Origin of the sequence: Enterobacter cloacae complex sp. SHL021 (assembly GCF_049237765.1) — a bacterium.
GTDB classification, from domain to species: domain Bacteria; phylum Pseudomonadota; class Gammaproteobacteria; order Enterobacterales; family Enterobacteriaceae; genus Enterobacter; species Enterobacter cloacae.
The window spans coordinates 173,015-288,357 of the sequence record NZ_JBMKJG010000002.1; the positions used below are offsets into that span (position 1 = coordinate 173,015).

The 115,343-nt window shown below is 54.7% G+C and carries 105 protein-coding genes, 3 tRNA genes, 1 pseudogene, 1 riboswitch and 1 other annotated feature (1 of these 111 cut by a window edge); of the genes and pseudogenes, 62 read left to right on the plus strand and 47 right to left on the minus strand.

The features are described from left to right. The 5 genes from ACOTZF_RS02940 to ACOTZF_RS02960 form a co-directional block, all read right to left on the minus strand. Positions 1–10 carry the 5' end (the start) of an organic hydroperoxide resistance protein gene (locus ACOTZF_RS02940; RefSeq protein WP_013095463.1) on the minus strand. Its footprint begins 419 nt before the window's first position, so only the first 10 of its 429 coding nucleotides appear in the window; its start codon is at positions 8–10; its stop codon lies off the left edge, out of view. An 84-nt stretch (positions 11–94) separates the two neighbouring features. Then, positions 95–547 carry a MarR family winged helix-turn-helix transcriptional regulator gene (locus ACOTZF_RS02945; RefSeq protein WP_013095464.1) on the minus strand — a complete coding sequence of 151 codons (453 nt, stop codon included), beginning with the start codon at positions 545–547 and terminating at the stop codon, positions 95–97. A 41-nt stretch (positions 548–588) separates the two neighbouring features. Further along, on the minus strand, positions 589–1,230 hold the full coding sequence (locus ACOTZF_RS02950; protein ID WP_029882177.1) for a TetR family transcriptional regulator: 642 nt from the start codon (positions 1,228–1,230) through the stop codon (positions 589–591). A 67-nt stretch (positions 1,231–1,297) separates the two neighbouring features. After that, entirely contained in the window at positions 1,298–1,771 is a 474-nt protein-coding gene (locus ACOTZF_RS02955; RefSeq protein WP_013095466.1) for a threonine/serine exporter, read from the minus strand. After that, positions 1,762–2,538 (minus strand): threonine/serine ThrE exporter family protein, encoded by a 777-nt coding sequence (locus ACOTZF_RS02960; RefSeq protein WP_029882175.1) that lies wholly within the window; start codon positions 2,536–2,538, stop codon positions 1,762–1,764. The genes ACOTZF_RS02955 and ACOTZF_RS02960 overlap by 10 nt, the downstream gene beginning before the upstream one ends. A 411-nt stretch (positions 2,539–2,949) precedes the next feature. Between ACOTZF_RS02960 and ACOTZF_RS02965 the strand changes: the two genes are divergently transcribed. Both ACOTZF_RS02965 and bglJ read left to right on the plus strand, forming a co-directional pair. Then, complete coding sequence (locus tag ACOTZF_RS02965; protein ID WP_020688833.1) at positions 2,950–3,687, plus strand: helix-turn-helix transcriptional regulator; 738 nt, start codon at positions 2,950–2,952, stop codon at positions 3,685–3,687. Further along, on the plus strand, positions 3,684–4,319 hold the full coding sequence (gene bglJ, locus ACOTZF_RS02970; RefSeq protein WP_013095473.1) for a DNA-binding transcriptional activator BglJ: 636 nt from the start codon (positions 3,684–3,686) through the stop codon (positions 4,317–4,319). The genes ACOTZF_RS02965 and bglJ overlap by 4 nt, the downstream gene beginning before the upstream one ends. Before the next feature lie 42 nt (positions 4,320–4,361). On the opposite strand, the gene ACOTZF_RS02975 is transcribed toward bglJ, so the two are convergent. Next, positions 4,362–4,820, minus strand: coding sequence for a YbaK/EbsC family protein (locus ACOTZF_RS02975; protein WP_013095474.1), 459 nt, complete (start codon positions 4,818–4,820; stop codon positions 4,362–4,364). 328 nt (positions 4,821–5,148) lie between these two features. On the opposite strand from ACOTZF_RS02975, the gene ACOTZF_RS02980 reads away from it, so the two are divergent. Continuing rightward, positions 5,149–6,495 carry a PTS cellobiose transporter subunit IIC gene (locus tag ACOTZF_RS02980; RefSeq protein WP_013095475.1) on the plus strand — a complete coding sequence of 449 codons (1,347 nt, stop codon included), beginning with the start codon at positions 5,149–5,151 and terminating at the stop codon, positions 6,493–6,495. A gap of 603 nt (positions 6,496–7,098) precedes the next feature. Here the strand turns inward: ACOTZF_RS02980 and fhuF are convergent. Together fhuF and ACOTZF_RS02990 are read right to left on the minus strand one after the other, a co-directional pair. After that, a complete protein-coding gene (gene fhuF / locus ACOTZF_RS02985; protein WP_058681500.1) occupies positions 7,099–7,887 on the minus strand; it encodes a siderophore-iron reductase FhuF in 789 nt (262 codons plus the stop codon). Between the two features lie 91 nt (positions 7,888–7,978). Next, on the minus strand, positions 7,979–9,043 hold the full coding sequence (locus ACOTZF_RS02990) for a GGDEF domain-containing protein (RefSeq protein WP_061772213.1): 1,065 nt from the start codon (positions 9,041–9,043) through the stop codon (positions 7,979–7,981). A gap of 216 nt (positions 9,044–9,259) precedes the next feature. Here ACOTZF_RS02990 and ACOTZF_RS02995 point away from each other — a divergent pair, with 216 nt between their 5' ends. Further along, positions 9,260–9,529, plus strand: coding sequence for a DUF1435 domain-containing protein (locus tag ACOTZF_RS02995; protein WP_028028099.1), 270 nt, complete (start codon positions 9,260–9,262; stop codon positions 9,527–9,529). A 42-nt stretch (positions 9,530–9,571) separates the two neighbouring features. On the opposite strand, the gene ACOTZF_RS03000 is transcribed toward ACOTZF_RS02995, so the two are convergent. The 4 genes from ACOTZF_RS03000 to rsmC form a co-directional block, all read right to left on the minus strand. Then, positions 9,572–9,658, minus strand: a tRNA-Leu gene (locus ACOTZF_RS03000). A gap of 31 nt (positions 9,659–9,689) precedes the next feature. Next, positions 9,690–9,776 (minus strand) — tRNA-Leu (locus ACOTZF_RS03005). Positions 9,777–9,804: 28 nt separating this feature from the next. Continuing rightward, positions 9,805–9,891 (minus strand) — tRNA-Leu (locus ACOTZF_RS03010). Positions 9,892–10,042: 151 nt separating this feature from the next. Beyond that, positions 10,043–11,071 (minus strand): 16S rRNA (guanine(1207)-N(2))-methyltransferase RsmC, encoded by a 1,029-nt coding sequence (rsmC, locus tag ACOTZF_RS03015; protein WP_013095479.1) that lies wholly within the window; start codon positions 11,069–11,071, stop codon positions 10,043–10,045. Positions 11,072–11,173: 102 nt separating this feature from the next. On the opposite strand from rsmC, the gene ACOTZF_RS03020 reads away from it, so the two are divergent. The 8 genes from ACOTZF_RS03020 (at position 11,174) to ACOTZF_RS03055 (ending at position 17,537) form a co-directional block, all read left to right on the plus strand. Beyond that, on the plus strand, positions 11,174–11,587 hold the full coding sequence (locus ACOTZF_RS03020) for a DNA polymerase III subunit psi (protein ID WP_013095480.1): 414 nt from the start codon (positions 11,174–11,176) through the stop codon (positions 11,585–11,587). Then, positions 11,556–11,999, plus strand: coding sequence for a ribosomal protein S18-alanine N-acetyltransferase (gene rimI / locus ACOTZF_RS03025; protein ID WP_014830569.1), 444 nt, complete (start codon positions 11,556–11,558; stop codon positions 11,997–11,999). Before ACOTZF_RS03020 ends, rimI begins: the two co-directional genes overlap by 32 nt. A 20-nt stretch (positions 12,000–12,019) precedes the next feature. Further along, positions 12,020–12,697, plus strand: coding sequence for a pyrimidine 5'-nucleotidase (gene yjjG, locus ACOTZF_RS03030; protein WP_020684451.1), 678 nt, complete (start codon positions 12,020–12,022; stop codon positions 12,695–12,697). 92 nt (positions 12,698–12,789) lie between these two features. Next, complete coding sequence (gene prfC / locus ACOTZF_RS03035; protein ID WP_023621922.1) at positions 12,790–14,379, plus strand: peptide chain release factor 3; 1,590 nt, start codon at positions 12,790–12,792, stop codon at positions 14,377–14,379. Between the two features lie 300 nt (positions 14,380–14,679). Next, positions 14,680–15,297, plus strand: coding sequence for a molecular chaperone OsmY (gene osmY / locus ACOTZF_RS03040; RefSeq protein WP_013095484.1), 618 nt, complete (start codon positions 14,680–14,682; stop codon positions 15,295–15,297). A 126-nt stretch (positions 15,298–15,423) separates the two neighbouring features. After that, positions 15,424–15,585, plus strand: coding sequence for a DUF1328 domain-containing protein (locus ACOTZF_RS03045; protein ID WP_003856556.1), 162 nt, complete (start codon positions 15,424–15,426; stop codon positions 15,583–15,585). A gap of 120 nt (positions 15,586–15,705) precedes the next feature. Next, entirely contained in the window at positions 15,706–16,758 is a 1,053-nt protein-coding gene (locus ACOTZF_RS03050) for a patatin-like phospholipase family protein (protein WP_013095485.1), read from the plus strand. Then, the gene (locus tag ACOTZF_RS03055; protein ID WP_129252064.1) at positions 16,755–17,537 is read left to right on the plus strand and encodes a TatD family hydrolase; all 783 of its coding nucleotides are present in this window, start codon (positions 16,755–16,757) and stop codon (positions 17,535–17,537) included. The genes ACOTZF_RS03050 and ACOTZF_RS03055 overlap by 4 nt, the downstream gene beginning before the upstream one ends. Here the strand turns inward: ACOTZF_RS03055 and ACOTZF_RS03060 are convergent. Next, positions 17,532–18,392: a YjjW family glycine radical enzyme activase gene (locus tag ACOTZF_RS03060; protein WP_129317713.1), complete on the minus strand. Its 861-nt coding sequence runs from the start codon at positions 18,390–18,392 to the stop codon at positions 17,532–17,534. The genes ACOTZF_RS03055 and ACOTZF_RS03060 overlap by 6 nt on opposite strands. After that, a complete protein-coding gene (locus tag ACOTZF_RS03065) occupies positions 18,367–19,914 on the minus strand; it encodes a YjjI family glycine radical enzyme (protein WP_129252060.1) in 1,548 nt (515 codons plus the stop codon). Before ACOTZF_RS03065 ends, ACOTZF_RS03060 begins: the two co-directional genes overlap by 26 nt. A gap of 262 nt (positions 19,915–20,176) precedes the next feature. Between ACOTZF_RS03065 and deoC the strand changes: the two genes are divergently transcribed. From deoC to deoD, 4 genes are all read left to right on the plus strand, one after another. Beyond that, positions 20,177–20,956, plus strand: a complete 780-nt coding sequence (gene deoC, locus ACOTZF_RS03070) for a deoxyribose-phosphate aldolase (RefSeq protein WP_013095489.1) — start codon at positions 20,177–20,179, stop codon at positions 20,954–20,956. A gap of 100 nt (positions 20,957–21,056) precedes the next feature. Beyond that, positions 21,057–22,379, plus strand: a complete 1,323-nt coding sequence (gene deoA / locus ACOTZF_RS03075; RefSeq protein ID WP_032618491.1) for a thymidine phosphorylase — start codon at positions 21,057–21,059, stop codon at positions 22,377–22,379. Between the two features lie 51 nt (positions 22,380–22,430). Further along, on the plus strand, positions 22,431–23,654 hold the full coding sequence (gene deoB / locus ACOTZF_RS03080; protein WP_013095491.1) for a phosphopentomutase: 1,224 nt from the start codon (positions 22,431–22,433) through the stop codon (positions 23,652–23,654). 83 nt (positions 23,655–23,737) lie between these two features. Further along, entirely contained in the window at positions 23,738–24,460 is a 723-nt protein-coding gene (gene deoD, locus ACOTZF_RS03085; RefSeq protein WP_013095492.1) for a purine-nucleoside phosphorylase, read from the plus strand. A 61-nt stretch (positions 24,461–24,521) separates the two neighbouring features. Here the strand turns inward: deoD and lplA are convergent, their stop codons facing one another. Together lplA and ACOTZF_RS03095 are read right to left on the minus strand one after the other, a co-directional pair. Then, the gene (lplA, locus tag ACOTZF_RS03090; RefSeq protein WP_057071048.1) at positions 24,522–25,538 is read right to left on the minus strand and encodes a lipoate--protein ligase LplA; all 1,017 of its coding nucleotides are present in this window, start codon (positions 25,536–25,538) and stop codon (positions 24,522–24,524) included. 39 nt (positions 25,539–25,577) lie between these two features. Continuing rightward, the gene (locus ACOTZF_RS03095) at positions 25,578–26,222 is read right to left on the minus strand and encodes a YtjB family periplasmic protein (protein ID WP_057071049.1); all 645 of its coding nucleotides are present in this window, start codon (positions 26,220–26,222) and stop codon (positions 25,578–25,580) included. A 117-nt stretch (positions 26,223–26,339) separates the two neighbouring features. On the opposite strand from ACOTZF_RS03095, the gene serB reads away from it, so the two are divergent. The 3 genes from serB (at position 26,340) to nadR (ending at position 30,037) form a co-directional block, all read left to right on the plus strand. Beyond that, complete coding sequence (gene serB, locus ACOTZF_RS03100; protein ID WP_013095495.1) at positions 26,340–27,308, plus strand: phosphoserine phosphatase; 969 nt, start codon at positions 26,340–26,342, stop codon at positions 27,306–27,308. A 75-nt stretch (positions 27,309–27,383) separates the two neighbouring features. Continuing rightward, positions 27,384–28,769, plus strand: coding sequence for a DNA repair protein RadA (gene radA, locus ACOTZF_RS03105; RefSeq protein WP_013095496.1), 1,386 nt, complete (start codon positions 27,384–27,386; stop codon positions 28,767–28,769). A gap of 35 nt (positions 28,770–28,804) precedes the next feature. Then, positions 28,805–30,037 carry a multifunctional transcriptional regulator/nicotinamide-nucleotide adenylyltransferase/ribosylnicotinamide kinase NadR gene (nadR, locus tag ACOTZF_RS03110; RefSeq protein ID WP_014830583.1) on the plus strand — a complete coding sequence of 411 codons (1,233 nt, stop codon included), beginning with the start codon at positions 28,805–28,807 and terminating at the stop codon, positions 30,035–30,037. Positions 30,038–30,153: 116 nt separating this feature from the next. Here nadR and ACOTZF_RS03115 read toward each other — a convergent pair whose 3' ends face one another. Further along, positions 30,154–31,155, minus strand: a complete 1,002-nt coding sequence (locus ACOTZF_RS03115) for a zinc-binding alcohol dehydrogenase family protein (RefSeq protein WP_129252058.1) — start codon at positions 31,153–31,155, stop codon at positions 30,154–30,156. 108 nt (positions 31,156–31,263) lie between these two features. Between ACOTZF_RS03115 and ACOTZF_RS03120 the strand changes: the two genes are divergently transcribed. Next, entirely contained in the window at positions 31,264–32,163 is a 900-nt protein-coding gene (locus tag ACOTZF_RS03120) for a LysR family transcriptional regulator (RefSeq protein WP_058661980.1), read from the plus strand. A gap of 90 nt (positions 32,164–32,253) precedes the next feature. On the opposite strand, the gene ettA is transcribed toward ACOTZF_RS03120, so the two are convergent. Further along, positions 32,254–33,921 (minus strand): energy-dependent translational throttle protein EttA, encoded by a 1,668-nt coding sequence (gene ettA / locus ACOTZF_RS03125; protein ID WP_013095500.1) that lies wholly within the window; start codon positions 33,919–33,921, stop codon positions 32,254–32,256. Positions 33,922–34,148: 227 nt separating this feature from the next. Between ettA and sltY the strand changes: the two genes are divergently transcribed. After that, positions 34,149–36,086 carry a murein transglycosylase gene (gene sltY / locus ACOTZF_RS03130; RefSeq protein ID WP_013095501.1) on the plus strand — a complete coding sequence of 646 codons (1,938 nt, stop codon included), beginning with the start codon at positions 34,149–34,151 and terminating at the stop codon, positions 36,084–36,086. Positions 36,087–36,141: 55 nt separating this feature from the next. Continuing rightward, on the plus strand, positions 36,142–36,471 hold the full coding sequence (trpR, locus tag ACOTZF_RS03135) for a trp operon repressor (RefSeq protein WP_013095502.1): 330 nt from the start codon (positions 36,142–36,144) through the stop codon (positions 36,469–36,471). Positions 36,472–36,498: 27 nt separating this feature from the next. Here trpR and yjjX read toward each other — a convergent pair whose 3' ends face one another. Further along, positions 36,499–37,014, minus strand: coding sequence for an inosine/xanthosine triphosphatase (gene yjjX / locus ACOTZF_RS03140; RefSeq protein ID WP_029882672.1), 516 nt, complete (start codon positions 37,012–37,014; stop codon positions 36,499–36,501). A gap of 49 nt (positions 37,015–37,063) precedes the next feature. Here yjjX and gpmB point away from each other — a divergent pair, with 49 nt between their 5' ends. Next, on the plus strand, positions 37,064–37,711 hold the full coding sequence (gene gpmB / locus ACOTZF_RS03145; protein WP_013095504.1) for a 2,3-diphosphoglycerate-dependent phosphoglycerate mutase GpmB: 648 nt from the start codon (positions 37,064–37,066) through the stop codon (positions 37,709–37,711). Here the strand turns inward: gpmB and robA are convergent. After that, positions 37,708–38,577 carry an MDR efflux pump AcrAB transcriptional activator RobA gene (gene robA / locus ACOTZF_RS03150; RefSeq protein WP_013095505.1) on the minus strand — a complete coding sequence of 290 codons (870 nt, stop codon included), beginning with the start codon at positions 38,575–38,577 and terminating at the stop codon, positions 37,708–37,710. The two genes, gpmB and robA, sit on opposite strands and share 4 nt — an antisense overlap. Before the next feature lie 211 nt (positions 38,578–38,788). Here robA and creA point away from each other — a divergent pair, with 211 nt between their 5' ends. Then, the gene (gene creA / locus ACOTZF_RS03155; protein WP_013095506.1) at positions 38,789–39,262 is read left to right on the plus strand and encodes a protein CreA; all 474 of its coding nucleotides are present in this window, start codon (positions 38,789–38,791) and stop codon (positions 39,260–39,262) included. Between the two features lie 46 nt (positions 39,263–39,308). Here creA and arcA read toward each other — a convergent pair whose 3' ends face one another. Then, positions 39,309–40,025, minus strand: coding sequence for a two-component system response regulator ArcA (arcA, locus tag ACOTZF_RS03160; RefSeq protein ID WP_003856501.1), 717 nt, complete (start codon positions 40,023–40,025; stop codon positions 39,309–39,311). A gap of 95 nt (positions 40,026–40,120) precedes the next feature. Here arcA and yjjY point away from each other — a divergent pair, with 95 nt between their 5' ends. From yjjY to ACOTZF_RS03195, 7 genes are all read left to right on the plus strand, one after another. Next, positions 40,121–40,261 carry a protein YjjY gene (gene yjjY, locus ACOTZF_RS03165; RefSeq protein ID WP_001541509.1) on the plus strand — a complete coding sequence of 47 codons (141 nt, stop codon included), beginning with the start codon at positions 40,121–40,123 and terminating at the stop codon, positions 40,259–40,261. A gap of 399 nt (positions 40,262–40,660) precedes the next feature. Then, positions 40,661–41,347 carry a tRNA/rRNA methyltransferase gene (locus ACOTZF_RS03170; RefSeq protein WP_129252056.1) on the plus strand — a complete coding sequence of 229 codons (687 nt, stop codon included), beginning with the start codon at positions 40,661–40,663 and terminating at the stop codon, positions 41,345–41,347. 211 nt (positions 41,348–41,558) lie between these two features. Beyond that, on the plus strand, positions 41,559–41,627 hold the full coding sequence (thrL, locus tag ACOTZF_RS03175) for a thr operon leader peptide (protein WP_015572623.1): 69 nt from the start codon (positions 41,559–41,561) through the stop codon (positions 41,625–41,627). After that, positions 41,566–41,683 (plus strand) — a sequence feature (Thr leader region). (Overlaps the previous gene by 62 nt.) A 24-nt stretch (positions 41,684–41,707) precedes the next feature. Then, positions 41,708–44,170, plus strand: coding sequence for a bifunctional aspartate kinase/homoserine dehydrogenase I (thrA, locus tag ACOTZF_RS03180; RefSeq protein ID WP_013095509.1), 2,463 nt, complete (start codon positions 41,708–41,710; stop codon positions 44,168–44,170). A gap of 1 nt (position 44,171) precedes the next feature. Next, entirely contained in the window at positions 44,172–45,101 is a 930-nt protein-coding gene (thrB, locus tag ACOTZF_RS03185) for a homoserine kinase (protein WP_013095510.1), read from the plus strand. A 3-nt stretch (positions 45,102–45,104) separates the two neighbouring features. Beyond that, a complete protein-coding gene (gene thrC / locus ACOTZF_RS03190; RefSeq protein ID WP_129252055.1) occupies positions 45,105–46,391 on the plus strand; it encodes a threonine synthase in 1,287 nt (428 codons plus the stop codon). Positions 46,392–46,634: 243 nt separating this feature from the next. After that, positions 46,635–46,928 (plus strand): DUF2502 domain-containing protein, encoded by a 294-nt coding sequence (locus tag ACOTZF_RS03195; RefSeq protein ID WP_129252053.1) that lies wholly within the window; start codon positions 46,635–46,637, stop codon positions 46,926–46,928. A 32-nt stretch (positions 46,929–46,960) separates the two neighbouring features. Here the strand turns inward: ACOTZF_RS03195 and yaaA are convergent, their stop codons facing one another. Together yaaA and ACOTZF_RS03205 are read right to left on the minus strand one after the other, a co-directional pair. After that, positions 46,961–47,734: a peroxide stress protein YaaA gene (gene yaaA, locus ACOTZF_RS03200; RefSeq protein WP_013095513.1), complete on the minus strand. Its 774-nt coding sequence runs from the start codon at positions 47,732–47,734 to the stop codon at positions 46,961–46,963. Positions 47,735–47,800: 66 nt separating this feature from the next. Then, complete coding sequence (locus ACOTZF_RS03205) at positions 47,801–49,231, minus strand: alanine/glycine:cation symporter family protein (RefSeq protein WP_029882677.1); 1,431 nt, start codon at positions 49,229–49,231, stop codon at positions 47,801–47,803. A 262-nt stretch (positions 49,232–49,493) separates the two neighbouring features. Here ACOTZF_RS03205 and tal point away from each other — a divergent pair, with 262 nt between their 5' ends. From tal to ACOTZF_RS03220, 3 genes are all read left to right on the plus strand, one after another. Further along, positions 49,494–50,447 carry a transaldolase gene (tal, locus tag ACOTZF_RS03210; protein ID WP_057071055.1) on the plus strand — a complete coding sequence of 318 codons (954 nt, stop codon included), beginning with the start codon at positions 49,494–49,496 and terminating at the stop codon, positions 50,445–50,447. Positions 50,448–50,557: 110 nt separating this feature from the next. Continuing rightward, a complete protein-coding gene (gene mog, locus ACOTZF_RS03215; RefSeq protein ID WP_013095516.1) occupies positions 50,558–51,145 on the plus strand; it encodes a molybdopterin adenylyltransferase in 588 nt (195 codons plus the stop codon). Between the two features lie 122 nt (positions 51,146–51,267). Further along, positions 51,268–52,590 carry an MFS transporter gene (locus ACOTZF_RS03220; RefSeq protein WP_020688467.1) on the plus strand — a complete coding sequence of 441 codons (1,323 nt, stop codon included), beginning with the start codon at positions 51,268–51,270 and terminating at the stop codon, positions 52,588–52,590. Here the strand turns inward: ACOTZF_RS03220 and satP are convergent. After that, positions 52,567–53,133 carry an acetate uptake transporter gene (satP, locus tag ACOTZF_RS03225; RefSeq protein ID WP_013095518.1) on the minus strand — a complete coding sequence of 189 codons (567 nt, stop codon included), beginning with the start codon at positions 53,131–53,133 and terminating at the stop codon, positions 52,567–52,569. The genes ACOTZF_RS03220 and satP overlap by 24 nt on opposite strands. Positions 53,134–53,430: 297 nt before the next feature. Between satP and dnaK the strand changes: the two genes are divergently transcribed. The 4 genes from dnaK to nhaR all read left to right on the plus strand — a co-directional run bounded on the left by dnaK (position 53,431) and on the right by nhaR (position 58,882). Continuing rightward, positions 53,431–55,344 (plus strand): molecular chaperone DnaK, encoded by a 1,914-nt coding sequence (dnaK, locus tag ACOTZF_RS03230; RefSeq protein ID WP_129252049.1) that lies wholly within the window; start codon positions 53,431–53,433, stop codon positions 55,342–55,344. Between the two features lie 87 nt (positions 55,345–55,431). Further along, the gene (dnaJ, locus tag ACOTZF_RS03235) at positions 55,432–56,577 is read left to right on the plus strand and encodes a molecular chaperone DnaJ (RefSeq protein ID WP_014830600.1); all 1,146 of its coding nucleotides are present in this window, start codon (positions 55,432–55,434) and stop codon (positions 56,575–56,577) included. Between the two features lie 173 nt (positions 56,578–56,750). Continuing rightward, positions 56,751–57,926, plus strand: coding sequence for a Na+/H+ antiporter NhaA (gene nhaA / locus ACOTZF_RS03240; protein ID WP_129252047.1), 1,176 nt, complete (start codon positions 56,751–56,753; stop codon positions 57,924–57,926). A 56-nt stretch (positions 57,927–57,982) separates the two neighbouring features. Beyond that, the gene (gene nhaR, locus ACOTZF_RS03245; RefSeq protein WP_020688469.1) at positions 57,983–58,882 is read left to right on the plus strand and encodes a transcriptional activator NhaR; all 900 of its coding nucleotides are present in this window, start codon (positions 57,983–57,985) and stop codon (positions 58,880–58,882) included. Between the two features lie 57 nt (positions 58,883–58,939). On the opposite strand, the gene rpsT is transcribed toward nhaR, so the two are convergent. Next, positions 58,940–59,203, minus strand: coding sequence for a 30S ribosomal protein S20 (rpsT, locus tag ACOTZF_RS03250; protein ID WP_003856458.1), 264 nt, complete (start codon positions 59,201–59,203; stop codon positions 58,940–58,942). A 101-nt stretch (positions 59,204–59,304) separates the two neighbouring features. Between rpsT and ACOTZF_RS03255 the strand changes: the two are divergent. From ACOTZF_RS03255 to ACOTZF_RS03300, 10 genes and pseudogenes are all read left to right on the plus strand, one after another. Then, positions 59,305–59,523, plus strand: a pseudogene (locus tag ACOTZF_RS03255) (DUF2575 domain-containing protein). A gap of 7 nt (positions 59,524–59,530) precedes the next feature. Beyond that, on the plus strand, positions 59,531–60,457 hold the full coding sequence (gene ribF / locus ACOTZF_RS03260) for a bifunctional riboflavin kinase/FAD synthetase (protein ID WP_129252045.1): 927 nt from the start codon (positions 59,531–59,533) through the stop codon (positions 60,455–60,457). Positions 60,458–60,502: 45 nt separating this feature from the next. Continuing rightward, positions 60,503–63,319, plus strand: coding sequence for an isoleucine--tRNA ligase (ileS, locus tag ACOTZF_RS03265; RefSeq protein WP_029882680.1), 2,817 nt, complete (start codon positions 60,503–60,505; stop codon positions 63,317–63,319). After that, positions 63,319–63,819, plus strand: coding sequence for a signal peptidase II (gene lspA / locus ACOTZF_RS03270; RefSeq protein ID WP_013095527.1), 501 nt, complete (start codon positions 63,319–63,321; stop codon positions 63,817–63,819). Before ileS ends, lspA begins: the two co-directional genes overlap by 1 nt. A 117-nt stretch (positions 63,820–63,936) precedes the next feature. Continuing rightward, positions 63,937–64,386 carry an FKBP-type peptidyl-prolyl cis-trans isomerase gene (fkpB, locus tag ACOTZF_RS03275; RefSeq protein ID WP_013095528.1) on the plus strand — a complete coding sequence of 150 codons (450 nt, stop codon included), beginning with the start codon at positions 63,937–63,939 and terminating at the stop codon, positions 64,384–64,386. Position 64,387: 1 nt separating this feature from the next. After that, the gene (gene ispH, locus ACOTZF_RS03280; RefSeq protein WP_129317706.1) at positions 64,388–65,338 is read left to right on the plus strand and encodes a 4-hydroxy-3-methylbut-2-enyl diphosphate reductase; all 951 of its coding nucleotides are present in this window, start codon (positions 64,388–64,390) and stop codon (positions 65,336–65,338) included. A gap of 205 nt (positions 65,339–65,543) precedes the next feature. Continuing rightward, on the plus strand, positions 65,544–66,365 hold the full coding sequence (gene dapB / locus ACOTZF_RS03285; RefSeq protein WP_129317705.1) for a 4-hydroxy-tetrahydrodipicolinate reductase: 822 nt from the start codon (positions 65,544–65,546) through the stop codon (positions 66,363–66,365). A gap of 455 nt (positions 66,366–66,820) precedes the next feature. Beyond that, complete coding sequence (gene carA, locus ACOTZF_RS03290; RefSeq protein WP_023620045.1) at positions 66,821–67,969, plus strand: glutamine-hydrolyzing carbamoyl-phosphate synthase small subunit; 1,149 nt, start codon at positions 66,821–66,823, stop codon at positions 67,967–67,969. Positions 67,970–67,987: 18 nt separating this feature from the next. Further along, complete coding sequence (carB, locus tag ACOTZF_RS03295; protein WP_013095532.1) at positions 67,988–71,212, plus strand: carbamoyl-phosphate synthase large subunit; 3,225 nt, start codon at positions 67,988–67,990, stop codon at positions 71,210–71,212. Between the two features lie 139 nt (positions 71,213–71,351). Next, positions 71,352–71,585: a YgdI/YgdR family lipoprotein gene (locus ACOTZF_RS03300; protein ID WP_013095533.1), complete on the plus strand. Its 234-nt coding sequence runs from the start codon at positions 71,352–71,354 to the stop codon at positions 71,583–71,585. 47 nt (positions 71,586–71,632) lie between these two features. Here the strand turns inward: ACOTZF_RS03300 and ACOTZF_RS03305 are convergent, their stop codons facing one another. After that, a complete protein-coding gene (locus ACOTZF_RS03305) occupies positions 71,633–74,050 on the minus strand; it encodes an autotransporter outer membrane beta-barrel domain-containing protein (protein ID WP_310823824.1) in 2,418 nt (805 codons plus the stop codon). A 67-nt stretch (positions 74,051–74,117) separates the two neighbouring features. On the opposite strand from ACOTZF_RS03305, the gene ACOTZF_RS03310 reads away from it, so the two are divergent. The 4 genes from ACOTZF_RS03310 to folA all read left to right on the plus strand — a co-directional run bounded on the left by ACOTZF_RS03310 (position 74,118) and on the right by folA (position 77,905). Next, entirely contained in the window at positions 74,118–74,558 is a 441-nt protein-coding gene (locus ACOTZF_RS03310) for a hypothetical protein (RefSeq protein ID WP_162185059.1), read from the plus strand. A gap of 364 nt (positions 74,559–74,922) precedes the next feature. Next, positions 74,923–75,453, plus strand: coding sequence for a glutathione-regulated potassium-efflux system oxidoreductase KefF (gene kefF / locus ACOTZF_RS03315; RefSeq protein WP_048972731.1), 531 nt, complete (start codon positions 74,923–74,925; stop codon positions 75,451–75,453). Continuing rightward, complete coding sequence (gene kefC / locus ACOTZF_RS03320) at positions 75,446–77,311, plus strand: glutathione-regulated potassium-efflux system protein KefC (protein ID WP_129252039.1); 1,866 nt, start codon at positions 75,446–75,448, stop codon at positions 77,309–77,311. Before kefF ends, kefC begins: the two co-directional genes overlap by 8 nt. A 114-nt stretch (positions 77,312–77,425) precedes the next feature. Next, on the plus strand, positions 77,426–77,905 hold the full coding sequence (folA, locus tag ACOTZF_RS03325; protein ID WP_008502023.1) for a type 3 dihydrofolate reductase: 480 nt from the start codon (positions 77,426–77,428) through the stop codon (positions 77,903–77,905). A 39-nt stretch (positions 77,906–77,944) separates the two neighbouring features. On the opposite strand, the gene apaH is transcribed toward folA, so the two are convergent. The 6 genes from apaH to lptD are packed head-to-tail and all read right to left on the minus strand — an operon-like array spanning position 77,945 to position 84,674. Further along, the gene (gene apaH / locus ACOTZF_RS03330; protein WP_020688477.1) at positions 77,945–78,793 is read right to left on the minus strand and encodes a bis(5'-nucleosyl)-tetraphosphatase (symmetrical) ApaH; all 849 of its coding nucleotides are present in this window, start codon (positions 78,791–78,793) and stop codon (positions 77,945–77,947) included. Between the two features lie 4 nt (positions 78,794–78,797). Next, positions 78,798–79,175, minus strand: coding sequence for a Co2+/Mg2+ efflux protein ApaG (gene apaG / locus ACOTZF_RS03335; protein ID WP_013095539.1), 378 nt, complete (start codon positions 79,173–79,175; stop codon positions 78,798–78,800). 3 nt (positions 79,176–79,178) lie between these two features. Next, positions 79,179–80,000 (minus strand): 16S rRNA (adenine(1518)-N(6)/adenine(1519)-N(6))-dimethyltransferase RsmA, encoded by an 822-nt coding sequence (rsmA, locus tag ACOTZF_RS03340; RefSeq protein WP_013095540.1) that lies wholly within the window; start codon positions 79,998–80,000, stop codon positions 79,179–79,181. After that, positions 79,997–80,983 carry a 4-hydroxythreonine-4-phosphate dehydrogenase PdxA gene (gene pdxA, locus ACOTZF_RS03345; protein WP_020688478.1) on the minus strand — a complete coding sequence of 329 codons (987 nt, stop codon included), beginning with the start codon at positions 80,981–80,983 and terminating at the stop codon, positions 79,997–79,999. The genes rsmA and pdxA overlap by 4 nt, the downstream gene beginning before the upstream one ends. After that, entirely contained in the window at positions 80,983–82,269 is a 1,287-nt protein-coding gene (gene surA, locus ACOTZF_RS03350) for a peptidylprolyl isomerase SurA (RefSeq protein WP_013095542.1), read from the minus strand. The genes pdxA and surA overlap by 1 nt, the downstream gene beginning before the upstream one ends. A gap of 53 nt (positions 82,270–82,322) precedes the next feature. Continuing rightward, positions 82,323–84,674: an LPS assembly protein LptD gene (gene lptD / locus ACOTZF_RS03355; RefSeq protein WP_029882686.1), complete on the minus strand. Its 2,352-nt coding sequence runs from the start codon at positions 84,672–84,674 to the stop codon at positions 82,323–82,325. Positions 84,675–84,913: 239 nt separating this feature from the next. Here lptD and djlA point away from each other — a divergent pair, with 239 nt between their 5' ends. Next, the gene (gene djlA / locus ACOTZF_RS03360; protein WP_013095544.1) at positions 84,914–85,732 is read left to right on the plus strand and encodes a co-chaperone DjlA; all 819 of its coding nucleotides are present in this window, start codon (positions 84,914–84,916) and stop codon (positions 85,730–85,732) included. 32 nt (positions 85,733–85,764) lie between these two features. On the opposite strand, the gene rluA is transcribed toward djlA, so the two are convergent. From rluA to araB, 6 genes are all read right to left on the minus strand, one after another. After that, positions 85,765–86,424, minus strand: a complete 660-nt coding sequence (gene rluA, locus ACOTZF_RS03365) for a bifunctional tRNA pseudouridine(32) synthase/23S rRNA pseudouridine(746) synthase RluA (RefSeq protein WP_020688480.1) — start codon at positions 86,422–86,424, stop codon at positions 85,765–85,767. A 12-nt stretch (positions 86,425–86,436) separates the two neighbouring features. Next, complete coding sequence (gene rapA, locus ACOTZF_RS03370; RefSeq protein ID WP_129317704.1) at positions 86,437–89,343, minus strand: RNA polymerase-associated protein RapA; 2,907 nt, start codon at positions 89,341–89,343, stop codon at positions 86,437–86,439. A 128-nt stretch (positions 89,344–89,471) separates the two neighbouring features. After that, positions 89,472–91,829, minus strand: coding sequence for a DNA polymerase II (polB, locus tag ACOTZF_RS03375; RefSeq protein WP_129252037.1), 2,358 nt, complete (start codon positions 91,827–91,829; stop codon positions 89,472–89,474). Between the two features lie 74 nt (positions 91,830–91,903). Further along, positions 91,904–92,599 carry an L-ribulose-5-phosphate 4-epimerase gene (gene araD, locus ACOTZF_RS03380; RefSeq protein ID WP_013095548.1) on the minus strand — a complete coding sequence of 232 codons (696 nt, stop codon included), beginning with the start codon at positions 92,597–92,599 and terminating at the stop codon, positions 91,904–91,906. An 86-nt stretch (positions 92,600–92,685) separates the two neighbouring features. Next, positions 92,686–94,188 (minus strand): L-arabinose isomerase, encoded by a 1,503-nt coding sequence (gene araA / locus ACOTZF_RS03385; RefSeq protein WP_020688483.1) that lies wholly within the window; start codon positions 94,186–94,188, stop codon positions 92,686–92,688. A gap of 10 nt (positions 94,189–94,198) precedes the next feature. Next, a complete protein-coding gene (araB, locus tag ACOTZF_RS03390) occupies positions 94,199–95,908 on the minus strand; it encodes a ribulokinase (protein WP_129317703.1) in 1,710 nt (569 codons plus the stop codon). Between the two features lie 336 nt (positions 95,909–96,244). Here araB and araC point away from each other — a divergent pair, with 336 nt between their 5' ends. Both araC and ACOTZF_RS03400 read left to right on the plus strand, forming a co-directional pair. After that, complete coding sequence (gene araC, locus ACOTZF_RS03395; protein ID WP_013095551.1) at positions 96,245–97,090, plus strand: arabinose operon transcriptional regulator AraC; 846 nt, start codon at positions 96,245–96,247, stop codon at positions 97,088–97,090. Between the two features lie 128 nt (positions 97,091–97,218). Continuing rightward, positions 97,219–97,986 (plus strand): DedA family protein, encoded by a 768-nt coding sequence (locus tag ACOTZF_RS03400; protein WP_013095552.1) that lies wholly within the window; start codon positions 97,219–97,221, stop codon positions 97,984–97,986. On the opposite strand, the gene thiQ is transcribed toward ACOTZF_RS03400, so the two are convergent. From thiQ to sgrR, 4 genes are all read right to left on the minus strand, one after another. Then, the gene (gene thiQ, locus ACOTZF_RS03405; protein WP_129252031.1) at positions 97,976–98,677 is read right to left on the minus strand and encodes a thiamine ABC transporter ATP-binding protein ThiQ; all 702 of its coding nucleotides are present in this window, start codon (positions 98,675–98,677) and stop codon (positions 97,976–97,978) included. The genes ACOTZF_RS03400 and thiQ overlap by 11 nt on opposite strands. Then, positions 98,661–100,271 (minus strand): thiamine/thiamine pyrophosphate ABC transporter permease ThiP, encoded by a 1,611-nt coding sequence (gene thiP, locus ACOTZF_RS03410; RefSeq protein ID WP_129252029.1) that lies wholly within the window; start codon positions 100,269–100,271, stop codon positions 98,661–98,663. The genes thiQ and thiP overlap by 17 nt, the downstream gene beginning before the upstream one ends. Then, positions 100,247–101,230, minus strand: a complete 984-nt coding sequence (thiB, locus tag ACOTZF_RS03415) for a thiamine ABC transporter substrate binding subunit (RefSeq protein WP_013095555.1) — start codon at positions 101,228–101,230, stop codon at positions 100,247–100,249. Before thiB ends, thiP begins: the two co-directional genes overlap by 25 nt. A gap of 31 nt (positions 101,231–101,261) precedes the next feature. Further along, a riboswitch (TPP riboswitch) is annotated at positions 101,262–101,362 on the minus strand. A gap of 36 nt (positions 101,363–101,398) precedes the next feature. Then, positions 101,399–103,054 (minus strand): HTH-type transcriptional regulator SgrR, encoded by a 1,656-nt coding sequence (gene sgrR / locus ACOTZF_RS03420; RefSeq protein WP_013095556.1) that lies wholly within the window; start codon positions 103,052–103,054, stop codon positions 101,399–101,401. A gap of 88 nt (positions 103,055–103,142) precedes the next feature. Here sgrR and sgrT point away from each other — a divergent pair, with 88 nt between their 5' ends. The 3 genes from sgrT to ACOTZF_RS03435 all read left to right on the plus strand — a co-directional run bounded on the left by sgrT (position 103,143) and on the right by ACOTZF_RS03435 (position 104,964). Continuing rightward, positions 103,143–103,295 (plus strand): glucose uptake inhibitor SgrT, encoded by a 153-nt coding sequence (sgrT, locus tag ACOTZF_RS03425; RefSeq protein ID WP_013095557.1) that lies wholly within the window; start codon positions 103,143–103,145, stop codon positions 103,293–103,295. Positions 103,296–103,416: 121 nt separating this feature from the next. Continuing rightward, positions 103,417–104,595, plus strand: coding sequence for a sugar efflux transporter (locus ACOTZF_RS03430; RefSeq protein ID WP_013095558.1), 1,179 nt, complete (start codon positions 103,417–103,419; stop codon positions 104,593–104,595). Between the two features lie 216 nt (positions 104,596–104,811). Continuing rightward, positions 104,812–104,964: a Hok/Gef family protein gene (locus ACOTZF_RS03435; protein WP_010427008.1), complete on the plus strand. Its 153-nt coding sequence runs from the start codon at positions 104,812–104,814 to the stop codon at positions 104,962–104,964. Between the two features lie 91 nt (positions 104,965–105,055). Here the strand turns inward: ACOTZF_RS03435 and leuD are convergent, their stop codons facing one another. From leuD to leuL, 5 genes are all read right to left on the minus strand, one after another. Further along, positions 105,056–105,661, minus strand: a complete 606-nt coding sequence (leuD, locus tag ACOTZF_RS03440; RefSeq protein WP_013095559.1) for a 3-isopropylmalate dehydratase small subunit — start codon at positions 105,659–105,661, stop codon at positions 105,056–105,058. Between the two features lie 10 nt (positions 105,662–105,671). Beyond that, positions 105,672–107,072 carry a 3-isopropylmalate dehydratase large subunit gene (leuC, locus tag ACOTZF_RS03445; protein WP_013095560.1) on the minus strand — a complete coding sequence of 467 codons (1,401 nt, stop codon included), beginning with the start codon at positions 107,070–107,072 and terminating at the stop codon, positions 105,672–105,674. Positions 107,073–107,074: 2 nt separating this feature from the next. Continuing rightward, positions 107,075–108,166, minus strand: a complete 1,092-nt coding sequence (leuB, locus tag ACOTZF_RS03450; protein ID WP_013095561.1) for a 3-isopropylmalate dehydrogenase — start codon at positions 108,164–108,166, stop codon at positions 107,075–107,077. Then, complete coding sequence (gene leuA, locus ACOTZF_RS03455; protein ID WP_038981198.1) at positions 108,166–109,737, minus strand: 2-isopropylmalate synthase; 1,572 nt, start codon at positions 109,735–109,737, stop codon at positions 108,166–108,168. Before leuA ends, leuB begins: the two co-directional genes overlap by 1 nt. 91 nt (positions 109,738–109,828) lie before the next feature. After that, on the minus strand, positions 109,829–109,915 hold the full coding sequence (gene leuL, locus ACOTZF_RS03460) for a leu operon leader peptide (protein ID WP_071885196.1): 87 nt from the start codon (positions 109,913–109,915) through the stop codon (positions 109,829–109,831). A 636-nt stretch (positions 109,916–110,551) separates the two neighbouring features. Here leuL and leuO point away from each other — a divergent pair. The 4 genes from leuO to cra all read left to right on the plus strand — a co-directional run bounded on the left by leuO (position 110,552) and on the right by cra (position 115,280). After that, positions 110,552–111,496: a transcriptional regulator LeuO gene (leuO, locus tag ACOTZF_RS03465; protein WP_013095563.1), complete on the plus strand. Its 945-nt coding sequence runs from the start codon at positions 110,552–110,554 to the stop codon at positions 111,494–111,496. 379 nt (positions 111,497–111,875) lie between these two features. Beyond that, positions 111,876–113,600: an acetolactate synthase 3 large subunit gene (ilvI, locus tag ACOTZF_RS03470; RefSeq protein WP_129252027.1), complete on the plus strand. Its 1,725-nt coding sequence runs from the start codon at positions 111,876–111,878 to the stop codon at positions 113,598–113,600. Position 113,601: 1 nt separating this feature from the next. Continuing rightward, positions 113,602–114,093, plus strand: coding sequence for an acetolactate synthase small subunit (gene ilvN / locus ACOTZF_RS03475; RefSeq protein ID WP_008501994.1), 492 nt, complete (start codon positions 113,602–113,604; stop codon positions 114,091–114,093). 179 nt (positions 114,094–114,272) lie between these two features. Beyond that, positions 114,273–115,280, plus strand: coding sequence for a catabolite repressor/activator (gene cra, locus ACOTZF_RS03480; protein WP_129252025.1), 1,008 nt, complete (start codon positions 114,273–114,275; stop codon positions 115,278–115,280). The last annotated feature ends 63 nt before the right edge of the window (positions 115,281–115,343 follow it).

Below are 115,343 nucleotides of genomic sequence, written 5' to 3' on the forward strand. Positions count from 1 at the left end.
CTAAAGACATGGCAGGTTCCTCATCTTACGTTAGTGCGTGCTATTAAATAGCACACGATGTATTGGGGTAAATAAATACGCGTAAAGTATAGCCTTACGCGTGATGTAACTGATGTCGCAAAAGTTCAAGCTGCTGCTTGAGTGCCAGCATGGTGTCAGTGTCACATTGCGCTGCGCATCCCACCGCGTGGGGGATCCCGGAGGCCTGCTGCTGTAGCTCACGTCCCGCATCGCTCAGCGTGACGGCGACCTGGCGTTCATCTTTACGCGAACGCTGACGGTTGATCAGCCCGGCGCTTTCCAGACGCTTCAACAGCGGCGTCAGGGTGGCAGAGTCAAGGAACAGCCGCTCACCGATGTCCGACACCGTAATGTCATCCTGCTCCCACAGTACCAGCATCACCAGGTATTGCGGGTAGGTCAGGTTAAGCGGCGCCAGCAGTTGCCGGTACAGCTTGTTAAGCGCCAGGTTTGCCGAATAGAGGGCAAAACAGAGCTGGTTATCCAGCAGAAGCGCGTTGGTGGTGTCGTTCGTTTTTGCGTTCATGAGTTGAATATAGATAGTGCACGATATAATTGCAAGCAATTTTATGGGCAGGTATAACGAAGCGCCACCTGAACGGCCATTTTCCGGTAGTGCTGGCGCTGAGCTTGCTCGTCTGCTCCCTCTTCAAACAGCAGCGTAAAGGTGTAGCTGTTGGCAACATAGTGGAAGCTGAAGCTGCTGATCAGGCGGTGAAGATCCCGCGGGTCAACCGACTGGCTGAACAACTGCTTTTCTTTTCCGCGCCGCAGGATATCGTCGAGCAGGTCGAGCGCGCTGCGGTTGACCTGGCGCAGGTAGCTGGATTGCTGCATAAAGCGACCACGCTGCATGTTCTCCATGCAGATAATACGAATGTAATCCGGGTGGTCTGCGTGGTAGTCAAAGGTGGCTTCCACCAGGTGCACCAGCGCTTCAACCGGCGGTATCTCTGCAAGGCTGAGCGCTTTTTCACTGGCGCGGATCCGAGTGTAGACGTACTCAAGAACGAGAAGGTAAAGATTTTCTTTGTTCTTAAAATGGTAAACCACCATCCGTTTCGTGGTGCCTGCTTTCTCTGCGATCTGCTCCATGCGGGCGCCGTTCAACCCATATTCAGCAAAAAGGGCGATAGCGCTCTGAAAGATTTTTTCCTTCAGGCTGGATTCTTCACTGTGCTCAGGGAGTTCGCTGCCAGGGTTTGCCACATCCTTTCCTTATCGTCACTAAACGGAATAGAAAGATTATCCCCATGGCAGCGAAATAACACAAACATCAAACGCGCGGGCGTTTGCGGTAAAGCCACAGCCCCGGGATCGACAACCCGATAGAGAGTGCGCCAACAATAGATGAGGCCTTAAGAAAGTTGCTCAGAAGCAGGATCATCTGTGGCTCGGTGTAGCCAAAGTGGCTGATTTTTACCGCTGAAATCATGGCCGTATAGGCTGAAATGCCAGGGAACATCGGGATGACGGCCGCGACGGTGAACACCTTAGGGTGCGCCAGATACCAGCGCGACCACTGAATACCAATGCTGCCGACCAGCATGGAGGCCATAAAAGTTGACCACTCGATGTTAAAACCAGCGGTCATCATGATCATTCTCGAGCCATGACCGATGGCGCCCAGCAGCGCACACCATGGCAAAGCGCGCTGCGGGACGTTAAAGACCATCGCAAAGCCGACGGCGGGAATGGCGGCCAGGATCATGTCCTGCATCAGTGCCAGCAGAAACGTTATCACGCCCATCCGCGTAACCCCCACAGCGTCATGGCCATCACTACGCCGATACAGGTTGCCAGCGTAAGCAGGCTGGCAATCGCCCAGCGCGCCAGACCGGTATTGATGTGCCCTTTAAACATATCGGCAACGGCGTTAATCAGCGGGAAGCCCGGAACCAGCAGAAGCACGCTGGCGGCCATGGCGATGGTGGGCGTGTTGGCAAACTGCGGCAGGCGCAGCAGCAGCCCCGACACCGTGGTGGCAACAAACGCGGTGATGCAGAAGTTAATTTGCGGGTGCAACTGCCGGTGCGTCAGTACCTGGCGTACATACATGGCGATGCTGCTGGCGCAGAAGGTCACGAACGCGCCGTCCCAGCCCCCTTTATTGAGCTTACAAAAACAGGCGCACGATAACCCCACCATCAACACCACCAGCCAGCGCGGATAACGTAGGGGTTTAATTTGGTTGAACCGTTTTTCTATCTCTTTCAGGTCGAGCAGCTTATGTTCAGCCAGAATGACGATGTGCTGCACTTCGGTTACCACATGCATATTAATGCCGCGGTCGTGGTTTTTACGGGTAGAGGTGAGGCACTGGCCATCTTTGATGGTGGTCAGCACGATAGCGTTCGATGAAATCGCGCTTTCGACGCTATCCATCCCCAATGCCAGCCCCAGACGCGTCGAAAGCTCCTCGACCAGGGCGCTTTCCGCCCCGTGCTGGAGCAGGAAAAGTCCGCACTGAATACACAGCCGCGTGGTGGCACGCTGCATCGATATTTCTGCCTGCATGTAGTGTCCCGAAGTGTTGGTGAGTCGCTTGCCTGTTGGCCCTGATGCTTACTTTTAGCACAGAGTGCGGTATCCCTTGCTCTGGGTCAGATCAAGATTCCTGCAAACAGTTGCAGCCCGGTTCGCGAAAAAGAATGAGGTTTAAATATAAATACGATGAATTTGTATGAGTCGAAATATAGAATATTTATATTAAGTTATTCTTATTTTATATTTTCATTATTTTAATGCTCTTGCAATTAAATTTAATTGCGCTTTGTGAGATATTAGCGTTGTTTTAGGCCTTTCTTAAGCTAAAAACATATCTCATCTTCTGCTTGTATTAATCAGTCTACACTCAGGGACGAAAAAACATAAATCTTGATGCGTTTAGACGCTACTCATCAAATGAAAAATGGACACGGAGGGTCTATGTTGTCATTGAATGGTAAACATGGCGTAGTTATTAGCAGGGTACCCGTTATGCAAAACGGGTTAGGCAGCGTTATGGCAAACCATTTCCCAGAATTTGAATTGACTTATTGTCGTTCGCTGCAGGAGTTAACGTTACTTCAGCTTCGCCGGGCTAATGTCATTATTGCTGATATTTCAGGTGAATACAGGAAACCCCGGGGAACGTTAGAAGAATATTACAACTTACTGAACCAATACCGGGATATTCACTGGATTTTTATGGTCTCTCGTCCCCTTTATCCCATTGCAGTGGAACTGCTTATGCGCCCGGAAAGCACGTTGCTTTCAGAAATGGAACCGATTGAAGGCGTGATTAATGCTATTCGTGCAGGTAGCGAGCGGGCGGAGCGGATAAGCCAGACGTTATTGTCTCCTGAACCCGCCGAGGCGGAAACCGAAGACGAACCGTTTGTTGCGCTTACCCACTCTGAACGCAAAGTGTTACGCCTGCTAGGTAAGGGCTGGGGAATTAACCAAATTGCTACCTTGCTCAAGAAGAGCAACAAAACAATCAGTGCGCAGAAAAACAGTGCGATGCGACGGTTGTCGCTGCGCAGCAATGCCGATATGTACGCCTGGATTAACAGTGCACAGGGAATGAGAGAGCTGAGTTTAATGTCAGCCTATGGAGAGTATGAGGAATGGAAAAAACCGATACACCAGGACATATCGCTGTCATCGAAAATTGCACAATGAGTGCCGTTGGGCTGCAGCATCTTTTTGCGATGCCGATGCTCAGCCATTATCGACTGCACCTCTTCAGTCAGTTCGAAAGCTTTAAAAAGGCGCTGACCAATATCTCTTTTTTCTCGGTGATCTATTCGCTCTCGGATGCGCGTGAAGAGCGTCGTAACTGCCTGGCTTCCCTGCGGGATCTCGCTTTCACCCATAGCGATATTCAGCGAATTGTACTTGCGTCTGATGACATGGAAGCGCGCCTGATAAGCCATCTGTCGCCTTCTCGTCTGCATGGCATTGTGAGTAAATCGGTACCGCTGAGCCACCTGCAGGAGGAGCTGGTGGTGCTATTGAGAGAGACGCATCATATCAATGACAATATGCTGAACCACTGGTATGTCAATCAAAACAGATTGTTAAGCCCAACGGAGCGGGCGATATTGCGTTATATGTCTTTCGGGTTTTCCATTCCTGAAATTGCGACACAACTTGAACGCAATATTAAAACCATCCGCGCGCACAAGTTTAATGCGATGGTGAAACTGGGGGTGAATTCTGACGTAGGGCTGCTTGATGCGGCGGATATTCTTACTCATCTTCCGGCAAGAGACATGCGCTGTTCGGTGTCGGGCTCGCCGGCATTTTTATAATCGGTGATTTTTTGATGCGCCAGATACATTCTGGCACATCAATTAAATGCATACATCGACCCACTTTGCGGACGTCAGCTCAGCCATCCGGTCTGGAGAAATGCGCACGGCGCTGTGGATGGCACCTGCGGCGGGCAGCACTTCCGCGTACTGTTTTAACGAAATATCGCAGTAAACAGAAAGTGGGTTTTCCAGCCCGAACGGACAGACTCCCCCAACGGGATGGCCTGTAATCGTCACCACTTCATCACTACTGAGCATGCGCGCTTTTGCACCAAAGGTATCTTTCAGTTTTTTGTTGTCCAGACGCGCATCGCCTTTCGCCACTACCAGAATCACCTCATTTTTTACTTTTAGCGATAACGTCTTGGCGATTTGTCCCGGCTCAACGCGATGAGCGGCAGCAGCCAGCGCAACGGTCGCGGTACTCTGACTCAGTTCAATGATTTCTATATCCGGCGCGTTGTCGGCAAAAAACTGCTGTACAGACTGCAAACTCATTGTTTCCTCCTGACAAATATCCTGCGTAATCTGTCATAAGAATTTATCTGCTGTAAATATCTCTTAAGTAACAAATATCCTACATGGCCGATTTCTGGATCGCCTTCACATTCACAGAAACCGGTTACAGTAACCGGTTGCAGAGCGTGAATCAGAGATTAATACTGAGGACGTAACGTCCCCTGTATCCAATAATAAGAGCACATTATGAAACCATTCCGTCTGAGCAGTACCGCTGGTACACGAGCCAGCAAGGTTGTGAAGCTGATTTATGGAACAACGTGTGGCGTGAAAGCGCCCGTATCGAACGTCTGACAGGAGATCTGCTATGTCTGCCAACCATGCTGCGTTTAATCTGATATTCCGTTTCGTTGAAAATTACGTCAGTCCCATTGCCGGGCGGATCTCTTCCCAGCGTCATGTTATGGCTATCCGCGACGGATTTATTTCCGCGATGCCCTTCATGATTGTCGGTTCATTTTTGTTAGTGTTTGCTTACCCACCGTTTTCGCCAGATACCACCTGGGGCTTCGCGCGCGCCTGGCTGGACATGGCAAAGCAATTTGAAGGCCAGATTCTCACGCCGTTCGATATGACGATGGGCATTATGTCCATCTATATTTGTGCGGCCATTGCCTATAACCTCGGCAAACACTATGTAAAATCGCATCAGTTAGATCCGTTCATGTGCGCCATGCTGTCGCTGATGGCGTTTCTGTTGGTGGCTGCACCTAAGACCAAAGGCACGCTGCCCGTAGACAGTCTGGGAGGGACGGGGATCTTTACTGCGATTTTGGTAGCAATCTACTGCGTTGAGATGATGCGTTTCCTCAAAGCGCACAATATCGGTATCCGTCTGCCGGACCAGGTTCCTCCGATGATCAAAAACTCCTTTGATCTGCTGATCCCGGTGCTGGTGGTCGTACTGACGCTCTATCCGCTGAGTTTGTTGATTCAGTCTCAGTTTGGCATGCTGATCCCGCAGGCCATTATGTCAATCTTCAAACCGCTGGTTTCCGCTGCGGATTCTCTGCCTGCCATCCTGCTGGCGGTGTTGATTGGTCATTTACTGTGGTTCGCAGGGATCCATGGGGCGGCAATTGTCTCAGGAATGCTGCAGATGTTCTGGCTGACCAATCTCGGGGCTAACCAGACCGCCCTGGCGGCAAGCCAGCCTCTTCCCCATATCTTTATGGAAGCGTTCTGGACGTTCTTTATCGTGATTGGGGGCTCGGGGGCGACAATGGGGCTGGTGTTCTGCTACCTGCGCAGCCGTTCAGCGCATCTGCGCTCAATCGGGCGTCTGAGCGTGGTGCCGAGCATCTTTAATATCAACGAACCGGTCATTTTTGGTACGCCGATCGTCATGAACCCGGTGTTCTTTATTCCGTTCCTGCTGGCACCGATGGTCAACGCCGTGCTGGCCTGGGCGGCAATGAAGTTTGATTTGATAAGCCGCGTGATCTCTGTTGTGCCATGGACAGCACCCGCACCTGTGGGCGCCGCATGGGCGCTGGGCTGGGATTTCCGCGCGGCCATTCTGGTAGTGGTGCTTGCGTGTGTCTCCGCCATCATCTACTTCCCGTTCTTTAAAGTGTACGAGAAGCAGCTGCTGGAGCAGGAAGCGGAAGAAGCGCAGCGTAATGCGGAAGCGGAAAATCAGCAGGTGGCCTAGGTAAAAGCAAAACGGCAACATAAGTTGCCGTTTTTAGTGTTTGTTCCCTCTCCCTGTGGGCTGAGGGTTCCCCAGTAATTTTTTAACCATAAGCGATAACGCTGCTCTCAGAATGACTGAGAACATTCAGCGATGCCCTGGTCCGGCTGTAAATCGCTGAGGCGTTTCCTGCAGGCCGGGGCGAGGCGCAGGGATGCGCCGAGAGGGCGGCTTTACAGGGACGTTACATCCGCCCGTCCCCGATAAGCCGGAAGGAATAAGCCGAAGACAAAATTGCCGGGAGCAATTTTGGACAGCGCTTGCGCTGGCCCCAAAGGGGTGAGCCCCAGGGATGGGGCGAACAATCCGCGAAGCGGCGATTTACCGCCGGGAGCCCGGGTCGCCAGGGTGGTGGCGACTGAGCCACCCTGGCACGTTCACAAGTCATGCCGTTACAGAGTAGCAAGGAACATAAAGTGAACGGAATGACCTCCACAGCCGTATGTTCTCCCTCACCCCCGCCCTCTCCCAAAGGGAGAGGGGGCCGTCTGTGCAGGCATTATTTATGGGGATCCCTCAACCCTGTGGGAGAGGGTCAGGGTAAGGGCATCAGGCCGGTCCTGACTACTTCAGCGTACAATCCCCGCACTGCTGAACGTCCGGCAGGCGATAGCGCTGGCAGCAAGTGCGGCGCACCAGAAGCCCGTCACGCGGCACCACGGTACGGAATAACGGGTTATCGCGGCCATCCGCAAGCTGTTTCGTAAAGAACAAGGACTGACGCAGGGCATCCACCTTCTCATCACCGAGCAGGGGCTTCATTTCCGTCAAATACCAGTGGATTAAATAGCCGGTATTACTCCAGATAAGCTTCCCGTTGATCTCACCTGTCTCTTCCAGAGCATTCACTACCGGCATCAGGGCGCGGGTCACGAGCCGCTCCATCCGCTGCGTGGCAGAAAGATGCATGGCCGTTGGGTCTTCGTGAAGATCGATCCAGAAGCAGGCCGCACGCCCCGTCTCGTGGAATTCAACGTGAAAATACTCCGGGGAGAGATCCAGCATGGTCTCCTGGGTGAGCAATGCCAGCATAAGCGGAGGCGCCATCAGGCCGATATACCATTGCGCCCAGAGAGAGAGCAGGGGCTTATTTTCCCGCGTAAGGGTGGGTTGATTGCGATAGATATGGTCAGAATAGGTTGCCAGCAGCGACTGGCGTTTTGCCGGCTGCTGCCACTGTGCCAGTGTCATGGCGTGGTGCGGATGCGGCTCATCCAGTTTGATAAAGTCCAGCAGATGGGCACGGGTTGCCGCTATCTTTTCGCGTATGGCTTCCGCAAGCGAAGAGTCTCCCGTGGTGAGACGGGCTCGCCAGAGGAGGGGGTCAACAGTCTGTACGGTATGAGTGGCCATAATAGATAGAAATCTAAATGATAATGATTGCCAATCCTAACTATTGCTCATACCGATGGCAAGACTTTTGTCCTGGAGAGAGATGCTGTGCTTAAACCGCCTGTAGTTCTTCGCTGAGCAGAATGTTATTCCGCCCAAGATGCTTTGCTTCGTAGAGGGCTTTATCTGCTTTTTCCAGCGCGCCTTCTGCGTCTTCATTCTCAAAAATGGCAATACCAATGCTGATGGTGACGTTAGTCGCGACGCGCTCATTGAACATGTGGGGGATTTTTAAGTCGTACACTTTCTGACGAATGCGCTCTGCCGTCTGGCGGGCATGTTCCAGCGAGATGTTCGTCAGCAGTACCATAAACTCTTCTCCGCCAAACCGCGCCACAATATCCCGCGAGCGTACGGCATCACGAATGGCTGCCGAGACACGGATTAACGCCTGGTCACCCATCATATGGCCGTAGTGGTCGTTATAGGCCTTGAAGTGATCGATATCCATTAGCAGGACAAAGTGTTCGCCGTTTTCTACCGCAGGCAGATTCTCCAGTCGGCTTTGCAAGCCGCGACGGTTATACAGGCCGGTAAGTGGATCCATCATGCTGAGATCGGTCAGCGTTTCTCGTTCTTCCAGTAACCGGGAGAGGAGTTCCTGAGCGAAGCGATCGTTACGCCTTTGTAGTACGTGGTGAACGCTGATAGCCACGACCGGAAGAATGAAAGAGTAGATCATTCTCAACCAGTGTTCAGAGGGGCTTAACCACAGGCAGACAATAAATGCGGGTAATGAGTGGAGCGTAAACGCTTTGATATTAATGGCGAATGCCAGCGAACCGATAAAAAGCACCGTTAATAGCGCCATGATCAAATATGTCGCCCGATCGTGCGTAATTAACGAAAATTTTGAGGCGATTTGCCAGGCCCATAAAATACCGAATATCGCTGAAACCACAGGAATATTTATCTTGCGGGTACACTTTTGCCAGTGCCAGAGCAGCAATCCGGTGCTGAGCGTAAAAATAGCCAGCAGGGGGAAAGATAACAGCTGAACAGAATAGAGCGGATTTGTTACCGAGAACACCGCTGAGGTTGCGTTCAAAAATAAAAATAAACGTAACGATAATTGATATTTGCTGTTGACCAAAGACCGCCAGGATTGTGATGTCATAGTAGTGCGTTTTTATTAAAATTTAATTAAAACAGATAAATGGGTGTTGTTTCGCAATAATGGAAGCAAAAAAAATCAACGAGTAATTATCAGAGAAACTTTATGAGTAGTTAACAGGTGGGCAATTTATCACCTTAAACAATGCCTGTCATTACGGGAAAGGTAAACGGCCACGGTTTTTAATTATCGGTGCTGACAAATGATAATGCTTATCATATGATATTGGTTATCATTATCGATTCGAAAGGGCAAACCATGTTGAACCGGGTGTTAGGAAGTGGTTGGGGGGTATTACTGCCGGGAGCCATCCTCGGCGGTCTGATGTTTGCCGATCTCTCCATTGAACTCTGGAAAGCCATCATCGTGTCAGGGCTGCTGATGACCTCAGCGATGATCTGGCATAAGCAATTACGGCACTTTGTTTTGTTGCCATCATGCGTCGCGCTGGTCAGTGGAATTCTGGTGATACTGATGAGTTTGAAATAACAGGGAATAACATGAAGGACTTCAGAGGGGATACAAGATAATTGGTGCGAGGGGGGGGACTTGAACCCCCACGTCCGTAAGGACACTAACACCTGAAGCTAGCGCGTCTACCAATTCCGCCACCTTCGCACAGTTATCTTACTTTTTGATATCGCCTCGTTGGTGCGAGGGGGGGGACTTGAACCCCCACGTCCGTAAGAACACTAACACCTGAAGCTAGCGCGTCTACCAATTCCGCCACCTTCGCCCAGTGCGAGCAATATCAACGTGATTTATGGTGCGAGGGGGGGGACTTGAACCCCCACGTCCGTAAGGACACTAACACCTGAAGCTAGCGCGTCTACCAATTCCGCCACCTTCGCATACCATCGATACTGCAAAAGTATCGTAACCACGGAGGCGCATTCTAGATGTTTTGAGCTTTACGTCAATAGAAAAATGCGCGCGTTGTTTTGATTGCTGCAAAAATGGCCGGAGGGGGATGGCACTTCTCCGGCAAACAATACCCGTGGATTACTTTTTAGCCTGACGCGTCATCACGGTACGGTAGACCTTAAAACGGCCCGTTTGCGCGATAACTTCATGGAAGCCGAAGGTTTCATCCAGCACTTTCGGGTACGGCAGAAACGCGTTGGCGACGATCCTCAGTTCACCCCCGCTGTTCAGGTGACGTACAGCGCCACGGATCAGCGTTTGCGCTGCTTCAAGGCTGGTTTCGATGCCATCGTGGAACGGCGGATTTGAAATAATCATGTCGAACCGACCGGTAACGTCCGAGAAGACGTTGCTGGCGAAGACATCCCCTTCGAAGCCGTTTGCGGCAAGCGTCGCACGGCTGGCTTCAACTGCTGGCGCGCTGACGTCACAGAGCGTCAGGCGGACTTTTGGTGAGTGGCTTGCCAGCACCGTGGCCAGTACCCCTGCACCGCAGCCCACGTCCAGCACTTTGCCTTTGGTGTGCGGCGTCAGCGTGGAGAGCAGCAGCTTACTGCCCACGTCCAGCCCGTCACGGCTGAAAACGCCCGGCAGGGTTTTAATGGTCAGGCCATCAAGCTGATACGCATCCCAGTATGTCCCGGCATCAAAGGAAGGCTGGTTTTCCAGACGACCATGATACAGGCCGCAGCGACGGGCGCTGTCGACTTTATTGAGCGGGGCGTACGCTTCCAGCATCTGCTCTGCGCTTCGCACGCCGCTGCGGTTCTCACCGACCACAAAAATATCGCACCCGACCGGCAGCAGAGAGAGCAGATTCATCAGCTGGAACTGCGCTTCCGGTTTGTTCTTCGGCCAGTAGTAGATCAGCGTGTCGCAGTCAGCAACATCACTCTGTTCCGCCACCAGGCTAAAGCGTGCGCGCTCGCCCATCTGGCGGCTCAGCACCTGCCAGTGGTGGTAGTATTGGGTATGGGCACGGCTTTCAGCACAGTCGAAACGCGCGGGCAGGTCATCCTGCATATCTCCGGCAAACAGAATACGGCTTTCTTCGAAATCATCACTGTGACGCAGCAAGACTTCACTTGCCGGGGTAAATGCAGACATGAATTGTTCCTCAATAAACTCAGGCGGGGATTATAGTAGGTAGATGGCGCACTTTCGACACATTTGCTATATTTGCGCGCCTGAGAGACAGGAGTTTTCGCTATGACATCCCGACGTGACTGGCAGTTGCAGCAGCTGGGTATTACCCAGTGGGCCTTGCGTCGCCCGACGGCGTTGCAGGGTGAAATCGCCATCGCCATCCCTGCGCACGTGCGTCTGGTGATGGTGGCGGAAGAACTGCCTGCCCTGAATGATGCCCTGATTGGTGATGTCCTTCGCAGCCTGAAGCTGACGGCCGACCAGGTTTTACAGCTGACGCCGGACAGGGTCGCCATGCTTCCTCCTGACAGCCATTGCAACTGCTGGCGAATGGGCGAGACAAACGACATATCCCTTTCCGGGAGCCAGATCAGCTCCCCCGTGCTGGAAGAGCTGAAAGCCAACCCAAAAGCGCGAAGCGCGCTATGGCAACAAATCTGCGAATATGAACACGATTTCTTCCCTCACGACGCCTGATCTGCGTGCGGCGTATGCGATTGAAACACGCGCCCATGCATTTCCGTGGAGCGAAAAGACACTCGCCAGCAATCAGGGCGAACGGTATCTGAATTACCGCCTGGACGTTGACGGCACCCTGGCCGCATTTGCGATAACCCAGGTCGTTCTGGATGAGGCCACGCTGTTTAATATCGCGGTGGATCCCGCGTTTCAACGCCGTGGGCTGGGAAGAGAACTGCTTACGCATCTCATTCGTGAGCTCGAAACCCGTGACGTTTTCACCCTGTGGCTGGAGGTGCGCGCGTCAAATGTCGCCGCCATCGCGCTCTATGAAAGCTTAGGCTTTAACGAGGCGACAATTCGCCGTAACTACTACCCGACCGCAGAGGGACGTGAAGACGCCATTATTATGGCTCTGCCGATTGGATAACGAAAAATAAGGTTGTAACGATGAAATGGGACTGGATTTTCTTTGACGCCGACGAAACGCTCTTTACGTTCGATTCGTTCGGTGGTCTACAGCGGATGTTTTTGGACTATAGCGTGACCTTCACCGCTGAAGATTTTCAGGACTATCAGGCGGTGAATAAACCGCTGTGGGTGGATTACCAGAACGGTGCCATCACCGCGTTACAACTGCAGCACCAGCGTTTCGATGTCTGGGCCGAACGGTTAAATGTCAGTCCAGGCGCGTTAAACGAGGCATTCCTCAATGCGATGGCCGATATCTGCGCCCCGCTGCCGGGGGCGGTTTCCCTGCTTGATTCGCTGAAAGGCAAGGTCAAACTGGGGATCATCACCAACGGTTTTACCGCGCTGCAGCAGATTCGCCTTGAGCGCACGGGCCTGCGCGATCATTTCGACGCGCTGGTGATCTCAGAAGAGGTGGGCGTGCCGAAGCCGGATCCACGTATTTTTGATTATGCACTGGCGCAAGCCGGCAACCCCGATCGCGACCGTGTGCTGATGGTGGGTGATACCGCAGAGTCGGATATTCTGGGCGGCATGAATTCTGGTCTGTCCACCGTCTGGTTGAATGCGCATGGCCGCGTGAAGCCAGAAGGTATTGAGCCAACCTGGACCGTAACGTCGTTGAACGAACTGGAGCAGCTCCTGTGTAAACAATGATTGCCTGCCCCCCATTGATGGGTAAAATAGCCGCATTTTTCGTATTCCATGATGCGCGGCCTGCTGTCGCGCTTATATAAGAAGATTTGATTATGACGTTGTCTCCTTATCTGCAAGAGGTGGCCAAACGCCGCACTTTTGCCATTATCTCGCACCCGGATGCCGGTAAAACCACCATCACCGAGAAGGTGCTGCTGTTCGGACAGGCCATCCAGACCGCCGGTACCGTAAAGGGCCGTGGCTCCAGCCAGCACGCAAAATCTGACTGGATGGAGATGGAAAAACAGCGTGGTATTTCGATTACCACCTCCGTGATGCAGTTCCCGTATCACGACTGCCTGGTGAACCTGCTGGACACCCCAGGCCACGAAGACTTCTCCGAGGATACCTACCGTACGCTGACGGCGGTGGACTGCTGCCTGATGGTGATCGACGCCGCAAAAGGTGTAGAAGACCGTACCCGTAAGCTGATGGAAGTGACCCGTCTGCGCGATACGCCAATCCTCACCTTTATGAACAAACTCGACCGTGACATCCGTGATCCGATGGAGCTGATGGATGAAGTGGAAAACGAGCTGAAGATTGCCTGTGCGCCCATCACCTGGCCAATTGGCTGCGGTAAGCTGTTTAAAGGTGTTTACCACCTTTATAAAGACGAAACCTATCTGTATCAGACAGGTAAAGGCCACACCATTCAGGAAGTTCGCATCGTGAAAGGTCTGGATAACCCGGATCTGGACGCCGCGGTGGGTGACGAGCTGGCTGCACAGCTGCGTGACGAGCTGGAGCTGGTGAAAGGCGCATCTCATGAGTTCGATAAAGAGCTGTTCCTGAGCGGCGAAATTACCCCGGTCTTCTTTGGTACCGCTCTGGGTAACTTCGGCGTCGACCATATGCTCGACGGTCTGGTGGAGTGGGCGCCGCAGCCGATGCCACGTAAAACCGACACCCGTGAAGTGGAAGCGAAAGAAGAGAAGTTCACCGGCTTCGTCTTTAAAATTCAGGCCAATATGGACCCGAAACACCGTGACCGCGTGGCCTTTATGCGCGTGGTGTCCGGCAAGTATGAAAAGGGTATGAAGCTGCGTCAGGTGCGTATCGGTAAAGATGTAGTAATCTCCGACGCGCTGACCTTCATGGCGGGCGACCGTTCGCACGTGGAAGAAGCGTATCCGGGTGACATCATCGGTCTGCATAACCATGGCACCATCCAGATCGGTGATACCTTCACGCAGGGCGAAATGATGAAGTTCACCGGGATTCCGAACTTCGCGCCAGAGCTGTTCCGCCGCATTCGCCTGAAAGATCCGCTGAAGCAGAAACAGCTGCTGAAAGGGCTGGTGCAGCTTTCCGAAGAGGGTGCTGTGCAGGTCTTCCGTCCAATCGCGAATAACGATCTGATCGTGGGTGCGGTGGGTGTGCTGCAGTTCGACGTGGTGGTTGCGCGTCTGAAGAGCGAATACAACGTGGAAGCGATTTACGAATCGGTCAACGTGGCGACCGCGCGCTGGGTTGAATGTGCTGACGTGAAGAAATTCGAGGAGTTCAAGCGTAAGAACGAAGTTCAGCTGGCGCTGGATGGCGGTGATAATCTGACCTATATCGCCCCAACCATGGTTAACCTGAATCTGACGCAGGAACGTTATCCTGACGTACAGTTCCGCAAAACGCGCGAACACTAATCCCCTCTCAGAGCACGGCAGCCGCCGTGCTCTTCTTTATTTCCTGTCTTATTAGTCCCTTGCGGAATGTTCTTAATTCATCGCATTTTCGCGCTTTTTGCTCGTTTTTTGCCCGAAACTGAAAGCACCTCTGTGAGAGTGATCTATATTTAACTCAGTGTTTAGCTCCGGGCGTGGATGAATAAACTGTTCAATGCATGACTTTAGGTTCTCCATTTTGCCCGTGTGTCTATTCGCAATATATAAAACTACTAAGGAAGTATGTAGCCCGAATAACGGGCAAAACACAGGAATACATCGATGAATATGACAAGACTGAAGATTTCTAAAACTCTGCTGGCGGTGACATTGGGTAGCGTTCTGGTAAGCGGCTCCGCTCTGGCGGAATCCAGCACCATGGATAAAGCGCAAAACACCGCTAATACCGCAGGGGAAAAAATCGATAGCTCTATGAATAAAGTCGGTAATTTCATGGATGACAGCTCAATCACAGCAAAAGTGAAAGCCGCGCTGGTAGATGATGAAGCTATCAAGAGCACCGATATTTCCGTAAAAACCGAGCAAAAAGTCGTCACCCTGAGCGGCTTTGTTGAAAGCCAGGCCCAGGCCGAACAGGCCGTAAAAGTGGCGAAGGGTGTTGAAGGCGTTGCGTCTGTAAGTGACAAACTGCACGTCCGTGACAGCAAAAACGCGTCGGTGAAAGGCTATGCAGGCGATGCCGCTACGACCAGCGAAATCAAAGCTAAACTGTTAGCTGACGACATCGTGCCATCGCGTAAAGTCAAAGTGGAAACCACCGACGGTGTGGTTCAGCTTTCCGGTACGGTAGATTCTCAGGCGCAAATTGACCGCGCCGAATCCATTGCGAAAGCGATTGATGGTGTGAAAAGCGTTAAAAACGATCTGAAAACGAAGTAAACCTGCACGATTCGCCCGACAGGCCAGCCCTGCGGGCGAAATAAAAATGACTCTGGAAAAACGCCGGTGAGTGACCTGAGCGCTCATATTTAGCGGCCGACATTAACTATGGTAAAGGAGAGGCTTATGTTTCGTTGGGGCATTATATTTCTGGTTATCGCGTTAATTGCCGCCGCTTTGGGCTTTGGCGGACTGGCGGGTACAGCGGCCTGGGCAGCTAAAATTGTCTTCGTTGTCGGTATCATCCTGTTCCTGGTGAGCCTGTTTACGGGACGCAGACGTCCGTAGCAAACGCAATATTCCTTAAACAAAAAAAAGCCAGTCGTGATGACTGGCTTTTTCTTATTTGCGTTGTTGGTCGGGTGCGTTACTGTGGAGAGAGAAAATAATCAAAACAGGAAAGCAGAGGTGGGGCAACGAATTCCCGTTACGCTCGGCAATATTGCGCCGCTGACGTTAAAACCGTTTCGTGCTGGTCAACTTGCGCTGGTTTGCGAGGGGGGTGGGCAGCGCGGCATTTTTACCGCCGGCGTGCTGGATGAATTTATGCGCGCGCAATTCAACCCGTTTGACCTTTACTTCGGCACGTCTGCCGGGGCGCAGAACCTGTCTGCCTATGTCTGTAACCAGCCTGGCTACGCGCGAAAAGTCATTATGCGCTACACCACGGCGAAAGAATTTTTTAACCCGGTGCGCTTCGTGCGGGGCGGCAACCTGATCGATCTCGACTGGCTGCTGGAATCCACCTCCAGCCAGATGCCGCTGGCGATGGATACCGCCGCACGCCTGTTTGATAGCGGCAAAGCGTTCTGGATGTGCGCCAGCCGGGGCGATGATTATTCCCCGGGCTATTTCTCTCCGCAAAAAGAGAACTGGCTGGATATCATCCGTGCCTCCAGCGCCATTCCCGGCTTTTATCGGACCGGCGCGCTGCTGGACGGCATCAGCTATCTCGACGGCGGCATCAGTGACGCGGTGCCGGTGCAGGAAGCGGCCCGGCGGGGGGCGAAAACCATTGTGGTGATCCGCACTGTGCCGTCGCAAATGTACTACACGCCGCAGTGGTTTAAACGGATGGAGCGCTGGTTGGGCGACAGTAGCCTGCAGCCGCTGGTGAATATCGCGAAGCAGCATGAAACCACCTACGGCGCGATGCAACGCTTTATCGAAAAACCGCCGGGTAAGCTGCGTATTTTTGAAATTTATCCGCCGAAACCTCTGGTCAGTATGGCGCTCGGCAGCCGTGTTCCCGCGCTGCGTGCAGATTATAAAACGGGGCGACTGTGCGGACGCTACTTCCTGGCGACGGTTGGAAAAATGCTGGCAGAGCAACCGCCGCTGCACCGGCACAAACACATTATTACGCCGCCTGCGATTGTGGCTAACGATCCGCTGACCGTGCCACTGGTGGATGTCCCGCAGGCGAATGACGCTTTACTGGATAACGAGGATCTGGCGTGACGCACCGTTTTGTTGATACCCACTGCCACTTTGATTTTCCGCCGTTTACGGGGGACGAGACGCAGAGCATTGAGCGCGCCGCTCAGGCGGGTATCCACGCGATGATTGTGCCTGCAATCGAAGTGGACAGATTCGAGCGCGTGCTTGATCTCGCCCGCCGCCATGATGCGCTGTATGCCGCGCTGGGTCTGCATCCTATAGTGATAGAACACCATCTGGACGAACATCTCGACGTACTGGATGCGGCGCTGCAAACCCGCGAAAACAAACTGGTCGCGATGGGTGAGATCGGCCTCGATCTCTATCGCGATAATCCGCAGTTTGAACGCCAGCAGACGATCCTTGATGCCCAGCTCAGGCTGGCAAAGCGTCACGATCTGCCGGTGATCCTCCACTCACGACGTACGCACGACAAACTGGCGATGCACCTGAAACGCATCGATCTGCCGCGAAAAGGAGTGGTGCACGGTTTCTCCGGTAGCTTGCAGCAGGCGCAGCGTTTTATTGAACTGGGCTATAAGATTGGCGTGGGCGGTACCATTACCTATCCCCGGGCCAGCAAAACACGCGACGTAATGGCACAGTTGCCGCTGTCTGCTCTGTTACTGGAAACGGATGCTCCTGATATGCCATTAAACGGTTTTCAGGGACAGCCGAACCGCCCGGAACAGGCGGCACGCGTGTTTACCACGCTGTGTGAACTGCGTGAGGAGCCGGAAACGGAGATTACAGATGCGCTGCTGGAAAATACCCGCGCGCTGTTTGGCATCACGCTATAGGTAAAGTGCCGGGCGGATCACCGTGATGTGCTGTTTTTCGAGCGCCAGCGCCAGCGGCTCGATGTCCCCCGGTGTAGCGCTGCGCCATGACGCCGCCTCGCCGTAAACCCCGTGCGCGTGAAACGCGTTAATGCGCACCGGCACATTCCCCAGCCCGTGGATAAATGTTGTCAGGGGCTTAAGATGCTCCAGATAATCGCACTGCTCAGGGATCACCAGTAAACGCAGTTCCGTCAGCCGCTGATGCTGCGCCAGCCAGCGAATGCTCTGCTTAATCTGCGGGTTTTCGCGTCCGGTCAGCACGCGGTGATGTTCGTTTCCCCACGCCTTGAGATCCACCATCGCGCCATCCAGTACCGGCAGCAGTCTTTGCCAGCCGGTTTCCCCCAGCAGACCGTTGCTGTCCACCAGACACGTAAGGTGGCGCAGGGCGGGATCCGTTTTGATCGCCGTGAACAGGGCGATCAAAAACGGCAACTGGGTAGTGGCTTCGCCGCCGCTCACGGTAACCCCTTCAATAAAAGGGGCGGCTTTATGGACCTGCGCGAGGATCTCTTCCACGCTCAGGCGCTGCGCCATTGGCGTTGCCTGCTGCTGGCACAGATGCAGGCAGTTATCGCACTGCTGGCACCGACCCTCCTGCCACCAGACGCGCCCGGCCTGAATGTTCAGTGCATCGTGCGGGCAGTGGGGCACGCAGTCGCCGCAGTCGTTGCAGCGCCCGATGGTCCACGGGTTGTGGCAGGTTTTACAGCGCAGGTTACAGCCCTGCAGGAAGAGGGCCAGGCGGCTGCCCGGCCCGTCCACGCAGGAGAAGGGGATAACCTGACTAACTAAAGCGCATCTGCTGTTCATGGCTAATCACGCGCGGCTGACGATCCAGAATGCGGGTATTGCGTGCGGCTTCTTCGCCAAGCCAGGTGGTATTGGTGCGCGATCCGGCTTCGCGATACTGTGCCAGATCCGACAGCCGCACCATATAGCCGGTCACGCGCACCAGATCGTTACCGGCAACGTTGGCGGTAAATTCCCGCATACCGGCCTTAAACGCCCCCAGGCACAGTTGCACGACCGCCTGCGGATTGCGTTTTACCGTCTCATCCAGCGTGAGAATGTCGCTGATCCCGGCGGAGTAGTGCGGGTGATGCGGCGCCACGGCCAGCAGATGAGTGATGGGATCCGGCTCGTCGCCGTACGGCAGACGCGCACCCGGAGTGGTACCGACATCTGAACTTATTCCCGACTGTGCATGGAGCATCGCACGCTGTTTCCAGCCGTATTTCACCGGCGTGTTTTCCACAAACGCCGCCAGCTGCTCGCTGATGCGATAGCCCAGCGCGTTAGCCTGCTCGCTCTTACCGTAACGGCCGTCGATACCCGCTTTTTCGCAAAGCGTATTCACCGCCTCTGCCATGCCGTACATGCCAAACATCGGTACAAAGCGATCGGCATCAATCAGCCCCTCTTTCACCAGGAAGCTATTCTCAAAGAAGCCGGATTGTTGATAGAGAAACGCGCAGCGGGCATCAATGATGGCCATTTGTTGCTGGCAGTAGTGCGGCAACATACGCGTGAAGAAATCGTCGGGTGACGCGCTGTGTTCAGCAATCGCCCGCAGATTGAGGCGGACCAGCGTACTGCCGCCGCCCGCCAGCGGCAGCGAGTTGTAACAGCTCACGATGCCATAGCGGCCTTTTGTGAAAATTTTATCATTCACCGGGCCATGGGAAATATGCGGTTTGCTGCATTCACAGATATTTTTTGCCACCTCAAGCAGGAGATCATCCGGCGTCACGTCCGGGTCATAAATAAACGTCAGATTCGGTGCAGCCTGCTTCAATTCTGCATCGGCACGCAAAATGGCGCGGGTGATGGGGGTATCTTCCGGACCGATGTTGACGTGCGTAAAGGCGTCCGGCAACGTTCTGTCGAGATAGCGCCAGAAACGTTTTATTCGGCTATCGATCGCTTCTTGTGTTAGAATTCTAACATATGGTTGCAGTAAGGCATCAAGGTGACCGAGATAGACCGGCATTGATGTTACTGACGGCACATGAAGGTAGAGAATGGTTAACAGCGAGAGCGCGTCATCCAGATCTTTCGCCCCCTCCAGCTCCAGCCATTCTGAACCTTTAGCCAGAAACGTTGCGTAATCCGGCAGAACATAACGGGGTTTATAGGGCGCGTGGCCTTCAAACATGTCGCAGATAAATCCCTTGTCCAGCGCGGCACGAGCCGCCTCAGGAAGTGCCGGATAAGGCAGATTGTTTTCCGCTTCCAGCGCCAGAAAATGACGCTTCTGTTCCGGGGTTAATACCGGGCTTGTCACAATGTGCTGGCAACGTTGTTGCAGGGCGTCGGGGCTGGAGTGGGGCATGTTCGCTTCCTTGATTGTTCTGCGGATGTTGAACGGATTGTAGGAAGCCATCCCGTCAGGGCTTTTGATCTGACGAGGGGAATCGCTGCATTCGTCAGCAGTTCACGCATTAAAATTTGAAGCAGATCTCATTACAGTAATGCAAATTTGTACGTAGTTTTCATTAACTGTGATGAATGTCGAAGTGTGAATGCGGGTGGATGTTAGAATACTCACAGACCCGCAAGGTAAAATTGATACGGCACCGCCGTTGGAGAATGTTATGACCGATTTAACTGCAAGCAGCCTGCGCGCGTTGAAACTGATGGACCTGACCACCCTGAACGATGACGACACCAATGAAAAAGTCATCGCCCTGTGTCATCAGGCGAAAACGCCAGTGGGCAACACTGCCGCTGTCTGCATCTATCCGCGCTTTATCCCGATTGCCCGCAAAACGCTGAAAGAGCAGGGTACCCCGGACGTGCGCATTGCAACCGTAACTAACTTCCCGCACGGCAACGACGATATCGAGATCGCGCTGGCGGAAACCCGCGCGGCGATTGCCTACGGCGCAGACGAAGTTGACGTGGTATTCCCGTACCGTGCGCTGATCGCGGGCAACGAGCAGGTGGGCTTTGACCTGGTGAAAGCCTGTAAAGATGCTTGCGCGGCGGCAAACGTGCTGCTGAAAGTGATCATCGAAACTGGCGAACTGAAAGAAGAAGCGCTGATTCGTAAAGCGTCCGAAATCTCCATCAAAGCCGGTGCGGATTTCATTAAAACCTCTACCGGTAAAGTGCCGGTGAATGCGACCCCGGAAAGCGCGCGCATCATGATGGAAGTGATCCGCGATATGGGTGTGTCCAAAACCGTGGGCTTTAAACCGGCGGGCGGCGTGCGTACTGCGGAAGACGCGCAGCAGTTCCTGGCGATTGCCGACGAGCTGTTCGGCGAAGAGTGGGCGGACTCACGTCACTACCGCTTCGGCGCGTCCAGCCTGCTGGCAAGCCTGCTGAAAGCGCTGGGTCATGGCGACGGTAAGAGCGCCAGCAGCTACTAAGTTTGAATTGCCGGGTGGCGCTACGCTTACCCGGCCTACAGGATCGTGGTCGGGTATATCGTACCCGCCATCATTCACCCGATTCCTCATGGGGGTTACCGTGTTTCTCGCACAAGAAATTATTCGTAAAAAACGTGATGGTCATGCATTAAGCGACGAAGAGATCCGCTTCTTTATCAACGGCATTCGAGATAACACCATCTCAGAAGGGCAGATTGCAGCCCTGGCGATGACCATCTTCTTCCACGATATGTCGATGCCTGAGCGTGTCTCGTTGACCATGGCGATGCGAGATTCAGGAACCGTACTGGACTGGAAGAGCCTCAACCTCAACGGCCCGATTGTCGATAAACACTCCACCGGCGGCGTAGGCGATGTAACGTCTCTGATGCTCGGCCCCATGGTGGCGGCCTGCGGCGGTTATATCCCGATGATCTCCGGGCGCGGCCTGGGACACACCGGCGGTACGCTCGACAAACTGGAAGCCATTCCGGGCTTCGATATCTTCCCGGATGACAACCGCTTCCGCGAAATTATTAAAGACGTTGGCGTGGCGATCATCGGCCAGACCAGCTCGCTTGCCCCGGCAGACAAGCGCTTCTACGCAACCCGCGATATCACCGCAACCGTTGATTCTATCCCGCTGATCACCGCCTCTATTCTGGCGAAGAAACTGGCAGAAGGGCTGGACGCGCTGGTAATGGACGTAAAAGTGGGTAGCGGCGCGTTTATGCCAACCTATGAACTCTCTGCTCAGCTTGCTGAAGCGATCGTTGGCGTCGCCAACGGCGCAGGCGTGCGCACCACCGCACTGCTGACGGACATGAATCAGGTGCTGGCCTCCAGCGCCGGTAACGCCGTCGAAGTGCGCGAAGCCGTTCAGTTCCTGACAGGCGTTTACCGTAACCCACGACTGTTCGACGTGACCATGGCGCTGTGCGTCGAGATGCTGATTTCAGGCAAACTGGCGAAAGACGACGCTGAAGCGCGCGCGAAACTGCAGGCGGTGCTGGATAACGGCAAAGCGGCAGAGATCTTTGGCCGCATGGTAGCGGCGCAAAAAGGCCCGACCGACTTCGTGGAAAACTACGCGAAATACCTGCCGACCGCGACGCTCAGCAAAGCCGTTTATGCCGATAGCGAAGGTTTCGTCTCTGCTATGGACACCCGTGCACTGGGTATGGCGGTGGTCTCGATGGGCGGCGGCCGTCGTCAGGCATCGGACACCATTGATTACAGCGTTGGCTTTACCGATATGGCCCGTCTGGGCGACAGCGTTGACGGAGAACGTCCGCTGGCGGTGATCCACGCCAAAGACGAAGCCAGCTGGCAGGAGGCGGCGAAGGCGGTGAAAGCGGCTATTACGCTTGCGGATAAAGCACCAGAAAGCTCGCCTTCGGTCTATCGTCGTATCACCGAATAGCGGTATACTGATCTGATCAATCATTTTTAGCACTACGTACGGAGAACAATTATGAAACGTGCATTTATTATGGTGCTGGACTCATTCGGCATCGGCGCAACCGAAGATGCAGAACGTTTTGGTGACGTGGGTTCCGATACCATGGGTCACATCGCGGAAGCCTGTGCGAAAGGCGAAGCGGACAACGGTCGTAAAGGCCCTCTGACTCTGCCCAACCTGACCCGCCTCGGTCTGGTGAAAGCGCATGAAGGTTCTACCGGTAAAATCGCTGCCGGTATGGACGGCAACGCGGAAGTGGTGGGCGCTTACGCCTGGGCGCATGAGCTCTCTTCCGGTAAAGACACCCCGTCTGGACACTGGGAAATCGCCGGTGTGCCGGTTCTGTTTGACTGGGGCTATTTCTCCGATCACGAGAACAGCTTCCCGCAGGAACTGCTTGATAAGCTGGTGAAACGCGCCAACCTGCCGGGCTACCTCGGTAACTGCCACTCTTCCGGTACTGTGATTCTGGATCAGCTCGGCGAAGAGCACATGAAAACCGGTAAGCCGATTTTCTACACCTCAGCTGACTCCGTATTCCAGATTGCCTGCCACGAAGAGACGTTTGGCCTGGATAAACTGTACGAACTGTGCGAAATCGCCCGTGAAGAGCTGACCGAAGGCGGCTACAACATTGGTCGTGTTATCGCGCGTCCGTTTATCGGCGACAAAGCGGGTAACTTCCAGCGTACCGGTAACCGTCACGACCTGGCCGTTGAGCCACCGGCACCTACCGTGCTGCAGAAACTGGTTGATGAGAAAGGCGGTCACGTGGTTTCCGTGGGTAAAATCGCCGATATCTACGCCAACTGCGGTATCACCAAAAAGGTGAAAGCCACCGGCCTGGATGCGCTGTTTGACGCGACCGTCAAAGAGATGAAAGAAGCAGGTGATAACACCATCGTCTTCACCAACTTCGTCGATTTCGACTCCTCCTGGGGCCACCGTCGCGACGTGGCGGGTTATGCGGCTGGCCTGGAGCTGTTCGACCGTCGTCTGCCAGAGCTGATGGAACTGGTGGGTGAAGATGACATTCTGATCCTGACCGCTGACCACGGCTGTGACCCAACCTGGACCGGTACTGACCACACCCGTGAGCACATTCCGGTGCTGGTGTACGGCCCGAAAGTGAAACCGGGCTCGCTGGGGCACCGTGAAACCTTCGCGGACATCGGCCAGACGATTGCGAAATATTTTGGCACGTCTGACATGGAATATGGCAAGGCTATGTTCTGAGTTATGTTGGGTGCGGCCTGATGCCCTCACCCCAACCCTCTCCCACGGGGAGAGGGCGAATTTACAATGAAAAGGAACTGAAGATGGCAACTCCTCACATTAACGCAGAAATGGGTGATTTCGCTGACGTCGTATTGATGCCGGGCGACCCGCTGCGCGCGAAACACATTGCAGAAACTTTCCTGGAAGACGTGCGTGAAGTGAACAACGTTCGCGGCATGCTGGGCTTCACCGGAACGTACAAAGGCCGCAAAATCTCCGTGATGGGCCACGGTATGGGTATTCCATCCTGCTCCATCTACACCAAAGAGCTGATCACCGACTTCGGCGTGAAGAAAATCATCCGTGTTGGCTCCTGCGGCGCGGTGCGCATGGACGTTAAACTGCGTGACGTGGTGATTGGTATGGGTGCCTGCACCGATTCCAAAGTCAACCGTATGCGTTTCAAAGATCACGACTTCGCGGCGATTGCTGATTTCGGCATGGTGCGTAACGCGGTTGACGCGGCTAAAGCGCTGGGCGTTGATGCTCGCGTGGGTAACCTGTTCTCTGCGGATCTGTTCTATGCGCCGGACGGCGGCGAGATGTTCGACGTGATGGAAAAATACGGCATCCTGGGCGTGGAAATGGAAGCGGCGGGCATCTACGGCGTCGCGGCTGAGTTCGGTGCGAAAGCGCTGACCATCTGCACCGTGTCTGACCACATCCGTACCCACGAGCAGACCACGGCTGCTGAGCGTCAGACCACCTTCAACGACATGATCAAAATCGCGCTGGAATCCGTTCTGCTGGGCGATAAAGAGTAATTCTGTCTCTTCCGGCCCTCTCCCTGTGGGAGAGGGTTGGGGTGAGAGCACCAGGCCGCACCTAGCGCACGGCCCGTGCAATCCACGCTGACAACTCCCTCAGCTCATTTTCCTGCCCCGGGAAATCCCCGATCAACGCATCGCATTCCTGCTGCAGCATATCCGCCCGATACAAACAGCCCTGCAAACGAGCCGCCAGCGCCTCTAACGGCGCCGGGTTAAGGCTGTCCGTAAATACCTGCGTGCGGGTGATATGCCCTTTCTCTACGTCAAAGTGCAGCTCCACGCCGCCCCAGGTAAAGCGTTCGTCCAGCAGATGCGAAAAGGCAGGCGCCTGGCCAAAGTTCCACTCCCAGCTGCTCTGGCGGGCAAAGGTTTCGGCGAAATTGGGCAGATCCGGGGTTTTATCCGGGGAGATCACCTCTGCCTCTACGCGCTCACCGTAATGGGCAAAGAAGGCTTCCTGGATCGCCTCGCAGATTTGCGCGTGAGTGATGTCCGGCAGAAGCTCAACCAGGTTGGCCACGCGCCCCCGCACGGAAGTGATCCCTTTGGCCTGCAGTTTTTTCTTGTCGGGATTCAGGTAGTTCGCCAGACGGCTGAGATCGGCGTTAAGAAGAAGGGTGCCGTGGTGGAAGCCGCGATCCAGTGTTTCGCGATAGGCTGAGCCTGACACTTTGCGATCTCCATCGGGCGTTTTGACCACCAGGTCGTTACGCCCGGAGGCTTCTGCCGTCACGCCGAGCGAATTGAGCGCGTTGAGAACAATGGACGTTGAGATGGTCTTGTCGTATTCCGGCTTACCCGCCATAAAGGTAAAGCAGGTATTGCCCAGATCGTGGAATACCGCACCACCGCCGCTGCTGCGGCGCGCCAGACGGACGTTGTCCTCTTCCATACGCCGGGTGTTACACTCTTTCCACGGATTCTGCGCGCGGCCAATGACCACCGTGTCGGCGTTGCGCCAGAGAAACAGCACGCGTTGGGTGGCGGGCATCTGGCGGAAGATGCACTCTTCTACCGCAAGATTAAACCACGGATCGTAAGAGTCAGAGAGCAGCAGGCGTAACGTCGTCATGGCAGAGTTCCTTTTCCAAATCATCAGCCTACTTTATCACTAATCTTTCTTTTCGCTCTCTTCGTCTTCAGGAACGGATTTACTGGCGGTCAGCAGGAAGGGCGACTGCTGCCAGCGGGTGCGCTTGCCCTGCAGCAAGGTGCGGGCCAGTACCACGCCAATGGCGAGGGAGAGCAGGAGCATCAGACGGAGTATATTGGTGGTGTTATCCACCTGTTTGGCTTCCGTGGGCAGGGTATGGGTGTCGAGCGTAAGGCGCAGATACCCCAGCGGACCATTTTTGCCCTGAATAGGTTCGACGATCTGTTGGTTAAAGTAGCCCCCGGCTTTTTTACCGTCCAGCGCCAGCCTGTCGCGTACGTCGACATGCTCGCCCGCGCGAGCAATCAGATCGCCTTTTTCATCGTAGACACCGGCATCCAGGATACGGCTGTTCTCGGTTAACTGACGCAAAACCTGGCTGATGCGTTTGTCATCCGGCGTTTCGGTACGCATAGCGGGCGCGACGTTAAGCGTAACCTGACGCGCCAGCGTGCGGGCCAGCTCCTCAAACTGCGGATTCCGTTGCCGTTGATGATTCTGGCTAAACCACGACGCCCCTTGCATCAGCACCACTAACAGGGCGAGACAGAAAAGGACGATCACGGCGCGATGAAGCCGGAATTTCAGTTTTGCGCGAACCATATTCCACCTGCTGAAAATTTACGGCTTAATGTTGCCAGAAGTGATGGTTACAGGGTAGCCTCATGCGTTATTTTCCCTCTTGAACCTTCCGGCGCGAACGAAATTACAGGAGCTTCAATGCCGAACATTACCTGGTGCGACCTGCCAACGGATGTCTCTTTATGGCCAGGATTGCCGCTCTCTTTAAGTGGCGATGAGGTGATGCCTCTGGATTACCACGCTGGCCGTAGCGGCTGGCTGCTGTACGGACGCGGCCTGGATAAGCAACGCCTTACCCAATATCAAACTAAACTGGGTGCGGCGATGGTGATTGTCGCCGCCTGGTGTGTGGAAGATTATCAGGTCATTCGCCTGGCCGGTTCCCTGACGCAGCGCGCGACGCGTCTGGCGCACGATGCCGGGCTGGACGTTGCCCCGCTGGGTAAAATCCCGCATCTGAAAACGCCGGGTCTGCTGGTGATGGATATGGACTCTACCGCCATCCAGATTGAGTGTATCGATGAGATTGCCAAACTGGCGGGCAGCGGCGAGCTGGTGGCGGAAGTGACCGAGCGCGCGATGCGCGGCGAGCTGGATTTTACTGCCAGCCTGAGACAGCGCGTGGCGACCCTCAAAGGGGCCGATGCCAATATCCTGCGTCAGGTGCGCGATGAACTGCCGCTGATGCCCGGGCTGACGCAACTGGTGCTGAAGCTCCAGTCGCTGGGCTGGAAAGTGGCGATCGCTTCCGGTGGCTTTACCTTCTTCGCGGATTACCTGCGGGAAAAACTGCATCTGACCACCGTGGTCGCCAACGAGCTGGAGATCATGGACGGTAAGCTGACCGGGCAGGTGCTCGGCGATATCGTGGATGCGCAGTATAAAGCCAATACGCTGAGCCGACTGGCCGAGAAATATGAAATTCCGGTTGCCCAGACCGTTGCCATTGGCGATGGCGCAAACGATCTGCCGATGATCAAAGTTGCCGGTCTTGGCATTGCCTACCATGCCAAGCCAAAAGTGAATGAAAAGACGGAAGTGACTATCCGTCACGCTGACCTGATGGGGGTGTTCTGCATCCTCTCCGGCAGCCTGAATCAGAAATAACGGTATGCGATTGTAGGCTGGGTAAGCGTTAGCGCCACCCGGCGCGCAGGCCGCACTGAAATAACGAGGTAAACCGTGGCTAAAGCCCCAAAACGCGCATTTGTCTGTAATGAATGTGGTGCGGATTATCCGCGCTGGCAGGGGCAATGCAGCGCCTGTCATGCCTGGAACACCATCACCGAAGTGCGTGGTGTGGCGGCTTCGCCGAGCGTGGCCCGCAATGAACGCCTGAGCGGCTATGCGGGTAATGCCGGTGTGGCAAAAGTCCAAAAACTGTCAGAAATCAGTCTGGAAGCGTTGCCGCGCTTCTCCACCGGCTTCAAAGAATTTGACCGCGTGCTTGGCGGCGGCGTGGTACCGGGCAGTGCGATCCTGATCGGCGGTAACCCGGGAGCGGGTAAATCGACCCTGCTGCTGCAAACGCTCTGCAAGCTCGCCGAGCAGATGAAAACCCTGTACGTCACTGGCGAAGAGTCCCTGCAGCAGGTGGCGATGCGAGCACACCGTCTGGGTCTGCCTACCGGCAATCTGAATATGCTGTCGGAAACCAGCATTGAGCAGATCTGCATGATTGCCGAAGAAGAGCAGCCGAAGCTGATGGTGATTGACTCCATCCAGGTGATGCACATGGCGGATATTCAGTCCTCGCCGGGCAGCGTGGCGCAGGTGCGTGAGACCGCCGCGTATCTGACGCGTTTTGCCAAAACCCGCGGCGTGGCGATTGTAATGGTCGGCCACGTTACAAAAGACGGCTCCCTGGCGGGGCCAAAAGTGCTTGAGCACTGTATCGACTGCTCCGTGATGCTGGACGGCGACGCAGACTCCCGCTTCCGTACCCTGCGCAGCCACAAAAACCGCTTTGGTGCGGTGAACGAGCTAGGCGTATTTGCCATGACCGAGCAGGGGCTGCGCGAAGTCAGCAACCCGTCGGCCATCTTCCTGAGCCGGGGGGATGAAGTCACCTCCGGCAGTTCGGTGATGGTGCTGTGGGAGGGGACGCGCCCGCTGCTCGTTGAAATTCAGGCGCTGGTGGATCACTCGATGATGGGTAACCCGCGGCGCGTGGCGGTCGGTCTGGAACAGAACCGTCTGGCGATCCTGCTGGCGGTGCTACACCGTCATGGTGGCCTGCAAATGGCCGATCAGGATGTCTTCGTCAACGTGGTCGGGGGCGTGAAAGTTTCAGAGACCAGTGCCGATCTGGCGCTGCTGCTGGCGATGGTCTCCAGTCTGCGTGACAGACCGCTGCCGCAGGATTTGGTGGTCTTCGGCGAAGTGGGGCTGGCCGGGGAGATCCGCCCGGTGCCTAGCGGCCAGGAGCGCATCTCCGAGGCGGCGAAACATGGCTTCCGCCGGGCGATTGTGCCGGCGGCCAACGTGCCGAAGAAGATCCCCGAAGGGATGCAGGTCTTTGGCGTTAAAAAACTCGCAGATGCGTTAAATGTCTTTGACGACTTATAATTACGTATTCGATTTTGCAGGAGGCACCGTAATTTATGTCATCATTTGACTACATCAAGACCGCAATCCGTCAGAAAGGCTGCACGCTACAGCAGGTGGCTGACGCCAGCGGCATGACGAAAGGCTATCTTAGCCAGTTGCTGAACGCCAAAATCAAAAGCCCCAGCGCGCAAAAGCTGGAAGCGTTACATCGCTTTCTGGGGCTTGAATTCCCGCGTATGCAAAAGAACATCGGCGTGGTGTTTGGCAAGTTTTACCCGCTGCATACCGGCCATATCTACCTGATCCAGCGCGCCTGTAGCCAGGTCGACGAACTGCACATCATCATGGGTTACGATGAAACCCGTGACCGTCAGCTGTTTGAAGACAGCGCCATGTCGCAGCAGCCGACGGTGCCGGATCGCCTGCGCTGGCTGCTTCAGACCTTCAAATATCAGAAAAACATTCGCATTCATGCCTTTAACGAAGAGGGCATGGAGCCGTATCCACACGGCTGGGACGTGTGGAGCAACGGCATTAAAGCGTTTATGGAAGAGAAGGGCATTGCGCCCAACTGGATCTACACCTCTGAAGAGTCCGACGCACCGCAGTTCCGCGAGCATCTGGGCATTGAAACGGTGCTGATCGATCCTAAGCGTACATTCATGAACATCAGCGGGGCGCAGATCCGCGAAAACCCGTTCCGCTACTGGGATTACATCCCGACCGAAGTGAAGCCGTTCTTTGTGCGCACAGTTGCGATTCTGGGCGGTGAATCCAGCGGGAAATCGACGCTGGTCAACAAGCTGGCAAATATCTTCAATACTACCAGCGCGTGGGAATACGGACGTGATTATGTCTTTTCCCATCTGGGGGGAGACGAGATGGCGCTGCAGTATTCTGATTACGATAAAATCGCGCTAGGCCATGCTCAGTACATTGATTTCGCGGTGAAATACGCCAACAAAGTGGCCTTCATCGACACCGATTTTGTCACCACACAAGCCTTCTGTAAGAAGTATGAAGGACGCGAGCACCCGTTCGTACAGGCGCTGATCGATGAATATCGCTTCGACCTGGTGATACTGCTGGAAAACAACACGCCGTGGGTCGCCGACGGGATGCGCAGCCTCGGTAGCTCAGTGGACAGAAAAGAGTTCCAGACGATGCTGGTAGAAATGCTTCATGAGAACAACGTGGAGTTTGTCCACGTTGAAGCGTCGGATTACGACACCCGTTTCCTGCGCTGCGTCGAGCTGGTGAAGGAGATGATGGGGGAGCAGGGGTAAAGTCACAGGCTTGCCCCTCTCCCTAACCCTCTCCCCATGGGGGAGAGGGGATCGTACGGAGCTGTCTTTACCCTCTCCCCCGTGGGGAGAGGGCAGGGTGAGGGGGAATTATCCACTCAGAACGCAACCACCACCTTCCCGCGCATATGCCCGTCCAGCACTTTGCGGTGGGCCTCGGTAATGCTTTCCACGCTCAGCCCGTGCAGCGTTTCGCTGAGCGAGCTCTCCACCACGCCGTTATCCACCAGCTTTGCCACCTCGTTTAAGATCTCGCCCTGACGCCCCATATCGGCAGTCTGGTACATGCTGCGGGTATACATGAATTCCCAGTGCAGGGCGGCGGATTTGGATTTCAGCTTGTCCTGGTTCAGCGGGTGCGCATTTTCGACGATGGAGCAGATGTGTCCCTGCGGCGCAATCAGTTCGCTGACCGCGTCCCAGTGGCCATCGGTATCATTGAGGATGAAAATATAATCCACAAAGGTGATGCCCTGTTTGGCCAGTTCACCTTGCAGATCGCGATAATTCACCACCAGATCCGCGCCGCGATCGCGACACCACTGGGCTGAGTCTTCCCGCGACGCGGTGGCGATGACCCTGACCTTGCTGTTGTGCTTCGCAAACGGGATCGCAAGGGAGCCTACGCCGCCGGCACCGCCGATGATCAGCAGCGTTTTGTCCGACCCGGCATCCTGAATATTCAGGCGCTCAAACAGCCCTTCCCAGGCGGTGAGCGCGGTCAGCGGCAATGCGGCAGCGGCATCCCAGCCAAGGCTTGTCGGTTTGTGTCCGACAATACGCGCATCAATCAGCTGGTGCGTGGCATTACTGCCCGGACGGGTAATGTCGCCGGCGTACCACACTTCGTCGCCCGGTTTGAAACAGGTGACGCTTGTCCCCACCGCTTTGACGACACCGCTGGCATCCCAGCCGAGAATGCGTGGCGCCTGCAGGCCGTTTTTAACAAGACTCGCATGCACTTTAGTATCGACCGGGTTGATGGAAACGGCTTTTACTTCCACCAGCAGATCGTGTTCACCGGGCTGTGGCATCGGTTGGGTGATCTCAATAAAAGCTGCGGGATTTTCAGGATTAACGGCAATGGCTTTAACAGACATGATTAACTCCTCAATGGAATGCGTTTTGTTGAGGCTAGTCTATTAAGTGGTCATGCGCATGATAAGATGGACAATCAAGAACGGAGTGTTCGTATGGGGTGAACAATCATGTTTAAACAGCTGCAGGATATGGCGCTGTTTGCGCTGGTGGCGGAGATGGGGAGTTTTACCGCCGCAGCGCAGAAAGCAGACCTGCCGAAATCCAGCGTTAGCCAGCGGATTAGCCAGCTTGAGCAGCAGGTGGGGATCCGCCTGCTGAACCGCACCACGCGCAGGCTGAATCTGACCTTTGCGGGGGAGCACTATCTGGTGCATTGTCGCGAGATGCTGGCGGCCAGTGAAAGGGCGGAGTATGCCATTCAGCGGCTGCGTGAAAACCCCAGCGGACGGCTTCGCATCACCTGCCCGGCGGGCATTGGCGCGACGTTACTGGCACACCTGAATGCCGAGTTTCAGCTCCGCTATCCTGACGTTTCACTGGATGTCTCTATTTCTGACGATGTGCTCGATCTGGTGGAGTCTGGCTTTGACGTGGCGCTGCGTACCGGTAAACCGCAGGACTCCTCGCTGATTGGCCGCATGATTGGCCACTGTCCGCGCTATATGCTGGCATCACCGGAATATCTGGCACGCCGGGAGCCGCTGCACCATCCCCGCCAGCTGGTGGATCACCGCTGTATTACCCACAAGGCCTGGTCTGAATGGCTCCTGCAAAGCGAGAGTGAGGATTACCGCTATCTGCCGGACAATGCGCATATGACGGATAATCTTGTGTATGCCCGTGAGTGCGCGGTAGCTGGTGCGGGAATCACACTCTTACCCGCTTTTTTGCTGGAAGATAAAATTGAAAAAGGGGCGCTGGTGCAGGTGCTACCGGAGTGGAACGTTGAAGGAAACGATCTCTGGCTCGCCTATCCGAGCCGTAAGCTCAATTCGCCTGCGCTGATGAGCTATATCGAGTTTGCGATGCAGTTTGATGAGGTGAGGCGGTACTACGTGGGAAGGTAATTATGTGCGGCCTGATGCCCTCACCCTGACCCTCTCCCATGGGAGAGGGAACAAACATAAAAAACGGCAACCGAAGTTGCCGTTGTGCTTTTATTTCGCGATACGCTTGTACTTAATACGCTTCGGCTCCAGCGCGTCTGCGCCCAGCGTGCGTTTCTTGTACTCTTCGTATTCGGTGAAGTTACCTTCGAAGAACTCCACTTTCCCTTCATCCTGGTAGTCCAGAATGTGGGTGGCGATACGGTCAAGGAACCAACGGTCGTGCGAGATAACCATGGCACAGCCCGGGAACTCCAGCAGGGCGTTTTCCAGCGCGCGCAGGGTTTCGATGTCGAGGTCGTTGGTTGGTTCATCGAGCAGCAGTACGTTACCGCCAACCTGCAGCAGCTTCGCCAGATGCAGACGACCACGCTCACCACCGGACAACTCGCCGACGCGTTTACCCTGATCGGTACCTTTGAAGTTAAAGCGGCCCACGTAGGCACGGCTTGGCATCTCGGTGTTGCCGATACGCATGATATCCAGCCCGCCGGACACTTCTTCCCACACGGTTTTGCTGTTATCCATTGCGTCACGGAACTGGTCAACGGACGCCAGTTTCACCGTTTCACCCAGGGTGATAGAACCGCTGTCTGGCTGCTCCTGACCGGACATCATACGGAACAGGGTGGATTTACCCGCGCCGTTCGGACCGATGATACCGACGATGGCACCCTTCGGTACGGAGAAGGAGAGATCGTCGATCAGCACGCGGTCACCGTAAGATTTACGCAGGTTGCTGACTTCGACCACTTTATCCCCCAGACGCGCGCCAGGTGGAATAAACAGTTCGTTGGTTTCGTTACGTTTCTGGTATTCGGTGTTGTTCAGCTCTTCGAAGCGTGCCAGACGGGCTTTGCCCTTAGACTGACGGCCCTTCGTGCCCTGACGTACCCACTCCAGCTCTTTCTCAATAGACTTACGGCGTGCTGCTTCAGCAGACGCTTCCTGCGCCAGACGCTGATCTTTCTGCTCCAGCCAGGAAGAGTAGTTGCCTTCCCATGGGATACCCTCGCCGCGGTCCAGCTCCAGGATCCAGCCCGCCACGTTATCGAGGAAGTAACGGTCGTGGGTGATCGCCACCACGGTGCCTTCGAAGTCGTGCAGGAAGCGTTCCAGCCACGCCACGGATTCCGCATCCAGGTGGTTAGTGGGTTCGTCGAGCAGCAGCATGTCTGGTTTTTCCAGCAGCAGACGGCACAGCGCCACGCGGCGACGCTCACCACCGGAGAGGTTGGCGATTTTCGCATCCCAGTCCGGCAGACGCAGGGCGTCAGCGGCGCGCTCCAGCTGCACGTTCAGGTTGTGACCGTCGTGCGCCTGGATAATCTCTTCAAATTTGCCTTGCTGAGCGGCCAGTTTATCGAAGTCCGCATCTGGCTCGGCGTATTTGGCATACACTTCATCCAGACCTTTCAGCGCGTTAACCACTTCGGATACCGCTTCTTCAACCGATTCACGAACGGTGTGTTCAGGGTTCAGCTGAGGTTCCTGCGGCAGGTAGCCAATTTTGATGCCAGGCTGCGGACGGGCTTCACCTTCGATGTCTGTATCGATGCCGGCCATGATGCGCAGCAGGGTGGACTTACCGGCACCGTTGAGGCCCAGAACACCGATTTTTGCGCCCGGGAAGAAGCTCAGCGAGATATTTTTAAGAATATGACGTTTCGGCGGTACCACTTTGCCGACACGATGCATGGTATAAACGAATTGAGCCACGTTGGACTTCGCCTCTTTTATCGTGATGAAAAGGAATTTCAGCCTCGAAGTGTAGCCTTTTTCCCGCCCTAATCCCAGCCAGGAACGTCGGGAGTGTTAAAACGCGCAGGAAAGGTAAAAAAGTGTCCGTAACGTGGCGCGTTCCGGGATGCCTGGTTAGCATAAGTTAATTAGACTTTGACGTGGCAAGACGCTGCAATTGACGAAAAAACAATGAGGAAGAGCTTGTGGAAAAAGCCAAACGGGTGGTCTGGCGTCTGCTGGCGGCCAGCGTATGCGTAATGGCGGTAAGCCAGGCGGTGCATGCCGATTCACTGGATGAACAACGTAACCGCTACGCCCAGATTAAACAGGCGTGGGACAACAAACAGATGGATACTGTGCAGGCGTTGATGCCGACGCTGAAAGACTATCCTCTCTATCCCTATCTGGAGTATCGCCAGATTACTGACGATCTCATGAATCAACCCACGGTCACCGTGAATAACTTCATTCAGGCGAACCCGACCCTGCCGCCCGCCCGGAACCTGCAGTCTCGTTTTGTAAACGAGCTGGCGCGTCGTGAAGACTGGCGCGGACTGCTGGCGTTCAGCCCGGAAAAACCGAACACCACGGAAGCCCAGTGTAACTATTACTATGCAAAATGGGCCACCGGTCAGCAGGAGGAAGCCTGGGCCGGGGCAAAAGAGCTGTGGCTGACCGGGAAAAGCCAGCCGAACGCCTGTGATTCGCTCTTTGGTGCCTGGCGTGCTTCCGGTAAACAGGATCCGCTGGCTTACCTTGAACGTATCCGTCTGGCGATGAAAGCCGGAAACACGCGTCTGGTGATGGCTCTGGCGGGTCAAATGCCGTCGGATTACCAGACCATTTCCACGGCCGTGATGTCGCTGGCAAACGACCCCAACAGCGTTCTGACCTTTGCCCGCAGCACGGGAGCGACCGATTTTACCCGACAGATGGCGGCGGTGGCCTTTGCCAGCGTGGCGCGTGACGATGTCGAAAACGCGCGGCTGATGATCCCGCAGCTGGTGCAGGCACAGCAGCTCAATGAAGAGCAAACCCAGGAACTGCGCGATATCGTGGCGTGGAGACTGATGGGCTCGGACGTAACCGACGAACAGGCCCGCTGGCGGGACGATGCCATTATGCGCTCCAACTCCACGTCGCTGGTGGAACGTCGCGTGCGCATGGCGCTGGGGACGGGCGATCGTAAAGGCCTCAATACCTGGCTTGCGCGTCTGCCGATGGAAGCCAAAGAGAAAGACGAATGGCGCTACTGGCAGGCGGATCTGCTGATGGAGCGGGGACGCGATGACGAAGCCAAAGAGATCCTCCACGCGCTGATGCAGCAGCGAGGCTTCTACCCAATGGTGGCCGCGCAGCGTCTGGGTGAGGAGTACACCTTCCGCATTGATAAAGCGCCGGGTAACGCCAGCCCGGCGTTGACCCAGGGGCCGGAAATGGCGCGCGTGCGCGAGCTGATGTACTGGAATATGGACAACACCGCCCGTAGCGAGTGGGCGAATCTGGTCACCAGCCGCACTACGGATGAGAAAGCCCAGCTTGCCCGTTACGCCTTTGATAACCACTGGTGGGATCTGAGCGTTCAGGCTACGATCGCCGGTAAGCTGTGGGATCATCTCGAAGAACGTTTCCCGCTGGCCTACAAAGATCTGTTCGATCGCTACACCAGCGGTAAAGATATTCCGCAAAGCTATGCCATGGCGATTGCCCGTCAGGAGAGCGCCTGGAACCCGAAAGTCCGTTCCCCGGTAGGGGCCAGCGGCCTGATGCAGATTATGCCGGGCACGGCGACGCATACGGTGAAGATGTTTAATATCCCGGGATACAGCAGTCCATCACAGCTGCTGGATCCGGATACCAACATCAACATTGGTACCAGCTATCTGCAGTACGTCTATCAGCAGTTTGGTAACAACCGCATTTTCGCCTCTGCGGCGTATAACGCGGGCCCAGGGCGTGTGCGTACCTGGCTGGGTAACAGCGCCGGACGCATCGACGCCGTGGCGTTTGTCGAGAGCATTCCGTTCTCAGAAACGCGCGGCTACGTGAAGAACGTGCTGGCGTATGATGCCTATTACCGTTACTTCATGGGGCAAAAAGATACCCTGATGAGCGATGCGGAGTGGCAGAGACGTTACTGATTGGGATGGGTTGTGTTATGCTGTACTCGTTAATGAGTACAACAGGCGGCATAACATGACCCAGCATTCCCCGTATTCCTCGGCACTGGCCGAACAACGTCATCAGGAGTGGCTTCGTTTTGTGGAGTTGCTCCGCCAGTCTTACGACCAGGATCTGCATTTACCCCTGCTGCAACTGATGCTGACGCCGGACGAGCGTGAGGCGTTGGGCACGCGCGTGCGGATCATCGAAGAGTTACTGCGCGGTGAGATGAGCCAGCGTGAGCTCAAAAACGAGCTGGGCGCGGGGATCGCGACGATCACCCGCGGTTCAAACAGCCTGAAGTCTGCGCCGGTTGAGCTGCGTCAGTGGCTGGAAGCGGTATTGCTGAAAAACGCCGGATGACGGCTGCGCCTTATCCGGCCTACACGTTCAACGATAAATGGCGTTATGGAACGGGCTTAACGCCAGGATCACTGCCTGATGGTAAACGCTTGAGCGCGTAAGCGCGCCAGCAGTAAAGACGCCAATCGCTCCTTCTTTACGGCCTATTTCATCAATGCCGGTGTATTGCGACATCACTGGCCCGAGCGCTTCGCCTGCGCGCACTTTTTCCAGAATGATGTCCGGCAGCGGCAGGGTGGCCGAGCGTGCTTCACCGCGCTGTTCACGGCTTTCGATAACCACCCAGCTAAACGTCGCGCCTTCGTCAATTCCCGCTTCAATGGCGACCCAGAAGTCGGCATCGGGTGCGGCCGCTTTCGCATTTAACACGCGATTTCGTGCGCCAGCGCGCGTTTCTTCGCTGCCAAACGGCTGTTCAGGAACGCCACTCTCGACGCCGACGGCATCAATATGGCAGGATCCTTCGCCGAAAATCTCTTCAAATGCCCTTAGAATTGCCTGAATTTTGGCAGGATTGGTGGTAGCAGAGACAACATGGTGCATAATTAAGCTCGATTCAAAAAAACTCATCGCAGTATAACGGAAAAAAAGCATGTTACAGGTATACCTTGTTCGCCACGGTGAAACGCAGTGGAACGCCGAGCGACGTATTCAAGGCCAGTCCGACAGTCCTCTCACTGAAAAGGGTGTGCAGCAAGCGTGGCAGGTGGCAGAACGTGCCAGAACGCTGGGCATTACCCATGTCATCACCAGCGATTTAGGTCGCACGCAGCAGACGGCGCGCATAATTGCTGATGCCTGTGGTTGTGATGTGCTGCTTGAACCGCGCCTGCGCGAGCTGGATATGGGGGTGCTCGAAAAACGCCATATCGATACGCTGACGGAAACGGAAGAGGGCTGGCGCCGCACGCTGGTTAACGGTACCGAAGATGGCCGTATCCCTGAGGGCGAATCCATGCAGGAGCTGAGCGTGCGTATGCATGCTGCGCTGGCGGAATGCCTGAAGCTACCCGCCGGAAGCCGTCCACTGCTGGTGAGTCACGGGATTGCGCTGGGATGTCTGGTCAGCACCATTCTGGGGTTACCGGCCTATGCGGAGCGCCGTTTGCGCCTGCGCAACTGCTCTATTTCCCGTATTGATTATCAGGAAAGCGCGTGGCTGGCGTCGGGATGGGTCGTTGAGATGGCAGGGGACATTTCGCATCTTGATGCCCCTGCACTGGATGAACTGCAGCGCTAACGACGGATCGGGATTAAGAATTCCATCCGCAGATTAATGGGGCCTTCTTCCGGTTTCGCATCGCTTGCCGGGTAGTAGCGCTCAATATCCTGACCTTTACGGCGATTCAGGTTCAGCATAGGCATGCATGTTCCGTAAACGGTCAGGATGAATTCCTGTACGCCCGTTCCCAGCCCTTCGTAGGAGAACATCACGTACTCTCCGCCTTCCAGCACGACCGGTTTAGAGCCCTGAATATAGCCATTGGCCATTTCCGGCGTTAACGCGGTGGTGTAGAACACCTCCTGCTCGTCGTCTTTTTCCTGGCTTGGATGCGTTTCGTTGAGACCATACAGGATAGGCGGGATCGCCGGGGCATGGCTCAGGAAGTCGCGCCAGAACTGAACGCGCATTTGATGGCGGAACTCAGAAATCTGCTCCAGAGAACAGGTGTAGCTCTGTGTCGTACCGATCAAATGGGTTTCCGGCAGGGTAATGATTTCGTACTTCGGCATGGCGAACTCGCCCAGACGCAGCGGCGGGCGCATACCGTATGAGCTCCAGTCAGGTGAACGGCGATAGAGTGCCGGCGTCAACGAGAACTGTTTTTTAAAAGCTCGGGTGAATGTTTGTTGCGAGTCGAAACGATACTGCAGGGCAATATCAAGAATAGGCCGCGCGGTCAGGCGTAAGGCCACCGCAGATTTAGATAAACGACGTGCGCGAATATAGGCACCGATAGCATGACCGGTGACATCCTTGAACATCCTTTGCAGATGCCACTTGGAATAGCCTGCTTTAGCCGCCACATTATCCAGTGACAAAGGCTGGTCAAGATGACCTTCCAGCCAGGTTAGCAGGTCGCGAATAATTCCAGCCTGATCCATATACTATCCTCATCCTTAAAACAGCAGGTGCCTGATAACAGGTTAGCGGATAATAGCATTTTTTGATGTTTTAGCATTCAGTGTTTTTTTTGCTCATTAATGCTTTTTGTCCTGCGTTTTGGGTGAATATATTCTAATCCTGTGATCTTGCTACATTTTTGTCTAACGTGTTGAATAATCGCTCAACGTAATATTAAGAAATGGTAACAATATGAAATATAAGACATTGCTCTTAACAGCCTTACTGCTGATAGCGGGCCGCGCGGCGCAGGCGGAACAGATTGGTTCTGTCGATACCGTGTTTAAAATGTTTGGGCCGGACCACAAAATTGTGGTGGAGGCGTTTGACGATCCGGATGTGAAAAACGTCACCTGCTACGTTAGCCGGGCAAAAACCGGGGGGATAAAAGGCGGTCTGGGGCTGGCCGAGGATACATCCGATGCGGCCATCTCCTGCCAGCAGGTCGGGCCGGTTGAACTGAGCGAGAAAATCAAAAACGGCAAAGCGCAGGGGGATGTGGTGTTCCAGAAACGGACGTCGCTGGTCTTCAAAAAGCTGCAGGTGGTGCGTTTTTACGATGCTAAACGTAACACCCTGGCCTACCTTGCTTACTCCGACAAAGTAGTGGAAGGCTCACCGAAAAACGCGATTAGCGCGGTGCCGATTATGCCGTGGCGGGAATAAAAAAAACGGCGCTTTCGCGCCGTTTTTTATGGTGTTGACTGCGGGATCACTCCTGCAGGTCACCGCAGAAACGATAGCCTTCGCCGTGAATTGTGGCGATGATTTCCGGCGTATCTGGCGTAGATTCGAAATGTTTACGAATACGACGGATGGTCACGTCTACAGTACGGTCGTGTGGCTTCAGCTCACGGCCGGTCATTTTCTTCAGCAGTTCTGCACGGGACTGAATTTTGCCCGGGTTTTCACAGAAGTGCAGCATCGCGCGGAATTCACTGCGCGGCAGTTTGTACTGCTCACCGTTCGGGCTGATCAGTGAACGGCTATTGATATCGAGTTCCCAGCCGTTGAATTTGTAGCTGTCTACGCTACGACGCTCTTCGCTGACGGTGCCCAGGTTCATGGTGCGGGACAGCAGGTTGCGTGCACGAATGGTTAACTCGCGTGGGTTAAACGGTTTGGTGATGTAGTCATCCGCACCGATTTCCAGGCCAAGGATCTTATCAACTTCGTTATCACGGCCTGTCAGGAACATTAATGCGACGTTCGCCTGTTCACGCAGTTCGCGCGCCAGCAGAAGGCCGTTTTTACCTGGCAGATTGATATCCATAATGACCAGGTTGATATCATTTTCAGAAAGGATCTGATGCATCTCTGCGCCATCGGTCGCTTCAAAGACATCGTAGCCTTCTGCTTCGAAAATGCTCTTCAACGTGTTGCGTGTTACCAACTCGTCTTCAACGATAAGAATGTGCGGGGTCTGCATGTTTGCTACCTAAATTGCCAACTAAATCGAAACAGGAAGTACAAAAGTCCCTGACCTGCCTGATGCATGTCGCAAATTAACATGACCGGGCTAACGTGACTAAAGTACGTAATTGCGTTCTTGATGCACTTTCCATCAACGTCAACAACATCATTAGCTTGGTCGTGGGTACTTTCCCTTTGGACCCGACAGTGTCAAAAACGGCTGTCATCCTAACCATTTTAACAGCAACATAACAGGCTAAGTGACACCTGACACCCAATAAAACTACGCTTCGTTGACATATATCAAGTTCAATTGTAGCACGTTAACAGTTTGATGAAATCATCATAGCTAAATGCTAGCCTTTGTCACAATTTTTCAATAAACCAACTAGTTGCGGATCTTGATTGATAAACGTTACGAATCCAACTTAAATCGCGTATTCACCCTGTTATTATCATTATAAAACATAAGGATAATCAGGTTCTGTTAACATTCTAAATGATTGTTCAGCTACAAAATAGTTTAGCGCTTTTAATTTGTTATGAAACGCTATTTCGGTGATTTGTGTTGCAAAATTGTAAATTCGCGCCGCGTAATATGTTGACGCGCATAACAGTAATCCCCGCTAACTGATTAAAAAGAGAGCATAAATGCATCTGTCGATTGTACTGGTTGCGCCAGCCAGAGCTGAAAATATAGGCGCTGCGGCGCGTGCCATGAAGACCATGGGGTTCACCGATTTGCGTATTGTGGACAGCGCTGCTCACCTGGAGCCCGCGGCGCGTTGGGTGGCGCACGGGTCGGGCGATATTCTTGATAATATAACCACTTACGGCACGCTCGCCGACGCGCTGCACGATATTTCGTTTACCGTTGCGACCACGGCGCGCAGTCGGGCGAAGTTCCACTATTACGCCACGCCAGCGGAGCTGGTACCGATGCTGAGCGAGAAAAGCCAGTGGCTGGAAAAAGCGGCGCTGGTGTTTGGGCGGGAAGATTCAGGATTAACAAACGACGAACTGGCGCTCGCGGATGTGCTGACGGGGGCTCCAATGGTCGCGGATTATCCGTCCCTGAATTTAGGCCAGGCGGTGATGGTCTATTGCTATCAATTAGCGTCCTTAATACAAATTCCCCAACCGCCAGCGGTGGGTACCGACGAAAACCAGCTGGCCGCGCTGCGTACGCGCGTTGACCACCTGCTGATGCAACTTGGTGTGGCGGATGATCAAAAAATGGCTGACTGGCTGCAGCAGCGTCTTGGGCGTCTGGAGCAGCGCGATACGGCAATGCTGCACCGTTTGCTGCACGATATCGAAAAAAAATTATCCGAGTAAAATGCTGCCATAAGTTTTTACTATGGCGTAAGCGTCTGACGTTAAGGGTTGCCTCTGGCGGAATCGGATGAAAATAAATCTGCACGCAGCGGGACGTAAGAATCCGCTGAATTGTGATCAAATTAAAAATTCATTGACTTAAGGTGCCCGATCCTTTAACCCTAAAAGAATACAGCACAGACAGATAATAATGACAGAGTACACAACATCCATGAAACGCATCAGCATCACCACCATTACCACAACCATCATCATTACCACAGGTAACGATGCGGGCTGACGCGTACAGGAAAAACAGAAAAAAGCCCGCACCTGAACAGTGCGGGCTTTTTTTTCGGCTAAAGGAAACGAGGTAGAACCATGCGAGTGTTGAAGTTCGGCGGTACATCAGTGGCAAATGCAGAACGCTTTCTGCGTGTTGCCGATATCCTGGAGAGCAACGCCAGGCAGGGACAGGTCGCGACCGTTCTCTCTGCGCCGGCAAAAATCACTAACCACCTGGTGGCGATGATTGAAAAGACCATTGGCGGTCAGGATGCACTTCCGAACATTAGCGATGCCGAGCGTATCTTCGCCGAGCTGCTGCAGGGACTGGCGGAGGCACAGCCAGGTTTCCCGCTCGTACAGCTGAAAGCCTTCGTAGAACAAGAATTTGCCCAGATTAAACATGTGCTGCACGGTATCAGCCTGCTGGGTCAGTGCCCGGACAGCATCAACGCGGCGTTAATTTGCCGCGGTGAGAAACTCTCTATCGCCATCATGGCGGGCCTGCTGGAAGCGCGCGGGCATCACGTCACGGTGATTGATCCGGTTGAAAAACTGCTGGCGGTGGGCCACTACCTCGAATCCACCGTTGATATTGCTGAATCAACCCGCCGCATCGCTGCGAGCAAAATTCCTTCTGACCATATGATCCTGATGGCGGGCTTCACCGCCGGCAATGAAAAGGGTGAACTGGTGGTGCTGGGCCGTAACGGCTCTGATTACTCTGCTGCTGTGCTGGCCGCCTGTTTACGCGCGGACTGTTGCGAGATCTGGACTGACGTTGACGGCGTATACACCTGCGACCCGCGCCAGGTACCGGACGCCAGGCTGCTGAAGTCGATGTCTTACCAGGAGGCGATGGAGCTTTCCTACTTCGGCGCGAAAGTGCTTCACCCTCGTACCATCTCCCCCATTGCCCAGTTCCAGATCCCTTGCCTGATTAAAAATACCGGTAACCCGCAAGCGCCTGGCACGCTGATTGGCGCCAGCACAGACGAAGATGGCCTGCCGGTGAAAGGCATCTCCAACCTCAACAACATGGCAATGTTCAGCGTCTCCGGGCCTGGTATGAAAGGGATGGTTGGCATGGCGGCGCGCGTGTTTGCCGCAATGTCACGCAATGGGATCTCTGTGGTGCTGATCACCCAGTCCTCATCGGAATACAGCATTAGCTTCTGCGTGCCGCAGGGTGACTGTCTGCGCGCCCGTCGTGCGCTGGAAGAAGAGTTCTATCTGGAGCTGAAAGAAGAGCTGCTGGAGCCATTATCCATTCAGGAACGTCTTGCGGTTATCTCCGTGGTTGGCGACGGTATGCGCACGCTGCGCGGTATCTCCGCCAAGTTCTTTGCCGCGCTGGCGCGCGCCAATATTAATATCGTGGCCATTGCCCAGGGCTCATCCGAGCGTTCTATTTCGGTGGTGGTTGATAACGATGACGCGACTACCGGCGTACGCGTGGTTCATCAGATGCTGTTCAACACCGATCAGGTGATTGAGCTGTTCCTGATTGGCGTGGGCGGCGTTGGCGGTGCGCTGCTGGAGCAGGTGAAGCGTCAGCAGGAGTGGTTGAAGAAGAAGCATATCGATCTGCGCGTCTGCGGGATCGCCAACTCAAAAGCGCTGCTGACCAACGTTCACGGGCTGAACCTGGAAAACTGGCAGGCCGAGTTGAACGAGGCAAAAGAGCCGTTCAACCTTGGGCGTCTGATCCGTCTGGTGAAAGAGTATCACCTGCTGAACCCGGTGATTGTCGATTGTACGTCGAACCAGGCGGTTGCCGATCAGTACGCGGACTTCCTGCGTGAAGGCTTCCATGTGGTCACGCCGAACAAAAAGGCCAACACCTCGTCGATGGATTACTATCACCAGCTGCGTCTGGCGGCGAGCAAATCGCGTCGCAAGTTCCTGTACGACACTAACGTGGGGGCGGGCCTGCCGGTTATCGAAAACCTGCAGAACCTGCTGAACGCGGGCGATGAACTGCAACGTTTCTCCGGCATTCTCTCCGGCTCGCTGTCCTTTATTTTCGGTAAGCTGGATGAAGGGATGAGCCTCTCAGAAGCAACCCGCGCCGCGCGTGAACTGGGCTACACCGAGCCGGATCCGCGTGACGATCTCTCCGGTATGGACGTGGCGCGCAAACTGCTTATTCTGGCGCGCGAAACGGGCCGTGAACTGGAGCTTTCCGATATCGTGATAGAACCCGTGCTGCCGGCTGAATTTGACAGCAGCGGTGACGTCAGCGCCTTTATGGATAATTTACCGCAGCTGGATGACGCTTTTGCCGCACGCGTGGCGAAAGCCCGTGATGAAGGTAAGGTATTGCGCTATGTTGGCAACATTGAAGAAGATGGCGTGTGCCGGGTGAAGATTGCCGAAGTCGATGGCAACGATCCGCTGTACAAAGTCAAAAACGGCGAAAACGCCCTGGCGTTTTACAGCCACTATTATCAGCCATTGCCGCTGGTGCTTCGCGGCTATGGCGCAGGGAACGATGTTACGGCGGCGGGTGTGTTTGCCGATCTGCTGCGTACCCTGTCATGGAAGTTAGGAGTTTAACATGGTCAAAGTTTATGCCCCGGCTTCCAGCGCCAATATGAGCGTCGGGTTTGATGTGCTGGGTGCGGCGGTGACGCCGGTGGACGGTTCACTATTGGGCGATACGGTCACGGTGGAAGCGGCAGAAAGTTTCAGCCTGAATAACGTGGGACGTTTTGCCAGCAAGCTGCCGTCCGAACCGCGCGAGAATATCGTCTATCAGTGCTGGGAGCGTTTCTGTCAGGAGATCGGGAAAAACGTGCCGGTCGCCATGACGCTGGAAAAAAGTATGCCGATTGGCTCTGGCCTGGGATCAAGTGCCTGCTCTGTTGTGGCCGCGCTGGTGGCGATGAATGAGCACTGCGGCAAACCCCTGAACAATAGCCGTCTGTTGGGGTTAATGGGTGAGCTGGAAGGCCGCATCTCTGGCAGTATCCACTACGATAACGTCGCGCCGTGTTTCCTCGGCGGTATGCAGTTGATGATCGAAGAAAATGGCATCATCAGCCAGCAGGTGCCAGGGTTTGATGAGTGGCTGTGGGTGCTGGCCTACCCGGGTATCAAAGTGTCTACCGCGGAAGCGCGGGCGATCCTGCCTGCGCAGTATCGCCGTCAGGACTGCATCGCCCACGGGCGTCATCTGGCAGGCTTTATTCACGCCTGTTATACCCGTCAGCCACAGCTGGCGGCGAAATTGATGAAAGATGTGATTGCCGAACCGTATCGTACGAAGTTGCTGCCTGGCTTTAATGAGGCGCGACAGGCATCGCTTGATATTGGCGCGCAGGCGTGCGGCATCTCCGGCTCCGGCCCGACGCTGTTCGCCCTGTGCGATAAGCCAGACACCGCGCAGCGCGTGGCGGACTGGCTCTCTAAACACTACCTGCAAAATCAGGAAGGCTTTGTTCATATTTGCCGTCTGGACACGGCTGGCGCACGAGTACTGGGATAACGAATGAAACTCTACAATCTGAAAGATCATAACGAGCAGGTCAGCTTCGCGCAGGCGGTGACTCAGGGACTGGGCAAAAATCAGGGGCTGTTCTTCCCTCACGATCTCCCTGAATTCCAGCTGACCGACATTGATGAGCTGCTGAAGCAGGACTTTGTCACTCGCAGCACAAAAATTTTGTCTGCGTTTATCGGCGACGAAATCCCGCAGGAGTTGCTGGAAGAGCGCGTACGTGCGGCGTTCGCCTTCCCGGCACCGGTTCAGCAGGTTGAGCCGGATGTGGGCTGTCTGGAGCTGTTCCACGGCCCAACGCTGGCGTTTAAAGACTTCGGCGGCCGCTTTATGGCGCAGATGCTTACCCACATCAGCGGCGACAAGCCGGTCACCATTCTGACCGCCACCTCCGGGGATACCGGTGCCGCCGTGGCGCATGCTTTTTACGGTCTGAAGAACGTCCGCGTGGTGATCCTCTATCCGAAAGGCAAGATCAGCCCGCTCCAGGAAAAACTGTTCTGCACCCTCGGCGGTAACATTGAAACCGTGGCGGTAGATGGCGACTTCGATGCCTGTCAGGCACTGGTGAAACAGGCCTTCGATGATGAAGAGCTGAAAGTCGCGCTGGGGCTCAACTCTGCTAACTCCATTAACATCAGCCGCCTGCTGGCGCAGATTTGCTACTACTTCGAAGCGGTTGCCCAACTGCCGCAAGAGGCGCGTAATCAGCTGGTGGTTTCGGTACCGAGCGGAAACTTTGGCGACCTGACCGCGGGCCTGCTGGCGAAATCCCTCGGGCTGCCGGTGAAACGCTTTATTGCGGCGACCAACGCCAACGACACCGTGCCACGCTTCCTGAAAGACGGTAAATGGGCGCCGAACGCGACCCAGGCGACGCTCTCTAACGCGATGGACGTGTCACAGCCAAACAACTGGCCGCGCGTGGAAGAGCTGTTCCGCCGTAAAGTGTGGCGTCTGGGCGATCTGGGCTATGCGGCGGTCACCGATGAAACCACCAAAAGCACTATGCGTGAGCTGAAAGCGGTGGGGTATACCTCTGAACCGCATGCGGCGATTGCTTACCGTGCGCTGCGCGACCAGCTTAATCCTGGCGAGTATGGCCTGTTCCTGGGGACGGCGCATCCGGCAAAATTCAAAGAGAGCGTGGAAGAGATTCTGGGTGAAACGCTGCCGCTGCCGAAAGAGCTGGCGGATCGCGCTGACCTGCCGCTGCTCTCTCATGAGCTGCCAGCGGATTTTGCCGCGCTGCGTAAGCTGATGATGACCCGAGCGTGATTTTTTGCCCGGTGGCGCTGCGCTTACCGGGCCTGCAACAATCTCAATCGTAGGCCGGGTAAGCGAAGCATCACCCGGCTTTTTTGTGAAGAAAATAAGGAGAAAAATAGCAGGGAAAAAGCAGAAATTCCCAATAAATGCGGTCACTTAGCGTTTAGGATTGCAGAGAATAACATCCCCGGTTCCCCTCACGTAATCTCCTTACATCGGCCCACGTTGGGTAAGAATCATAAGGAGTCACCGATGTCTAAACTGAAACCTGCGCTGATTGCGCTTTCACTGATGCTGGTCGCTCCCATGGCGGTACAGGCATCCGAAATCACCCTGGTTCCGGCGGTCAAACTGCAGATTGGCGATCGGGATAATAACGGCCATTACTGGGACGGCGGCCGCTGGCGCGACCATGACTGGTGGAAGGCGCATTATGAGTGGCGCGATAACCACTGGCGTCCACATGATGAGCATCGCGATCGTTACGATCGTCATGACCACCGCCACGACGATCACCGACCAGGCCCGGACTGGAAGCATCACTAATACAAACCCCGCCAGCAGGCGGGGTTGTTTTTTTACTGTTCGTGGCGCTTAAACACCAGTTCCCCTTTCCCTGACGCTTCCTCGTCAAAGAAATACCCCTCGCTGTTGAATCCGGTGAGCTGCTCTGGCTTCGTCAGGCGGTTTTGAATGATGTAGCGGCTCATCAGGCCACGCGCTTTTTTGGCATAGAAACTGATGACCTTAAACTTGCCGTTTTTCTCATCAAGGAAGACCGGTTTAATAATTTCCGCATCGAGCTTTTTCGGCTTCACCGATTTGAAGTATTCATCGGAGGCGAGGTTAATCACCACGTTATCCCCCTGCGCGTGCAGGGCTGCGTTCAGCTTATCGGTGATAATGTCGCCCCAGAAATGGTACAGATCTTTGCCTTTGGCGTTTTCCAGGCGGATGCCCATCTCCAGACGATAGGGCTGCATCAGATCCAGCGGGCGCAGCACGCCGTACAGGCCTGAAAGCATACGCAGATGCTGCTGGGCAAAATCGAAATCGGCTTCGCTGAACTCTTCTGCCTGCAGGCCGGTATAGACATCGCCCTTGAAGGCCAGAAGCGCCTGGCGCGCATTCGCAGGAGTAAAGTCAGGATGCCACTCATGGAAGCGGGTCGCGTTGAGATCGGCGAGCTTATCACTGATGCTCATCAGCGAGGCGATTTGCGGCGCGGAGAGCTTACGCGCCTCGTGAATCAGCTGTTGCGAGTAGTCCAGCAGTTCAGGCTGGGTATAACGCTCGGTCGCGAGCGGGCTCTGGTAGTCGAGCGTTTTTGCAGGTGAAATCAGAATCAGCATATCCAGTCCTTGCAGGAAATTTAAGGCGACTTTAGCAAAAAATCGCCCTGAATTGATCGATAGCTGTTATTGCCGCGGCAAATCATCCCACGTGCCGGGCGCAATCTGCGATTTGATTTCGGGATAGCGCGAGGCGTCAAACACCGGCGGAACCCCCAGCTTGCGCTGGCGAAGGTAGTCCCGGGCGATGAGGGTGACTACGGGCGAGAGCAGCAAAATCGCCGTCAGGTTGGTGATCGCCATCAGCGCCATAATCACGTCCGCCAGTTGCCAGACCACCGGCATGCTAAGCAGAGAACCCACGATGACCATCAGCAACATGCCCAGGCGCAACAGGTTGAGCATGGGGCGAGAGTTGAGCTTCAGGAAAATGAGGTTGTTCTCGGCGTAAAGGTAATTGACGACCATTGAGCTGAAGGCGAACAACAGCAGAATGAGCGAAACAAATCCCGCTCCCCAGCCACCGGTAAGGTTCACCAGCGCCTGCTGAAGAAGCTGTATCCCGCCGGCTTCCGTTGAGTGAGAGATTGGGCCTGCCAGCAGCAAGATCATGGCGCTGGAGGAGCAGATAATAATCGTGTCCGTGAAGACTCCAATCATCTGCACAATGCCTTGCGCGGCCGGGTGAGGGGGCCAGGAAGCGGCCGCCGCCGCGGCATTGGGGGTAGACCCCATTCCGGCTTCGTTAGAGAACATACCGCGCTGAAAACCCGCCATCAGCGCCTGGCTAAAGGTATAGCCCAGCGCACCCGAAGCCGCTTCACGCCAGCCAAAGGCGCTGCTGAAAATGGTCGCAATCACATCCGGCACCTGGTCGATATGCAACGCAGCGACCAGCAGGCTGGCCGCAACCCAGAGCAAGGCCATAATGGGAACCAGCCACTGCATCAGGCGGGCTGTACCCTTAAGACCGGTAGAGATGGTCAGCAGTATGCAGAGGGCTAACCCCGCGCCGGTGAGCCATTCCGGACAGGCGAAGGCATAGCGCAGGGCATGGGCGACAGAATTTGCCTGGACGGTGTTGAAAATCAGGCCATAGGCGACGAGTAAGAAAAGTGAGAACAGCACGCCCATCCAGCGCATTCCTAAGCCGCGCGCCATGTACCAGGCAGGGCCACCGCGAAACTGGCCATGATGATCTTTTTCTTTATAGAGCTGGGCGAGAGAGCATTCGGCAAAGGACGTTGCCATGCCGATAATTGCCGTCACCCACATCCAGAAAACCGCCCCCGGCCCACCGGCGCTGATAGCCAGCGCGACCCCCGCCAGGTTACCGCTGCCAAGCCGTGCCGCAAGGCTGGTGCACAGCGCCTGGAACGAGGTTAATCCACCGGGTTGTGGCGTGACGCTGTTTTTCAGACTTCTGCCAAATTTGCGGATATAACGAAACTGGATAAAACCGCTGCGTAACGTAAACCATATACCTGCTGCCAGAAGCAGGTATATCATTATCGAACCCCAGAGCACTTCGTTAATAAAGAAAAAGAAATCAGGCATTAACGTCCCTCATGTTGATGCCAGGGTAAGGATGTAAGCGCTACCACATATTGGGCGTACTGTTACGTAGCTGCCTCTTAATATTCCGAGTTTATCATACATTGGCTAAGCGCACTGTCTGCGGTTGCGCTACCCCTCTGTCGTGTTATCATCAGGGCAGACCGGTTACATCCCCCTAACAAGTAAACCTGTCATTTTTCCGCTGCAGGCATGCTGTCGGTAGCGTGAATTATCCAGGGCACGTTAAAAGAGAAACACTATCATGACGGATAAATTGACCTCCCTTCGTCAGTTCACCACTGTCGTAGCTGACACCGGAGATATCGCGGCAATGAAGCTGTACCAGCCGCAGGATGCCACAACTAACCCTTCTCTGATCCTTAACGCCGCGCAGATCCCTGAGTATCGCAAACTGATTGACGACGCTGTGACCTGGGCGAAAGCACAGAGCAACGACCGCGCGCAGCAGGTTGTGGATGCCACTGATAAACTGGCAGTGAACATCGGTCTGGAGATCCTTAAACTGGTTCCTGGCCGCATCTCTACCGAAGTGGATGCGCGTCTCTCCTACGACACCGAAGCGTCTATCGCGAAAGCCAAACGTCTGATCAAAATGTATAACGATGCGGGTATCAGCAATGACCGTATCCTGATCAAACTGGCTTCTACCTGGCAGGGTATCCGCGCTGCTGAACAGCTGGAAAAAGACGGTATCAACTGTAACCTGACGCTGCTGTTCTCCTTCGCGCAGGCGCGTGCATGTGCGGAAGCGGGCGTATACCTGATTTCTCCGTTCGTGGGTCGTATTCTGGACTGGTACAAAGCCAATACCGACAAGAAAGAGTACGCCGCGTCTGAAGATCCAGGCGTGATTTCCGTGACTGAAATCTACGAATACTACAAACAGCACGGTTATGAGACCGTTGTTATGGGCGCAAGCTTCCGTAACGTCGGCGAAATCATCGAACTGGCTGGCTGTGACCGCCTGACCATCGCACCAGCGCTGCTGAAAGAGCTGGCTGAGAGCGAAGGTACCATCGAGCGTAAACTGTCTTACATCGGTGAAGTGAAAGCGCGTCCAGAGCGTATCACTGAATCCGAGTTCCTGTGGCAGCACAACCAGGATCCAATGGCGGTAGACAAACTGGCTGACGGTATCCGTAAGTTTGCTATTGACCAGGAAAAACTGGAAAAAATGATCGGCGATCTGCTGTAATCATTCTGCGTGACCGGGCTCCCGGTCACGCGACTTCTTTCGTACTCTGTCTGAAATTCCCCTCTGCGTGTATCATTCCCTTTAATCAGTACTTTTTGAATGGAATGGATATGAATACCTTACGCATCGGCTTAGTGTCGATTTCTGACCGCGCCTCAAGCGGTGTTTATCAGGATAAAGGCATCCCTGCTCTTGAAGAGTGGCTGGGTAGCGCGCTGACCACCCCGTTTGAAATCCAGACCCGCCTGATCCCGGACGAACAGCCGATCATCGAGCAGACGTTGTGTGAGCTGGTGGATGAGATGAGCTGCCACCTGGTGCTGACCACCGGCGGAACCGGTCCTGCACGTCGTGATGTGACACCAGATGCTACGCTTGCTATAGCTGACCGTGAAATGCCGGGCTTCGGTGAACAGATGCGCCAGATTAGCCTGCACTTTGTTCCAACGGCGATCCTCTCCCGTCAGGTGGGGGTGATTCGCAAGCAGGCGCTGATCCTGAATCTGCCGGGCCAGCCTAAGTCGATCAAAGAGACGCTGGAAGGGTTAAAAGCGGATGACGGCAGCGTGATCGTCCATGGGATCTTTGCAAGTGTACCGTATTGTATACAGCTGCTGGACGGGCCGTATGTCGAAACCGATGACAAAGTAGTAGCAGCATTTCGTCCTAAAAGCGCACGCCGCGAAACAATCTCCTGAAAATAATCATTATGTGACATTAGCTGAAGCTGCTGTGGTGTGCTAAAAGTTTTACGGTATAGTAATTTTTTCTTTACGATAGCTGTAATAATAATTCCACAACACACGCTAAATGGTTCGCTATGTCACATAACACCCGACCTCTGAATCGACAGGACTACAAAACTCTTACGCTCGCGGCCCTGGGCGGCGCGCTGGAGTTTTACGATTTCATCATCTTTGTTTTCTTTGCCGCTGTGGTGGGGGAGTTGTTCTTCCCGGCGGATATCCCGGAATGGCTGCGTCAGGTGCAAACCTTCGGTATTTTTGCTGCTGGGTATCTGGCGCGTCCTCTTGGGGGGATTGTGATGGCGCACTTTGGCGATCTTGTCGGGCGCAAAAAGATGTTTACCCTCAGTATCCTGCTGATGGCCGTGCCGACGTTGGCCATTGGTCTGCTGCCAACCTACGCCTCGATGGGCATTCTCGCCCCGTTATTGTTGCTGCTGATGCGTATTCTTCAGGGGGCGGCCATCGGCGGTGAAGTGCCGGGGGCGTGGGTGTTTGTCGCGGAGCATGTTCCGGCGCGCCGCATTGGTATCGCCTGCGGAACCTTAACCGCGGGGCTAACGGTGGGGATTTTGCTCGGTTCCGTGGTCGCGACAATTGTGAATACCAGCATGACGCAACAGGCCGTACACGACTGGGGCTGGCGTCTGCCGTTCCTGCTGGGCGGGGCGTTTGGCCTGGTGGCGATGTACCTGCGCCGTTGGCTCCAGGAGACACCGATTTTCCTCGAAATGCAGCAGCGCAAAGCGCTGGCACAAGAGTTGCCCGTTAAAGCCGTCGTGGTGCGTCATAAAAAAGCGGTGGTGGTGTCGATGCTGCTTACCTGGTTGCTCTCGGCAGGCATTGTGGTGGTGATTTTGATGTCGCCGGTCTGGCTGCAAAAGCAGTACGGCTTTGCCCCGGCGGTGACCTTACAGGCGAACAGTATCGCCACGGTTATGCTCTGCTTCGGCTGCCTGGCCGCCGGGCTGGCTGCGGATCGTTTCGGTGCCAGCGTAACCTTTATCGTTGGCAGCCTGTTACTGGCGGGCTCAAGCTGGGCGTTTTACCATCTGGCCGGGAGTCATCCTGAACAGCTGTTCCTTTTATACGGCGTGGTAGGGCTGTGCGTTGGCGTGGTGGGGGCGGTGCCTTATGTGATGGTTCGGGCCTTCCCGCCAGAAGTCCGCTTCACCGGCATCTCATTCTCATACAATGTTTCATATGCCATCTTCGGTGGACTGACGCCGATTGCGGTTACGGTATTGATGGGCGTGTCACCGCTGGCACCTGCCTGGTATGTGCTGGCGTTGTCGCTGATGGGGCTGGTGTTGGGGATTTGGCTTCGCCAGATGGGAGAATGTCGTGCCCGCGAGGCGGACACGACAGAGGGATCAGTGTTTTTCACCAATCGGTAAAATGGTGCGGTCAAACTGCTCGTTCAGCACTTCACCCATTGCCAGGTAGATAGCGCTTGCGCCGCAAACCAGACCAATCCAGCCTGCAACGTGAACGATGCCTTCGTTGTCCACCAGATGACCAATCGCCAGCAGGGCGAACAGCACGGTCAGGCTCAGGAAGACAAACTGCAGTGCGCGGTTACCCTTGAGGGTGCCGAAGAACATGAACAGGGTGAAGACACCCCACAGGCCCAGGTAAACGCCCAGGAAATGGGCGTTTGCCGCCTCTGCCAGGCCCATTTTAGGCATCAGCAGAATGGCGACCAGGGTCAGCCAGAAGGAACCGTAAGAGGTAAAGGCGGTTAAGCCGAAGGTATTGCCTTTCTTATATTCCAGCAGGCCCGCGAAGATTTGCGCGATACCGCCGTAAAAAATGCCCATCGCCAGGATAATGCCATCCATCGGGAACATCCCGATGTTGTGCAGGTTCAGCAGAATGGTGGTCATGCCAAAACCCATCAGGCCCAGCGGAGCCGGATTAGCCAACTTAGTGTTGCCCATAAGTCCTCAAAAAAATCATCATTAATATGGTGAAATGGTTAAACCCGCGACAGTACTCCCTGAAGGGGCGCGGCATCATAATGGGCGCAAACGATGCCGTCTATGATCTCGTCAGGGTGAAATTAAAATTTTTTTTATCCTTCCCCCCTTGATGGATGACGTTGCGACCCCATCTTGTAAGCAACCGCAGTGTGTGGACCTGAAAAAAATCAAATCTGGGCAGTTGAAAAAGCACGTTCTGCCCTTATTACAGGTACACAACCACATGTTGACTGAATTTTTAGTGGAGACGTTTAGATGGGTAAAATTATTGGTATCGACCTGGGTACTACCAACTCTTGTGTAGCGATTATGGATGGCACTACTGCACGTGTGCTGGAGAACGCCGAGGGCGATCGCACCACGCCTTCTATCATTGCCTATACCCAGGATGGTGAAACTCTGGTTGGTCAGCCGGCTAAACGTCAGGCAGTGACGAACCCGCAAAACACCCTGTTTGCGATTAAACGCCTGATTGGCCGCCGCTTCCAGGACGAAGAAGTTCAGCGTGACGTTTCTATCATGCCTTACAAAATCATCGCAGCAGATAACGGCGATGCATGGCTTGATGTGAAAGGCACCAAAACAGCACCACCTCAGATCTCTGCTGAAGTGCTGAAAAAAATGAAGAAAACCGCAGAAGATTACCTGGGTGAGCCGGTAACTGAAGCAGTTATCACCGTTCCTGCGTACTTCAACGATGCTCAGCGTCAGGCAACTAAAGATGCTGGCCGTATCGCAGGTCTGGAAGTAAAACGTATCATCAACGAACCAACCGCTGCTGCTCTGGCTTACGGTCTGGATAAAGAAGTTGGCAACCGTACTATCGCGGTTTACGACCTGGGTGGTGGTACCTTCGATATCTCTATTATCGAAATCGACGAAGTAGACGGCGAAAAAACCTTCGAAGTTCTGGCAACCAACGGTGATACGCACCTGGGTGGTGAAGACTTCGATACCCGTCTGATCAACTATCTCGTTGACGAATTTAAGAAAGATCAGGGCATTGACCTGCGTAACGACCCGCTGGCTATGCAGCGCCTGAAAGAAGCCGCTGAGAAAGCGAAGATCGAACTCTCTTCCGCTCAGCAGACCGACGTGAACCTGCCGTACATTACTGCAGACGCGACCGGTCCTAAGCACATGAACATCAAAGTGACCCGTGCGAAACTGGAAAGCCTGGTAGAAGACCTGGTGAACCGTTCTATCGAGCCACTGAAAGTTGCACTGCAGGATGCTGGCCTGTCCGTGTCTGATATCAACGACGTTATCCTCGTTGGTGGCCAGACCCGTATGCCAATGGTTCAGAAGAAAGTGGCTGAATTCTTTGGTAAAGAACCACGTAAAGACGTTAACCCGGATGAAGCAGTGGCAATTGGTGCTGCGGTTCAGGGCGGCGTGTTGACCGGTGATGTTAAAGACGTTCTGCTGCTGGACGTTACCCCACTGTCTCTGGGTATCGAGACCATGGGTGGCGTAATGACGGCACTGATCAGCAAAAACACCACCATCCCAACCAAGCACAGCCAGGTGTTCTCTACCGCTGAAGATAACCAGTCTGCGGTAACCATCCATGTGCTGCAGGGTGAGCGTAAGCGTGCGTCTGATAACAAATCTCTGGGTCAGTTCAACCTGGATGGTATTAACCCGGCACCACGCGGCATGCCGCAGATCGAAGTGACCTTCGATATCGATGCTGACGGTATTCTGCACGTTTCCGCGAAAGACAAAAACAGCGGTAAAGAGCAGAAGATCACCATTAAGGCCTCTTCCGGTCTGAACGAGGAAGAGATCCAGAAAATGGTTCGTGAAGCGGAAGCCAACGCGGAATCTGACCGTAAGTTCGAAGAACTGGTTCAGACCCGTAACCAGGGCGACCATCTGCTGCACAGCACCCGTAAGCAGGTTGAAGAAGCAGGCGATAAACTGCCAGCGGAAGACAAAACTGCTATCGAAGCTGCACTGAGCGCGCTGGAAACGTCTCTGAAAGGCGAAGACAAAGCGGATATCGAAGCGAAGATGCAGGAGCTGGCACAGGCTTCTCAGAAGCTGATGGAAATCGCTCAGCAGCAGCACGCACAGCAGCAGGCGGGCGCTGATGCTTCCCAGAACAACGCGAAAGACGACGACGTTGTCGACGCTGAGTTCGAAGAAGTGAAAGATAAAAAATAATCGCCCTGATGCAGGGTAATTAATCGGCACGGGCGTAGGAGAACTCTCCACGCCCGTGCTCGCATGTTAAGGGGCTTAAAAAAACCAATGGCAAAGCAAGACTATTACGAGATTTTAGGCGTTCCGAAAACTGCGGAAGAGCGTGAAATCAAAAAGGCGTATAAGCGCCTGGCCATGAAATTCCACCCGGATCGCAACCAGGGTGACAAAGAGGCTGAAGCTAAATTTAAAGAGATCAAAGAAGCCTACGAAGTCCTGACCGATGCACAAAAACGTGCGGCCTATGACCAGTACGGTCACGCAGCCTTTGAACAGGGCGGCATGGGTGGCGGTGGATTCGGTGGCGGCGGCTTTGGCGGCGGCGCTGATTTCAGCGATATCTTTGGCGACGTTTTCGGCGATATTTTCGGTGGTGGCCGCGGTCGTCAACGCGCAGCGCGTGGTGCGGATCTGCGCTACAACATGGAGCTGACGCTGGAAGAGGCCGTTCGCGGTGTCACCAAAGAGATCCGTATCCCGACGCTGGAAGAGTGTGACGTTTGCCATGGCAGCGGTGCGAAAGCGGGTACGCAGCCACAAACCTGTCCAACCTGTCACGGTTCCGGTCAGGTGCAGATGCGTCAGGGCTTTTTCGCAGTTCAGCAGGCATGTCCGCACTGTCATGGTCGTGGGACGCTGATTAAAGATCCATGCACCAAATGCCACGGCCACGGTCGCGTTGAGAAAACCAAAACCCTGTCCGTTAAAATCCCAGCTGGCGTAGATACGGGTGACCGCATCCGTCTGGCAGGTGAAGGCGAAGCAGGTGAGCACGGCGCACCAGCAGGCGATCTGTACGTTCAGGTGCAGGTGAAACAGCACGCTATCTTTGAGCGTGAAGGCAACAACCTCTACTGTGAAGTCCCGATCAACTTTGCTATGGCAGCGCTCGGTGGCGAAATTGAAGTGCCTACACTGGATGGGCGCGTGAACCTGAAAATCCCAGGCGAAACGCAGACCGGTAAGCTGTTCCGCATGCGCGGTAAAGGCGTGAAATCCGTTCGCGGTGGTGCGCAGGGCGACCTGCTGTGCCGCGTGGTGGTTGAAACCCCGGTTGGCCTGAACGACAAGCAGAAGCAGCTGTTAAAAGAGCTGCAGGAAAGCTTTGGCGGCCCGACGGGTGAGAAAAACAGCCCACGCTCCAAAAGCTTCTTCGATGGCGTCAAAAAATTCTTCGATGATTTGACCCGCTAAATCGTTAGCTGGTAACTATCCTTTAAAAACCCGGAAGCGATTCCGGGTTTTTTGTTTCTTGTTCAAAAGCTCGGTTAAACTGAGTATATATTCAATATTAATCTGTTTTTACCGATTTGTTTGCGCTGATATTATGGTTTTATCGAGGTATTGTTGTAAAAGAGAGAATTAACGTGAAATTACTACACCGTTTTTTTAGCAGTGAAGCATCCGGCGGCGTGATCCTGATTATTGCTGCTGCGGCCGCGATGCTGCTCGCCAACATGGGCATGACGCGCGATCTCTATCACGCATTTCTGGAAACGCCCGTCGAGCTTAAGGTCGGCGCGCTGGAAATTAACAAGAACATGCTGCTGTGGATCAACGATGCGCTGATGGCGGTGTTCTTCCTGCTGGTGGGGCTTGAGGTGAAACGTGAGCTGGTGATGGGCTCGTTAGCCAGCCGCCAGCGCGCAGCGTTTCCGGTGATCGCCGCCATTGGCGGGATGGTCGTTCCGGCGCTGCTCTTCCTCGCGTTTGCCTGGCAGGATCCTGTCGCGCGTGACGGGTGGGCGATCCCGGCGGCAACGGATATCGCGTTTGCGCTTGGCGTTTTAGCGTTGCTCGGGAGCCGGGTTCCGGTTGCACTGAAAATCTTCCTGATGGCGCTGGCGATCATTGATGACCTGGGGGCGATCGTCATTATCGCGCTGTTCTACACCAGCGATCTGTCGATTCTGTCGCTGAGCGTGGCAGCAGGGGCGATTGCAGTCCTGGCGCTGTTGAACATTTTCAATGTCCGTCGCATTGGAATTTACATCCTTGTGGGGATGGTGTTGTGGACGGCGGTGCTGAAATCGGGTGTCCATGCCACGCTGGCCGGGGTGATCGTCGGCTTCTTTGTGCCGCTTAAGCCGCAGGAGGGTAAATCACCGGCCAAACAACTGGAGCATGTGCTGCACCCGTGGGTCGCATTTATGATCCTGCCGCTGTTTGCGTTTGCCAACGCGGGTGTTTCCCTGGGAGGGGTTACGCTGGAGGGGCTCACTTCCGTGCTGCCGCTGGGTATTATTGCCGGGCTGTTTATTGGTAAACCGCTGGGGATCAGCCTGTTCTGCTGGCTGGCGCTGAAGCTTAAGCTGGCAACGTTGCCGAACGGCACAACATTTGGTCAGATTATGGCGGTCGGTGTGCTGTGCGGTATCGGATTTACCATGTCGATCTTTATCTCGACGCTGGCGTTTGGTGCAAACGCGCCTGAGCTGATTATCTGGGCAAAACTCGCCATTCTTATCGGTTCATTACTGGCCGCAGTTATTGGTTATACCTTATTGAAGGTGAAGTTGTCCGGGCAGGCCGTCCAGGCATAACGGAAAACCGGGAGGAGGTCATTCTTCTCCCGATACACTCAGGGAGAGAAGACGCGATGTCTCATTTGAATTACAACCATCTTTATTACTTCTGGCATGTTTACAAACAAGGCTCGGTGGTCGGGGCGGCAGAAGCTCTTTTTCTGACGCCACAAACTATCACCGGGCAAATCAAAGCTCTGGAAGAACGCCTGCAAGGCAAGCTGTTCAAGCGTAAAGGACGTGGGATAGAGCCAAGCGAGTTGGGTGAACTGGTTTTTCGCTATGCGGACAAGATGTTTACCCTGAGCCAGGAGATGCTGGATATCGTCAACTACCGCAAAGAGTCTAATTTGCTGTTTGACGTGGGCGTGGCGGATGCCCTCTCGAAACGGCTGGTGAGTGGCGTGCTGGATGCGGCGGTGGTTGAAGACGAACAGATCCATTTGCGCTGTTTTGAATCCACACACGAAATGCTGCTGGAGCAGTTGAGCCAGCATAAACTGGATATGATTATCTCGGATTGCCCCATCGACTCCACGCAGCAGGAGGGGCTGTTCTCAGTCAAGATTGGTGAATGCGGGGTAAGCTTCTGGTGCATCAACCCGCCTCCGGAAAAACCGTTCCCTGCCTGTCTGGAAGAACGCCGCTTGCTGGTGCCGGGAAGGCGCTCCATGCTGGGGCGTAAGCTGCAGAACTGGTTTAACTCTCAGGGGCTGAACGTGGAGATCCTCGGTGAGTTCGATGATGCAGCACTGATGAAAGCGTTTGGTGAGGCGCACAACGCAATCTTTGTTGCGCCGACGCTGTACATGCACGATCTCTATTCAGATAACAAGATTACCGAGATTGGCAGAGTCGATAACGTCATGGAGGAGTATCACGCCATCTTCGCCGAAAGGATGATTCAACACCCGGCGGTGCAGCGTATCTGTAACCGCGACTACTCGGCGCTGTTTACCCCGCCAGCAAACTGAAGGTATAAAAAAACCCGCGTTAAGCGGGTTCTTTAAACAAGCAACAACAAGCGGCGATTAAGCCAGTTTGTTGATCTGCGCGGTCAGGTTTGCTTTATGACGCGCTGCTTTGTTTTTGTGGATCAGACCTTTAGCAGCCTGACGATCCACGATTGGTTGCATTTCGTTAAATGCGTTCTGCGCTGCAGCTTTGTCGCCAGCTTCGATTGCTGCGTATACTTTCTTGATGAAAGTACGCATCATAGAGCGACGGCTTGCGTTGTGCTTACGAGCCTTTTCAGACTGAACGGCACGTTTCTTAGCTGATTTGATATTAGCCAAGTCCAACTCCCAAATATGATCTATGTGGACAATTCAAAGGCCGAGGAATATGCCCTCTTTGCCTTCTTTTGTCAATGGATTTGTGCAAATAAGCGCCGTTAATTAGCGACGCTACGTTACGTAGTGATGGCGCAGGATTCTACCAGCTTGTCTTTCGTGAATACAGCTTTTCGGCATAAAAATCGCAGTTCCCGGACAGATTTTTTTGCTGTGAAAGGTCAGCATGATGAAATCATTACGGCTTTCTGTTTTGTGCAGACAATCGTCGGTTAACCTTAATCGCTGTACAAGGTATACTTTGGCGATTTTCACTGTTTTGAGCCAGACATGAAGCTGATACGCGGCATACATAATCTCAGCAAAGCCCCCCACGGGTGCGTGCTGACCATTGGTAATTTCGACGGCGTGCATCGTGGGCATCAGGCGCTGTTGCAGGGATTGCGTAAAGAAGGGGAGGCACGTGGCCTGCCCGTGGTAGTGATGATTTTCGAGCCGCAGCCGCTGGAACTGTTCGCGGGCGATAAATCGCCTGCCCGACTTACTCGCCTGCGCGAGAAGTTGCGCTATCTGGCACAGTCCGGTGTGGACTACGTATTGTGTGTCCGTTTTGATCGTCGTTTTGCCGCGCTGACAGCACAAAATTTCGTCGGCGACCTGTTGGTCAAGCGCCTTGGCGTGCAGTTTCTCGCCGTGGGTGATGATTTCCGCTTTGGCGCTGGTCGTCAGGGCGATTTCTTGCTATTACAGAAGGCTGGCCTGGAATATGGTTTTGACGTCACCAGCGCGATGACCTTTTGCGAAGGTGGCGTGCGCGTCAGCAGTACGGCGGTTCGTCAGGCGCTGGCCAATGATGAACTGGAAACCGCAGAGAATTTGCTGGGGCATCCGTTTACCATTTCTGGTCGTGTGGTTCATGGCGATGCGCTGGGCCGTACGATAGGTTTCCCGACGGCGAATATACCGCTGCGTCGTCAGGTCTCCCCGGTTAAAGGGGTATATGCGGTGGAAGTGGCTGGACTGGGCGAGAAACCTTTTTACGGTGTCGCCAATATTGGCACACGTCCTACGGTCGCCGGTGTGCGGCAGCAGCTAGAAGTGCATCTGCTGGACGTTGTAATGGACCTCTACGGTCGCCATATAGATGTCATACTGCGTAAAAAAATACGCAATGAGCAGCGATTTGCCTCGCTGGATGAACTAAAAGCGCAAATCGCGCGAGATGAATTAACGGCCCGCGAGTTTTTTGGGCTTTGAACCCGGCTTAAATGCCTACGTGATAAATACGGAACCGAGAATCTGATGAGTGACTATAAATCAACCCTGAATTTGCCGGAAACAGGGTTCCCGATGCGCGGCGATCTCGCCAAGCGCGAACCGGGAATGCTGGCGCGTTGGACCGATGATGACCTGTACGGCATCATCCGTGCAGCCAAGAAAGGCAAAAAAACCTTCATTCTGCATGATGGCCCTCCATATGCGAATGGCAGCATTCATATTGGTCACTCTGTAAACAAGATTCTGAAAGACATTATCGTGAAGTCCAAAGGACTCGCGGGATATGACTCGCCTTACGTTCCGGGTTGGGACTGCCACGGTCTGCCGATTGAACTGAAAGTTGAGCAGGAATTTGGTAAGCCGGGTGAGAAATTCACCGCGGCGGAATTCCGTGCGAAATGCCGTGAATACGCGGCCACTCAGGTTGACGGCCAGCGTGCAGACTTTATTCGTCTGGGCGTGCTGGGCGACTGGTCGCATCCGTACCTGACCATGGACTTCAAAACCGAAGCCAACATCATCCGTGCGCTGGGTAAAATCATCGGCAATGGCCACCTGCACAAAGGCGCGAAGCCGGTGCACTGGTGCGTGGACTGCCGTTCTGCGCTGGCAGAAGCAGAAGTTGAGTATTACGACAAAACCTCGCCTTCAATCGACGTGGCCTTCGAAGCGGTCGATCAGGATGCGATCAAAGGTAAATTCGGTCTGCCGGGCGTAAGCGGCCCGATCTCGCTGGTTATCTGGACCACCACCCCATGGACGCTGCCTGCTAACCGTGCAATCTCCCTCTCCGGTGAGTTCGAATATGCACTGGTTCAGATTGACGGTCAGGCGCTGATCCTGGCGAAAGATCTGGTGGAAAGCGTGCTGAAACGCGCGAACATCACCGACTACACCGTGCTGGGCACCGTGAAGGGCGACGCGCTGGAGCTGATGCGTTTCAAACACCCGTTCCTGGACTTCGACGTTCCGGCAATCCTGGGCGACCACGTGACGCTGGAAGCCGGTACCGGTGCAGTACATACCGCCGGTGGTCACGGTCCTGACGACTACAACATCAGCCTGAAATATGGTCTGGAAATCGCGAACCCGGTAGGGCCGGACGGATCATACCTGCCTGGTACGTATCCATCGCTGGACGGTATCAACGTCTTCAAAGCGAACGACATCATCGTGGAGATGCTGCGTGAGCGCGGCGCGCTGTTGCACGTTGAGAAAATGCAGCACAGCTACCCGTGCTGCTGGCGTCACAAGACGCCGATCATCTTCCGTGCGACCCCACAGTGGTTCGTCAGCATGGATCAGAAAGGCCTGCGCGAGCAGTCTCTGAAAGAGATCAAAGGCGTGCAGTGGATCCCGGACTGGGGCCAGGCACGTATTGAATCCATGGTGGCTAACCGTCCTGACTGGTGTATCTCCCGTCAGCGTACCTGGGGCGTGCCGATGTCGCTGTTCGTGCATAAAGAGACGCACGAACTGCACCCGAACACGCTGGAACTGATGGAAGAAGTGGCGAAGCGTGTTGAAGTTGATGGCATTCAGGCGTGGTGGGATCTCGATGCCCGCGATATCCTGGGCGCTGACGCGGACAACTACGAAAAAGTGCCAGATACCCTGGACGTGTGGTTCGACTCCGGGTCTACTCACGCCTCCGTGGTTGACGTGCGCCCTGAGTTTGCCGGTCACGCGGCTGATATGTATCTGGAAGGTTCTGACCAACACCGTGGCTGGTTCATGTCATCCCTGATGATCTCCACCGCCATGAAAGGTAAAGCTCCTTACCGTCAGGTACTGACCCACGGTTTCACCGTTGATGGTCAGGGCCGTAAGATGTCCAAATCTATCGGTAATACCGTTTCTCCGCAGGACGTGATGAACAAACTGGGCGCAGACATTCTGCGTCTGTGGGTGGCATCTACCGACTATACCGGCGAAATGGCGGTATCAGATGAGATCCTGAAACGTGCTGCTGACAGCTATCGTCGTATCCGTAACACCGCGCGCTTCCTGCTGGCGAACCTGAATGGTTTCGATCCGGCAAAAGACATGGTGAAACCGGAAGAGATGGTGGTGCTGGATCGCTGGGCGGTAGGCTGTGCGAAAGCGGCGCAGGAAGATATCGTTAAGGCATATGAGTCTTACGATTTCCATGAAGTGGTGCAGCGCCTGATGCGCTTCTGCTCCATCGAGATGGGCTCGTTCTACCTCGACATCATCAAAGATCGCCAGTACACCGCGAAAGCGGACAGCGTGGCGCGTCGTAGCTGCCAGACTGCGCTGTATCACATCGCAGAAGCACTGGTGCGCTGGATGGCGCCAATTATGTCCTTCACCGCGGATGAAATCTGGGGCTACCTGCCAGGTGAGCGTGAGAAGTATGTCTTTACCGGCGAGTGGTACGAAGGTCTGTTCGATCTCTCCAGTACCGAAGCGATGAACGATGCCTTCTGGGACGAGCTGCTGAAAGTGCGTGGCGAAGTGAACAAGGTCATCGAACAGGCGCGTGCTGACAAGAAAGTCGGTGGTTCTCTGGAAGCGGCAGTGACCCTGTACGCAGAACCTGAGCTGGCGGCCAAACTGACGGCGCTGGGCGATGAATTACGATTTGTCCTGTTGACCTCTGGTGCGAAAGTTGCGGATTATGCCGACGCTTCTGCTGATGCTCAGCAGAGCGAACTGCTTAAAGGACTGAAAGTCGCACTGAGCAAAGCCGAAGGTGAGAAGTGCCCGCGCTGCTGGCACTACACCACCGATGTCGGCCAGGTGGCGGAACACGCAGACATCTGCGGACGCTGTGTAAGCAACGTCGCCGGTGACGGCGAAAAACGTAAGTTTGCCTGATGAGTAAAACTCTCTGTTCAACAGGACTGCGCTGGCTGTGGCTGGTTGTGGTGGTGCTGATTATTGATCTGGGCAGCAAGTTCCTGATCCTCCAGAACTTTGCTCTGGGGGATACGGTTCCGCTGTTCCCGTCGCTTAATCTGCACTATGCGCGTAACTATGGCGCAGCGTTTAGCTTCCTTGCTGACAGCGGTGGCTGGCAGCGCTGGTTCTTTGCGGGTATTGCTATCGGTATCTGTGTGGTGCTGGCGGTGCTGATGTACCGTTCGAAAGCGACGCAAAAGCTGAATAACATCGCCTATGCGCTGATCATTGGCGGCGCGTTAGGTAACCTGTTCGATCGCCTGTGGCATGGCTTTGTGGTCGATATGATCGACTTCTACGTCGGCGACTGGCACTTTGCGACCTTTAACCTCGCCGATAGCGCAATTTGTATCGGTGCGGCGTTAATCGTGCTGGAAGGTTTCTTGCCGAAACCCGCCGCGAAAGAGCAGGCTTAATTGTAAATGCCGGGTGGCGCTGCGCTTACCCGGCCTACAGAATTTGTGGCCTCCCGTAGGCCCGGTAAGCGCAGCGCCACCGGGCAACAGGTGACCCAAAACAAGCGAGCAATTTGCATGTCTAAATCCGTACAAAGCAATAGCGCGGTTCTCGTTCACTTCACGCTGAAACTGGATGACGGCTCAACGGCCGAATCCACCCGCAATAACGGCAAACCAGCCCTGTTTCGTCTTGGCGATACGTCGTTATCTGAAGGTCTGGAGCAGCAGCTTCTGGGTCTGAAAGAGGGGGAGAAGAAGGCGTTTTCGCTGGAGCCGGATGCCGCGTTTGGCGTGCCAAGCCCGGATCTTATCCAGTACTTCTCTCGTCGTGAGTTTATGGATGCGGGCGAACCGGAAATCGGGGCGATTATGCTCTTTACCGCTATGGATGGCAGCGAAATGCCTGGCGTGATCCGCGAAATCAACGGCGACTCCATCACCGTAGATTTCAACCATCCTCTTGCCGGGCGCACCGTCCATTTTGATATTGAAGTGCTGGAGATCGATCCGGTACTGGAGGCCTGAAATGCAGATCCTGTTGGCTAACCCGCGCGGCTTCTGCGCCGGTGTAGACCGCGCTATCAGCATTGTTGAAAACGCGCTGGAGATTTACGGCGCGCCGATTTACGTGCGTCACGAAGTTGTACATAACCGTTACGTGGTCGACAGCCTGCGTGAACGCGGTGCAATCTTCATTGAGCAGATCAGCGAAGTGCCGGACGGCGCGATCCTGATTTTCTCCGCACACGGTGTCTCCCAGGCGGTACGTAACGAAGCGAAAAGCCGTGATTTAACGGTGTTCGACGCCACCTGTCCGTTGGTAACCAAAGTGCATATGGAAGTGGCGCGCGCCAGTCGTCGCGGTGAAGAGTCGATCCTGATTGGTCATGCGGGTCATCCGGAAGTCGAAGGCACCATGGGCCAGTACAGCAACCCGGAAGGGGGGATGTATCTGGTGGAGTCGCCGGAAGATGTTCTGACGCTGAACGTGAAAAACGAAGCCCGTCTGTCGTTCATGACGCAGACCACGCTTTCAGTTGATGATACGTCGGATGTGATTGACGCATTGCGCCAGCGTTTCCCGAAAATCGTCGGGCCGCGTAAAGATGATATCTGCTACGCAACCACTAACCGCCAGGAAGCGGTACGTGCGCTGGCTGAGCAGGCGGACGTGGTGCTGGTGGTCGGCTCGAAAAACTCCTCTAACTCTAACCGTCTGGCCGAACTGGCGCAGCGCATGGGCAAGGTGGCGTTTCTGATTGACGACGCGACGGACATTCAGGAAGCGTGGGTGAAAAACGCGGCCTGTGTCGGTGTCACCGCAGGGGCTTCCGCGCCGGATATCCTGGTGCAGAACGTGATTGCCCGTCTGCAGGAGCTGGGTGGTGGTGAAGCCGTTCCGCTGGAAGGCCGCGAAGAGAACATCGTCTTCGAAGTCCCGAAAGAGCTGCGTATTGATGCACGCGAAGTGGAATAATCCTTCTTCTGATGAAAGGCCAGCACCTCCTGTGCTGGCCTTTTTTTTATCTGCTACTTTATCGTGACGACAAAATCATGTCTTTTACTGATATTTGAGTCCGTTTCACGTTAAATTCTAATTATCGGTGTTTTCAGTTGGCAGGCCTGACAAAGGCTGGTTAATCTGAAAACGGTTTACATCATTTTAACGTAAGAGAATAACTATGCATGATGCACAGATCCGTGTCGCTATTGCGGGCGCGGGTGGACGTATGGGTCGCCAGCTCATTCAGGCGGCACTTCAGATGGATGGCGTAGCGCTGGGCGCAGCACTGGAGCGTGAAGGTTCATCGCTTCTTGGGGCCGATGCCGGTGAACTGGCAGGCGCGGGCAAGACGGGCGTTACCGTTCAAAGCAGTCTTGATGCGGTGAAAGATGATTTTGATGTGTTTATCGATTTCACCCGGCCAGAAGGCACACTGACCCATCTGGCATTTTGCCGCCAGCACGGTAAAGGCATGGTGATTGGCACCACCGGGTTTGATGAAGCCGGTAAACAAGCCATTCAGGATGCGTCACATGAGATTGCTATTGTCTTCGCTGCTAACTTTAGCGTGGGCGTCAACGTTATGCTTAAGCTGCTGGAGAAGGCCGCAAAAGTGATGGGCGATTATACCGACATTGAGATTGTCGAAGCTCACCACCGTTACAAAGTCGATGCTCCCTCCGGCACGGCACTGGCAATGGGCGAAGCGATTGCTCATGCACTGGATAAAGATTTAAAAGACTGCGCGGTATATAGTCGCGAAGGCCATACGGGCGAACGCGTCCCGGGAACGATTGGTTTCGCAACCGTGCGTGCGGGTGACATCGTCGGGGAACATACTGCGATGTTCGCCGATATTGGAGAACGTGTTGAGATCACGCATAAAGCATCCAGCCGCATGACATTTGCGAATGGTGCCGTTCGCTCCGCTTTGTGGCTGAAAGACAAAAAAAGCGGTCTTTTTGATATGCGTGATGTGCTCGATCTCAACAATTTGTAAGAGATATTACCCATCGTGATGTGGTTATTGCAGTCGTAACTTTTTGATTGCATAGGGCAATAATTTATTGCCCTTTTATTTTATCCATTCCATGTTTATTTTTGTCTTTTTTTTGCTAAAAGTAGATGTTATCCCGCCATTTTGTGTTGCTGTTATGTAAATTTTGACCGTTTGGTCCACTTTTTATTATCTGCGTACCAGAAATTCCAATAAACTTGCCACGCAAGCGTTTTCTGTCGTGATTTACCTGATCTTTTTGCCGCTTAACATCTTTTCAGGCCGCCAGGCTTGCAAAAGGATAATTAAAATATCCGTTTTGAGTTGACTTTTACCTGGCAAATCTCCAGAATGCCGCCGTTTGCCAAAAATCCGCTGGCAACACATTTGCATTGATTTATGACATGGTTGTGAATTAATATGCAAATAAAGTGAGTGAATATTCTCTGGAGGGTGTTTTGATTAAGTCAGCGCTATTGGTTCTGGAAGACGGAACCCAGTTTATCGGTCGGGCCATAGGGGCAACGGGTTCGGCGGTTGGGGAAGTCGTTTTCAATACTTCAATGACCGGTTATCAAGAAATCCTCACTGATCCTTCCTATTCTCGCCAAATCGTTACTCTTACTTATCCTCATATCGGCAATGTCGGCACCAATGCTGCTGACGAAGAATCTTCTCAGGTACATGCGCAAGGCCTGGTCATTCGCGACCTGCCGCTGATTGCCAGCAACTTCCGCAATACCGAAGACCTCTCTTCCTACCTGAAGCGCCATAACATTGTGGCGATTGCCGATATCGATACCCGTAAGTTAACGCGTCTGCTGCGCGAGAAGGGTGCACAGAACGGCTGCATCATCGCAGGGGACAACCTCGATGCGGCGCTGGCGCTGGAAAAAGCGAAAGCCTTCCCGGGCCTGAATGGCATGGACCTGGCGAAAGAAGTGACGACCACTGAAGCATACAGCTGGACGCAAGGTAGCTGGACGCTGTCAGATGACCTGCCGGAAGCGAAAAAAGAGAGCGAGCTGCCGTTCCACGTGGTCGCCTACGATTTCGGCGCCAAGCGCAATATCCTGCGCATGCTGGTTGATCGCGGCTGCCGTCTGACGGTGGTGCCGGCGAAAACCTCTGCCGAAGACGTACTGAAGATGAACCCGGATGGCATCTTCCTCTCTAACGGTCCTGGCGACCCGGCACCGTGCGATTACGCTATCGATGCCATCAAGTCCTTCCTCGAAACCGATATTCCGGTATTCGGCATCTGCCTCGGCCATCAGCTGCTGGCGCTGGCGAGCGGGGCGAACACCATTAAGATGAAGTTCGGTCACCACGGTGGTAACCACCCGGTGAAAGACATCGACAACAACACGGTGATGATTACGGCACAGAACCACGGCTTCGCAGTAGACGAAGCGTCAATGCCGGCTAATCTGCGCGTGACGCACAAATCCCTGTTCGATGGCACCCTGCAGGGGATCCATCGTACCGATAAGCCAGCGTTCAGCTTCCAGGGACACCCGGAAGCCAGCCCGGGGCCGCACGATGCCGCACCGCTGTTCGATCACTTCATCGAACTTATCGAGCAATACCGTAAGACCGCTAAATAATCAGGAGCCGAGAAGACCATGCCAAAACGTACAGACATAAAAAGCATCCTGATCCTTGGCGCTGGCCCGATTGTTATCGGTCAGGCCTGTGAATTTGACTACTCCGGTGCACAGGCGTGTAAAGCCCTGCGCGAAGAGGGTTACCGCGTTATCCTGGTGAACTCTAACCCGGCGACTATCATGACCGACCCGGAAATGGCGGATGCAACCTACATCGAGCCAATTCACTGGGAAGTGGTACGTAAAATCATCGAGAAAGAGCGTCCGGATGCGGTTCTGCCGACCATGGGTGGCCAGACTGCACTGAACTGCGCGCTGGAGCTGGAGCGTCAGGGCGTGCTGGAAGAGTTCGGCGTGACCATGATTGGTGCGACCGCCGACGCGATTGATAAAGCAGAAGACCGTCGTCGCTTCGACGTGGCGATGAAAAAAATCGGCCTCGACACCGCGCGTTCCGGTATCGCTCACAACATGGAAGAGGCACTGGCCGTAGCGGCTGAAGTGGGTTATCCGTGCATCATCCGTCCTTCCTTCACCATGGGCGGCACCGGCGGCGGTATCGCCTACAACCGCGAAGAATTTGAAGAGATTTGCGAGCGCGGCCTGGATCTCTCCCCAACCAAAGAGCTGCTGATTGATGAATCGCTGATTGGCTGGAAAGAGTACGAGATGGAAGTGGTGCGTGATAAAAACGACAACTGCATCATCGTCTGCTCCATCGAAAACTTCGATGCGATGGGTATCCACACCGGCGACTCCATTACCGTTGCGCCAGCGCAAACGCTGACCGACAAAGAGTACCAAATCATGCGTAACGCCTCGATGGCAGTACTGCGTGAAATCGGCGTCGAAACCGGTGGTTCTAACGTGCAGTTCTCGGTGAACCCGAAAACCGGCCGTCTGATTGTTATCGAAATGAACCCGCGCGTGTCCCGCTCCTCCGCGCTGGCCTCTAAAGCGACCGGCTTCCCGATTGCGAAGGTGGCGGCGAAACTGGCGGTCGGTTACACCCTTGACGAGCTGATGAACGACATCACCGGGGGCCGCACGCCTGCGTCCTTCGAACCGTCTATCGACTACGTTGTGACCAAAATTCCACGCTTCAACTTCGAGAAATTCGCTGGCGCGAACGACCGTCTGACCACCCAGATGAAATCTGTGGGTGAAGTGATGGCGATTGGCCGCACGCAGCAGGAATCCCTGCAGAAAGCGCTGCGCGGCCTGGAAGTGGGCGCGACCGGCTTCGATCCGAAAGTGAGCCTGGACGACCCGGAAGCACTGACCAAAATCCGCCGCGAGCTGAAAGACGCGGGCGCAGAGCGTATCTGGTATATCGCCGACGCCTTCCGCGCAGGCTTGTCCGTGGACGGCGTGTTCAACCTGACCAACATCGACCGCTGGTTCCTGGTACAGATTGAAGAGCTGGTGCGTCTGGAAGAGAAAGTGGCGGAGCTGGGCATCAATGGCCTGGACGCTGACTTCCTGCGCATGCTGAAACGCAAAGGCTTTGCCGACGCGCGTCTGGCAAAACTGGCCGGCGTGCGTGAAGCGGAAATCCGCAAGCTGCGCGACCAGTATGACCTGCACCCGGTCTACAAGCGTGTTGATACCTGTGCGGCAGAGTTCGCGACCGATACGGCTTACATGTACTCCACGTATGAAGACGAGTGTGAAGCGAATCCGTCCGTTGACCGCGACAAAATCATGGTACTGGGCGGTGGCCCAAACCGTATCGGCCAGGGCATTGAGTTTGACTACTGCTGCGTACACGCCTCTCTGGCGCTGCGCGAAGACGGTTACGAGACCATCATGGTCAACTGTAACCCGGAAACGGTCTCTACCGACTATGACACCTCTGACCGTCTCTACTTTGAACCGGTAACACTGGAAGACGTGCTGGAAATCGTGCGCATCGAGAAGCCAAAAGGCGTGATCGTGCAGTACGGCGGCCAGACTCCGCTGAAACTGGCGCGCGCGCTGGAAGCCGCAGGTGTGCCGGTTATCGGTACCAGCCCGGATGCTATTGACCGTGCAGAAGACCGCGAGCGTTTTCAGCAGGCGGTTGACCGTCTGAAGCTGAAACAGCCGGCAAACGCCACCGTGACTGCGATTGAACAAGCGGTTGAGAAGGCGAAAGAGATTGGCTACCCGCTGGTGGTGCGTCCTTCTTACGTGCTGGGCGGCCGCGCGATGGAAATCGTCTACGACGAAGCTGACCTGCGTCGTTACTTCCAGACGGCAGTCAGCGTGTCCAACGATGCGCCGGTGCTGCTGGATCGCTTCCTCGACGATGCGGTTGAAGTGGATGTAGATGCTATCTGCGACGGTGAAATGGTGCTGATTGGCGGCATCATGGAGCACATCGAGCAGGCGGGCGTGCACTCAGGCGACTCCGCCTGTTCACTGCCAGCGTACACCCTGAGCCAGGAAATTCAGGACGTGATGCGTCAGCAGGTGCAGAAACTGGCCTTCGAACTGCAGGTTCGCGGCCTGATGAACGTCCAGTTCGCCGTGAAAGACAACGAAGTCTACCTGATTGAAGTGAACCCGCGTGCGGCACGTACCGTACCGTTCGTCTCTAAAGCGACCGGTATTCCGCTGGCAAAAGTGGCGGCGCGCGTGATGGCCGGCCAGACGCTGGCTCAGCAGGGCGTCACAAAAGAGATTATCCCGCCTTACTACTCGGTGAAAGAGGTGGTGCTGCCGTTCAACAAATTCCCGGGCGTTGACCCGCTGTTAGGGCCAGAAATGCGCTCTACCGGTGAAGTGATGGGCGTGGGCCGCACCTTCGCAGAAGCGTTTGCTAAAGCGCAACTGGGCAGCAACTCCACCATGAAGAAATCTGGCCGTGCGCTGCTCTCTGTTCGCGAAGGCGATAAAGAGCGCGTGGTTGACCTTGCGGCCAAGCTGCTGAAACAGGGCTTCGAGCTGGATGCAACCCACGGTACGGCGATTGTGCTGGGTGAAGCGGGAATCAACCCGCGTCTGGTGAACAAAGTGCATGAAGGTCGTCCGCACATTCAGGATCGCATCAAGAATGGCGAATACACCTACATCATCAACACCACTGCGGGCCGCCAGGCGATTGAAGACTCCAAGCTGATTCGCCGCAGCGCGCTGCAGTACAAAGTGCATTACGACACCACCCTGAACGGCGGTTTCGCAACAGCCATGGCGCTGAACGCGGATGCCACCGAGAAGGTGATTTCGGTCCAGGAAATGCACGCCCAGATTAACAAGTAAGACAAATTGCCCGGTACCGTTCGGTTACCGGGCATTCTTCCCCTCTTCAGAACCTTCTGGTTTTCCATCCGCATTCAGTCAGTTAGCCTAAAATGGTTAGGTCGATAATGAAATTCAACTGAGAGCAGGGGAAAACACCATGCAAAATAAACTACTGATCGCTTCCGTTCTGGCTGCCACTGCAATGTTCACCGTAGCGGGGTGTTCATCTAATCAGGCGGTGAAAACCACCGATGGCCGCACCATCATTACGGACGGCAAACCGCAGGTGGATGACGATACCGGTCTGGTGTCGTATAAAAACGCGGAAACTGGTCAAACCGAGCAGATTAACCGTGACCAGGTTAAATCCATGGGTGAACTGGATAATTAAAAAAAGCAGTGGCATCCGCCACTGCTTTTTTGCTTGATGCGGATGGATTACCAGCGGTGGTTTAACAAAATATGACCGCCATAAGCGGCATAGTTGTTTTCACCCCATTCGCCGCTGGCGCGAAGTGAAATTGTCGTGGTCTCGTTAAGATTGCCGGTAATACCCAGCTCTACCTGACCACGATCCTCCGGCGTATCATTACTTACGGTTTCGTCGTTGAAGGCCAGATCGTTTTGACCTGCACCCTTCAGCCAGTTTACCGCAACGTATGGCTGCCAGGCCGTGACGTCCTTTTGCTGGAAATAGCTGGATTTCACACCCAGACGACCGAAGACGCTGTCGTTATCCAGAGTCGTCACCCGGACGCCATCACGATCTGTATGATTTTCCTGATCAAGATAGCTGTAGATCACCTGCGCCTGAGGCTCGATCTTCCAGGTACGCTCGTTTTCAGATGGGATAACCCACGCATGGCCGACTTCAACAGACGCGGCAAAACCTTCGCTGTTGTAATCTTCATCGTTGCGGTTGCTGGTCACTTTGTTGTTGTACCAGCTGTAGGCGGCCCAGGTATCAATGTAACTGCCCAGGCGTAATTTCTGATCTTCCTGCCAGGTGGCGTAGAGCCCAACGTTGAAGCCATCGACTTTACCCTGTGCGTCACGCACGTTGTGTTTCGCATCTGAGTGGGTCTTCGCCTGGCCTGCACCGAACATGCCACCGGCACGCAGGATACCGCTGTCCATTGGCTTGCTGAGGAAATCGCTGCCGACTTGCAGAACGGTGGTCGTGGTGTCGTAGCTGACTTTATCGCCGCCTGCATCATTTTCATGGTAACGACCTTTAACATACATCCAGGTATTCAGATCGTCTTCGTTACGGAAAGTGAGCTGATCGCGATCGTCACGTTTGTGCAGGAACATACTCTGAGCAGCCAGATAGTTGCCTAAATACGCGCCCACTTCAGGTGCCATCACTTCTGGTGCTGGGGTATTGCCGCCGCCGTTATCGGTATTATTACCACCGTCGCCGTTATCATTGCCGCCGCTGTTGCCGCCATCGTCGGTATTGCTGCCATTGTCATTGTTACCGCCATTATCAGTGTTACCGCCATCGTCGGTATTGCCACCGTTGTCGGTATTATCACCGTCATCGGTATCATCTGTTGGATCGACAGGTGGCGTGGCCTTCGATTCCAGGTACCAGTTCCCGTCACTATGCTGGTAAAGAGAGTATTCGTATGCGCCTGCCACAACCGGTTTGGCCAGCGTCAGCTGTGCTTCAGAGCTGCCGGTAACGCTGACAATCTCCATGCCGTTAACGGTCTGTGCGCCAAGTCCACCCATGTTGCTGACGGTCACGCCGGACTGGCCAAAACTGCTGCCGGTTATTGTGAGATGATCGGTAGGTGCCGTGTCAGTACCCAGCTCGCTGTTTAACACAATCTGGCTACCTTCTGCGCCGGTATAGTCGCCATTGATGGTAAAGTCATTACCCACGCTGTGGTCGGCAGCACTGAGCAAAAGCGTGCCGCTGTTGGTCACGTTGCCGTTAATGGTATCAATGCCGGCGTCTCTGAGGGTTGCATTACCCTCAATTGCATTCCACGCTGCCAGCGTACCGCCGCTGAGAATAGTGATGTTGTTGTAGACGGTTCCTGCGGTGGCAAACTTTGCCCCGTTCTGCACGGTGAGAGTGGCATTGCTGTTTTCAACACCTAACGTTGCGCCTGCCGCTACCAGCGTTGTGCCGCTTCGCAGGGTCGTATCGCCGGTATAGCTGTTGTTGCCGGTAAGCGTCAGCGTATTCGCATCAACTTTCTCTACGTTTCCGCTGCCGGTCATGTCGGTAGAAAACGTAAAATTGCCTCCCTGGTTAAAGATAACCGTACCATTGTTGGTTAGGCCGCCGCTGAGACTTGCCATACCTTCGCCATTGCCCAGCTGGAGCGTGGCTTCATTTTCCACCAGCGTATTGCCAGCATTGGAAACGGTACCCGCCAGGGTCAGGTTGCCGCTATTCACCTGCAGTGAATCACCTGCACCAATAATGTCGACGTTACCCGTCAGCGTCCAGTCTTCACCGTTCATTTTGACAGAGGCGAAACCATCGCCTTCGTTCAGTCCGATAAAATTGCTGTCTTCTGTACCGGTGCCTACCAGGGTCAGGGTGTTACCTTTCGAGACTGTCGAAATAACGTCACCTGATAATGATGAGCCAGTATTAAGCACCAGGGTGTTATTTTTATCGCTGGCAAAAAATACTGCCGCATTTCCACCCCCGAGCGAACCGCTATTCGTAATATCAACTTTAGCGTTACCTGAGACATAAATACCGTTCTGCGTGCCTTCAATAACACCACTATTTAAGACTTTTGTATTGCCACTACTTAAAGCAATACCATCACCGTCAATACCCGTGATTTTGCCATCATTGTTGATGCCTAACCCTGTCTCGGCGCTCAAACCCGTTTTGCCTTTAATCAATCCTGATTCGGTATTAGTGATATTGATAGCAGATGATGACTCACTAATGAAAATACCTTTTTCAGCACCCGTTATATTTCCACTATTATTGAAGTCACCCAGTAAAGACTCCACATTTACTGCGTTTGCGCTGGTAGAAGAAATTGTTGCACCGACTTCATTTTCAACAACAACACGCTGGGCGCCGGTGTTAATATCAAGACCGTTGGCCGCTCCAGATATATTACCTTTATTTGTTACTGATGTGACATCAATACCTGATACGGATACGGCTGCTTTATTGCTTGAGGAAGAAATCGTTACATCTTTATTGATAACATATTCGGTATCAGCGGAAAAATCTTGTGGGACGGAAGTAGACTGTTCAATAATTCCTGCTGAGGTTATTGCTGGTGTGAATGCCAATATGGCGGGGAACAGTCTTCCGAGCATTCTGGTTGTTCTGTTAAGTTCAATGCGTATATTACTCATGCACACATCCATTTGAATGAAAAGTTCGTGAAATGTTCAGGTTAATAATTGCGTATACATTTCTGAAGAGCGGTTATCGCAAAACCATCTAAAATTATTATTTTTTCAATAGGTTATGTATACTTTGTTTTATTAAAAAGTCGTTTTAAGAATGCTTAATATTTCAGTGTGGTAAATGTAAAATTGGTTAGATATTTCTGGCGACTATGGATTCCTGTTTGTTCAAAGACGCACATATATGAACAACATTGATGGTTAAAGAAGCAGTTACGCTACTTGCGATTTGCCGCCACCAGGCAATGGGAGACTTTCAGTGAGCGAGTTAAATGTCTACACTCACTGCTACCAGAGAGAACGGAACCGTAAAGACAGGCTAACTGATGATTCTGATAATTTATGCGCATCCCTATCCGCATCACTCCCATGCGAATAAGCGCATGCTTGAACAGGTAAGGACACTCGACAACGTAGAGATACGTTCCCTCTATCAACTTTATCCTGATTTTAACATCGACATCGCCGCTGAACAGGAGGCGCTCACTCGCGCCGATCTGATCATCTGGCAACACCCGATGCAGTGGTACAGCATACCTCCGCTCCTCAAATTGTGGATCGACAAAGTCTTTTCCCACGGCTGGGCGTATGGTCACAACGGGCATGCGCTGAAGGGAAAAAGCCTGATGTGGGCTGTTACCACCGGTGGAGGAGAAAGCCACTTCGATATTGGCTCTTTCCCGGGTTTTGAGGTGCTGGCACAACCGCTTCAGGCGACAGCACTCTACTGTGGTCTTACCTGGCTTCCTCCATTTGCTATGCACTGCACATTTGTTTGTGACGATGAGACGTTGCAGGCGCAGGCTCGTCATTATAAACAACGCTTACTTGAGTGGCAGGAGACGCACAATGGATAGCCATACGCTGATACAGGCGCTGATTTACCTTGGCGCGGCGGCGCTGATTGTGCCCGTGGCGGTTCGCCTGGGGCTGGGCTCCGTGCTGGGCTACCTGATCGCCGGGTGTGTTATCGGACCCTGGGGATTCCGCCTGGTCACCGACGCGGAGGCGATCCTGCATTTCGCCGAAATTGGTGTCGTGCTGATGCTGTTTGTCATTGGTCTGGAACTTGACCCGCAGAGGTTGTGGAAGCTGCGCGCCTCAGTGTTTGGCGGCGGGGCGCTACAAATGGCGGCCTGTGGTCTGCTGTTGGGCGGCTTCTGTATTCTGCTGGGAATGGACTGGAAAGTGGCAGAGCTTATTGGCATGACGCTGGCACTCTCTTCGACGGCGATTGCCATGCAGGCAATGAACGAGCGAAACCTGACTGTTTCACAGATGGGACGCAGTGCGTTTTCGGTTCTGCTGTTTCAGGATATCGCGGCCATTCCGCTGGTGGCGATGATCCCGCTGCTGGCCGCAAGTGGGGCCTCCACCACGCTCGGCGCTTTTGCCCTCTCTGCGTTGAAAGTGGTCGGTGCGCTGGCACTGGTTGTCCTGCTTGGCCGGTATGTAACACGTCCGCTGCTTCGATTCGTCGCCCGCTCGGGGCTGCGGGAAGTGTTCAGTGCCGTGGCGCTGTTCCTGGTGTTTGGTTTTGGTCTGCTGCTGGAGGAAGCCGGGCTGTCGATGGCGATGGGAGCCTTCCTCGCGGGCGTTCTGCTGGCCAGCTCAGAGTATCGACACGCGCTTGAAAGTGATATCGAGCCATTTAAAGGACTGCTGCTGGGGCTGTTTTTCATCGGGGTCGGGATGTCTATCGACTTTGGCACGCTGGTCACGCATCCACTGCGGATCCTCATCCTGCTGGTCGGTTTCCTGGTCATCAAAATGGTGATGCTGTGGCTGATCGCCCGTCCGCTGAACGTGCCTGGTAGACAGCGTCGCTGGTTCGCCGTGCTGCTCGGACAGGGAAGCGAATTCGCGTTTGTGGTCTTCGGCGCAGCGCAAATGGCCAATGTGCTCGATCCCGAGTGGGCGAAAGCGCTGACGCTGGCGGTCGCGCTGTCGATGGCGGCAACGCCGATCCTGCTGGTGCTGCTGACGCGTCTGGAAAAAACCGGCAGCGAACAGGAACGCGAAGCCGATGAGATCGATGAGGAACAGCCGCGGGTCATCATCGCCGGATTCGGTCGCTTTGGGCAGATCACCGGTCGTTTACTGCTCTCAAGCGGGGTAAAAATGGTCATCCTCGATCACGATCCGGACCATGTGGATACCCTGCGTAAGTTCGATATGAAAGTCTTCTACGGCGATGCAACGCGTGTCGATCTGCTGGAATCAGCCGGGGCAGCAAAAGCGGAAGTCCTCATCAACGCGATTGACGATCCCCAGACCAGTATGCAGCTGGTTGAGCTGGTGAAGGAGCATTTCCCGAACCTGACCATTATCTCCCGCGCGCGCGATGTGGATCACTATATCCAGCTGCGACAGGCGGGGGTGGACGCACCCGAACGTGAAACCTTCGAAGGGGCGCTTAAGTCTGGCCGCATGGCGCTGGAAAGTCTGGGCCTGGGCGCGTATGAAGCGCGCGAGCGTGCGGACCTGTTCCGTCGCTTCAATACCGATATGGTGGAAGAGATGGTGGCGATGGCGGGCAGTACGGCCTCAGAGCGTGCAGCGGTGTTTAAACGCACCAGTGCGATGCTGACAGAGATCATTAACGAGGATCGTAATCATCTGTCGCTGGTGCAGCGTCATGGCTGGCAGGGAACGGAGGAGGGCAAGCATACCGGCGATCCGGCGGACGAACCGAAGAGTAAACCTTCCCCGTGAAGTGGAGTTGCCAGCAATATTAAAAAATTTCTCTCTCTTTACCATGCCGCCAGTCGACGAAAGATTAAGCTTTCCGTATAGTGGCGGCAATTTTTTGCATCCGGGAAATTTTCAATGATCAGTCTGATTGCAGCGCTGGCGGTGGACCGTGTTATCGGTATGGAAAATGCCATGCCGTGGAACCTGCCTGCCGATCTCGCATGGTTTAAACGTACGACGTTAAACAAGCCGGTAGTGATGGGCCGCCTGACCTGGGAGTCGATTGGTCGTCCATTGCCGGGCCGTAAGAATATCGTGATCAGTAGCCAGCCAGGCACTGACGATCGCGTCGAATGGGTGAAATCCGTGGACGAGGCGATTGCCGCGTGCGGTAACGCCGAAGAGATCATGGTGATTGGTGGTGGGCGTGTATATGAGCAGTTCCTGCCAAAAGCGCAAAAGCTCTATCTGACGCATATTGATGCGGAAGTGGAAGGCGATACCCATTTCCCGGACTACGATCCGGACGAGTGGGAATCGGTATTCAGCGAATTTCACGACGCGGATGCGCAGAACTCACACAGCTACTGCTTCGAGATTCTGGAACGTCGCTAGTTGATAGACCCTCTCCCGGCCGGGAGAGGGAATTCACTCTCAGGAGGCGACTGCCTCGCCTTCCCCCAGGTCCAGCTGTCGGTTGGACGGCTGCACGAAGTATGTTTTATCTTCCCAGCGTAAGCAGGTTAAATCCCCGCCCCAGCAACAACCGGTATCAAGACCGTAGATCCCGTCTGGCGTGCCTTTCCCTTCTAGCGCGGCCCAGTGGCCAAACACCACGCTGTACTCACTGGTGACCGGTCCGGGAATCGCAAACCACGGTTTAAGTGGTGCAGGTGCGCTTTCCGGCGTCTCTTTTGAGTACATATCCAGTTGCCCGTTCGGGAAGCAGAAACGCATCCGTGTGAACGCGTTCGTGATAAAACGCAGACGCGCCAGGCCGCTCAGATCTTCACTCCAGTGATTTGGCATGTCGCCGTACATGGCATCAAGGAAGAAGGGGTAGGAATCGCTCGCCAGCACGGCTTCTACGTCACGCGCGCAGGTTTTTGCCGTCTCAAGATCCCACTGTGGGGTGATCCCGGCGTGTGCCATGACCAGTTTTTTCTCTTCATCGATCTGCAACAGGGGCTGACGACGCAGCCAGTTGATCAGTTCGTCGGCGTCTGGCGCCTCCAGCAGCGGGGTGAGGCGATCTTTCGGCTTATTGCGGCTGATGCCGGCAAAGACGGCGAGCAGATGCAAATCATGGTTGCCCAGCACCATGCGAACGCTGTCGCCCAGCGATTTTACGAAGCGTAAAACCTCCAGGGAGCCTGGCCCACGCGCCACTAAATCGCCCGTCAGCCAGAGAATATCCCGTCCTGGCGTAAAGTCGACCTGTTTTAATAATGCGATCAGTTCATCGTAGCAACCGTGAACGTCGCCAATCAGATATGTAGACATTAGATTAATGAATGAGTGTTGTAACGGCGAGACGGAACACAGGAATAGCAACGCGGAACACATTGCCATCGACGTCGACCATTTCATAATGGCCTTGCATGGTACCCAGCGGTGTTTCAATTACTGCACCGCTGGTGTACTGATACTCTTCGCCAGGGGCGATGTGGGGCTGTTCACCAACCACACCTTCACCCTGAACTTCGATTTCACGGCCATTGCCGTTAGTGATAAGCCAGTAACGCCCGAGCAGTTGCACAGGCATCCGCCCCAGGTTGCGAATGGTCACGGTGTAGGCGAAAACAAAACGTTCTTCATCGGGTGAGGACTGCGACTCAACGTAAACGCTTTGTACCTGGACACAGACGCGGGGCGAATCAATCATGGCTTAACTCTCCTTCGGCGGCGCATTTTCGCTAATGTAATTAGCCAGTTTACAGTACTGCTCAACAGAGATGTTTTCTGCTCGCATTGCCGGGTCAATGCCCAGTTCGGCCAGCACGTCAACGGTGAACAGATTGCCGAGGCTATTACGGATCGTTTTACGGCGCTGGTTAAAGGCTTCTGTGGTGATGCGGCTCAGTACACGCAGGTCTTTGACCGGGTATGGCATCGTTTTATGCGGCACAAGGCGCACAACCGCAGAGTCGACTTTTGGCGGCGGCGTGAAGGCAGACGGCGGCACTTCGAGTACCGGGATCACATTGCAGAAATATTGTGCCATCACGCTTAAACGACCATACGCTTTACTGTTCGGCCCTGCAACCAGACGGTTTACCACCTCTTTTTGCAACATGAAGTGCATGTCGGCAATGGCATCAGTATAGCTAAAGAGGTGGAACATCAGCGGCGTGGAGATGTTATAGGGCAGGTTACCGAATACGCGCAGCGGCTGACCCATTTTTTCCGACAGCTCGCCAAAATTCATGGTCATGGCATCTTGCTGATAAATCGTCAGCTTCGGCCCAAGGAACGGGTGCGTTTGCAGACGAGCAGCGAGATCGCGGTCGAGTTCGATAACGGTCAGTTCGTCCAGACGTTCGCCGACGGGTTCAGTCAGTGCTGCCAGACCGGGGCCGATTTCAACCATCGCCTGGCCTTTTTGCGGATTAATGGCCGAGACAATACTGTCGATCACGAACTGATCGTTGAGGAAGTTTTGCCCGAAGCGTTTACGGGCTAAGTGGCCCTGATGGACTCGATTAGTCATTGAGTATTAACAATCATTTTGATGGCGAGATTAAGCGCCGTAATAAAACTGCCGACATCCGCTTTTCCCTGGCCTGCCAGATCCAGCGCAGTACCGTGGTCAACGGACGTTCGAATAAAAGGTAAACCGAGGGTGATATTCACACCGCGGCCAAAGCCCTGGTATTTTAGCACGGGCAGGCCCTGATCGTGGTACATCGCGAGCACGGCATCGGCATTATCCAGGTATTTGGGCTGGAAAAGGGTATCGGCAGGCAATGGCCCGCTCAGGTTCATCCCTTTCGCCCGCATTTCATTCAGCACCGGAATGATGGTGTCGATCTCTTCAGTCCCCATATGCCCGCCTTCCCCGGCGTGTGGGTTCAGGCCACAGACCAGAACGTGCGGCTGTTTAATACCGAATTTGGTCTGCAGATCGTGATGCAGTATCCCGATGATCTCCCGCAGCAGTTCAGGGGTGATGGCGTCAGGAATGGCCTTAATCGGCAGATGGGTTGTTACCAGAGCCACCCGCATCGCTTCCGTCGCCAGCATCATCACCACTTTCGGGGTGTGCGATCGCTCTTCAAAAAACTCGGTATGTCCGGTGAACGGAATACCGGCTTCGTTAATCACCCCTTTATGCACGGGGCCCGTAATCAGGGCAGCAAATTCCCCTTTTATGCAACCATCGCAGGCGCGTGCCAGGGTTTCGACAACATAGTGGCCGTTTTCAGTGCTGAGCTGACCCGGAATAACAGGAGTACGAAGAGGGACGGGAAGAAGCGTGAGCGTTCCGGCTTGCTGCGGTGCAGGCTGCTGACCTTCAACGTAAGGGATAAGCGTTAAAGGCAGACCGAGCAGTGAAGCCCGGTCTTGTAACAGTGTTGCATCAGCACAGACGACCAGTTCCACCGGCCAGCTACGTTGGGCAAGCTGGACCACGAGGTCAGGCCCAATCCCGGCGGGTTCGCCGGGGGTGATCACAACACGATGCTGTTTCATTAGTTGCTCAGAACTTTCACGTAAGCGCTGGCGCGTTGTTCCTGCATCCAGGTTGCCGCTTCTTCAGAGAACTTACGGTTGAACAGCATACGATAGGCTCTGTCTTTCTGCGCTGCGTCGGTTTTATCAACGTTGCGGGTATCCAGCAGTTCGATCAGATGCCAGCCAAAGGAGGAGTGTACCGGTGCACTCATCTGGCCTTTGTTCAGCTTCATCAGCGCATCGCGGAATGCCGGATCGTAGATATCCGCAGCCGCCCAGCCCAGGTCGCCGCCCTGGTTAGCAGAGCCAGGATCCTGAGAGAACTCTTTTGCGGCATTCGCAAACGACGTTTTTCCGCTCTTAATGTCCGCTGCAATCTGTTGCAGCTTCGCACGCGCCTGATCGTCCGTCATGATCGGTGACGGTTTCAGCAGAATGTGGCGAGCATGAACTTCGGTGACGGAGATGTTCTGGCTCTGACCACGCAGGTCGTTGACTTTCAGGATGTGGAAGCCAACACCTGAACGGATTGGACCCACGATGTCGCCTTTCTTCGCCGTGCTCAGCGCCTGGGCAAAGATGGATGGCAGTTCCTGAATACGTCCCCAGCCCATCTGGCCGCCTTTCAGCGCCTGTTGGTCGGCAGAGTAGGTAATGGCCAGCTTGCCAAAGTCACTGCCGTTACGTGCCTGCTCAACGATAGCGCGCGCCTGGCTTTCCGCTTCAGCGGCCTGGTCAGACGTTGGGTTCTCTGGCAGCGGGATCAGAATATGGCTCAGGTTCAGCTCGGTGCTGGCATCGTTCTGGTTGCCCACCTGTTTTGCCAGCGCGTCGACTTCCTGCGGCAGGATGGTGACGCGGCGACGAACTTCATTGTTACGCACTTCTGAAATCAGCATCTCTTTACGGATCTGATTACGGTAGGTTGAATAGCTGATGCCATCATAGGCCAGACGACTACGCATCTGATCCAGGGTCATATTGTTCTGCTTAGCGATGTTTGCGATCGCCTGATCGAGCTGCTCGTCAGTGATCTTCACGCCCATTTTCTGACCCATTTGCAGGACAATCTGATCCATGATCAGACGTTCCAGGATCTGATGGCGCAGCGTTGCGTCATCCGGAAGTTGCTGACCCGCCTGGCCCGAATTGAGCTTCACAGATTTCATCAAACCGTCAACGTCACTTTCGAGCACGACACCGTTGTTAACCACAGCGGCGACCTTATCAACAACCTGGGGGGCCGCGAAGCTGGTATTCGCAACCATAGCGACACCGAGCAGCAGCGTTTTCCAGTTCTTCATACTTTTTCCATTTCAATTAACCGCAAAGCGGATTACGTTGCAAAACAAGCACATTACAAGGAACTGCGGTACGGCAGAATGTTCGAGCGCAGCATCTGCTGCGTGCCCAGGCCGTAGTTGGAGCTCAGGCCGCGCAATTCGACATTAAAGCCAATCACGTTATCGTATTTGCTCTGATTGTTTTGAGTATCCCAGCCGTTAAGCTTGCGTTCGTAGCCGACACGCAGCGCGTAACAGCAGGAGTTATATTGCAGACCAACCATCTGATCAGCAGGCTTGTTGGCGTTAGTGTCAAAGTAGTATGCGCCCACAATTGACCAGCGGTCAGCGATTGGCCAACTGGCTGCACCCCCCACCTGCGAAATCCCGTCTTTATACTGTTCACTGGTGGCATAGTTCGGCAATGTTGCCTGAATATATTCCGGGCTGGCGTAACGATAGGTCAACTGCACCATACGATCTTCATCACGACGATACTCGACGGCTGCACTGCTGGTCGCAATATTGTCGAGACGCGTATCGTACTGCAGACCCCCGCGTAAGCCCCAGCGATCGGTCATGCGCCAGTAGGTATCGCCCGCCCACACCAGCGAACCTGTTTTGTTGTCTTTCTCCCAGTTGATATTGTCATCACCGGTACGAGACTCGGTGAAATAGTAGATTTGACCAACAGAAACGTTAAAACGTTCAACGGCAGATTCATCATAAACGCGCGTTGTGACGCCGGTCGTTAACTGGTTCGCGGAAGCAATACGGTCGAGACCGCCGTAGGTACGGTCACGGAACAGGCCGCTGTAGTCAGACTGCAGGAAAGCGGAGTCATAGTTCTGGATTTTGCTCTGATCGCGATAAGGCACGTACAAATACTGCATACGTGGCTCAAGCGTCTGCGTATACCCATCCGCCAGCAGACCCATATCGCGCTCGAAGATCAGCTTACCGTCCATTTTGAATTGTGGAAGAACGCGGTTCACGGATTCGTCAAGGTCGGTGCCATAACGGTTGTTATACCAGTCCACATTTTTCTGCTGATAGTGGGTCGCCATCAGCTTGGCTTCGGTATTCAGACTCGACCAGTTGTTCGACAGCGGTAAATTGATCGTTGGTTCTAAATGAACACGCGTGGCTTCCGGCATGTCCGAGTTGGTATTGACGAAATGCACTGCCTGAGCGTAGACGCGCGTATCGAATGGACCAACATCGTTCTGATACCAGTTCACATCCAGCTGCGGTTCTGCACCGTAAGTGCTTCGCGTCTGGCTATCAAACACCTGGAACTGCTTCGTCGACACCGTAGCGTTGAAGTTCTGAATGGCATAGCCAACGCTAAATTTCTGCGTGGCGTAACCATCGGTACTGGAACCGTACTTGGAATCGAAGTCGTTGAAATAGTAAGGATCGCTGACTTTGGTGTAGTCGACGTTAAAACGCCAGACCTGGTCCATGACGCCAGCGTGACGCCAGAAGTACATCCAACGGTGTTTATCACCTTCTGTTGGGTGCTCATCCTGGAAGACTTTATCTGATGGCAGATAATCCAGTTCCATCAAACCGGTACCCGCCTGGGTCAGATAGCGGAACTCGTTTTCCCACATGACGTTGCCGCGCTTATGGATATAGTGCGGCGTGATCGTGGCGTCCATGTTGGGCGCGATGTTCCAGTAATACGGCAGATAGAACTCAAAATAGTTCGAGGTGCTGTATTTAGCATTTGGGATCAGGAAGCCTGAACGACGTTTGTCGCCCACGGGAAGCTGCAGGTATGGGCTATAGAAAACCGGCACCGGGCCGAGTTTAAACCGGGCGTTCCAGATTTCTGCGACCTGTTCTTCACGGTCGTGAATTACCTCACTTCCGACCACGCTCCAGGTATTCGAACCCGGCAGACAAGAGGTGAAGGAACCGTTTTCCAGAATCGTATAGCGGTTTTCACCGCGCTGTTTCATCAGATCTGCTTTACCACGCCCCTGACGACCTACCATCTGGTAATCACCTTCCCAGACGTTCGTATCTTTGGTGTTCAGGTTTGACCATGCTTTCGGACCTTTCAGGATGACCTGATTGTCGTCATAGTGCACATTACCCAGCGCATCCACCGTTCGTACCGGTTCGGCCGCACCTTCCGGCTGCTTCTGGTGCAACTGCACTTCATCTGCCTGCAGGCGGCTATTGCCCTGATTAATATCCACACTGCCCGTAAACGTGGCATTGTCAGGATAGGTTCCTTTAGAACTGTCGGCAGTAATGGTTACCGGCAAGCTATTTGTATCGCCACTCACCAGTGGGCGATTATAACTTGGGACGCCAAGCATACACTGCGAGGCAAGATCGGCCGCCAGCCCCTGTTGACTGTACAGGGCGGTGCCAATCATTGTGGCCAGGAGGGTGGGGATACGTTTTTTCATACGTTATATTTTAGTGTTCCGTCATCAGTGGCTACGGCTTACAAACGCTCAGAGACTATCTTACTCATCAGCGCAGTACCAGCGTTAATCCTGCCCGTTTGCGTGCCAGAGTGTTAGGCTCGCTATCGAATGACGAGTATGATAATGCAAATTATAGGCGATGTCCCTCAATTGACCGTGGCTCGACCACTGTAATGATGGCGTTGCGTCGACAAGGGACATGACTATCCGGGGAGTATATGCAGTATTGGGGTAAAATCATCGGCGTTGCGTTCGCCATCATCATGGGTGCCGGGTTTTGGGGCATCGTACTTGGCCTGATTATTGGCCATATGTTCGATAAGGCACGCAGCCGCAAAATGGCGTGGTTCGCCAACCAGCGCGAGCGTCAGTCCCTCTTTTTCTCCACCACCTTTGAGGTGATGGGGCACTTAACCAAATCAAAAGGGCGGGTGACGGAAGCCGATATCCAGATTGCCAGCGTATTTATGGACCGCATGAATCTGCACGGGGAATCTCGTGTGGCGGCGCAAAATGCGTTTCGCATCGGTAAATCGGATAACTATCCGCTGCGCGAAAAAATGCGTCAGTTCCGCAGTATCTGTTTCGGCCGTTTTGATTTAATTCGGATGTTTCTGGAGATCCAGATTCAGGCGGCGTTTGCCGACGGGTCTCTTCATCCTAATGAACGCGATGTGTTATACGTGATTGCCGAAGAGCTGGGGATTTCCCGCATGCAGTTCGACCAGTTCCTGCGCATGATGCAGGGCGGCGCACACTTTGGCGGTGGCTATCAACAGCATCAATCCTCTGGCGGCGGCTGGCAGCAGGCGCAGCGTGGCCCGACGCTGGAAGACGCCTGTAACGTGCTTGGCGTTAAACCTTCGGATGATGCGACAACCATCAAGCGTGCCTATCGTAAGCTGATGAGTGAACATCACCCGGATAAACTGGTCGCGAAGGGTTTACCGCCAGAGATGATGGAGATGGCGAAGCAAAAAGCGCAGGAAATCCAGAAAGCGTACGAGCTGATAAAAGAGCAGAAAAATTTCAAATAAAAAAATGGCCCGACACAGTCGGGCCATTTTTTTTAGAAGTCCACCGGGGCTTTAAACGTCATTGCGTTGCCAAACGCCGGGTGGGTGATGGTGAGCGTCTGGGCATGAAGCTGCAAACGCGGCGCTGAAGCCAGCGCCTCCGGTGGTGCGTAAAAACGGTCTCCCAGAATCGGGTGCCCCAGCGCGAGCATATGCACACGCAGCTGATGTGAACGCCCGGTAATGGGCTTTAGCAGCACGCGCGCGGTGTTATCCGGCGCGTACTCCAGCACTTCATACTCGGTTTGCGCGGCCTTGCCGGTCTCATAGCACACTTTCTGCTTTGGCCGGTTTGGCCAGTCGCAAATCAGCGGCAGATCCACCAGCCCTTCCGCCTGTGCGGGATGGCCCCAGACGCGTGCGACATATTGCTTTTTCGGCTCACGCTCGCGGAACTGACGTTTGAGTTCACGTTCAGCCGCTTTGTTCAGCGCCACCACAATCACACCGCTGGTTGCCATGTCCAGGCGATGAACGGACTCCGCCTGGGGATAATCACGCTGAATACGTGTCATCACGCTGTCTTTGTGCTCATCCAGACGCCCCGGCACGGACAACAGGCCGCTAGGCTTGTTGACCACCATAATGTGCTCATCCTGATAAAGGATAACCAGCCACGGGTCTTGCGGCGGATTGTAAGGCTCCATCACCATCTTGTGCTCCGTTTACTGATGCGTCACAACAATAAGACGCAGGGCATCCAGACGCCAGCTTGCCTGATTCAGGCTTTCCAGCACCTGCTGACGGTTGCTCTCAATCGCGGTCAGTTCGTCATCACGGATGTTTGGGTTCACCGCTTTTAACGCTTCCAGACGAGACAACTCTGCAGACAGTTTCTCATCGGCTTCCTTGCGTGCGGCATCAATCAGCGTCCTGGCCGCTTTTTCGATCTGCGTTTCACCCAACTGCAGAATGGCGTGCACGTCCTGTTGTACGGCGTTGACCAGTTTGCTGCCCGTGTGGCGGTTTACTGCGCTCAACTGGCGGTTGAAACTCTCGAATTCAACCTGTGCAGCCAGGTTGGTGCCGTTTTTATCCAGCAGCAGACGCACTGGCGTTGGCGGCAGGAAGCGGGTGAGCTGCAGCTGTTTCGGCGCTTGCGCTTCCACAACATAGATCAGCTCAACCAGCAGCGTACCAACGGGTAATGCTTTGTTTTTCAACAAGGAAATCGTGCTGCTACCCGTGTCGCCGGAAAGGATCAGGTCGAGGCCGTTGCGGATCAACGGGTGTTCCCAGGTGATGAACTGCGCGTCTTCGCGAGACAGCGCCACGTCACGCTCAAAGGTGATGGTGCAACCATCCTCCGGCAGGCCCGGGAAATCCGGAACCAGCATATGATCGGATGGGGTCAGCACGATCATGTTCTCGCCGCGATCGTCCTGGTTAATCCCGACGATGTCGAACAGGTTCATGGCGAAGCTGATCAGGCTGGTGTCGTCATCCTGCTCTTCAATGCTTTCGGCAAGCGCCTGCGCTTTTTCGCCACCGTTGGAGTGGATTTCCAGCAGGCGGTCACGTCCCTGCTCCAGCTGCGCTTTCAGGGCCTCATGCTTTTCGCGACAGGATTTGATCAGCTCATCAAAACCGTCTGCATTTTCCGGCGCTGCCAGGTAACCGATCAGATCCGTATGCACCTGATCGTAAATGGTGCGTCCCGTCGGACAGGTATGTTCGAACGCGTCCAGACCTTCGTGGAACCAGCGTACCAGCACCGACTGAGCGGTTTTTTCCAGGTAAGGGACGTGGATCTGAATATCATGCGCCTGACCGATACGGTCCAGACGGCCGATACGCTGTTCCAGCAGGTCGGGGTTGAACGGCAGATCGAACATCACCAGGTTGCTGGCGAACTGGAAGTTACGCCCTTCAGAACCGATTTCAGAGCACAGCAGAACCTGTGCGCCGCTGTCTTCTTCACTGAACCAGGCCGCGGCGCGGTCACGCTCGACAATGGACATGCCCTCGTGGAACACGGCGGCTCGAATACCTTCACGCTCGCGTAGAACCTGCTCCAGCTGCAGCGCGGTGGCCGCTTTGGCGCAGATCACCAGCACTTTCTGTGAACGATGAGCCGTTAAGTAACCCATCAGCCATTCAACACGCGGGTCGAAGTTCCACCAGGTTCCGGTATCCCCTTCAAATTCCTGATAAATCTGCTCCGGGTAGAGCATGTCGCGCGCACGTTCTTCCTGGCTTTTGCGCGCCCCCATAATGCCGGAGACTTTTATCGCCGTCTGATACTGCGTCGGCAGCGGCAGCTTGATGGTATGCAGTTCGCGTTTCGGGAAGCCCTTCACGCCGTTACGGGTGTTACGGAACAGCACGCGGCTGGTGCCGTGGCGGTCCATCAGCATATCGATCAGCTCTTTACGCGCGGATACCGCGTTGTCGCTGTCACTGTTGGCTGCCTGCAGCAGCGGCTCAATATCCTGTTCGCCAATCAGATCGCTCAGGGTGTTGAGTTCGTCATTCGAGAGGCGTTTGCCCGCCAGCAGCATGGCGACAGCATCGGCAACCGGGCGGTAATTATTCTGTTCTTCGACAAACTGCTCAAAGTCATGGAAACGGTTTGGATCGAGCAGGCGCAGACGGGCGAAGTGGCTCTCCAGCCCCAGCTGCTCCGGCGTAGCGGTCAGCAGCAGGACGCCCGGCACGCGCTCGGCAAGCTGTTCAATCGCCATGTATTCACGGCTCGGTGCCTCTTCGCTCCAGACCAGGTGGTGCGCTTCGTCGACCACCAGTAGATCCCACTCTGCGTCGCACAGATGCTCAAGGCGCTGCTTGCTGCGGCGCACGAAGTCCAGGGAGCAGATGACCAGTTGTTCGGTTTCAAATGGGTTGTCCGCGTCATGCTGGGCTTCGGCGTAGCGCTCGTCGTCAAACAGCGAGAAACGAAGGTTAAAGCGGCGCAGCATCTCAACCAGCCACTGATGTTGCAGCGTTTCCGGTACCACGATCAGCACGCGCTCGGCGGCGCCAGAAAGCAGCTGTTGATGCAGGATCATACCGGCTTCAATGGTTTTACCGAGGCCCACTTCGTCTGCCAGCAGTACGCGAGGCGCATGACGACGACCAACGTCATGGGCGATATTCAACTGATGAGGGATCAGGCTGGTGCGTTGACCACGCAGGCCGCTCCACGGCATGCGGTACTGTTCACTCTGGAATTTACGTGCGCGATAGCGCAGGGAGAAGCGATCCATACGGTCGATTTGCCCGGCAAACAGGCGATCCTGCGGCTTGCTGAAAACCAGTTTGCTGTCGAGCAGCACTTCACGCAGGATGACATTGCTCTCGTCAGTGTCGAGGCGAGTCCCAATGTAGGCGAGCAGACCATTCTCTTCTTTTACGTCTTCAACCTTTAGCTGCCAGCCGTCGTGGCTGGTCACGGTGTCACCTGGATTGAACATCACGCGGGTAACAGGGGAGTCATTGCGAGCGTACAGGCGGTTTTCACCCGTAGCAGGGAAAAGGAGGGTGACCATGCGTGCATCGACTGCAACCACGGTTCCCAATCCAAGTTCGCTTTCTGTATCGCTGATCCAGCGTTGACCAAGTGTAAAAGGCATATGTGTTCGGCTCTAATCTTTAATTGCAGGCAATAGTTCAACCACCGTCAAAAAAGACGGTCATCGAAAAATGGGTCCGGGAGTGGAAAGGGCGCTATGGTACTGGATGGCAGCGATTTCGTCACGTGTCAAAATAGGCCAAGCTGCCCTGTCACTAGTGTAGCAAAATCGTCGTCAATGAACGGCAAAATTCCATCCGCGACGGGCTGAAGCTGGCGCGTCAGGTAATGGTCGTAGTCCAGCGCAGAGTGTTGATAATCCACGGGCTCTGGCCCGTTTGTCGTCCAGACATACTTGATGGTGCCCCGGTTCTGATACTGCGGGGCGCGCCCCCGACGGACGTTCTCTTCATCCGCCAGACGCGCGGCGCGGACGTGCGGCGGAACGTTACGCTGATACTCGGCCAGCGGGCGGCGCAGGCGTTTGCGATATACCAGCTGGTTGTCGAGCTCGCCAGCCATCAGGCTGGCTATCGTCTCGCGGACGTAGTCCTGATAAGGCTCATTACGAAAGATCCGCAAATAGAGCGTTTGCTGGAACTGCTGAGCCAGCGGAGTCCAGTCTGTGCGCACCGTCTCCAGCCCTTTAAACACCATGCGTTGCTTTTCACCTTCCTGAATCAGTCCGGCGTAGCGTTTCTTGCTGCCCTGATCGGTTCCACGGATAGTGGGCATTAAAAAGCGGCTGAAATGGGTTTCATACTCCAGCTCTAACGCACTGGTTAACCGCTCTTTTTGCAAATGCGCTTGCCACCAGTCGTTCACGAAGGCCACCAGCTGTTTGCCAATTCGCGCGGCTTCCTCTTCGGCGTGTGCGCCCTTCAACCAGACGAAGGTGGAGTCGGTATCGCCATAGATCACTTCATAGCCCTGGGATTCGATCAGCGCCTTTGTCTGGCGCATGATCTCATGCCCGCGCATGGTGATAGACGAGGCGAGACGCGGGTCGAAGAAGCGACAGGCGCTGGTGCCCAGCACACCGTAAAAGGCGTTCATGATAATTTTCAGCGCCTGAGAAAGCGGCTTGTTGCCGTGGCGCTTGGCCTCGTCGCGCCCGTGCCAGATCTGCCCCACGATCTCCGGCAGGCAGTGTTTCTCCCGTGAGAAACGCGCCCCCAGAAACCCGTTGGTGCTGTGCATATCGTCCGGCTGCGCCATCCCCTCTACCAGCCCCACCGGATCAATCAGAAAGGTGCGGATAATCGAGGGGTAGAGGCTTTTGTAGTCCAGTACCAGCACGGAGTCATACAGTCCCGGCCGGGAATCCATCACGTAGCCGCCTGGGCTTGCCTGCGGCGGTACGTCCCCCAGGTTCGGTGCGACGTAGCCTGCCCGGTGCATGCGGGGAAAGTACAGATGGCTGAATGCCGCCACGGAACCGCCGTGCCGATCAGCGGCAAGACCGTTCACTGTGGCGCGTTCCAGCAGAAAAGGCATGATCTCGGTTTTGTGGAAAATCTGCGTAACCAGCTCACAATCTTTCAGGTTATAGGTGGCAAGTGCCGGTTTGTCTTCGTTGAAGCGGCGGTCGATCTCATCCATTCGGTCCCACGGGTTATCAATGGATTTCCCTTCCCCCAGCAGCTCCTGCGCCACTGCCTCCAGCGAGAAGGAAGAGAAATTCCAGAATGCGGATTTCAGCGCCTCGATGCCGTCGATAATCAGGCGACCGTTGGCTTGTGCGAAGAAGACGCCGTTTTTGAAACCGTGCTCGCGCCATTCCAGTTCGCTATGACCCCGCCCAAGCATGAGCGGGATGCGGTAACGCTCGGCGTGTTTTTGCAGTACCCGCAGGTCGAACTGCACCACGTTCCAGCCGATCAGGACATCGGGATCGCGATCGGCAAACCACTGGTTCAGTTTTTCCAGCAGTTGTGGTCGACTGTTGACGTACTCCAGCCGGAAGTCCAGCGCGGAGGCATCACCATTCGGTGGCCCGAGCATATAGACAACCCGGTCGCCGCAGCCTTCAAGACCAATACAGTACAGTTCACCGTGACGGGTGGTTTCGATGTCCAGTGAGACCCATTTCAACGGCGGACGGTAGTGCGGGTTGGGTTTCAGACGGGCGTTAATCAGCCCGCCGTTGTGCGCCGTGCCATCAACCCAGACAGGGGCGGTAATAAACCGCTCCATCAGAAAACGTTCCGGGGGACGAATATCGGCTTCGTACAGGGTGACGCCCGCCTCGCGCAGCAGTTTTTCATAGCGCATCAGCTGGCGATGGGCGCGACAATAGAGACCGTAAACCGGCTGGCGATGGAAATCTTTCAGCTCGAGTGGCGTGATGCGCCAGTTGTTTTCACCGCGCAGTAGCTGCTTTACTTTGTCGATGTGGGCTTCGGGAATAAATGCCACAGACTCCTGTGGCGGCAGGGTAACGCGCAGCGGGCCGTTGTCCGTCGCCAGCCAGAACTCCACCTCTGTTCCCTGAGGCGTATCCCGCCAGTGTCGGGTCAGTAAAAAACCTTCTTGCGCCTGCGTCACGCCGTTATCCCATAAAACAAAACCAGGCCTGATTATAGCCTGGTTAGCGGTTTTATGCTGGGTTTATATACAGTTTATTGCCCGTAATAGGCTTTTGCACCGTGCTTGCGCAGGTAGTGTTTGTCCAGCAGCGTCTGTTGCATATCCGGCAACTGTGGTGCCAGTTGACGACAGAAGATGCCCATATAGGCCACCTCTTCCAGCACAATCGCGTTATGCACTGCATCCTCCGCATTTTTGCCCCACGCAAACGGGCCGTGAGAATGCACCAGCACCCCAGGCATCTGTGCTGCGTCGATTCCCTGTTTTTCAAAGGTTTCGACAATCACATTGCCGGTTTCCCACTCGTACTCGCCGTTGATTTCCGCATCGGTCATCAGGCGGGTGCAGGGGATGGTGCCGTAAAAGTAGTCTGCGTGCGTGGTACCGGTAGCCGGGATGGACTGGCCTGCCTGCGCCCAGATAGTCGCATGACGCGAGTGGGTATGCACAATGCCGCCGATGGTCGGAAATGCCTGATACAGCAGGCGATGGGTGGGGGTATCGGAGGAGGGTTTTTTCTTCCCTTCCACCACTTCACCGGTTGCAATGCTGACCACAACCATATCGTCAGCGGTCATCACCGTATAATCCACGCCGGAGGGCTTGATGACGAACACCCCTTTTTCGCGGTCAACGGCGCTGACGTTGCCCCAGGTCAGGGTCACCAGATTATGTTTAGGCAGCGCCAGGTTGGCTTCGAGTACCTGGCGTTTGAGATCTTCTAGCATTGTTGTCTCCCGCCGGATGGCGCTTCGCTTATCCGGCCTACACAATCGTAGGCCCGGTAAACGCAGTGCCACCGGGCACGTCGTACTTAACGTTTCGAACCGTAATAGACTTCATTCCAGCGCAGCGCGTCTTTAAACGCGGGCAGACGGGTATCGTTATCGATCACGGTCAGTTCGATGTCGTGCAGTTCAGCGAACTGACGCATATCGTTGAGATCCAGCGCGTGACTGAAGACGGTATGGTGTGCGCCACCGGCGACGATCCAGGCTTCGGAGGCGGTTGGCAGATCGGGCTGCGCTTTCCACAGGGCGTTGGCGACCGGCAGTTTTGGCAGCGCGTGTGGCGTTTCAACCGCATCCACACAGTTCACCAGCAGGCGGAAACGATCGCCCAGGTCGATCAGGCTGGCGTTGATGGCCGGGCCGGTACGGGTGTTGAAGATTAAACGTGCCGGATCCGCTTTACCGCCAATGCCGAGGTGCTGCACGTCGAGGATCGGTTTCTCTTCAACGGCAATGGACGGGCACACTTCCAGCATGTGTGAACCGAGTACCAGGTCGTTGCCATTTTCGAAGTGGTAGGTGTAGTCCTCCATAAAGGAGGTGCCGCCCTGCAGACCGGTTGACATCACTTTCATGATGCGAAGCAGAGCGGCAGTTTTCCAGTCGCCTTCGCCCGCGAAGCCGTAGCCCTGCTGCATCAGACGTTGTACTGCCAGACCCGGCAGTTGTTTCAGACCATGGAGATCTTCAAATGTCGTGGTAAAGGCGTGGAAGCCACCCTGTTCCAGGAAGCGTTTCATCCCCAGTTCAATGCGCGCCGCGTCCAGCACGTTCTGGCGTTTGTCACCCTTCACCTGCGCCGCTGCGGTGAGGCGGTAGCTGCTTTCGTATTCGTCAACCAGCGCGCTCACGTCGCCATCGCCGATCTCATTGACGACCTGCACCAGGTCACCCACGGCCCAGGTGTTCACGGAAAAACCAAACTTGATCTGCGCGGCAACTTTATCACCGTCGGTGACTGCCACTTCACGCATGTTGTCGCCAAATCGCACCACTTTCAGATGGCGGGTATCCTGTTTGGAAACGGCCTGACGCATCCAGGAGCCGATGCGTTTCTGCGCATGTTGATCCTGCCAGTGTCCGGTCACTACGGCGTGCTGCTGACGCATACGGGCGCCGATGAAGCCGAACTCACGGCCGCCGTGTGCGGTCTGGTTCAGGTTCATAAAGTCCATATCAATGCTGTCCCATGGCAGGGAGGCGTTGAACTGGGTATGGAATTGCAGCAGCGGTTTGTTGAGGATAGACAGACCGTTGATCCACATTTTGGCGGGTGAGAAGGTGTGCAGCCACACCACCAGACCCGCACATTTATCGTCGTAGTTTGCGTCACGGCAGATATGGGTGATCTCATCCGGCGTCGTGCCCAGCGGCTTCAGCACCAGTTTGCATGGCAGTTTGGCCTCAGCATTCAGCGCGTTCACGACGTGTTCCGCATGTTTCGTCACCTGTTGCAACGCTTGCGGTCCGTACAAATGCTGGCTGCCAATCACAAACCACACTTCATAATTATCAAAAATGGTCATCGTCGTGTCCTTAATGGGTCAGGGTTGCCGTCGTGTCCGCGGTGTGTTTTGACGGGGCGGCGACAGGGAGATAGTGAAGTTCGGCGCTTTTTGCCCATTGCTGGTAGCGCTGATAAAGCTGTTCAAAGCGTTGCGCCTGTTGAGCACGCGGCTGAAGGGTGTTTTCGACCGCGCTTGCCATACGCTGCTGTGCAGTCGGGATATCGGCGTGTACGCCCGCGGCAACGGCGGCGAAAATGGCCGCGCCCAGCGCGCAGCATTGATCGGATGCGACTATCTGCAGCGGACGGTTCAGCACGTCGCAGCAGGCCTGCATGATCACCGGGTTTTTACGGGCGATACCGCCCAGCGCCATGACGTTATTGACGTCGATGCCCTGTTCGGTGAAGCACTCCATAATCGCGCGCGCGCCAAAGGCGGTGGCTGCAATCAGGCCGCCAAACAGGGCCGGGGCATCGGTCGCCAGATTGAGATCGGTGATAACGCCTTTAAGACGCTGGTTGGCAAATGGCGTACGGCGGCCGTTGAACCAGTCGAGCACCACCGGCAGGTGTTCAAGAGACGGATTTTTCGCCCACGCGGCGGTGAGCTGGGGCAGCAGCTGTTTCTTACTCTCGGCAATCTGGGTTTTCAGTTCCGGGTGCGCGGTCGCCAGCTGGTCCAGCGGCCAGCCCAGTACCCGACCAAACCAGGCGTAAATATCGCCAAACGCAGACTGCCCGGCTTCCAGACCGATAAAGTCCGGCACCACGCTGCCGTCGACTTGTCCGCAGATACCTTTCACTGCGCGGTCACCGACGCTGGCCTTATCCGCCGTCAGGATGTCGCAGGTGGAGGTGCCGATCACTTTCACCAGCGTATTGGGTTGGGCGCCAGCGCCCACCGCGCCCATATGGCAGTCAAACGCACCGCCGGAGATTGCCACGTTTTGCGGCAGGCCCAGGCGTGTTGCCCACTCTTCACAGAGCGTGCCCACCGGAATATCGGCGGTAAAGGTGTCGGTAAAGAGCGGGTACTTCAGGCTCTTGTTGATAATCGGATCGAGTTCATCGAAGAAGGCTGCCGGTGGCAGACCGCCCCAGCTTTCATGCCATAGGGATTTATGCCCGGCGCTGCAGCGGCCGCGGCGAATATCCTGCGGGCGGGTGGTACCTGAGAGCAGGGCAGGAACCCAGTCACACAGTTCAATCCACGATGCGGCTGCCTGTGCAACCGCTGCGTCAGCGCGGGTGACATGCAGGATCTTGGCCCAGAACCATTCACTGGAATAAATTCCGCCGATGTAGCGCGAATAGTCGGTTTTGCCCGGCTGGTGGCACAACCGGGTGATGGCTTCGGCCTCTTCGACGGCGGTATGGTCTTTCCACAGCACAAACATGGCGTTCGGGTTGTCGGCGAATTCAGGACGCAGCGCCAGCACCCGGCCTTCCGCATCCACTGGCGCGGGGGTAGAACCGGTGCTGTCTACGCCGATCCCAACCACCTCTGCACGCTGGGCGTCAGTCAGCTCTGCCAGCACGGTTTTGATTGCCGCTTCCATCGACTCAATGTAGTCGCGTGGATGGTGACGGAACTGGTTGTTTGGCGCATCGCAGTAGCGCCCCTCTTGCCAGCGTGGGTACCACTCAACGCTGGTTGCTATCTCCTGGCCGGACGTACAGTCCACTGCCAGGGCGCGAACCGAGTCGCTGCCAAAATCGAGGCCAATCGCAATTGCCATGGTGTTGCTCCATCAGAAAACAGGTATGAGAGAACATTAGAGACTGGGGGCGAAAATCGTCAGGCAGGATCCGCTAATCTTATGGATTAAATTGCTGTTGAGATGGAAAGTGTGACGCCGTGCAAATATTCAATGTGGACATTTCTGCCGCACTTATAGACACTTTTGTTACTGCTTATCTGCCCACTCTGGCGGAGAAATCAGGGGGAAAGGCTGAAACATGGCGGACGTAAAAGAGACGTGATGCTTTTTGGATCTCGTCGCAGGCCATTTTTATACGGCTTTTAACGATATGGACAATTGGTTTCCTTCAGTACCGTTGGGAGAACTGAATCTATGGCCGAAACGCAAAACGATCCCTTACTGCCGGGTTATTCGTTTAACGCCCACCTGGTGGCGGGGCTGACCCCTATCGAGGCTGAGGGATATCTCGATTTTTACGTTGACCGTCCGCTTGGGATGAAAGGGTACATTCTGAACCTGACCGTGCGTGGGGAAGGGATAATCAAAAACAACGATCAGCAGTTCGTCTGTCGTCCCGGCGATATGCTGCTGTTTCCGCCTGGTGAGATCCACCATTACGGGCGTCATCCGGATGCCAAAGAGTGGTATCACCAGTGGGTCTACTTCCGCCCCCGCGCCTACTGGCAGGAGTGGCTTTCGTGGCCAGCCATTTTTGCACACACCGGTTTTTACCGCCCGGACGACGCTCATCTGGCCCAGTTCCGCGAGCTGTTTGCCCAGATCATAGAGGCAGGGCAGGCCGGTGGGCGCTACGCTGAGCTGCTGGCAATTAATTTGCTTGAACAGGTGTTACTGCGCCGGATGGAGGCGATTAACGCGTCGCTTAATCCGCCGCTGGATAACCGTGTGCGTGATGCCTGCCAGTACATCAGCGACCACCTGGCCGACAGCCAGTTTGATATCGCCAGCGTGGCCCAGCATGTCTGCCTGTCGCCGTCGCGGCTGTCGCATCTGTTCCGGCAGCAGTTGGGTGTCAGCGTGCTGAGCTGGCGCGAAGATCAGCGCATCAGCCAGGCGAAACTGCTGCTCAGCACCACCCGGATGCCCATTGCCACCGTCGGGCGCAATGTGGGCTTTGAAGATCAGCTCTATTTTTCCCGCGTATTTAAAAAATGCACTGGCGCCAGCCCCAGTGAATTCCGGGCGGGATGTGAATAAACGGTAAAAAAAGATAAACAAGCAGGTGAACAACGGAAGCAACCTGTAAACTATTCAGACAATTGTTGTCTTGACGCGGTGCAGGGCGCTAAGCAGAATCCCTGATTCGTTTTCTGACCGGAATAGTTATGCAGGCATTGCTGGAACATTTTATTACCCAGTCCGTTATGTATTCGCTTATCGCCGTTGCGCTGGTGGCGTTTCTGGAATCGCTGGCGCTGGTTGGGCTGATCCTGCCTGGTACGGTGATGATGGCGGCGTTGGGCGCGTTGATTGGCAGCGGTGAGGTCAATTTCTGGCAGGCATGGCTGGCCGGTATGATCGGCTGCTTACTGGGCGACTGGATCTCCTTCTGGCTGGGCTGGCGTTTCAAGAAGCCGCTGCACCGCTGGTCTTTTATGAAAAAGAACAAAGCGTTGCTGGATAAAACCGAGCATGCGTTGCATCAGCACAGCATGTTTACGATCCTCGTCGGACGCTTTGTCGGGCCAACGCGTCCGCTGGTGCCGATGGTCGCCGGGATGCTGGATCTGCCCGTCGCAAAATTCGTTTTACCGAACATTATCGGCTGCGTCTTCTGGCCGCCGTTCTACTTCCTGCCGGGGATCCTGGCGGGGGCGGCAATTGATATTCCTGACGATGTGCAGAGCGGTGGCTTTAAATGGTTATTGCTGGCAACAGCGCTGCTGTTATGGCTCGCTGCATGGTTGTGCTGGCGGCTATGGCGCAGCGCGAAAGCGAATGTCGATCGTCTGACGCGCTATCTGCCTCGCTCGCGCTTGCTGTGGCTGGCGCCGCTGACGCTGGGCGTTGCCGTCGTGGCGCTGATCGCGCTGATTCGCCATCCGCTGATGCCGGTGTACGGTGAGATCCTGTTGAAGGTGGTCAGCCGTTAAGGATCCCCAGCAGGTGCGACGCGCTTGCTTTACCACTCATCAACTCTTCGGTTTCACCATCCCACACGATCCGACCCTCCGCGATCACCACCGATCGCGGGGCGATGCGTGCGGCATCTTCAATACTGTGTGACACCATCAGCATCGTCAGTTGCTGACGCTGGCAGACCTGCTGTACCAGGGCGAGCATCTCCTGGCGCAGCGCGGGATCGAGTGCAGAGAAGGGCTCATCCAGCAGCAGTATCGGCTGCTCGCGAACCAGACAGCGAGCCAGCGCCACGCGCTGACGTTGTCCGCCAGAGAGCTCTCCGGGGAGCCGGTCAATAAACGTGGTAATGCCCATCTGCCCGGCAATCTTTTCCAGCTTCTTGCGCTGCGCGTCGTTCAGTTTCAGCCCCGGATCCATACCCAGCGCGATGTTTTGCCGCACCGTCAGATGGGTGAACAGGTTATTTTCCTGGAACAGCATCGAGACCGGACGCCTGGCGGGCGGGGTGTAGGTATGGTCGTTGTTTTCAATGATTATCGACCCGCTTGCCGGTTGCAGAAAACCGGCAATCAGATTGAGTAAGGTACTTTTCCCTGCCCCGCTTGGGCCAAGCACGGCAATCATCTCACCCGGGCGTACCGACAGGCTGAAACGCATAGGCAGGTGCTGGTAGAGCCAGGTGACATCAGTCAGTTTTAACATTGCGCCCCGGAAGTTTTTCGATAACGGTAAATAAGGCAAAGCACAGCAACAGCAGCAACAGCGCCGTGACGGCCCCCTCCTGGCTGCGATAGGAGCCGATCTGCTGATACAACCAGTATGGCAGCGTGCGGAAATCTTCATTGCCGAAGAGCGCCACCACACCAAAATCTCCAATGGAGAGCACACAAGCGAAGGCCAGCGCCTGAGCAAGCGGGCGTTTCAGCGCGCGCAGTTCAACCACCTTTAACCGGCGCCAGCCCTGTATACCAAGCGACTGACACAGCAAAGCGTAACGGCTGTTGACGTCGCGCATGGGGTTTTCCAGCACCTTCAGCGCATAGGGAATGGCCATCAGGGCGTTGGTAAAAATCACGATTCCGTCGACGCTTTCCGGCAGACCAACCGTACTGTTGAACAATAAAAAGAAGCCGGTTGCCAGGACGATGCCCGGCATTGCGAGGATTAACATCCCCGTCAGCTCCAGCGCTTGTCCGGCTTTGCGCGCCTGGCGCGCATAAAGTTCGCGACTGCTCCACAGCAGCATCATGGTCAGCACGACACACAATAGCCCGGCAGCCAGTGCGATGCGCAAGGATGTCCAGGTCGCCTGCCAGAGGACGGGCTGTTGCAACACGGAGACGAGGTTAAGGTTAACGCCATCGACGATGACGGCCATCAGCGGCGGCAGCAGCAGCAGCAGGGCCAGTACGATCAACATCACATCCGCGATTCGGCTGTGCAGGCTGTCCTGTGGATCGCGCCAGCCTGTAATCTGATGACTGCCCGGTGGAATGGCTTTGCTCAGACGCTGACTCAGCAGGACCAGCACAAGACAGCACAGCATCTGCACCAGAGCCAGAAGCGCAGCGCGGCCGGGGTCGTAGTCGTAACTCAGCGCCTGGTAAATCGCCAGTTCGATGGTGGTCGCCTGTGGTCCACCACCAAGAGAAAGCACGGTGGCGAAACTGGCAAAACAGAGCATGAAGATCAGCGCCGCAACCGGAGGGATTTGACGGCGCAGCCATGGCCATTCGACAAAGCGGAAGAATGACCAGCCGCGCATACCCAGCTGTGCCGCAAGCTGACGCTGCTCGCCGGGGATAGCCTCCAGCGCCTGTAAAAAAAGCCGGGTCGCCATGGGCATGTTGAAAAAGATGTGCGCCAGCAGAATACCTTTGAGTCCGTAAGGGGAGAAGGTCCACTCCAGACCAAGCAGGTTAAAGAGGGCGGCCAGCCAGCCCTGACGACCATACACGCTCAGGATCCCAAATACCGCCACCAGGACGGGCAGGATCAGCGTCATGGCGCACAGTCTCAACAGCGCCTCCCTGCCGGGGAAGCGTCTGCGGTAGAGCGCCCGCGCGAGAAAAATGGCCGGGATTACCGACAGCAGGGCAGAGAGAAACGCCTGCCAGAAAGAGAACCGGATGACGTGCCAGAGATAGCTGTCGTGCCAGAGAGAGAGCAGATCACTCTCCGGCGCGTTAAACCACAATGCCAGAAAAGCACCCAGACTGACCGCCACCATCACTACGGCGGCGAGCAATCCGGGAAATAACCAACCGGGAATTAGCGGCTGACGGCGCGTTGCCATTCACTTACCCATGCTGCTCGCTGCGCGGCGACCTGCTGCGGCGTAAACTCCAGCGAGGTTTGCGGTTTGGTCAGTTGCTCAAAGCCAGCAGGTAGCGTCACGTTGGTCACAGGATACATCCAGTTACCCGTTGGGATCGCATTCTGGAACGCCGGGGAGACCATGAATTTCAGGAACTTCTCGGCCAGTTCCGGCTGCTTGCTGGCGGCAGTGCGGGCAGCCACTTCCACCTGCAGGTAATGACCTTCAGCGAAATCAGCGGCGGCGTAGTTGTCTTTCTTCTCGGCGATAATGTGATAAGCCGGGGAGGTGGTGTAGCTCAGCACCAGGTCGCTCTCCCCTTTCAGGAACAGGCCATAGGCTTCGCTCCAGCCTTTGGTGACGGTCACGGTTTTGGCGGCCAGCTTCTGCCACGCCTCCGGCGTTTTATCACCGTATACCTTCTGCATCCACAGCAGCAGCCCCAGACCCGGCGTGCTGGTGCGCGGATCTTCATAAATCACGCGCCATTTCTGGTCGCTTTCCACCAGCTCCTTCAGGCTTTTCGGCGGGTTCTTCAGCTTGTTTTTGTCATAAACAAACGCAAAATATCCGTAATCGAACGGCACAAAGGTGTCGTTTTTCCAGCCGCCCGGCACGTTAACCGCATCTGCCGCTACGCCGCTTTTGGCGAACAGTTTCGTTTGCGAGGCCGCATCCAGCAGGTTGTTATCCAGGCCGAGTACCACGTCGGCCTTGCTGTTTTTACCTTCCATACGCAGACGGTTAAGCAGCGAGACGCCATCTTCCAGCGCCACGAATTTCAGTTCGCAGTTGCAGTCGGCTTCAAAGGCTTTTTTGACGACCGGGCCTGGGCCCCAGTCGGCAGAAAAGGAGTCGTAGGTGTAGACCGTCAGGACGGGTTTTGCGAAAGCAGGCAGCGCAAACAGCGCCAGCAGGGGAAGCACTTTTTTTAACACTTTGCACCTCAAGGTTGAGTGGCAAAGGATTTTGAGCGACAGCCTCAAATCCCTTCGCCGGCGTTATCCGGATCAGGTTCGACGGGTATTATCTCAGCGCACATCAGTGATGCAGCACCCCGTTGAGAACGGCGCTATTGTAATGATTTGGCGAATATTACGAAAGTGTTATGGCTCTGGTGGCGCAAACCAGGCGGATTTAAAATCAAACCAGCCCAGCGTATTCATCCGTAGCCCCCGCATACTGCGCTGACCCTGGATCATCAGCCAGTGGTGGATCAGCGGCACGATCGCCTGTTCGGCCAACAGCGCCTGACACCAGGTGGCCAGGTTCATCTCACCCGCGCGCCACTGCGCCGCATCCTGCTGCCAGTCCCGATCGATACAGTGCTGGATCAGCGGGACTTCATACAGGTGTGAGAAGAGCGAGAAATCGAGCGGCAGGGTGAAGTTGGCGCTGTTCAGCCAGATATCGCTGGTCAGTTCCCCCTGGTGCCATTCGTCATAGTCCACTTCCCTGATGTCCAGCCGGACGCCTTCTGCGGCCAGCAGTCTGGTCATGATCCTGGCGATAAAACGGTGTTCCACGTGCTCGCGGTAGTAGGTCAGGGTGACAGACTCCAGCCCTGCCGGTTTGTCACAGTGGGCAGGTCGGGCATGATGCCAGCGAGGAAGCAACCCGTACGCCGGAAACCAGTACGTCTGATACTGTTCTTCCGCATGGTAAATCAGATTAGAAGGAGATAAGACGTGGCTGATCCATTTGCGTACCGCCTGATTGGCCCCGCGGTGGGTGCGGCTGTCAAACAGCAGGTAGTAGCAGCCCTCCTCAAGGCGGCTTTCCACCGCCTTTTCGCCCGTTGTGGGGCCTTCAAGCGTCAGCCCGGCGCTGAGCTCTTCATTGAGATCCGGTAATACCCAGACGTTCACTTCGTCGATCAGCGCCCGGTAGCCAAAATAGTCATCAAACGCGCGAATTTTCAGCTGGTTATTGGTGTTACGCGACACGGCATAGGGCCCGGTGCCAATGGGCTGGCTGGCAAAATTGTGCAGCGATTCCCACTCTCCTGGCAAAATCATTGATGGGACATACCCCAGCAGCCAGGGAAGCCATTTATCCGGCTGAGACAGTTCAATATCCAGCGTCCAGGCTGTAGGGGAGTGAACGCGCGAAATATGCGAATAAAGCGGAAGCTTGCGGGCACGCTCCAGTGAGGCGATGACATCGCGCATTTCCAGCTCGCGGCCGTGGTGAAAGTGGATACCGGGACGTAAGAAAAAGCGCCAGTGACGTGGGGAGAGTTGCTGCCAGTGGTGCGCAATATCAGCTTCCAGTTCCCCGTTTTCCTCATTTATTCGCGTCAGGCCGCTGAATATTTGTCGCGCCATATGGGTTTCTGAGCGGCGCAAGGCCGTGCCGGGGAGCAGATTCTTCATCGGGCGATAGTAGAGCACCCGCAGAATGTGGCGGCCCTGACGAAAACTCCGCCCAAGATGGGAGACCAGCATCTGACGCACTGCGGCTTTATCGCCAACCAGTTGCACCAGCTGATCGATTCTGTCCTGTTCCAGCAGGTCTTCTGCTCGCTGTTGCTGCAAGGCCAGCCCGGTATAGAGAAAGGTCAGGCGTGAGCGTTTGCCGCGTCCCGCTTCGGCTTCCCAGTTTAACCAGCCCTGTTGCTGCATGGTGTTAAGCAGCGTGCGCATATGACGTCGGGAGCAGTTAAGGAGTTCAGCCAGTTCGTTAAGCGTGGTCTCCTGCGATTGCCCTTCGCAGCACTGCCAGAGGCGGATGAATTGTTGTTGCAGACGACCAGAAGGCATAAAAGGGGAACTCCTGACAAAAAATCAGCAATTTATTAATCCCTATATTAAGCCAATAATGATTCCCGATGAAGTGAGGAGGTACATTATGAAGAGGTCTACCGCACGTCAGTTTTATCAGCAGTACTTTTCAGCGACAAAAGGAACGTCCTGGCTGGCCCGTCAGTGTGCTGAGCAACGGCTGAAAATGTTAGAAGAACTGATGCAGTGGGACGTTACGAAACCGACCTCTTCTCGCTAACTCGCCTCGATCATGTGTGACTGAGTATTGGTGCTTATCACCCGCCAGCAAAATGTTTTTTGCTGGCTTTTTTCGTTTATTCTTTCACCCAATTTCGATTCGCTTTCACAAGGACTTGCAGATGCTCTGGTTAATGACGATGGGGCGACGCCTGAACGGCGTGTATGCCGCTTTTATGCTGGTGGCCTTTATGATGGGCGTGGCGGGGGCGCTGCAGGCACCGACGCTGAGTCTTTTTCTCAGCCGGGAGGTGGGGGCGCAGCCGTTTTGGGTCGGCCTGTTTTATACCGTGAACGCCATCGCCGGGATCCTGGTGAGCCTGGGGCTGGCGAAACGATCCGACAGCCAGGGCGATCGCCGCAAGTTGATCCTCTTTTGTTGCGCCATGGCCGTGGGTAACGCGCTGCTGTTTGCCTTTAATCGTCACTACCTGACGCTGATCACCTGCGGCGTGCTGCTGGCCTCACTGGCGAACACCGCCATGCCGCAGCTGTTCGCGCTGGCCCGGGAATATGCCGACAACTCGGCGCGGGAAGTAGTGATGTTTAGCTCGGTGATGCGTGCGCAGCTCTCTCTTGCATGGGTCATTGGTCCGCCGTTGGCCTTTATGCTGGCGTTGAATTACGGTTTTACCGCCATGTTTTCCATCGCTGCGGGGATTTTTGCCATTAGCCTGGCACTGATTGCCTTCGTGCTGCCGTCAGTGGCGCGTGTCGAACAGACAGCGGATAAACCCATTACTCAGGTGAGCGGCTGGCAGGACAAAAACGTCCGTATGCTGTTTATCGCCTCCACGCTGATGTGGACCTGCAACACCATGTATATCATCGATATGCCGCTATGGATCAGCAGCGATCTGGGGCTGCCGGATAAGCTCGCGGGGATCTTAATGGGGACGGCCGCCGGGCTGGAAATTCCGGCGATGATTCTGGCGGGATACTACGTGAAACATCTCGGGAAACGCCGGATGATGCTGATAGCCGTAGCGGCCGGAGTGCTTTTCTACCTGGGGCTGATTTTCTTCCATTCACGAGAGGCGTTGCTGGCGCTGCAGCTGTTTAATGCTGTGTTTATCGGGATCGTGGCCGGGATAGGGATGCTCTGGTTCCAGGATTTAATGCCCGGACGGGCGGGTTCGGCGACCACACTCTTTACCAACAGTATCTCTACGGGGGTAATTCTGGCGGGGGTGATTCAGGGGGCGTTGTCGCAAAGCTATGGACATGGGTCGGTGTACTGGATGATTGCACTAACGTCGATTGTCACGCTGATGCTGACCTGGCGCGTAAAAGACGTCTGATTCTGGAAGGCGCCTTCACGAAATGAAACGATTTTCTGACAGAGTTTAAGAAGACACATAGAGTGCGTGGCGGGTGCTTGAGGCTGTTTGCCTCAGGCTTTCGCAAGAGGCAAACAGTGGAGAGTCCCACATCAAAAAACTGATGGGGAGACCAACTTCACAACCAACATTGCGAGGTTAGTCTCTTCATTGCCGAAAAGCAATAAGGAGGCTGGAATGCCAAAACGTACTCTGCTGTTAGGTTTGTTTCTGATCTGTACAACGCTGTTGATCTTTACCTGGATGGTGCGTGATTCACTGTGTGAACTGCATTTCAGACAGGAGAAAACAGAGCTGGCAGCAGTGTTGGCTTACGAAGCAAAACGTTAGCGGTATGGGCGGGGAAAGTTCCCCGCCCCTCCAGAGTGGTTGAGCCTCAACGCACCCTTATCAATGGCCCGCATCGTGCGGGCCATTGCCTTTAGCCCATAAACGCAGGCTGTTTTTTCTCGTATGCGGAGATGGCGTCTTCATGCTGAAGCGTCAGGCCAATGCTGTCCAGACCGTTCAGCATGCAGTGGCGACGGAAGGCATCGATGCTGAAGCTGTAGGTCTTATCCCCGGCTTTCACCACTTCCGCTTCCAGATCCACTTCAAACGACATGCCCGGATTTGCCTTAACCAGCGCGAACAATTCATCCACTTGCTCGTCACTCAGCGTCACCGGCAGCAGCTGGTTGTTGAAGCTGTTGCCGTAGAAGATATCTGCAAAGCTCGGGGCGATCACCACTTTAAAGCCGTAATCGGTCAGCGCCCATGGCGCGTGCTCGCGTGAGGAGCCGCAGCCAAAGTTTTCCCGTGCCAGCAGAATGGAGGCGCCTTTATATTCCGGGAAATTCAGCACAAATTCCGGGTCAGGTACCTGACCTTTATCATCCAGAAAACGCCAGTCGTTAAACAGATGAGCACCAAATCCGGTGCGGGTGACCTTCTGCAAAAATTGCTTCGGGATGATCGCATCGGTATCGACGTTAGCGGCGTCCAGAGGGACAACCCGGCCTGTATGTTGGGTAAATTTCTCTGCCATGATTGTCTCCTTATTTCAGGCTGCGAATATCGGCGAAATGGCCGGTAACTGCCGCAGCGGCGGCCATCGCCGGGCTGACCAGGTGGGTGCGTCCACCGCGGCCCTGACGACCTTCAAAGTTACGGTTACTGGTGGAGGCACAACGTTCGCCCGGATTCAGGCGGTCATTGTTCATGGCCAGACACATGGAGCAGCCAGGCAAGCGCCACTCGAAGCCTGCTTCGATAAAGATCTTATCCAGGCCTTCGGCTTCCGCCTGCGCTTTTACCGGACCAGAGCCTGGCACAACCAGCGCCTGTACGCCGGGTGCCACTTTACGGCCTTTGGCGATCTCCGCCGCGGCGCGTAAATCTTCGATACGCGAGTTGGTGCAGGAGCCAATAAAGACTTTGTCGATGGTCACATCGGTCAACGGCACACCGGGTTTGAGACCCATATACGCCAGCGCTTTTTCGGCACTGGCGCGTTCGACCGGATCGGTAAATGAGGCCGGATCGGGAATAGTGTCATTCACGGAAATGACCTGACCCGGATTGGTTCCCCAGGTCACCTGCGGGGCAATCTCCTCCGCCTGCAAGGTAACAACGGTGTCAAAAACCGCGTCATCATCGGTTTTCAGGGTTTTCCAGTACGCGACGGCGTCAGCGTAATCCTGACCTTTTGGTGCGTGCAGACGCCCTTTTACATAGTTGAAGGTGGTTTCATCCGGTGCCACCAGACCTGCTTTGGCCCCCATCTCGATGGCCATATTGCACAGAGTCATACGACCTTCCATGCTCAGCGCCTGAATAGCGTCACCGCAGAACTCAACAACGTGCCCGGTGCCGCCGGCACTGCCCGTTTTACCGATGATGGCCAGCACGATGTCTTTCGCGGTGATCCCCGGCGCGGCTTTGCCTTTCACTTCAATCTTCATGGTTTTGGCTCGGCCCTGTTTCAGGGTCTGCGTAGCCAGAACATGCTCAACTTCAGAGGTGCCAATACCGAAGGCCAGTGCACCAAACGCGCCGTGCGTTGCGGTATGGGAGTCGCCGCAGACGATGGTCATGCCGGGCAGGGTGATCCCCTGCTCAGGTCCCATCACGTGAACGATACCCTGATACGGATGGTTCAGATCGTAGAGCTCGACGCCAAACTCGTTACAGTTCTTGATCAACTCCTGCATCTGGATACGCGCCATTTCGCCCGACGCATTGATATCTTTGGTCTGGGTGGAAACGTTGTGATCCATTGTCGCGAAGGTTTTACCCGGCTGACGTACCGGGCGTTTGTGCGCACGCAGCCCATCAAATGCCTGTGGGGAGGTCACTTCGTGTACCAGATGCCTGTCGATATAGAGCAGTGGGGTTTCGTTTGGTGCCTCATAGACAACGTGTGCATCAAACAATTTTTCATATAACGTCTTCGCCATGATTACACCCCTTCAGCGACATAGCGGGCAATGATGTCGCCCATTTCATCGGTACTGACTGCCGCCGTGCCGCGTGCTAAATCACCGGTACGGACGCCTTCTTCTAACGCGCGATTAATGGCGTTCTCAATTGCGGTTGCCGCATCGCCTGCATCCAGGCTGTAGCGCAGCAGCAGAGCCAGGGAGAGGATCTGCGCAATCGGGTTAGCAATGTTTTTACCTGCGATATCCGGCGCGGAGCCGCCAGCAGGCTCGTACAGGCCAAAGCCTTCTTCGTTCAGGCTCGCTGATGGCAGCATGCCCATGGAGCCGGTGATCATCGCGCACTCATCCGAGAGGATATCGCCGAACAGGTTGGAGCACAGCAGCACGTCAAACTGGGACGGATCTTTAATCAGCTGCATTGTCGCGTTGTCGATGTACATATGCGACAGCTCAACGTCAGGATAATGCTTAGCAACTTCGCTGACGATCTCACGCCATAAGATGGAAGACTGCAGCACATTCGCTTTATCGATAGAGGTGACTTTATGGCGGCGTTTGCGTGCTGACTCAAAAGCGATATGGGCGATACGTTCAATTTCGAAACGGTGATAGACCTCGGTGTCGAACGCTTTTTCATGCTGACCGCTGCCTTCACGGCCTTTTGGCTGGCCGAAATAGATCCCGCCGGTCAGTTCACGCACGCACAGAATGTCGAAGCCGTTAGCGGCGATATCCGCGCGCAGCGGGCAGAACTCTTCCAGACCCTGATACAGCTTTGCCGGACGCAGGTTACTGAACAGCTTGAAATGTTTACGCAGCGGCAGCAACGCGCCGCGCTCTGGCTGCTCTGCGGGTGGCAGGTGTTCCCATTTCGGGCCACCCACGGAACCAAACAGGACGGCATCGGCGTTCTCGCAGCCCTCTACCGTTGCTTTTGGCAGCGGCGTACCGTGATTATCAATAGCAATACCGCCCACGTCGTAGTGGCTGGTGGTAATTTTCATGGCAAAACGCGAACGAACGGCTTCCAGTACTTTCAGCGCCTGTGCCATCACTTCCGGGCCAATACCGTCACCCGGCAACACAGCAATATGGTAATTCTTCGACATTACACGGTTTCCTTGTTGTTCTCTTTATTCTGAGCTTTGCGTTGCAACTCTTTTTCGACTTCAGCGGCGCGCCAGATATTGTTCAGGACATGCACCATCGCTTTTGCAGAGGATTCGACGATATCGGTCGCCAGACCCACGCCGTGGAAGCGACGGCCGTTATAATTGACCACGATATCCACCTGACCGAGTGCATCTTTGCCATGGCCTTTGGCCGTCAGGTCATATTTGACCAGCTCCACGTCGTATTCGGTGACGCGGTTAATCGCCTGGTAGATAGCATCGACAGGACCATTGCCGTTTGCCGCTTCCGCTTTTATCTCATCCCCGCAGGCCAGCTTGATGGATGCCGTGGCGATGTCGCTGGAGCCAGACTGCACGCTGAAGTAATCCAGACGGAAATGCTCTGGCTCTTCCTGCTGCTTATTAATGAAGGCCAGTGCTTCCAGGTCATAGTCGAATACCTGACCTTTTTTGTCGGCCAGCTTCAGGAACGCGTCGTACAGCTGATCCATGTTGTAATCGCTGTCCTTGTAACCCATCTCTTCCATACGATGTTTCACTGCCGCACGGCCGGAGCGGGAGGTCAGATTCAACTGAACCTGGTTCAGACCGATCGATTCCGGGGTCATGATTTCGTAGTTTTCGCGGTTTTTCAGTACGCCATCCTGGTGGATACCGGAAGAGTGCGCGAATGCGCCGGTACCGACAATCGCCTTGTTAGCGGGGATCGGCATGTTGCAAATCTGGCTGACGGTCTGGCTGGTACGCCAGATTTCATTGTGATTGATGCGGGTATTCACGTTCATGATGTCTTTGCGCACTTTGATCGCCATGATCACTTCTTCCAGGGAACAGTTGCCTGCGCGTTCCCCGATACCGTTCATCGCACCTTCTACCTGACGGGCACCGGCGTGAACAGCGGCGATGGCGTTGCCGACGGCCAGGCCTAAATCGTCGTGGGTATGAACAGAGATAATTGCCTTATCAATGTTCGGCACACGATCATACAAGCCAGTAATGATGTTGGAGAACTCAAACGGCATGGTGTAGCCGACGGTGTCCGGGATGTTGATGGTTTTGGCCCCGGCATTAATGGCGGCTTCCACCACGCGCGCCAGATCCTCAATTGGCGTGCGGCCTGCGTCTTCACATGAGAATTCAACATCATCCGTATAGTTGCGCGCGCGTTTGACCATGTAGACCGCGCGCTCAATCACCTCGTCGAGGGTGCTGCGCAACTTGGTGGCAATATGCATGGGGGAGGTGGCAATAAAAGTATGAATACGGAATGCTTCAGCCACTTTCAGTGACTCGGCGGCAACGTCGATGTCTTTCTCAACGCAGCGTGCCAGACCACAGACGCGGCTGTTTTTGATGGTACGGGCGATGGTCTGTACCGATTCGAAATCACCCGGAGAAGAGACCGGGAAACCCACCTCCATCACGTCGACACCCATACGTTCGAGAGCCAGCGCAATCTGCAGCTTCTCTTTCACACTCAGGCTCGCCTGTAATGCCTGTTCACCGTCACGTAAAGTAGTATCAAAAATAATGACTTGCTGGCTCATGGGTTAGGTCCTTGTCAGTCTTAGGGCGCCTTGCTACGAGCATAAAAAAACCCGCGCAGTGGCGCGGGTTTTTAGTCTTACTGGTGACGATTCAACGCTGAATTTCGCCCGCCAGTCTACCGCGCACAGAGAATGCGTTTAGTAGTAGTAGACCGGTGAAACGAATGGTGCGAATCATGAATCGTGCTCCGTTAAATTCAATATGCTTTTAGTGGTACTGGATATGGGGGTTGATGTCAACCCCTGACAACAAAAACGACCCCGATCGCACGATGTTCCAGAGAATTTGATTTAGCTAATTGTGCTGGTTTTTATCTTTCATGCCTTTTGAAAAGTCTATTTTTGGACTGGAGATTCATCTCCGGAACGATTTAAATATAATTAGTATCAATTCAACATACGTCTGTAATGGATGAGCCCTGAGAAGAATAGTTTTTAATTTCATTAATTTATAAGTACTGTAAATAAAACTGCAGTAAATAAAGCGTGAGCAATGATGCGAGTTTGTTAATTGTTTGGCATGGCTCATGTGAATAGTTTAATAATACTTAAGTTATCATTAACTGAAGGGCGATTGTGTATTTGTCTTGATTATGGTTTCATGCAAACCATAATGTCATTGATATCATTTATGCGGAATTTCATCTCACCATCAATGACCTGGGCGAAGTCACCCTTTTGATGATGCGCTCTTTATATTTTCCGAATTTTAAACAATTCTCTTTCGCTGGTTGTATCTGCATGGTAAATCATATTTTTCGAAATTATTACTGTAATTTGGCAAAGGGAGTTTAGCGTGACAGTGGAGCCAGGAGTGCCAGAAAATAATATTAATCAACCTCAGGGTTATAATGGGGTTAAACCTCAGTTACGCACCGTGGATCTCAATCTGTTGACCGTGTTTGACGCGGTGATGCAGGAACAGAATATCACGCGGGCAGCGCAGTCTCTGGGGATGTCGCAGCCTGCCGTCAGCAATGCGGTATCCCGGCTTAAAGTGATGTTTAATGACGAATTGTTTGTTCGTTATGGCAGGGGGATTCAACCCACGGCGCGTGCATTTCAGCTGTTTGGCTCTATCCGCCAGGCGTTACAGTTGGTGCAAAATGAGCTGCCGGGATCGGGTTTTGAGCCCTTAAGCAGTGAGCGTGTTTTCCATCTTTGTGTATGTAGCCCGTTAGATAATTATTTGACGTCCGTGATCTACAATAAAGTGGAAGAAATTGCGCCCAATATTCAGCTGGTATTTAAATCTTCTCTTAATCAGAACACAGAACATCAGCTTCGATATCAGGAAACAGAATTCGTTCTGGGATACGAAGAGTTCCGTCGTCCGGAATTTTCCTGTGTGCCTCTGTTTAAAGATGAAATGGTACTGGTCGCCAGCAAAAAACATCCACGAATGAATATGCCGCTGCGCGAAAGTGATGTTTATAACGAGCAGCACGCTGTTGTTGCCCTCGACCGATACGCCTCATTTAGTTTGCCGTGGTATGACACTGCGGATAAACAGGCGAGCGTGGCTTATCAGGGAATGGCCATGGTCAGCGTCTTAAATGTGGTTTCCCAGACCCATCTGGTCGCTATTGCCCCGCGTTGGCTGGCGGAGGAGTTTTCGGAACCCTTAAATCTGCAAATTCTGCCGTTGCCGCTCAAGCTCAATAGCCGTACCTGTTATCTTTCCTGGCATGAAGCCGCAGGCCGGGATAAAGGCCATCAGTGGATGGAAGAATTGCTTATTAGCATTTGCCGCCGATAAGCGCGTCAGGATAAATCACATCGGCGTGTGTGGTTTATCCTGCGTATTTTTTCATTTGCGGTATTTTATGCTGTTGTTATTTTTTCTGGCTGCTGCCAGCTTCGCAAAAATAGATGATTTTCTGAAAGGTTGCGCTTTTCAGCGATGATTTATCACCTCACGAACGAATTACAGTGGAATTAACCATATCCTCTCTGTAACGCTGCTTTTTGTGCTTCTGACCCCGTTTGCCACGTCCTGTTTGCTAATTGCCTGCCTCAAAACGAGCGGTTAAGGTAACGGTCACTCTGCAATATATAAGATTGGTTCATCACGATCGTAAGACGGTGTGGAAATGAATTCTGCAGTCCGTCTATAACAAAATGCCTGGAGGCAAAGCATGGAGATGTTGTCTGGCGCGGAAATGGTCGTCCGATCGTTAATCGATCAGGGCGTGAAGCAGGTGTTCGGCTACCCTGGAGGCGCAGTTCTGGATATTTATGATGCGCTTCATACGGTAGGCGGCATTGACCATGTTTTGGTGCGCCACGAGCAGGCGGCGGTGCACATGGCTGACGGGCTGGCGCGTGCGACGGGTGAAGTGGGCGTGGTATTGGTCACCTCCGGCCCCGGCGCGACGAATGCAATTACCGGCATTGCGACAGCCTATATGGACTCCATCCCGCTGGTCATTCTATCCGGGCAGGTCGCAACGTCACTGATTGGCTACGATGCTTTTCAGGAGTGCGACATGGTGGGGATTTCACGCCCCGTAGTGAAGCACAGTTTCCTGGTGAAGCAAACCGAAGACATTCCCGGCGTACTGAAAAAAGCCTTCTGGCTGGCAGCCAGTGGGCGGCCTGGTCCTGTGGTGGTCGATCTGCCTAAAGATATTCTTAACCCGGCAAACAAGCTGCCGTATGTCTGGCCGGAAACGGTAAGCATGCGCTCCTACAACCCAACGACACAGGGCCACAAAGGCCAGATCAAACGTGCGTTGCACACGCTTCTGGCTGCGAAAAAGCCGGTGGTCTATGTCGGAGGTGGCGCGGTTAACTCAGCCTGTGAAACGCAACTGCGTGAGCTGATCGAAAAACTAAACCTTCCTGTCGCCTCGTCACTGATGGGACTGGGCGCCTTCCCGGCAACGCACCGCCAGGCTCTGGGTATGTTGGGCATGCACGGTACCTATGAAGCTAACATGACGATGCATCATTCGGATGTGATCTTTGCCGTTGGCGTGCGCTTTGACGATCGCACGACCAACAATCTGGCGAAGTACTGCCCGAACGCCACCGTGCTGCATATTGATATCGATCCTACGTCTATTTCGAAAACGGTACCGGCGGATGTGCCGATCGTTGGGGATGCGCGACAGGTTCTGGAGCAAATGCTGGAGCTGCTATCGCAGGAAACCCCTTCACAACCGTTGGATGAGATCCGCGACTGGTGGCAACAGATCGAGTTGTGGCGAGCACGCCAGTGTCTGAAATACGATACCCAAAGCGAAAACATTAAGCCGCAGGCGGTGATCGAAACCCTCTGGCGTCTGACGAAAGGTGAAGCCTATGTCACCTCTGATGTAGGTCAGCATCAGATGTTTGCCGCGCTTTATTATCCGTTTGATAAACCACGTCACTGGATCAACTCTGGTGGTCTGGGGACAATGGGCTTTGGGTTACCTGCCGCACTTGGGGTGAAGCTTGCGCTGCCGAATGAAACCGTCGTTTGCGTGACGGGAGACGGCAGCATTCAGATGAATATCCAGGAACTCTCCACCGCGTTGCAATATGAACTGCCGGTTCTGGTTCTGAACCTGAATAACGGTTATCTCGGTATGGTGAAGCAGTGGCAGGATATGATCTACTCTGGCCGCCATTCTCACTCCTACATGAAATCGCTGCCGGATTTTGTTCGTCTGGCCGAAGCCTATGGTCATGTCGGGATGCGGGTGACCGAGCCGGCAGAGCTGGAAGCGAAACTTGCTGAAGCGCTTGAACACGTCAAAAATAACCGCCTTGTTTTCATGGATGTCATTGTTGATGGTACAGAGCACGTTTATCCGATGCATATTCGCGGTGGTGGTATGGACGAAATGTGGTTAAGTAAAACGGAGAGAACCTGATATGCGCCGGATATTATCTGTATTACTGGAAAACGAGTCTGGCGCACTGTCACGCGTTATTGGACTCTTTGCACAACGCGGCTACAACATTGAGAGCCTGACCGTTGCCCCTACCGAGGATCCTACGCTGTCGCGCATGACGATTCAGACCGTCGGCGACGCCAAGGTGCTTGAGCAGATCGAGAAACAGTTACACAAACTTGTCGATGTTCTGCGCGTGAGCGAACTGGGGCAGGGGGCCTATGTAGAACGTGAGGTCATGCTGGTGAAAATTCAGGCCAGCGGTTACGGCCGTGAAGAGGTTAAACGCAACGCGGATATCTTCCGTGGGCAGATTATCGACGTTACCCCTTCTTTATATACGGTTCAACTGGTGGGAACGAGTGACAAGCTGGACGCATTCCTGGCGTCCGTAAGGGATGTAGCAAAAATTGTTGAAGTTGCGCGGTCGGGCGTTGTCGGTCTTTCGCGCGGCGAGAAAATCATGCGTTAGCAGGCAATAAGGTTCGCCTCTTTCAGCCCGGTCACCAAAGCCGGGCTTTTTTTTGCGTAATACGCCGATAACACAGATAAAAGCGGTTGCCGCGAAAGCTATTCTGCGTTTAGATGTTAAAAGATTTAACCATAACCTTGACAGGGCCATGGACTCTTTTCTTTTTTTAAGGGGCAATTGTGAAACTGGATGAAATCGCCCGGCTAGCCGGCGTGTCACGAACTACGGCCAGCTATGTGATTAACGGTAAAGCAAAGCAGTACCGTGTCAGCGACAAAACCGTTGAGAAAGTCATGGCGGTGGTTCGTGAGCACAACTACCACCCGAATGCTGTCGCAGCGGGCTTACGTGCCGGGCGCACCCGATCGATTGGTCTGGTGATCCCCGATCTGGAAAACACCAGCTACACCCGCATCGCTAACTATCTTGAACGTCAGGCTCGCCAGCGTGGCTATCAGCTCCTGATTGCCTGCTCTGAAGATCAGCCTGATAACGAAATGCGCTGTATTGAGCATCTGCTCCAGCGTCAGGTTGATGCGATCATCGTTTCGACCTCCTTGCCACCCGAGCATCCCTTCTATCAACGCTGGGCGAACGATCCGTTCCCAATCGTTGCACTGGATCGCGCCCTGGACAGAGAGCATTTTACCAGTGTCGTCGGTGCCGATCAGGATGACGCGGAAATGCTGGCCGCGGAGCTGAGAACCTTCCCGGCTGAAACCGTACTCTATCTTGGGGCGTTGCCTGAGCTTTCTGTGAGTTTCCTGCGTGAGCAAGGCTTCAGAACGGCGTGGAAAGACGATCCGCGCGAGGTTCACTACCTTTATGCTAACAGTTATGAACGCGAAGCCGCTGCGCAGCTGTTCGAGAAATGGCTGGAGACGCACCCGATGCCTCAGGCGCTATTCACCACTTCATTTGCGTTGCTGCAGGGGGTGATGGATGTCACTTTGCGTCGGGATGGTAAGCTGCCTTCCGATCTCGCTATCGCCACCTTCGGTGATAACGAACTGCTCGACTTCCTGCAATGTCCGGTCCTGGCCGTCGCGCAGCGCCATCGTGATGTGGCGGAGCGCGTGCTGGAGATCGTTCTCGCGAGCCTTGATGAACCACGTAAACCGAAGCCGGGGCTGACGCGCATCAAACGTAATCTCTACCGTCGCGGAATTTTAAGCCGCCATTTATGAAATGAGAGGGGGCAGCGAAAACTGCCCCCTCTTTTTTCTGGATAATTCTGTCAAATAATTCCC

Excerpts from the sequence above, each read along its gene's own strand:
- ACOTZF_RS02990 (WP_061772213.1), bottom strand. The coding sequence starts at position 9,043 with ATGACATCACAATCCTGGCGGTCTTTGGTCAACAGCAAATATCAATTA.
- araB (WP_129317703.1), bottom strand. The coding sequence starts at position 95,908 with ATGGCAATTGCGATTGGCCTCGATTTTGGCAGCGACTCGGTTCGCGCC.
- surA (WP_013095542.1), bottom strand. The coding sequence starts at position 82,269 with ATGAAGAACTGGAAAACGCTGCTGCTCGGTGTCGCTATGGTTGCGAAT.
- ribF (WP_129252045.1), top strand. The coding sequence starts at position 59,531 with ATGAAGCTGATACGCGGCATACATAATCTCAGCAAAGCCCCCCACGGG.
- kefC (WP_129252039.1), top strand. The coding sequence starts at position 75,446 with ATGGATAGCCATACGCTGATACAGGCGCTGATTTACCTTGGCGCGGCG.
- thiP (WP_129252029.1), bottom strand. The coding sequence starts at position 100,271 with ATGGCAACGCGCCGTCAGCCGCTAATTCCCGGTTGGTTATTTCCCGGA.
- apaH (WP_020688477.1), bottom strand. The coding sequence starts at position 78,793 with ATGTCTACATATCTGATTGGCGACGTTCACGGTTGCTACGATGAACTG.
- leuD (WP_013095559.1), bottom strand. The coding sequence starts at position 105,661 with ATGGCAGAGAAATTTACCCAACATACAGGCCGGGTTGTCCCTCTGGAC.
- ACOTZF_RS03430 (WP_013095558.1), top strand. The coding sequence starts at position 103,417 with ATGCTCTGGTTAATGACGATGGGGCGACGCCTGAACGGCGTGTATGCC.
- deoC (WP_013095489.1), top strand. The coding sequence starts at position 20,177 with ATGACCGATTTAACTGCAAGCAGCCTGCGCGCGTTGAAACTGATGGAC.
- leuL (WP_071885196.1), bottom strand. The coding sequence starts at position 109,915 with ATGATTCGCACCATTCGTTTCACCGGTCTACTACTACTAAACGCATTC.
- yjjX (WP_029882672.1), bottom strand. The coding sequence starts at position 37,014 with ATGCACCATGTTGTCTCTGCTACCACCAATCCTGCCAAAATTCAGGCA.
- ACOTZF_RS03300 (WP_013095533.1), top strand. The coding sequence starts at position 71,352 with ATGCAAAATAAACTACTGATCGCTTCCGTTCTGGCTGCCACTGCAATG.
- ACOTZF_RS03095 (WP_057071049.1), bottom strand. The coding sequence starts at position 26,222 with ATGGTTCGCGCAAAACTGAAATTCCGGCTTCATCGCGCCGTGATCGTC.
- leuA (WP_038981198.1), bottom strand. The coding sequence starts at position 109,737 with ATGAGCCAGCAAGTCATTATTTTTGATACTACTTTACGTGACGGTGAA.
- rluA (WP_020688480.1), bottom strand. The coding sequence starts at position 86,424 with ATGGTGATGGAGCCTTACAATCCGCCGCAAGACCCGTGGCTGGTTATC.
- sgrR (WP_013095556.1), bottom strand. The coding sequence starts at position 103,054 with ATGCCTTCTGGTCGTCTGCAACAACAATTCATCCGCCTCTGGCAGTGC.
- lspA (WP_013095527.1), top strand. The coding sequence starts at position 63,319 with ATGAGTAAAACTCTCTGTTCAACAGGACTGCGCTGGCTGTGGCTGGTT.
- ACOTZF_RS02965 (WP_020688833.1), top strand. The coding sequence starts at position 2,950 with ATGTTGTCATTGAATGGTAAACATGGCGTAGTTATTAGCAGGGTACCC.
- ACOTZF_RS03170 (WP_129252056.1), top strand. The coding sequence starts at position 40,661 with ATGCATCTGTCGATTGTACTGGTTGCGCCAGCCAGAGCTGAAAATATA.
- ACOTZF_RS03310 (WP_162185059.1), top strand. The coding sequence starts at position 74,118 with ATGAAAATACCTTTTTCAGCACCCGTTATATTTCCACTATTATTGAAG.
- nhaR (WP_020688469.1), top strand. The coding sequence starts at position 57,983 with ATGTCTCATTTGAATTACAACCATCTTTATTACTTCTGGCATGTTTAC.
- kefF (WP_048972731.1), top strand. The coding sequence starts at position 74,923 with ATGATTCTGATAATTTATGCGCATCCCTATCCGCATCACTCCCATGCG.
- satP (WP_013095518.1), bottom strand. The coding sequence starts at position 53,133 with ATGGGCAACACTAAGTTGGCTAATCCGGCTCCGCTGGGCCTGATGGGT.
- ACOTZF_RS03060 (WP_129317713.1), bottom strand. The coding sequence starts at position 18,392 with ATGAACAGCAGATGCGCTTTAGTTAGTCAGGTTATCCCCTTCTCCTGC.
- rsmA (WP_013095540.1), bottom strand. The coding sequence starts at position 80,000 with ATGACTAATCGAGTCCATCAGGGCCACTTAGCCCGTAAACGCTTCGGG.
- ACOTZF_RS02980 (WP_013095475.1), top strand. The coding sequence starts at position 5,149 with ATGTCTGCCAACCATGCTGCGTTTAATCTGATATTCCGTTTCGTTGAA.
- deoB (WP_013095491.1), top strand. The coding sequence starts at position 22,431 with ATGAAACGTGCATTTATTATGGTGCTGGACTCATTCGGCATCGGCGCA.
- yjjG (WP_020684451.1), top strand. The coding sequence starts at position 12,020 with ATGAAATGGGACTGGATTTTCTTTGACGCCGACGAAACGCTCTTTACG.
- pdxA (WP_020688478.1), bottom strand. The coding sequence starts at position 80,983 with ATGAAACAGCATCGTGTTGTGATCACCCCCGGCGAACCCGCCGGGATT.
- ilvI (WP_129252027.1), top strand. The coding sequence starts at position 111,876 with ATGGAGATGTTGTCTGGCGCGGAAATGGTCGTCCGATCGTTAATCGAT.
- serB (WP_013095495.1), top strand. The coding sequence starts at position 26,340 with ATGCCGAACATTACCTGGTGCGACCTGCCAACGGATGTCTCTTTATGG.
- rsmC (WP_013095479.1), bottom strand. The coding sequence starts at position 11,071 with ATGTCTGCATTTACCCCGGCAAGTGAAGTCTTGCTGCGTCACAGTGAT.
- ACOTZF_RS02955 (WP_013095466.1), bottom strand. The coding sequence starts at position 1,771 with ATGGGCGTGATAACGTTTCTGCTGGCACTGATGCAGGACATGATCCTG.
- fhuF (WP_058681500.1), bottom strand. The coding sequence starts at position 7,887 with ATGGCCACTCATACCGTACAGACTGTTGACCCCCTCCTCTGGCGAGCC.
- osmY (WP_013095484.1), top strand. The coding sequence starts at position 14,680 with ATGAATATGACAAGACTGAAGATTTCTAAAACTCTGCTGGCGGTGACA.
- ACOTZF_RS03400 (WP_013095552.1), top strand. The coding sequence starts at position 97,219 with ATGCAGGCATTGCTGGAACATTTTATTACCCAGTCCGTTATGTATTCG.
- dnaJ (WP_014830600.1), top strand. The coding sequence starts at position 55,432 with ATGGCAAAGCAAGACTATTACGAGATTTTAGGCGTTCCGAAAACTGCG.
- ACOTZF_RS03115 (WP_129252058.1), bottom strand. The coding sequence starts at position 31,155 with ATGTCTGTTAAAGCCATTGCCGTTAATCCTGAAAATCCCGCAGCTTTT.
- prfC (WP_023621922.1), top strand. The coding sequence starts at position 12,790 with ATGACGTTGTCTCCTTATCTGCAAGAGGTGGCCAAACGCCGCACTTTT.
- ACOTZF_RS03020 (WP_013095480.1), top strand. The coding sequence starts at position 11,174 with ATGACATCCCGACGTGACTGGCAGTTGCAGCAGCTGGGTATTACCCAG.
- lptD (WP_029882686.1), bottom strand. The coding sequence starts at position 84,674 with ATGAAAAAACGTATCCCCACCCTCCTGGCCACAATGATTGGCACCGCC.
- ACOTZF_RS03205 (WP_029882677.1), bottom strand. The coding sequence starts at position 49,231 with ATGCCTGATTTCTTTTTCTTTATTAACGAAGTGCTCTGGGGTTCGATA.
- thrA (WP_013095509.1), top strand. The coding sequence starts at position 41,708 with ATGCGAGTGTTGAAGTTCGGCGGTACATCAGTGGCAAATGCAGAACGC.
- thrB (WP_013095510.1), top strand. The coding sequence starts at position 44,172 with ATGGTCAAAGTTTATGCCCCGGCTTCCAGCGCCAATATGAGCGTCGGG.
- ACOTZF_RS02975 (WP_013095474.1), bottom strand. The coding sequence starts at position 4,820 with ATGAGTTTGCAGTCTGTACAGCAGTTTTTTGCCGACAACGCGCCGGAT.
- trpR (WP_013095502.1), top strand. The coding sequence starts at position 36,142 with ATGACCCAGCATTCCCCGTATTCCTCGGCACTGGCCGAACAACGTCAT.
- leuC (WP_013095560.1), bottom strand. The coding sequence starts at position 107,072 with ATGGCGAAGACGTTATATGAAAAATTGTTTGATGCACACGTTGTCTAT.
- arcA (WP_003856501.1), bottom strand. The coding sequence starts at position 40,025 with ATGCAGACCCCGCACATTCTTATCGTTGAAGACGAGTTGGTAACACGC.
- sgrT (WP_013095557.1), top strand. The coding sequence starts at position 103,143 with ATGAAGAGGTCTACCGCACGTCAGTTTTATCAGCAGTACTTTTCAGCG.
- bglJ (WP_013095473.1), top strand. The coding sequence starts at position 3,684 with ATGAGTGCCGTTGGGCTGCAGCATCTTTTTGCGATGCCGATGCTCAGC.
- thrC (WP_129252055.1), top strand. The coding sequence starts at position 45,105 with ATGAAACTCTACAATCTGAAAGATCATAACGAGCAGGTCAGCTTCGCG.
- ACOTZF_RS03435 (WP_010427008.1), top strand. The coding sequence starts at position 104,812 with ATGCCAAAACGTACTCTGCTGTTAGGTTTGTTTCTGATCTGTACAACG.
- fkpB (WP_013095528.1), top strand. The coding sequence starts at position 63,937 with ATGTCTAAATCCGTACAAAGCAATAGCGCGGTTCTCGTTCACTTCACG.
- thiQ (WP_129252031.1), bottom strand. The coding sequence starts at position 98,677 with ATGTTAAAACTGACTGATGTCACCTGGCTCTACCAGCACCTGCCTATG.
- ileS (WP_029882680.1), top strand. The coding sequence starts at position 60,503 with ATGAGTGACTATAAATCAACCCTGAATTTGCCGGAAACAGGGTTCCCG.
- lplA (WP_057071048.1), bottom strand. The coding sequence starts at position 25,538 with ATGACGACGTTACGCCTGCTGCTCTCTGACTCTTACGATCCGTGGTTT.
- apaG (WP_013095539.1), bottom strand. The coding sequence starts at position 79,175 with ATGATTGATTCGCCCCGCGTCTGTGTCCAGGTACAAAGCGTTTACGTT.
- creA (WP_013095506.1), top strand. The coding sequence starts at position 38,789 with ATGAAATATAAGACATTGCTCTTAACAGCCTTACTGCTGATAGCGGGC.
- nadR (WP_014830583.1), top strand. The coding sequence starts at position 28,805 with ATGTCATCATTTGACTACATCAAGACCGCAATCCGTCAGAAAGGCTGC.
- araD (WP_013095548.1), bottom strand. The coding sequence starts at position 92,599 with ATGCTAGAAGATCTCAAACGCCAGGTACTCGAAGCCAACCTGGCGCTG.
- ACOTZF_RS03045 (WP_003856556.1), top strand. The coding sequence starts at position 15,424 with ATGTTTCGTTGGGGCATTATATTTCTGGTTATCGCGTTAATTGCCGCC.
- ACOTZF_RS03120 (WP_058661980.1), top strand. The coding sequence starts at position 31,264 with ATGTTTAAACAGCTGCAGGATATGGCGCTGTTTGCGCTGGTGGCGGAG.
- tal (WP_057071055.1), top strand. The coding sequence starts at position 49,494 with ATGACGGATAAATTGACCTCCCTTCGTCAGTTCACCACTGTCGTAGCT.
- ilvN (WP_008501994.1), top strand. The coding sequence starts at position 113,602 with ATGCGCCGGATATTATCTGTATTACTGGAAAACGAGTCTGGCGCACTG.
- ACOTZF_RS03065 (WP_129252060.1), bottom strand. The coding sequence starts at position 19,914 with ATGCCCCACTCCAGCCCCGACGCCCTGCAACAACGTTGCCAGCACATT.
- ACOTZF_RS03195 (WP_129252053.1), top strand. The coding sequence starts at position 46,635 with ATGTCTAAACTGAAACCTGCGCTGATTGCGCTTTCACTGATGCTGGTC.
- carB (WP_013095532.1), top strand. The coding sequence starts at position 67,988 with ATGCCAAAACGTACAGACATAAAAAGCATCCTGATCCTTGGCGCTGGC.
- deoD (WP_013095492.1), top strand. The coding sequence starts at position 23,738 with ATGGCAACTCCTCACATTAACGCAGAAATGGGTGATTTCGCTGACGTC.
- djlA (WP_013095544.1), top strand. The coding sequence starts at position 84,914 with ATGCAGTATTGGGGTAAAATCATCGGCGTTGCGTTCGCCATCATCATG.
- araA (WP_020688483.1), bottom strand. The coding sequence starts at position 94,188 with ATGACCATTTTTGATAATTATGAAGTGTGGTTTGTGATTGGCAGCCAG.
- ACOTZF_RS02995 (WP_028028099.1), top strand. The coding sequence starts at position 9,260 with ATGATATTGGTTATCATTATCGATTCGAAAGGGCAAACCATGTTGAAC.
- gpmB (WP_013095504.1), top strand. The coding sequence starts at position 37,064 with ATGTTACAGGTATACCTTGTTCGCCACGGTGAAACGCAGTGGAACGCC.
- rapA (WP_129317704.1), bottom strand. The coding sequence starts at position 89,343 with ATGCCTTTTACACTTGGTCAACGCTGGATCAGCGATACAGAAAGCGAA.
- rimI (WP_014830569.1), top strand. The coding sequence starts at position 11,556 with ATGAACACGATTTCTTCCCTCACGACGCCTGATCTGCGTGCGGCGTAT.
- ACOTZF_RS02960 (WP_029882175.1), bottom strand. The coding sequence starts at position 2,538 with ATGCAGGCAGAAATATCGATGCAGCGTGCCACCACGCGGCTGTGTATT.
- leuB (WP_013095561.1), bottom strand. The coding sequence starts at position 108,166 with ATGTCGAAGAATTACCATATTGCTGTGTTGCCGGGTGACGGTATTGGC.
- mog (WP_013095516.1), top strand. The coding sequence starts at position 50,558 with ATGAATACCTTACGCATCGGCTTAGTGTCGATTTCTGACCGCGCCTCA.
- ispH (WP_129317706.1), top strand. The coding sequence starts at position 64,388 with ATGCAGATCCTGTTGGCTAACCCGCGCGGCTTCTGCGCCGGTGTAGAC.
- dapB (WP_129317705.1), top strand. The coding sequence starts at position 65,544 with ATGCATGATGCACAGATCCGTGTCGCTATTGCGGGCGCGGGTGGACGT.
- ACOTZF_RS02945 (WP_013095464.1), bottom strand. The coding sequence starts at position 547 with ATGAACGCAAAAACGAACGACACCACCAACGCGCTTCTGCTGGATAAC.
- yaaA (WP_013095513.1), bottom strand. The coding sequence starts at position 47,734 with ATGCTGATTCTGATTTCACCTGCAAAAACGCTCGACTACCAGAGCCCG.
- folA (WP_008502023.1), top strand. The coding sequence starts at position 77,426 with ATGATCAGTCTGATTGCAGCGCTGGCGGTGGACCGTGTTATCGGTATG.
- robA (WP_013095505.1), bottom strand. The coding sequence starts at position 38,577 with ATGGATCAGGCTGGAATTATTCGCGACCTGCTAACCTGGCTGGAAGGT.
- araC (WP_013095551.1), top strand. The coding sequence starts at position 96,245 with ATGGCCGAAACGCAAAACGATCCCTTACTGCCGGGTTATTCGTTTAAC.
- dnaK (WP_129252049.1), top strand. The coding sequence starts at position 53,431 with ATGGGTAAAATTATTGGTATCGACCTGGGTACTACCAACTCTTGTGTA.
- ACOTZF_RS03220 (WP_020688467.1), top strand. The coding sequence starts at position 51,268 with ATGTCACATAACACCCGACCTCTGAATCGACAGGACTACAAAACTCTT.